Below are 113,522 nucleotides of genomic sequence, written 5' to 3'. Positions count from 1 at the left end.
TTAAGGTCTCTAAAGGGTTGTTGAAGACTACAACGTTGATAGGTCGGGTGTGTAAGTGCTGCGAGGCATTGAGCTAACCGATACTAATTGCCCGTGAGGCTTAACCATACAACACCCAAGGGGTTTTACTTCTCATCAGAGAAGCATCGGACTCTACAAATACTTGAATGAGTATTGAGAACAACTAGTTAGATTTTCCCAGATTGCTATTTATTGCCTAACGGCGATAAATAAACAGAATTTGCTTGGCGACCATAGCGTTATGGACCCACCTGATCCCATGCCGAACTCAGTAGTGAAACGTAATAGCGCCGATGGTAGTGTGGGGTCTCCCCATGTGAGAGTAGGACATCGCCAGGCTTCCAATTCGTTTTCATCTTTTTAAGAAAAAGATGAAAATAAAAAATAGATATCTATTTGAACTATAGATATCGCATGTGGTGTTATCGCTCTTAGCCATCCATGGCTTCACGATATTAAAACATCCATGTTCGTCGGAGCGGTAGTTCAGTTGGTTAGAATACCGGCCTGTCACGCCGGGGGTCGCGGGTTCGAGTCCCGTCCGCTCCGCCACTTTATTAGAGAAACCTGAATCGAAAGATTCAGGTTTTTTTTCGTCTGTAGAAAATGAACATTATAGGGTAGTGAGCTAGGTGCTTTATTGGGAAGCAACTAGCTGCCTGCTATTTCGAGTCCCGCCCGTTTTAATAATTATTAAAAAAGCGGAGTAAAAAAAATTTAGGCTGTGTATCAGTATTGGTGAGCTACCGTAAAATATTTTAAAAGTAGTTCATTTAGTTGCTCTTGATACTCATCATGAGTCTGTGAACCAATTAGTTGGGCTAATTCCTGTCCTATTGGTGATAAACGATAATAGGTGAACGATGTCCCTTTTTTGATGGGTGATAAACTGTAAGACTCTGTATGGTAGTTGAAATTGAGTTTATCAGTGTAACTTATTAAGTTTGTTTCTAGCTCTGTACTTAATAGCAGCCCAAGTTCAGTTAAAATTAAAATAGACGAATAAGGTAAATGGTATTGGTTATAATCAATATGTGTTTGGTGACTTCGATGAAAACTAAAGCTGCTTGTTCGCTGTTTGATACTTGTGAGAAGTTTTTTATTTTTATCGTTACCAATGCAACAGGTAAGAGTAAGGACTTTTTGAAATAGAGCGGCTTCTCGATGTGTCATTGATAAGAGTATTTTTAACGTGCGAAGAGAGACTGAGCCTGGTTGAATGATCTCTTGTTTTAGAATTTTTGCCCACAGTTTTTGCATGGATGGAGTATGAATTTGTTGAGCCATCTCTATAAATCTTACTAACCAATCAGGATCAGGATCTCTCGCTGTCTCATCATTACATTGGTTATAGGCTTGTTTTATGATCTGCTCTAAATTTGATTGTTCTTGTTGTCGTTTTTGTTGAAGACGAACCTGTAATCTTTGTTTTAAAGTCCTCTCTTGAGTATTGTTAATTTCCCCATCGATAGCATATTTTTCTGCGATGCTTTTTATTTTTTTTTTACTGTCGGTTAATGTTTTTAACACTCCAAGCGCTCGATTATTTTCTATTGGTTTATCTATACTCTCTACTTTATTAGTCATACTTCTTTCATTCTCTTAACCAATCGTTAACTCATTTTTGTTATCTTGATCTCATGATTAGCAACGAACATAATGAGATGTTATCTTTGTGTTAATTTTAAGTAACTAATAATTACGGAGCATCCCATGAAAAAATTGAATCGATATATTACTGATCTTATTTTAGTCATTGGTTATTCAACGATCGTGAGTTACTTGCTTTGGTTTTTTAGTAAATAGTATATCGACTAGAGCTATCGTTTCTTTATTACTTTGAAAAAACTTAGCCACCCAGAGAGAGGTGACTAAAGTCTCATTATAAATTTTTACTCACTAAACCGATTACTTTTTTAATCTCACTAGGTGTCAGTTTGCCTTCTTTGGCGAATATGACTTTACCAGTCTTATTTACAACAAATACGGCAGAGCTTTCCTTTTTTAGATCCCATGTTTTTTGAACAATCCCATTGCTGTCCAGCACTATTGATGACCATGGGTATTCACGTTTACTGTCTTCTGTTGCTGATTTTACAAAGCCCCCCGTACCCCACATCGCATCATTTTGGTTAATGATCGTTGTTGTTTGGTACTCATTTTCCGGAAATTTTGCGGCAGAAATAGCTGCAACAAGTGGCGCGTTAAGCTCTTTGGCTGCACTGCGTCCAGCTATTGCGAATACGATACGCATTTTGCCTGTTAGTTTTGTACTTCTCCATGATTTGTAGCTAATCGCCTTATCTTTTAAAACAAGCTCACCTTTATTGGTAACTGTAACACCAGGTAATGAATCACCTAGCTTGATATTGGTAGCAAAGCTGATTGAAGGGGCTAAAGCTGCAAGTAAGATAAAGGTTGCTTTCAATTTCATGTGTTGCCTCTTTTTAGTCTGATTTGTGATTATGATAGTTAATCTTATTTGATCTGGTAGTACCAGAAGTTAATATTTGGGCTCTAAGTCGATCATTATTGTTACAAATTTCGTATTTATTGGAATATGGCAGGCTGTTTGCATTAAGTTTTAATGTGATGAAACAAAGTGATCGATTTGCGGTCTATATCTGTAACCGTTGAGTGAGGAAAATATGCTTAGAATCTTTAAAATTTACCGACCAAACCAAGTGGCTCGTTATGTAAAAAGCTATTTTAGAGGTCGTATTTTTATTATGGGGGTAGGTGGCTTTGAATTTGATAGTGGACGACTATTACCACCTAAGTCTGGTGATTTAAAAGCATTAAATGTATTAACTGAGGTGAATAAAGAGATTCAGGTACTATCAGGAATAGTTGTGTAATCACTAAAATCTAGCGTATTTCTCTCTAAATTGGAATACGAGTCAGATGTAAGTTTTACTTTGTTCCTGCTTTCGGCTAACAGAAAACTTGATCCTGCCATATGACAACACAAATATACTCCCTCCTATATAATGTATTCAGTTACAGAGCGGTATTAAATTATTTTTTCTCAAAAAAAGTTATTAATTGTTCTACAGTTGTTTTAGTTGCTGAAAGTAGTTTGAACCGTTTTCAGTACACTATTTATTTAGTGATAATTATTAATAATTCCAACAGGCTATAATACTGGCAATGAAGTTATAGTTAAGACTTAGAATACGTCTAATACGTCTAATACGTCTAATACGTCTAATACTTCTAATACTTCTATTAAAAAGATGGCATAAACTCGTGTTGAGGCACTGTTTTTCTTAATTTCATTGACCTTAGGTTACTTTTTTTTAGATTCATTTTGTTAATATTTATAAATAGGTAGCTGAAAATGGTTAAAAATTCTATTCGGTTCAATATTCATAAGTTTTCAGATGGCAAAGGTTGGAAGTTACTTATCGCTTTGCCACAATGGATTCGTAATTAATTCTAAATTTCGCAAAGAAGCACAATAGAATGAATAAAGTTTTTAAATGGCTGGGTGTGACATCATTTGCTTTGGTGCTATCGAGTCCAGTTATGGCCTCTTCATTGAAGATTAAAGGCTTAGATGGAAAAGTAGAAGATAATGTTGATGCTTATCTTTCTGCATTATCAAAGGATGATTATAGTGCGACATTGCGCTTTAAAGATCAGGTATTAAATGAAATTAGCGACGCGCTGCAGGCATTGGGCTATTACCAGCCAAAGTTTGATTATCAAGTCTCGGGTAGCGGCGCTAAAACTAAAATAGTGGTTACCGTTGATAAAGGTCCACGAGCGCATATTAGTAAAAGTAATCTGATTATTACTGGTGATGCTAAAAATGATCCTGCTTTTATTTCATTAGTAAAAAGCAGTGGTTTAGGGATTGGTGAACCGCTTAATCAAGGTAAATATGAGGCTTTTAAAGCATCATTAAAGAGCTTAGCACTTCGACGTGGTTATTTTGATTATGAATTAACGAAAAGTACATTAGAGGTGGTACCTAGTCGTAACGAGGTCTTTATCGATATTAATTTTGACTCAGGTCGACGTTATACCTTTGGTGAAACGACTTTTCAGGGAAGTCAAATTGATGATAACCGCTTACGTTCTATGATCCCTTACACGGAAGATGAACCTTATCTAGCTTCAAAACTGGGAGAGTACAATGAACGTTTGTCTAACGTTGGTTGGTTTTCTTCCATTTTTGTTGGTGGGGATGTAAAAGAGCGTAAAGATGATGCGATCCCTATTCATGTTGTTGTTACGCCACAAATAAAAAATCAATTTGAAACCGGTATTGGCTTTTCGACTGATACCGGCCCTCGTTTGAAGTTCAATTGGAAAAAACCGTGGATCACGAGTAAAGGCCATAGCTTTAACTTGAAATCCGAAATATCGAAAGATGAGCCAAAAGTTGAAGCGGTTTATAAGATCCCACTCGATGATGTGTTGAATGATTATTATCAAGTTGTCGGGGGCATACGTTATGTCGATACACACGATACGGTAAGTACACAATTTGGTATCGGGGTTGAACGTCATTGGCGTTTAGATTCGGGATGGAATCGTACTATTGCGCTTCGTTGGTTGACGGAGAAATATGAACAAGGTGGGATGGAAAAAGGTGTTTTCAATGTTTTGATGCCAGGATTGTCATACAGTAAAAGTAGTATGGTTGGAGGAATATTCCCGACCAGTGGGAGTAAATATAATTTTTCTGTTGATCTTGCTAATAAAAATGTTGGATCAAATACGACTTTTGCTCGAGTACAAGCAAAAAATGCTTGGATTCGTAGTTTTGGTGAAAATCAGCGTGGTATTTTGCGTTTAGATGGCGGTGCTATTATTAGTGATGGCATTCAAGATGTCCCACCTTCGTTACGTTATTTTATTGGTGGTGATAGTAGCCTTCGAGGCTATGGTTATCAGTCTATTTCTCCTCGTAATAGCCAAGGCAAAATGGAAGGCGGTCGTTATATGGCAACCTCTAGCATTGAATATCAACACCGTGTTTATGGTGATTGGTGGGGGGCTGTATTTTATGATTATGGTTCTGCTTGGAATACTACACCTGATTGGAAGCGTGGTGTCGGAGTCGGTGTTCGATGGGTTTCACCTGTAGGTCCTATTCGCCTTGATTTTGCTTGGGGCTTAGATAAGAACAAGAGCAATAATGATCGTTTCCTTAAACTGAGCAAAGATGAATTTCAGCTCCACTTTACTTTAGGTCCTGAATTATGATTTGGGTTAAGCGTATAGCACTTGGCGTATTAGCCTTATTATTATTATTAGTTATTGCTGTTGCTGCACTACTTTATACTCCTGCTGGTATTAAAGTTGCTGCATGGGGAGCGCAAAAAGCGCTTCCTGCCCTGTCGATTGGTGAATCGCAAGGCGCTTTGCTTGATGGTTTTGAATTTAAGAATGTCCGTTATAACGACGGTAATATAGATCTTGCTGTTAATAAGTTGAATTTAACATTAAATGATAGCTGTTTATTAACCCCTGAGATTTGTATTTCTGATCTAGGGGTGCAAGGTGTGAAGTTTTCAATGTCAAAACTTCCTCCTGCATCGGATAAGCCTGAACAACCTTCAGAGCCAGTCACTGAAATCTCAATGCCATTACCTATTCATATTGAGAAGGTAACGCTTGATGATATCGATTTAGATATCTTGGCGAATAAAGTGCGCTGGAAGCATTTCTCTACAGCAGCAGATTTACAAGGCAGTCATGTCACCTTAAAGCCAACGGATTGGGAAGGGATTTATTTATCATTAGCGCCATCTAAAACGGCTGATAAGAAGTCAGTTGCAGCGTCGAAATCAACGAAAAAAGCGGAAGCAATAAAACTGCCTGATGTTGTGCTACCGATGTCGTTTGATATTGAGCGCTTTACGGTAAAAGACTTCGAGTTAGCTGGCGAAACGCCACAAAAGATCTCGTTATTAGAGCTGATTGCGAATGCTAAAGACAGCGATATCAAGATTGATAAGTTGCAGGTAAATGCGCCTCAAGCGTCTTTAACCGCGAAAGCTGATGTGACGTTAACGGGAGATTACCCACTTTCATTAGATGCGAATGCAAAGATATCGATGAAGCCTGTTGAAGGACATCAGTTGCATTTAAAAGCATCAGGAACATTAGCGAAATTGGTACTTGATGCGACGTTAAAAGGTAAATTAGATGCGTTGGTTAAGGGTAAATTATCGCCGCTAGATCCGAATCTTCCTTTTGATGTGGTGGTATCCAGTAAGCATTTACAGTGGCCGATTGATAAAAAAGCAGAATTTACTGTTGCCAATACTGATATAAACGCCAAAGGTAGCTTAAAGGGGTTTACGTTTAATGCTAAAAGTAACGTAAATGGCACGCCTATGCCAAACGTGAAATTTAATTTGAAAGGTAAAGGTAACCTTGATTCGGTGAACTTATCTGCGCTGAATGTAGAGACCTTAGGTGGTTCTATTACCGGCAATGCAAAAGCAAGTTGGAAAGATCTTGTTAAATGGCAAGGCCAGCTCGCTTTTGCCAATATCCAGCCAGGTAAGCAATGGCCAGAAGCGGAAGGCAACGTAAGCGGTAAGTTAAATACATCGGGTGGTTTAACTGCAAAAGGTGGTTGGTTTATTAAATTGCCAGAACTTGCTGTTAATGGCTCCATCATGAAACAGCCTCTTGAGCTTCATGGTCAGCTTGATGCTTCTGATGTGACGGGTAAAGGTAAAGATCTTAAGTTTAAAACACAGGGCTTAACATTAAAGCATGGTCCTAATGGTTTAGTCGCGAAAGGTGAATTAGACAAGACGTGGAACGTTGTTGCTGATATTAAAGCGCCAGATTTATCTAAATCATTAGCGGACTTACATGGTCGTGTTAATGGTGAGGTGAAGTTATCAGGCAAAATGGCTGAACCGGATGTAACACTTGATCTTGAAGGTGATGATCTTGGTTGGCAAAAAGTCGCAAGCCTTGCGTCTTTTAAATTGAAAGGTAGCGTAACGCCATTACCAGCATTAAAAGCTGATATTAGTTTAAATGCTAAAAAAGGGAAATTTGATAGTGTTACGTTAGATGATATGGATGTGTTGTTTAAAGGCACAGAGCAAGATCATCGTTTAACGGTAAAAGTAAAAGGGGAGCCCGTTGGCACTGAATTACTTCTAACCGGTAAATTAGATCGTAAGACAGGCTGGCAAGGGATCTTGCAAAAAGGTGACTTTACGACTCCTGTTGGTGAGTGGGTATTAAACCATCCAACACCTATTCGTTATGATCTGAAAACTGCAATGGCAACTGTCGGTGCTCACTGTTGGCAACAAGGTAAAGCTGGCATTTGTTTAACTCAGGATCTGACTGCTGGTGCATCGGGTAATGCGCAGTTAGCAATAAAACGATTCAATTTTGATTTATTGAAATCATTTATTCCTGAGCAGATGAAGGTTAACGGCGAGCTTGGTGCGAACGTTGTCGCTAAATGGGCGCCAAAGAGTGCACCCTATGTGAAAGCCCAGATTTTGATGCCAAGCGGCAGTTTTACTCAACAAGTGGATACCGATGATGCCCCATTAGCGTTAGGCTGGGATAAAGTTACCGTCAATGCTGAGATGGAAAATGATGTTCTAAATGCTAATTGGTTAGTGGCGGTTAAAAATAATGGTGATTTATCCGGTAATGCTAAAATCACTGATCTACAAGGTGATAAGCGCATTAATGCTAATGTGAAATTAGATCGTTTTACACTTGCATTCTTAGAGCCTGTTATTAAAGACTACCATCAGTTTGGTGGTCAAGTTGATACTAACTTGCAAATAACCGGCCCAATCATGCACCCCGCAGTGAATGGTTTATTACAAGTCACGAAGCTAGAAGCAAGAGGGCGTAAAGTACCATTAGATGTTCAGAACGCTGATATCAAATTAGCCTTTAAGGGGTATAACGCAACGTTAATGGGGAATATTTATACTCCTGATGGGCAATTGCTGTTACGTGGTACTGGTGACTGGCAAGATATGGCGGCGTGGAAAACAGAATTAAATATTAATGGTAAAGAGTTACAAGTGAGTATGCCGCCAATGGTTTCCCTTAAGGTCTCTCCAGATCTCACCATTAAAGCAACACCTAAATCTGCAGATATTAGCGGAAAGGTGGGGATTCCATGGGGACGTATTACGGTTAATCAATTACCAAAATCTGCGATCGCGGTTTCTAAAGATCAGGTCATTTTAAAAGATAACCTAGAACCAGTTGAACCGAAAAAATCTGTGCCGTTTGATATTACAACCAATATTATGGTGCATGTTGGTGATGACGTGAAGTTATCAGCGTTTGGTTTAAAAGCTGGTTTATTCGGTGATTTGAATGTTCGCCAAGATGGTAAAGGGCCAATGATTTACGGTGAAGTGAATATTGCCAAAGGGTCGTTTTATCGAGCTCTGGGACAGGAATTACTTATCCGTAAAGGGCAGATATTATTTAACGGTCCTGCAGATCAACCATTCCTGTCGATAGAAGCGATTCGTGATCCTGATAATATCGAAGATGATGTTATTGCTGGTGTGAAGGTGACAGGCTCTGCAGATAAACCGGAAGTAACGATTTTCTCTGATCCGGCTATGCCACAACAAAATGCTTTATCGTATATTTTAACTGGCCGTAATCTTGATAGTGAGGATGATGGTGGTTCGGGTAATGCGATGACGACGGCATTGATAGGTATGGGACTGGCGCAAAGTGGTCAACTTGTTGGTGATGTTGGTGAAGCCGTTGGGATCAAAGATCTTAGTTTATCTACCGCTGGGGCTGGCGACGACTCACAAGTCACTGTTAGTGGTTATATTGCACCAGGACTACAGGTGAAATATGGCGTAGGCTTATTTAATGATGTAGATGAGTTTACAGTACGTTATCGCTTGATGAAGAATTTATATATCGAAGCAGTGAATGGTCTCGATCAGGCTGTGGACTTGCTTTACCAATTTGAATTTAATTAATCATTAGTGATGCCATCTAATAAAAAACCCAATGCTTGCATTGGGTTTTTTTATGTTTGTAGCATGCGTTTAGTCCTTTGGTTTAGTTCGGAGGAGTTGTTGGTAACTTATGCCGTTAAATGTGTTTTTATAGCCAAGAGAATATAACTCAGCTTCTGCTATTTCAGCACGTCGGCCTGAGCGGCAGTAGAGTAATATCGGTTTGGACTTGTCTGTCAAATATTCTGAAATTGTAGCGATCTGTTCAAAAGGAATGTTAACAGCGTTAGGAATATGTCCAGCGGCAAATTCATCGGCTGTTCTTACATCAACAATGATAGGGTTATGTGCTTGCTCTAGTTGCCAAAATTCATCTGGGGTGACATTTTTAGCAAATGAAATAGCGGTAAAAAAAGTTAAAAATACCGCGAGTAAACCACGTTTATTTTTCATTATATTTTACCGCTATTAATAAGTGTTATTAGCTAATTACTTTTTTTGAGCACGTTCAAAGGAAGTCAGAATTTCAGCTTTTGCTGCTTCTGCATTATCCCAGCCTTCTACTTTTACCCACTTGTTTGGCTCAAGCTCTTTGTAGCGCTCGAAGAAGTGAGTGATTTGTGCTTTAAGTAATTCAGGCAGATCATTCACATCTTGGATATGATCATATTCTTTACTTAGTTTGCTGTGAGGCACGGCAACGATTTTTGCATCTTCACCTGATTCATCTGTCATCTTCAACACGCCAACAGGACGACAGCGGATCACTGCGCCCGGAACGAGTGGATGTGGCGTTGGTACGAGTACATCGACCGGATCACCATCAAGCGATAGCGTGTGGTTAACGTAACCATAGTTACACGGATAAAACATCGGGCTAGACATAAAACGGTCAACAAAAATAGCACCACTGTCTTTGTCTACTTCATATTTAATCGGATCTGCATTTGCAGGGATTTCAATAACAACGTAAATATCTTCTGGGATATCCTTGCCAGCAGGGACCTGATTAAGGCTCATGACTAATTCCTTCTAAGGTTAATGAAATGTGTTGTTTGTTAAAATTATAATGAATGTAAACAAAAACAAAAGCAAATCATCATCGTTGATGTGTCGCGCCTTTAAATGCGCGACATGTATCGAGTTAACAGTTAGTTTTCTGGATATTCACGTAACAAACTTTCGACTTTTTCGACCATATTGGTTGAGCCAACAAAAAAGGGTACGCGCTGATGTAGTTCGGTTGGTGGAATATCTAAGATCCGCTGAAAACCATTCGTTGCTTTACCGCCAGCCTGCTCGACAATAAATGCCATGGGATTACATTCGTAAAGTAAACGTAACTTACCATTAGGGTAACTGGCGGTACTTGGGTAGAGATAAATCCCACCTTTTAATAAATTACGATGAAAGTCAGCAACTAACGAGCCTATGTAGCGTGATGTGTAAGGTCGTTTTTCTTCTGGCACAGCTTCTTGGCAATATTTAATGTACTGTTTTACACCGGTAGGAAAACGAATGTAATTACCTTCGTTAATCGAGTAAATGACGCCATCTTGTGGAATGGTCATATTCTCATGAGAGAGACAAAAACTCCCTAATGAGGGATCATAGGTAAAACCATGAACACCATTGCCCGTGGTATAAACGAGCATAGTGGATGAGCCATAAATGACATACCCAGCAGCAACTTGTTGGTTGCCGGTTTGCAGAAAGTCTTCTTTTGTTGGAGGAGAGCCGACAGGGGAAACTCGGCGATAAATGGAAAATATCGTTCCCACAGAGACGTTAACATCAATATTAGATGAACCATCGAGTGGGTCCATTAAAACAACGTATTTTGCATTTAAATTTAATGGCTTATCAAATCCAACAGCTTCATCTTCTTCTTCACTCGCAATACCACAGACTTGATCCCTTGCTTCAAGAGCGGCTTTAAATTTATCGTTGGCATAGACATCGAGCTTTTGTTGCTCTTCGCCTTGGATGTTGTTCTCGCCGACCGTACCTGTAATATCGACCAATCCTGCTTTGTTAATTTCTCGGTTGACGATTTTAGCTGCGAGTTTAATTGACCCTAATAGGGATGAAAGCTCGCCACTTGCATGAGGAAAGTCACTCTGTTTCTCGACAATGAATTCACCAAGCGTTCTAATATCAGTCATAAACATTCCTTTCATCATGTTGTCATATAATCGGGTGAAGAGAGTAGAATATAGCACTTGATAAACTCACCTGCGGGTGAGTGGAAGTGCTAAATCGTATTTTTTGTTATATAAGAAATTGTATATAAAGATCTTTTTTATGGTAACGAAGTAACGTGAAAGCGTGAAACTAACCGAATTAATCACGGAGCCAGCAGCAATGCATATTCATATTTTAGGTATTTGCGGTACATTCATGGGCGGTGCTGCAATGCTTGCAAGGCAGTTAGGCCATAAAGTCACTGGCTCTGACGCCAATGTGTATCCACCGATGAGTACCATGTTAGAAGCCCAAGGTATTGAAATTATCCAAGGGTATGATCCGAAACAACTTGATCCTGCTCCTGATCTCGTGGTGATTGGTAATGCAATGAGTCGTGGTAACCCTTGTGTTGAGTATGTCCTTAACAGCAATCTACGTTACACCTCAGGCCCACAATGGTTACAAGAGTATTTATTACATGATCGTTGGGTAATGGCGGTATCGGGCACTCACGGTAAAACAACAACAGCAAGCATGTTGGCGTGGATTTTGGAAGATTGTGGTTATCAACCGGGGTTTTTAGTCGGTGGTGTGCTGGGGAACTTCGGTATTTCAGCGCGTTTAGGGGAAAGCATGTTCTTCGTGGTGGAAGCGGATGAATATGACAGTGCTTTTTTTGATAAGCGTTCGAAGTTTGTACATTACCATCCTAGAACCTTAATCATGAATAATTTGGAATTTGATCATGCTGATATTTTCGATGATCTTAAAGCTATCCAACGTCAGTTCCATCATCTCGTACGTACAGTGCCTGGTAATGGTCGCATTTTAGCGCCAAAAGGGGTGAAAAATATTGATGAAACGCTAGAGATGGGCTGCTGGAGTGAATTGGAATATATTGGTGGTGATGGACACTGGCGCGCAGAAAAGCACCATGCCGATGGCAGTGTATTTGATGTGTATTTAGATAGCGATATGGTGGGTACCGTACATTGGCCTTTAGTGGGTGATCACAACGTTAATAATGCCTTAATGGCTATCGCTGCGGCACGCCATGTTGGAGTTACGCCAGATCTTGCATGTGAAGCCTTAGCTAAATTTATTAATACTAAGCGTCGTCTTGAGCTTAAAGGCGAAGTTAACGGTGTAACGGTTTATGATGATTTTGCTCATCACCCAACCGCTATCGAGTTAACGTTAGGTGGGTTACGTGCAAAGGTGAACCAATCGCGTATTTTAGCCGTATTAGAACCTCGCTCTAACACCATGAAGTTAGGGGTACATAAAGATGATCTTGCTCCTTCTTTACATGCTGCAGATGAAGTTTTTTTCTTCCAACCGCCAAATATTCCATGGTCAGTAGAAGAGATTGCTGAGCAATGTTCACAGCCTGCTTATTGCAGCGCAGATTTAGATGATTTGGTCAATAACATTACAAACAAAGCACAACCGGGCGATACTATTTTAGTGATGAGTAACGGTGGTTTTGGTGGTATTCATGATAAGTTATTGGCAGCACTAGCTAAATAATAGGAAAACGTAATGACAGATAAACGTATAACGCTAGCATGGACAGGCGCATCGGGTGCACCTTACGGACTACGTTTATTAGAATGTTTATTAGCGGCTGATTATCAGGTGTATTTATTGATTTCATCTGCGGCACGTGTGGTTTTAGCAACAGAGCATGGTTTGAAATTATCAGCATCGCCTGATAAAGCACGAGAACAATTAGCGGTTCATTTAAATGGTAATGCTGATAAATTAACTGTTTGTGGCAAAGATGATTGGTTTTCTCCTGTTGCGTCTGGCTCTGCTGCACCGAAACAAATGGTTGTTTGCCCATGCTCGGCTGGATCCTTGGCTTCCATTGCTTATGGCATGTCAGAAAATTTGATTGAGCGTGCTGCTGATGTAGTGATTAAAGAACGTGGTCAATTGGTGCTGGTGGTACGTGAAACACCATTTTCGACCATTCATTTAGAAAATATGCTTAAGCTTTCTCAGCTTGGGGCTACTATCATGCCTGCCGCTCCTGGCTTTTATCATCAACCACAATCGATTGATGATTTAATTGATTTTATGGTCGCAAGGATCTTGGATCATTTAGGCGTTAAGCAAGGTTTAGTCCCGCGATGGGGATATGATCAACGCGCATAATGTTAAATATTTAAGCCCGTAATTAATCTTACGGGCTTTTTTAATCTTGTTCGTTAGAGGGAAAAAATCCAGCTTCTTGATAATAACGTACAGCACCTGGATGGAAAGGAACCGATAATCCGTTTTGGAGCATGTCAGCCTTAGTTAAATTGGCAAAGGCAGGATGAAGTCGTTTAAAGGTATCAAAATTGTTAAAGATAGATTTTGTTAGCGCATAAACGGTTTCTTCAGAGACATCTGTACTTGAAATTAATGTTGCTGACACGCCAAAACTTTCAGTATCCCCTTTAATTCCCTTATAAAAACCTTTAGGAGTCATTGATTTGGTATAAAAAGGATGATCGGCAATGATCTTTTCGATATTTGTCCCAGTGGTTGGAATTAATTTCGCATTACAATAGACTGCGGCTTCTTTTATTGCCCCGTTTGGATGGCCAACAAGATTGATATACGCATCAATTTTGTTATTACATAGTGCTTCTGAGCGTTCCTCGGCTGGGATCGAGATAAGCTTAAAATCAGAATATGTCCAACCAAGGCTATCCATAACAATTTCCATGGTTGCTCGATCGCCTGATCCTGCCTCACCAATATTGATCCGCTTTCCTTTAAGATCATCAAGATTATTTATGCCTGAATCTTTACGAACAATAATATTAAAAGGCTCATCATGTAGTGAAAAGATAGCCCTCATCTTGCTATAAGGACCTTGGTCTTTAAACTGGTTCGTACCGTTATAGCCATGAAATTGCCAATCAGATTGAACAACACTAAATTCAAATTGTTTATCTTTGAGTTTATTGATGTTGTAGATAGAGCCGGTGGTTGATTCAACCAAACAACGCAGATTATGTTGCAGTCGTCCTTGATTCACTAATTTACAAATCGCACCGCCTGCAGGGTAATAAACACCATTGATAGGTCCTGTGCCAATTGTGATAAAACGTTGAGCGTGTGCTGTCGATACGATGAAATAACAACTTAAACTAAATAGCCCAAGCATCATTCTTTTCTTTAATGTCATGAATGAATCCTTTCTAATCATGATGGTCAATGGATACGAATGAGAGCGTATTAAAGAATATTTTTGCTATTTATCATAACAAATGACAGTAGTCTGAGGTTTTTTTGTCTGTGCTTCACCACTCAAATTAAGTAATAAGCAAGATGAAAAGAGATAAACTTGAAATAAAGAACAAGAGTCAGAGATAGGGAATAAAAGTAGGCAAAGAGCCGGGTCTATTTGTTATGTCACTCAATGATGAAAATAAATAGACCCAAGGTATTACTTACTGTAATCAAATAGTTCACAAACAGAATCGTAAAGCTCTTCTGCTGTTACGCTACTCGTTGGTGTAATAAAGATCGTATCATCACCCGCAACTACGCCAAGGATGCCTTCGGCTTTACCTAAAGAATCTAATAAGCGAGCAATCACTTGTGCAGCGCCTGGACCTGTGTGAATAACAACAAGTGCGCTGTTATAACCAACATCCATGACAAGATCTTTTAATGGGCTGCTTGTTGTGGGTACGCCGAGTTCAACAGGTAAGCAATACACCATTTCCATTTTTGCATTGCGTGTTCGTACTGCACCGAATTTCGTCAGCATACGAGAAACTTTAGACTGGTTGATATTATCGAAACCTTGCGCTTTCAATGTATCAACAATCTCACCTTGAGAACTGAATTTTTCTTCTTTTAGAATGAGTTTAAACGCTTTTACTAAGCGCTCTTGTTTATCTGAATTTCGCATAAATAAATATTATCTACAGAGATGAGGTGGGGTATTTTTGCATAACCTATCACTAAGTAGCAAACAAACTGCATGAAATCTGATTTTTGTATTATCAGGTGTTAATGTTCAGCATAAGGTAAGAAATAATCTTTGTCGTTGTTTTTATTAGATAACATTTGTTTAAAACTGCTTAAATTCTCACTTTTTTGCATGAAAGTTGTTTTTGTTGTGACAAGATCGGATGAAAAAAAAGGGTTTCTGCGCAACTTCGCAAAGCGCGCGGCTGAAGATTGTATTTGTTATCGGCTTGCTATAACGTCCTTCTATTGTGCTTATCTTATGCAATGAAAATTGGCTTAAGTAAGATGTATTAATAAAAAAAGATACTTCTATCGTAAAGGAGAACGAACATGAAAGTTGCTGTAATTGGCGCTGCTGGTGGAATCGGTCAAGCTCTTGCTCTGCTATTAAAAAACCATCTTCCAGCAGGTTCAGATCTTGCTCTATATGACATTGCACCAGTAACGCCTGGTGTTGCAGCCGATCTTAGCCATATCCCAACCCCTGTAACTATTAAAGGTTATGCAGGTGAAGATCCTACTCCAGCATTAGAAGGCGCTGACGTTGTCCTTATTTCTGCAGGTGTAGCGCGTAAACCGGGTATGGATCGTGCTGATCTTTTCAATGTAAATGCCGGTATTGTTAAATCTCTAGCAGAAAAAATTGCTGTAGTATGTCCTGATGCTTGTATTGGTATTATTACTAACCCTGTAAATACAACAGTGCCTATCGCAGCTGATGTACTTAAAAAAGCAGGTGTGTATAACAAGCGTAAGCTGTTTGGTATTACAACACTTGATGTTATCCGCTCTGAGACGTTTGTTGCTGAATTAAAAGATAAGTCGCCTTGTGATATTAGTGTTCCAGTAATTGGTGGTCACTCAGGTGTAACTATTTTACCGTTGCTATCACAAGTTGAAGGTGTTGAGTTTACTGACGAAGAAGTAAAAGCATTAACACCACGTATTCAAAATGCAGGTACTGAAGTTGTTGAAGCAAAGGCGGGTGGCGGCTCAGCAACCTTGTCTATGGGCCAAGCGGCATGTCGTTTTGGTTTAGCGCTAGTACGTGCATTACAAGGTGAGCAAGGTGTTGTTGAATGTGCTTACGTTGAAGGTGATGGGCAGCATGCACGTTTCTTCGCACAACCTGTATTGTTGGGTAAAGATGGTATTGAAGAAGTAATGGATTACGGTTCATTAAGTGACTTTGAGCAATCCGCGATGGACAGCATGCTAGATACGCTTAAGGGTGATATTGCTCTAGGCGAAGAGTTCGCTGCAAAGTAACCAGCTTGAATAGTAGAATAAGAAAAAGCGGCGATTAAGCCGCTTTTTTATTGCCTGCGAGAAGTCTTTTCTAATAATAACGATCACAGCCTGTGTGCAATTGCGGTTGATCAGTGATCTCGTTGCATTCAATGGAACGCAGTTGATGATCGTTCTTATGCTCAATGATTACGGCGTTATTTTGTTGATCAATGCCGATCACTTTCCCCACGCCATGTAATGATTCTACCCACATACCAATCTTTAATTGGGTTATTTCCATTATTCACTCCCACTTACCAGCAAAAGAAATAAACTAATACCAATTATAAATCATAGTGATCATCTGATTTTTAGAGATAAAAAAACCTGCCACATTGGCAGGCTCTATGATGCTAAATTGAAGACTTATTTATTACGCTGTACAGCCATGTGTGCTAGTGCAACTAAGGCTTCTTTGTACTTAGAGTCTGCAATAGGTGCTAAAGCCGCAATGGCTTTCTCTGCTTCTTCTTCTGCACGTTGTTGGGTGTACTCAAGTGAACCATGTTCGTGCATAGCAGCTAAAATAGCATCAAGCTTTTCCATCCCATTTGCTTTTTCAATAGCTTCGCGAATCATGGTTGATTGCTCGGTATTACCATGGTGCATAGCATGGAGCAGTGGTAAAGTTGGCTTACCTTCTGCTAAATCGTCACCGACGTTTTTCCCCATTTCTTTACCATCAGCAATGTAATCTAATACATCGTCGATAAGTTGGAATGCCGTGCCTAAATAACGACCGTATTCTTGAAGTGCTAACTCAATTTCAGCTGGTGCTTGGGCAATAATGGCTGCGATTTGAGTTGAAGCTTCAAACAAGCGTGCTGTTTTTGAATAGATCACTTGCATGTAGCTATCTTCGGTGGTGTTAGGATCATTACAATTCATTAATTGTAGAACTTCACCTTCAGCGATCACATTGGTTGCTTCACTCATGATGTCGAGGATCTTTAATGATCGTAGGCTAGTCATCATTTGAAATGAACGTGTGTAAATGTAGTCACCGACTAAAACACTGGCTGCATTACCAAACGCTGCGTTGGCTGTTTCTTTACCACGACGCATGTTTGATTCATCGACAACATCATCGTGTAATAATGTTGCTGTATGAATAAATTCAATAAAAGCAGCAGCTGTAGTGTGTTGATCACCGTCATAGCCCAAAGCTCGCGCTGCCAAAACAGCCAGCATTGGGCGTAGACGTTTGCCACCACTACTGACAATGTAGAAGCCTAGTTGATTGATAAGCACAACCTCTGAGTTAAGTTGTGCTTGTATCTTCGCGTCGACCTCGGCCATATCGTTGGCGGTGAGCGCTTGGATAGCTTTGAAATCCATTAATACATCCAGCAAGATTGTTGGCCACGTAGGGCGGTAAAGTGATTCGAATGGTTTATCGAATCTTACACTAAAATAGCACTATCGTCATAACCCCAACGTGCGCTATTTCAAAGACTTTTTTTGTTGAGCAGCTTTTCATCAATTTTCTTTCTATAATGGCTTGCCAGAATAACTCTTTTCGCGTAACATTCGCGCCCTATTGATGACAAGATTAAGCGCATACCCATTGCCTTTTTTATGTGGCAAATGGCCTATGCGGACAAGCGGAGTAAGACATGTACGCTGTTTTCCAAAGTGGTGGTAAACAACACCGTGTAAGCGAAGGCCAAACCTTACGCTTAGAAAAACTAGACGCTGAAACTGGCGCTAGCATTGAATTTGACTCAGTACTTTTAGTAGCTAATGGCGAAGAAGTATCTGTAGGCGCACCTTTTGTGGCTGGCGGTAAAGTAACTGCTGAAGTTGTTACTCACGGTCGTGGCGATAAAGTTAAAATCGTTAAGTTCCGTCGTCGTAAGCACTCTCGTAAGCAAATGGGCCACCGTCAGTGGTTCACTGAAGTCAAAATTACTGGCATCAGCGCTTAATAATAGGAGAATTTAAAGATGGCACACAAAAAAGCTGGCGGTTCTACTAACAACGGTCGCGATTCAGAAAGCAAACGCCTAGGTGTTAAGCGTTTTGGTGGCGAATCAGTTCTAGCAGGTAACATCATCGTTCGTCAACGTGGTACTAAGTTCCACGCTGGTAACAATGTTGGCCTAGGTAAAGACCACACTCTATTCGCTCTATCTGATGGTAAAGTGAAGTTCGAAGTTAAAGGTCCTAAGAACCGTAAATTCGTATCTATCGAAGCTGAATAATATTCAACTTTGACACGAAGATTAAAGCCCTGCCTATTGGCGGGGCTTTTTATATCTGGAGGGTTTATGCGAGATCGTGGCCCAATGATCGGTTTTTTTCTTGCATTAACAACGGCTGTCTTTTGGGGCGCGTTACCAATAGCAATGAAGCAAGCTGTTGAAGTGATGGACCCTTTCACTATTGTTTGGTATCGCTTTATTACGGCATCTGTCGGTTTAGGTTTATTATTAAGCTGGAAAAAGCAGTTACCAACAATTTCAAATTTAGGCCGAGCTGGTGGGCTAGTGTTACTGATTGCAAGTATTGGTCTTGCGGGTAACTTTGTCCTGTTCAATAGCTCGCTAAAATATCTTAATCCACCTGTGGTACAGGTAATCATTCAATTAGCTCCAGTGGGCTTATTGGTGACCAGTGCATGGGTATTTAAAGAAAAGCTTGCTAAGCACCAGATTATTGGTGTGATTTGTTTATTGGCTGGCTTACTACTGTTTTTTAATGAACGCTTAATTGAGTTATTTACCAGTTTTTCTGGTTATACTTTAGGTGTGAGTTTAGCTGTGGCGGCTGCTATTGTGTGGGTAATATATGGCCTTGCGCAGAAGTGGTTATTAAAGCAATTTACATCAGCGCAAATTTTGCTGATGATCTATGTGATCTGTGCTTTGATCCTTACGCCAGTAGCGCAACCAGAACAAATCTATGCAATGGATAATCGTCAACTTGCGATGTTGGCATTCTGTTGTATTAATACGCTTGTTGGCTATGGTGCTTTCGCTGAAGCGATGTCACGCTGGCAAGCCTCACAAGTGAGTGCAGTGATCACACTGACTCCTTTGTTTACGATATTATTTGTCGATCTTGCGAGCCTTGCTCTACCACAATACGTTGCGCCAGTAACGTTGAACATCTGGGGTTACCTTGGTGCGATGGTGGTGGTAAGTGGTGCGATATGCTGTGCTATAGGCCATAAATTTATTCGCCAGCACAAATAATCTAGGTCGATGACAATAATTACTACGCCATGATGAGTTAGTGATCATGGCTGTATGTTAAACGCCACAGTGCGGAGAAAAGAATGAAGTTTATAGATGAAGCAGTTATCAAAGTTGATGCCGGTGACGGTGGTAACGGCGTAGTGAGTTTTCGTACTGAAAAGTACATTCCTAAAGGTGGTCCTGATGGCGGTGATGGTGGTGACGGCGGTGACGTTTACCTCTTTGCTGATGAAAACTTTAACACCCTGATCGATTATCGTTTTGAACGTTTCCATGCCGCAGAGCGTGGTGAAAATGGTCGTGGTGGTAACTGTACGGGTAAACGTGGTGCCGATAAAATACTGACAGTACCTGTAGGCACACGTGCAGTTGATGACGATACAGGTGAAGTGATTGCCGATCTGACTGAACACGGCATGAAAGTGATGGTTGCTAAAGGCGGTTTCCATGGCCTAGGTAACACCCGTTTTAAATCATCTGTAAACCGCGCACCTCGTCAAAAGACAATGGGGAGTTTAGGTGAGGTTCGTCATCTTCGCCTAGAATTGCTGCTTTTGGCTGATGTAGGTATGTTAGGTTTACCTAACGCAGGTAAATCGACCTTTATTCGCTCTGTATCGGCAGCTAAGCCGAAAGTAGCGGATTACCCATTCACTACGTTAGTACCAAGCTTAGGTGTTGTACGTGTTGATGCAGAGCGTAATTTCGTTGTTGCTGATATTCCTGGTCTGATTGAAGGTGCGGCAGACGGCGCTGGTTTAGGTATTCGTTTCCTTAAGCACCTAGAGCGTTGTCGTGTATTACTTCACATGATTGATCTACTGCCTGCTGATGGCTCTGATCCGGTAGAAAATGCATTCACTATCATCAATGAGCTTGAGCAATACAGTGATAAGCTAGGCAATAAGCCGCGTTGGATTGTATTTAACAAAGCTGACTTGCTTGATGAAGAAGAAGCGCAAGAGAAAATGACTGAAGTATTAGAAGCCCTTGCTTGGGAAGATAAGTACTACAGTATCTCTGCACTAAACCGTACCGGTACGAAAGAGCTAACGTATGATCTGATGGAAGCGATTGATGCTATGCCTAAGATCAAATACGAGCCAGAAGAGAAAGAAGATAAAGTTGACTTCAAGTGGGATGATTACCACGCTGAGCAAATTAAGAAAGCGCAGGATGAAGACGACGATGATGATTGGGATGATTGGAATGAAGATGATTACGATGTTGAAATCATCTACAAGCCATAATCAAGTCTGATTGTGTAGAGGAAGCCGTACCGTGAGGTACGGCTTTTTTTGTGCTTAATCAAAATGGATGCAGGAGTTATTCGGTACTCTAATAGGATAATAAATGCGCAATATTAATGGATGATAAATGGCAACTCATAAGGACGGTATTATTACTTCACTCTCAGAATCTGAACAAAGAGACATAACACGGCTTGTGATATCTGCAGGTCAACGTCTTTTACAGCATGGCGCAGAAAGTACCTTAGTGGCAGATGTGACAAGTCGACTTGGTTTGGCGCTTGGGGTTGAAAGTGTTGAGGTCTCATTATCTGCTAGTTCGATGGTGATCAGTACACGTCATCAGGGAAGTTGTATTACGACCACGCGGCGTTGCCAAGATAGTGGGATCAATATGCAGATCGTGACGGACATTCAACGGATCTGTATTTTAACTGAGCGTGGACTGCTTGATCGTTATGATGTTCACCACAAATTAGAACAAATCCAACCTCAGCGTTATCACCGCTTATTGGTGATTATTATGATTGGTCTATCTTGTGCTTCTTTTAGCCGTTTAGCTGGGGGGGATTGGCCAGTTTTTTGCCTGACTTTTCTGGCTTCATCTATTGGTATGTTTGTTCGCCAAGAGATTGCACATTGTCATTTTAATCCTTTGATTAATTTTGCTTTTACCGCCTTTGTTACCACATTAATTTCAGGTCTTGGACAAGTTTATCAAATTGGTGATAAACCTTTTTTAGCGATGGCTTCGTCTGTACTGATGTTGGTACCGGGTTTTCCTTTGATCAATGCCGTTGCTGATATGGTAAAAGGTTACCCTTCAATGGGATTAGCACGGTGGACGATGGCGAGTTTACTAACACTTGCCGCTTGTATTGGTATTGTTGCTGCGATGAATGTGCTGGATGTGTGGGGATGGTTACTATGAATGATCTGATCTCACTAATGCTGGCGCTAGGTAATGATATGTTTTTCGCTATGATCCCAGCCGTTGGCTTTGCATTAGTCTTTAATGTCCCACCAAAGGCACTGAAATATTGTGCCATTGGAGGGGCGTTAGGGCATGGCACTCGTTTTCTTTTAATGCACTGGGGAATGCCTATTGAGTGGGCTACATTTGCAGCAGCTACTCTTGTTGGTATGATTGGTGTGCATTGGTCGCATCGCTTTTTAGCTCATCCCAAAGTCTTTACTGTCGCAGCAATGATCCCTATGGTACCTGGCGTTTTTACTTATAAAGCAATGATTGCGATTGTTGAAATTAATCATCGTGGTTTTTCAATGGAATTATGGGGAGTGATGATTGAGAATTTGCTTAAAGCGATCTTTATTGTTGCTGCATTAGCCATTGGGTTAGCTATGCCGGGATTATTGTTTTATCGCCGTCGACCTGTGGTGTAACCTATAGCATCACAAATATTAAAAAGGAGTTTCCTGAAGATGAAGATCAGTATGATCGCCGCAATGGCGCATGATCGAGTAATTGGCAAAGAAAATGCGATGCCATGGCATTTACCCGCTGATTTTGCTTGGTTTAAGCAATGTACTTTAGGAAAGCCTGTGATAATGGGGCGCAAAACGTTTGAATCTATTGGTCGCCCGCTTCCAGGTCGTCATAACATTGTGATCACCCGTAACCCTGAGTTTCATGCCGAAGGGATCACTGTTGTGAGCGATATAGAAGCTGCAATACAAGCCGCTGGTGATGTAGAAGAAGTAATGATCATCGGTGGTGGTAGTATTTACCAAGCGTGTTTACCAAAAGCGAATTGTCTTTATTTAACGTTTATTGATGCTAATTTAGACGGTGATACACGTTTCCCTGAATGGGGAGAGGGGTGGCATCAAGTGAAGTCTGAGCATTATGAAGCAGATGAAAAAAATGCTTATGCGATGGACTTTACGGTACTTGAACGCAATTAATCATACTGTTTAATAATGCCCATGCTAGTGGGCATTATTGGATAGGATAAAGTGGCAAGATTTAATAAATAGGGCATTCGGTAACAAAGCGTTGTCCGTCTTCCCAGCGTAACATAGTTAAACTGTTTCCCCACACGCACCCTGTATCAAGCCCAATACAATGCTTATCTTGATGTCCCATGAGTGCCGCCCAATGACCAAAGATAATGGTTTTCTCAATCGGCTCACTGCGCTTTACTTCAAACCACGGGATCAAGTTGCCAACTTCAGGATTTCCTGGCTCTACTTTACACTGCATATCTAAACGTCCGTTAGGCTCGCAAAAGCGCATACGGGTAAAACTGTTGATGGTATAGCGGAGCTGCTCTAATTCATTAAGTTCTTCTTGCCAAAAATCAGGGCCATCACCATACATATTTTCTAATAGCCATACATAACGTTCAGACTGAAGGGTCGCTTCAACTCGGCGAGCTTGTTGACGCGCCGTCGCTAACGACCATTGTGGGCTAATGCCAGCGTGTACCATAACTAATGGAAAATCAGGATGTTCAGCCAGCAATGGTTGATGGCGTAGCCAATGAAGTAATTCTTGGCTATCGGGCGCGTCTAAAATGGCTTGAGTTTTATCACTCGTTTTTAAACGTGCGAAGCCATTTGAAGCGGCTAATAGGTGAAGATCATGATTACCGAGGATCACCTGTGCACTATTACCCAGTGCTTTTACAAAACGTAATGTTTCTAATGATTCAGGGCCACGTGCGACAAGATCGCCAGCAAGCCAAAGGTGATCGTGCTTAGGATCAAAATGCGCTTGAGCAAGGAGTTTTTTTAGATCAGGTAAGCAGCCCTGAATATCACCAACAAGGTAGGTTGCCATATTGCTCTCATTATTGAGGAAAGTGAAAGTAAACAGCTAGTGAATAATGTTAGGCACAGCCAAACGAAAAGGGGCAATGTTAACTTTAAAGCTATTACCGTCCCCGTCTTCCATAATGTAATGTCCTTGCATCACACCAAGCGGGGTATCAATAATTGTACCACTGGTGTAGGTATAGTCATCACTTGCTTGAATTATGGGTTGTTTACCCACAACACCATCACCATCAATCACTAGTTTTTTGCCATTGGCATCGGTGATCAACCAGTGGCGTTTAAGCAATTGTGCTTGCCCACGACCAAGATTATGAATAGTGATGGTATAGGAAAACACATAGCGACTCTTGTCAGGCTCGGATTGATCATCGAGGTAATGAGTAACGACATGACATTTTATGGTTGGGGGAGAAGTGGTACTCACAGACAACATCCTTTGTTTATGATCTCTTCTCATTTTAGCGTCATTCAACCACAAATAAAGAAAAACCCCGATAACCGTGAAGCTATCGGGGTTTTTGTGTAATCCACTTAAATGAGGTTAAGCTTTCGCATCTTTTTGGTAATTCGCATCAAGCCAGTTCGCCATTGCCACAAACTGTTCAACGGTAATGTTCTCTGGGCGATTGCCTGGGTTAACCCCCAGTGCTTCAAGTTGCTCTGCTGTAAAGAGTGCTTTATAGCAGTTACGAATCGTTTTACGACGTTGGTTAAAGCCCTCTCTACATACACGATCTAGCCATTTTAGGTTGGTACATGGGAACGGCAACACTTCGTAAGGTGTTAGACGTACTACCGCTGAATCGACTTTCGGCGCAGGTACAAAAGATTCTGGCGGCACTTCAAGTACAGGCATCACGCGGCAGTAATACTGCGCCATTACCGTTAGGCGGCCATATGCTTTGCTACCAGGGCCTGCTGCAAGACGGTTAACCACTTCTTTTTGCAGCATAAAGTGCATATCTTCAACATCTTTGTGGAATTCAAAAATGTGGAACATTAAAGGGGTCGAAATGTTGTATGGCAAGTTACCAAAAATACGTAACTTATTATTTTCTTTAATAAGTTGCGTGAAGTCGAAACGCATTGCATCGCCTTGGTGGATCGTTAGCTTGGAAGCTAGATCTGGGTGACTTTCAAGGCGTTCTGCAAGATCGCGGTCGAGTTCGATAACAGTAAATTTATCAACAAGTTTACCAACTTGCTCGGTGATAGCACCCAGACCCGGACCGATTTCAACCAAGTTTTGACCTGGTAATGGGTTAATTGCTGACACTATGCCATCAATGATGTAAGGGTCTTTCAAAAAGTTCTGGCCAAAGCGCTTACGGGCGCGGTGACCTAGATGGACTTGATCGCTGCTCATGCTTGTTTATCTACCAATTCTAGGGCGTGAGATAGCGCTGTCCAAAGGCTACCTGTATCTGCCTGTCCGGTACCTGCGAGTTCCAGTGCGGTACCATGATCTACTGAAGTTCGGATGAAGGGCAATCCTAACGTAATGTTAACTGATTTACCGAAGCCTTTATATTTCAGCACCGGTAGCCCTTGATCGTGATACATGGCTAATACCGTATCGGCATCAGCTAAATATTTTTCTTGGAAAATAGTATCGGCCGGTAAAGGGCCGATAAGATCCATGTTTTCTTGCTGGCGTAATTGTTCAAGAGTAGGAGTAATAATATTTATTTCTTCCATCCCTAAGCAACCATCTTCACCAGCATGGGGGTTTAATCCACAGACATAAATTTTTGGTGACTCAATACCAAATTTACTGATTAAATCAGCGTGTAAAATACGAATCACCTGTTTTAATCTGTCTTCTGTAATTGCTTGTGATACATGACTTAGAGGGATATGAGTTGTCACTAACGCGACGCTTAATCCTTCGGTTGCTAGCATCATAACAACTTGTGCAGTGTCAGATTGTTGAGCAAAAAATTCAGTGTGGCCACTAAATGATACGCCAGCGCGGTTAATGACCCCTTTATGTACAGGGCCGGTGACAACGGCGGCGAATTCATCATTCATACACCCTTCTGCAGCACGTTTAAGCGTCGAGAGCACATACATGCCATTACGTTCATCTAACGTGCCAGCGACAACATCAACTGCAGTATTGATGTGCGCAACCGTCATCGTTCCTGCTTTATGTGGCAGGGCGGGTTGATCGGGCTGATAAGGTAAAATGGTTAGTGGTAAACCTAATTTAGCCGCACGTTCTACCATAACCTGCGCATCAGCACAAATAACAAGTTGGTGCGGCCAATTTTCTTGGCATAAGGCGATGACTAAATCTGGGCCTATTCCAGCAGGCTCACCGGGGGTGATTGCAATCCGTTGTGTGTCAGTCATGTCTTTATTTAGCCATTATTGGTTGTATTCATTGGTTCAATGTAAGCACCTGCACGTAGTTCTTGTAACCATGTCTGTGCTTCTTCATTGAATTTACGGTTAAAGATGATTTGTGCAGCACGGTTTTTCATTGCAGCATCCGTACGGTCGACTTTGCGACGCCCTTCAACTTCAACAATGTGCCAACCAAATGCAGATTTAAACGGTTCACTGATTTTATCGATCGGTAGCGTTTCTACTTTTTCTTTAAATGCTGGAGCATACATATCTGGTACTTGCCAGCCTAGTTGACCACCATTTGCCGCTGAACCTGGATCTTCGCTGTAGGCTTTTGCTGCTGCCGCAAAGGTTTGTTTACCGCTAATAATATTTTGGCGAATTTTCTCAAGCTCAGCTTTTGCTGCTGCATCACTTAGAATCATTGAAGGTTTGATTAAAATATGACGGGCTTTTACCTCAATAACAGAGACGTTTGGCATACCTTTTACATCGTTGATTTTTAAAATGTGGTAACCAACGCCACTACGGAATGGCCCAATGATCGCATCTTTAGCGTTATTTTTAATCTGATCAGCAAAGACGGTTGGCATTTCTGCTTTACTCATCCAGCCCCATTCGCCCCCTTTTAGAGCTTTAGGTCCTTTTGAATAACGGTAAGCCAGTTGTGAAAAGTTTGCGCCTTTTTTAAGTTGAGCAACAATGTCTTCTGCTTCTTGTTTTGCTTTCTCACGTGCTGCTTTATCAGCATCTTCATCAACCCGAATTTGAATTTGACTAATGTTGTATTGCACGTTTTGTTGAGTTTGCTCGGCCATTTGTTTGGCTAAAGACTCAACTTCTTGTGGCAGAACGTTAACACGTTTACGAACAATAATGGTACGCGCTTCAGAGGCTAGCATATCGTTACGCATTTGCTCACGGAACATAGAGTAAGAAACTCCTGCTTTAGCAAGGCTTTGACGTAGTTGGTCTACGCTCATATTACGTTGTTTAGCCACATCGGCGATCGCTTGATCTAATTGACTGTCATCAATACGGATCCCTAGCTGCTGAGCTTGTTGGATCTGTAAGTTTTCAAGGATCAGTTGATCCATCACTTGCTGACGTAAAATGTTATTAGGCGGTAATTGTTGGTGCTCTTCAGCAGCGTTAAGACGAACAGTTTTTAGCATGGCGCTCACATCGCTTTGTAAGATCACGCCATCATTAACAGTCATCACAATTTGGTCAAGTTCCTGAGGTGCTGCCATGCTGGTTGCTGACATACCCATCATCATTAGACTAAGTACAGAATACTTCCACGTTTTCATTTATATTCCATCAGGTTATAAGGCGACACATGTGTCGCCTAACTATTAATTATTAAGAGTGAACGGATCGCCGTAAGATAAAATATTACCGCCATCATCCGATGATTGACCGAATGAAGGTCCGGCACCTTGTAAACCAAGTAAACTGAATGAGAAAGTGACATTGCTATCGTATTCAGTAAAATCTTGTGATATTGCATCTTTCGCGTAACGATTGTAGCTAAGCCCTATCATCCAGCATGCAGATGTGTAGGTGAAGCCAACTTTACTTTCAAGCATTTTGTTAACATTCATGTCTTGGTAGTAATCAGCTTTAACATCAACATTATCGCTAACTGGGAAGCCAATGGATAAACCTAACTGTGAAATACCGTCACGCTTATCTTTCGTGCCTGAAATGACAGGGTTCGGGTTGTTCACGTATTTTGTTAAGTAATCACTTGATACGTAACGGTAACTCGGTTGAACAAATACCCCACCATTACGGTACTCAACGGTCACATTACCTTGCTGAATGTCATTCTCACTTGAGTCATATTGCATTGCGCTCTTTAAGAACAGATTATCATCAAGGTTAAATTCTGTTTCAATCGCTGTCGCTGAGTAACTTTTGGCTTCTTTATTATCAGTTCCTTGGTTAACAGGTTTATCGATATAGAAGATTTGACCCATGGATAGGGTAAATCGTTCCTTAAAATCTTCATCAAAGTAGCGTGTAGATGCGCCGACGGTGAACTGGTTCGCAGGAGCTATATAGTCGTTACCACTGTATGTCCGATCGCTAAATAAGCCGTAGTAATCTTGTTGTAAACGGGTTGAATCATAGCCGCCACCGATATAATCAAAGGGGTTATAAATACCGTCTTGGTCAACATTTTTTACATAAAGGTATTGAATTTGTGGTTCTAAACTTTGGGTATAATGACTACCTAAAATGGAGGTATCACGCTCAAAGTATAAGCTACTGTTGACACGAAATTCAGGAACAACACGATTAACACTGTCTTTAAGAGCATCAAAATCTGAGTTTTTGCTTAACTCTTTTTTATCTTGGTTGTAATGAGCGTAGTTCACTTTTGCCTGAGTAGTTACAGACCACCAAGGTGTCGCGTAGGGAAGCGTTAATGTCGGCTCAAAAGTTATACGATCAGCGTCAGGCTTGAATATCGAACTATTCTCAAACTTACTGATACTCATTGGCATTTTAAAATCGAGACCGTAGCCGAGATCTGTTTTATAGTAAGTTGATGATAGTTGTGGCATTAAGCGATACGGTGAACGATTATCTGTTGATGATTCAGCTTCTTCAGGATCTTTTAAAAGCTGAAAATCACGGACCATTAACATCGTATCCCAGTTCGCATTTCGGTAAGATACTTCTGCCGTTTGAAGCAGGTTATTATCTTCACGCTCACCAATACTAGAATCTAAGCCTCGCTCAAAATATTTGTAATCACTGACTTTGCTGTAGTCGATATTAACTAACCAGTTTTCATCAATGATCCCACTGTGTGTCCATTGGAAGCCCCAATATTTACCCGTGTTGGGTTTATTGTCTTCCAATTGATAATCTACGTAATCAGCTTTTTTATCATGGCCCATGTATTCACCGACAACTTGACCTTCACCTAATTCATTCAGGTAGCGGAATTTAGCCGTTGTTTGTAGACCGCGGTGGTTCATGTATTTTGGTGTGATGGTCAAATCGTAGTTTGGCGCAATGTTCCAATAAAATGGTGCTTCGTACTCCATACCATTACGTGAACCATAAGTTAACGTTGGGTATAAGAAGCCCGTCATACGCTCATCGGTTACTGGGATACGAAGCCAAGGTAGATAGAATACCGGTACATTAAGTACTTCAAAGCGCGCGTTATATAAATCGGCAAAGGGTGAATCACCATCACGCTCCAAAGAGCCAGCAGCAAAGCGCCAACTTTTATCGCCTTCTGGACAGGTAGTGAAAGTACCATCTTTCATTTTGTAGAACTGAGTACCATCAACATTTTTCTTGTCGATTTGCTCTGCGTCACCGCGCCCTGGCTGGCAGGTCATACGATAAACAGCATCATCCATTTGTGAGTCTTTGGTATCAAGATCGCTATGGAGCTCTTTCGCTTCCATTTCTATACCACCGTCATGGTAGTAAACGTTGCCTTTTGCTGTAACAATATTTTGTGGTTGTTGAAGTGTCACAGTATCGGCAGCAATCGTACGCGTTCCTTGCTGAACAATAACGTCACCAGAATACACGGCTTTATGCTCATTTTTAGCTTGAACATTGTCAGCTTCAATGTGGATCGGTGTGTTTTTGGTATCTTCTTTACGGTCTTTTGGTGCTATACAAACACCACGTACCATAGCTAAAGGATCGTCATTAACGGCTGTTTTTGTTGTTTGATCTTCTGCTACTGCGTGTTTATCGTTGATATCTTTATCTAAAGATGTGGCATTTTCTTTGCGGTCTTTTGGCGAAATAAAAACACCATCTGCCATAGCTAAAGGATCGTTATTAACGGCTGTTTTTGTTGTTTGATCTTCTGCTACAGCATGTTTACCGTTGATATCTTTATGTAAAGATGTGGCATCTTCTGCCATTGCCGGCCCATAAAGGGCAAGACCAATCATGGTGGCAAGTAAGCTGTGAGAGGTGAGTGACATCAGATTCAACATTCCTGTATCAGTTTGAGAGCAAGGCGAATAATTGCGCTTTTTACAAGCATTCCCGATAAATGACAGCTATCATAATGCAAATTCGACGCGACGGCATCTTTTCAGCGCATGCTGTTGGGTAAACATTGAAAAAATTTAACAAATTACCAGAGAGTATAGAATGCAGAAGACAGGTATATGGGGAAAAATTATTGGTGCGTTGCTTGGCCTCTCCATTGGAAAATTGCCTGGATTGTTGATTGGTTTATTTATTGGTCACCAGTTTGATAAGGCTTATGCTCGTCAGATGAATGGCGGTTTTGCCGGTTTTGGTCAGAACAGAGCCAGTAGTGCAGAGCAACAAGCAGAGTTTTTCCATGCTTGTTTTGCAGTAATGGGGCATGTCGCAAAAGCGAAAGGGCATGTGACAAAAGAGGAAATTCGTGTTGCAAGTGCGATTATGGATCGAATGGGGTTACAAGGCGAATCTCGACTTCAAGCGCAGAATGCGTTTCGTGAGGGAAAAGAAGATAACTTCCCATTAGAAGAGATGCTAAATCGTGTTCGTAGTCGTGCACGACGTGCTGATTTACTCCAATTTTTCTTAGAATTACAAATTCAAGCAGCATTTGCGGATGGTTCATTACATCCTAAAGAGCGTCAGTTACTGCATATTATTGCGCGATACCTTGGCTTTTCTGAAGCCCAGCTTGAACAACGCTTGCGTATGCAAGAAGCGGCGTTTCGTTTTCAACAAGGTGGTTTCCATCAGCAATATCAACAACAAGGCGGTGGTTTCCAAGCGCCTCCTAGTCGAGATCAATTAGCTGATGCATTTAATGTCTTAGGGGTTGATGAAAATGCCTCTGCGCAAGATGTGAAACGTGCTTATCGTAAACAGATGAATGAACACCATCCAGATAAACTCGCAGCGAAAGGGTTACCACCAGAAATGATGGAAATAGCGAAACAAAAAACCCAAGAGCTACAAGCTGCCTATGATTTGATCCGAAAAGAGAAAGGATTCAAATAATTGTTATTACGCTGAATAATAAATTGAAAAAGCGAGCTTGGTGCTCGCTTTTTTGTTTTTAAAGCTCTTAAACGAGGTTTTGCGGTTTGTTGTTACAAAAGCCATCAATATTTTCAATAAGTTGCTCTACCAGTGTTTGAATCGCGGAATCAGATCCCCATGCAACATGTGGGGTTAGTAATAGATTAGGCAAATGTGCCTGTTGTAATAATGGATTATCATCAGTTGGCGGCTCAGAAGTAAAAACATCACAGCCAGCGCCGGCAATTTTTTTATCGAGCAATGCATCGACTAAATCTTGCTCATTCACCAGTCCACCACGTCCGGTATTGATCAAAATAGCGTTAGGTTTCATCTGTGCCAGTTCTGTTTTTGCGATAAGATCTTCAGTGGTATCTGTTAGCGGGCAATGCAAGGTGATGATATCGGCTTGCTGTAATACGTCGTTAAACAGCGTATAGCCTTCACGACAGGTGGTGACGTGCTTGTGCTCTGCAAATAGCACCTTCATCCCCAGCGCGGTTGCAAGATTGGCTGTCGCTACCCCTAAGCTGCCTTTACCAACAATACCTATTGTTGAGCCTGCGATATCGCTAATTGGATGAGTGAAAAAGCAGAACTGTTGTTGTTTCTGCCACTCACCCGCGATGATATCTTGCTGATAGCCCATTAAATTACGTTTTAGCGCAAAGATCATTGCGAGCACGTGTTCAGGAACAGAGCGAGTCGCATAACCTCGAATATTGGAAACCGGAATGTTATGGCGGTGACAATAATCGACATCGACGTTATTGGTTCCTGTCGCACCGATGGCAATAAATTTCAGGTTTGGCAGCTGAGATAAAATATCAGCAGTGAGTTGGACTTTGTTAGAAATGACGATAGTTGCGTGTTGCAGACGTTCAATGACTTGAGATGGCGATGTACGTTGATATTCAATCCATTGATGAGCAGATTGTGGGCGAGGAATATCAATGTGTGCTGGGATAGTAGCACGATCTAAAAATACAATATGTTCCACTGTTAGACTCCATGGAACCTTTGTTCCGCTTGGTGTGAAAAGAAGAATGCTAGTTTAGGTTTTTGCTTGTTAAAACAAAGCTAGCATTCTTTTTTATCGTGATCTAACTTCCGTGTGATAGTTGCTGATTACTCAGTGGTTTTATTTACTAAAAATCGTTTGTGTTGGCGCTTCTCGATAAAACTCACAAGGGGCAAACAAATGCATCGGTTGATCACTTCCTGGATGCGTAAAAGTCAGTTCTGCTGCGTGTAACAGTAAACGAGGAGAGGCTACCATTGCTTCCTCATTAGCATAAAACTTATCGCCTAAAATCGGATGACCTAATGCTTGCATGTGAACACGCAATTGGTGAGAACGACCTGTTACGGGCAGTAAACGGACCAAGGTTGTTTTCTCATCACGGCTTAAGACTTCATAATGCGTTACAGAAGGCTTGCCATCGTCAAAACATACTTTTTGGCGTGGACGGTTAGGCCAATCACAGATCAAGGGAAGATCCACGGTTCCTGTGTCTTGTTCGATATGTCCCCACACACGAGCGTAATACACTTTTTGTGTTTCTCGCTCACGAAACTGGGCTTTTAAATGACACTCCGCTTTTTTGTTTAGAGCCAGCACAATTAAGCCTGATGTCCCCATATCTAAACGGTGCACAATTTGTGACTTAGGGTATTTTTCAAGAACGCGAGCAAATATGCTGTCGTGATGCTCTGGTGCACGTCCTGGGTTTGAGAGTATGCCAGCAGGCTTATTAACGGCGATGATGTCGCTATCAAGAAAAAGAGTATCCAACCATGGATCGGTAGGTGGATTGTAGTTCAACACTGGCAATGGTTTCATGATGCACTCGTAGGATAGGTATGAATAACAACGGGGCGAATATTAATATGAATAATAGTAAATTGGTATGCTTGGTGATGTGATTAAAGAAAAAAGCCGTGAATATCAGTAATGACATTCACGGCCTTAATTTAGTTATGATGAGTTATTGATCAGTTATGGCTAACAACGATCAAACGCAGTGAATCAAGCTGGATTTGTGCTTTTTCAATGTAGTTAGTTAACTCAATGATTTGGCTTTCAATTAGCTCTAATTCGTCATCACGAATATTCGGATTAACCGCTTTCAGGGCTTGAAGGCGATCAAGCTCAGCGCGCAACGTGTTTTCCATTTCAGCTTGTGCTTGGCTTCGTACGACATCAAGCTCTTTGCTGATCTCGCGCTCTGCGTGCTCAATCAGAGTATGAATATCTTTTTGAACCGAGTTAACGAGCTTACTGCCAAGGTGACGATTGACTGGGCTAAGTTGGCGGTTAAAGCCTTCAAATTCAACGTTAGCTGATAGGTTATTACCTTTACCATCAAGTAAAATACGGATCGGTGTTTTGGGTAAGAAACGACCAATACCTGATTGCTTAGGTGCTTGAGCGTCAACCACATAGATAAGCTCAAGTAGCAGTGTACCAACAGGCAGTGCTTTGTTTTTCAACAATGACACCGTTGTCGTACCTACGCCTTCACTTAGCAGTAATTCAATACCGCCTTGGATCATTGGGTGTTCCCAGCTGATGAAGTTGATATCTTCACGAGAAAGTGCAGTATCACGTTCAAAAGTGATGGTACAACCGTCGTAAGGAAGGCCTGGATAACTTGCCACCATCATGTGCTCTGATGGGGTCACAACAATTGCGTTTTCGCCTTTGTCATCTTGGTTTAAACCAATGGTATCAAACAAGCCCAGTGCGAAAGTCACAAGGTTAGTATCACCATCTTTAGCGCTGATCTTCTCAACCAACTGCTGAGCTTCTTCGCCCCCGTTAGAATGAATTTCTAATAGGCGATCGCGACCTTGCTCTAATTTGGTTTTAAGCTCATTGTGCATTTCAGCACTGCGCTGAATAACGGATTCAAGCGCTTCAAGATCGTGTTTGTCACTGGCAAGCAAGGTGATCAGATCTTCACATACCGCTTCATAGACAGCACGGCCAGTCGGACAGGTTTCCTCAAAGGCATTTAAGCCTTCGTTGAACCAACGCGCTAATAGTGCTTGAGAAGTGCCTTCTAGGTAAGGCACATGAATTTCTATCTCACGCTTTTGACCAATACGATCCAAACGACCAATACGTTGCTCAAGTAAATCAGGGTTGCTTGGTAAATCGAACATCACCAATTGGTTTGCAAACTGGAAGTTACGACCTTCTGAACCGATTTCAGAACATAATAGTACCTGAGCGCCATCATCTTCTTGGGCAAAGTAAGCCGCCGCTTTATCACGTTCGATAATCGACATTCCTTCGTGGAACACAGTAGCACGGATGCCTTCACGTTCACGTAATGCTTGTTCTAAGGTTAATGCGGTTTGCGCACGAGAACAAATCACCAACACTTTCTCGTTACGGTTGGCTTTTAGCATATCAAGTAGCCAGTTAACACGAGGATCAAAGTTCCACCATGTTGCTGATTCACCTTCAAATTCTTGGTAGATATCTTCCGGGTAAAGTAGCTTGATCGCTTTCTCGTTGACACCCATTTTACCGCCCATCATTGCTGCAACGCGCATGGCTGTGGTGTATTGGGTTGGCATTGTTAACGGGTACATATTTAGGTGACGCTGAGGGAAACCTGTGATTGCTGAGCGGGTATTACGGAACAATACGCGGCCCGTACCGTGGCGATCCATCAGGTTGTTGATCAATTCATGACGCGCGGCTAATGCTTCAGGATCGTCTTGAGCTGAATCTTCGATCACACGTAACATTGGCTCGATATCTTGCTCAGATAACAGCTCGGTTAAGGTGTTTTTCGCATCATCATTCAGTTTTTCACCAGCAAGCAGTTGTGTTACAGCATCAGCAACGGGTTCGTATTGACGCTCTTCTTCAACAAAGGCTTCATAGTCGTAAAAACGATCAGGATCAAGAATACGTAAGCGTGCGAAGTGGCTTTCACGACCTAATTGCTCTGGTGTTGCGGTTAGTAGCAGCACACTTGGCGTTTTTTCTGCTAAGGCTTCTATCACTTGGTACTGACGACTAGGCTTATCTTCACTCCACTCAAGGTGGTGAGCTTCATCGACAACCAATAGGTCCCAATCAGCATCTAGCGCTTGTTCAAAACGACGACGGCTTTTACGTAAAAAGTCTAATGAACACAATACATATTGCGCGGTATCAAATGGGTTAGCGGCATCAGCAAATGCTTCAACACAACGCTCTTCATCAAAGATAGAAAAGTGCAGGTTAAAACGACGCATCATTTCAACTAGCCATTGATGTTGTAGGGTTTCAGGAACCACGATCAGAATACGTTCAGCACGGCCTGATAAAACCTGCTGGTGGATGATCATACCCGCTTCAATGGTTTTACCTAAACCGACTTCATCGGCAAGTAGAACACGTGGCGCATAGCGACGACCGACTTCGTGAGCAATGTATAACTGGTGTGGGATCAAACCTGCACGCATACCGCATAAACCACGTAATGGGCTTTTTAGTTGCTCGTATTGGTTTTTCAGCGCGCGGTAACGCAGTGCAAAACGATCCATGCGATCAATTTGACCTGCAAATAATTTATCTTGCGGTTTATTGAAACGAATTTGGTGGCTTAAGAAAAGTTCACGTAGCGCGACATTTTCTTCTTCTGTGTCGGTACGCGTACCTACGTAGGTGATCACGCCTTTATCTTCGTTGATCGCTTCTACCTTTAGTGACCAACCCTCATGGCTTTCAATCACATCACCAACGTTAAACATGACACGGGTAACAGGGGCATCATTACGTGCATATAGGCGATTTTCTTCTGATGCGGGGAACATCAAGGTAACCGTTCTTGGTTCAAGAGCGACAACGGTACCTAGACCTAAATCACTTTCTGTATCACTGATCCAACGTTGACCCAAAGCAAATGGCATAGTGGTAGAAACCTTCTAATTATTTGATATCAAAGAGACTGCAATAAGCTGTGCAAAGTATTAATAAGCTACACTGAAGATAAGTGTACGCTAGAATTTAAAATTTGTGCATAGCTCAAAAAGGGGACTCATGTTACTGCATGATGTGATTAAGGTCACGGTGAAAGTGATGAAAATCGGTCACAGTAAAATCATCATAAAACTTTCATCTACCGAGGGCTTAATAAGAAAGACGTCATAATTAAACCAGATGGGTAATTTTGACGTAAGCTAATAGAGTGATAGCTTAATTATCGCTGTCCAGACTACCAAGGAGGTGCCTATGGACGACGCCGAACGGAAACTGTTTGTACTTGATACAAATATTCTGCTTCATGAACCTCTGGCGTTCTTTTCTTTTCAGGAACACGACGTGGTTATTCCCATGACGGTTCTGGAAGAATTGGACAGAATTAAAGACAGTAAGCGTGATGTTTCTCGTGATGCTCGAGTCGCGATACGTGCGCTTGAAGATATATTCCACGACGCACCACCAGAGCAAATTTCGGCTGGTATTCCTTTCAACGACAAAGTGACTCATAGCGGTACTATTGCTATTTTTGCTGACTATGAAGTAAAACAAACCGTCCATGCCTTTAGTGATAAGGCGGGTGACAATCGTATTCTTAATAGCGTTCTCTTTCTGCAACAAAAACATGCACCACGTTCTGTGGTATTAGTGACTAAAGACATCAACATGCGACTGCGTGCCAAAGGTGCAGGCGTCTTGTATGTTGATGATTATCGTACCGATCAGTTGATTGATGATGTCGCATTATTAACCAAAGGCTTTCATCGCTATCACGGCGATTTTTGGGAAAATGTTGCTGAGTGCCAGTCGGAAAATAGAGGTCGTTCAACCTTACATACCTTACCTAAAAACTTATTTGAAACTCCCTTTGTTAATCAATATTTACTGGATGAAGGCAATGATTTTGCCGCTAGAATTCAAAGTATTGATGATGAAAGTGTCACCATTAAAGACATTAGCCAAGAGCGACTAATGCATCGACAAGCTTGGGGCGTTAATCCTAAAAATATTTATCAAGGGATGGCGCTTGATGCAATGCTTGATCCTCGGATTGACTTAGTGATCTTAACGGGCCCTGCTGGTTGTGGTAAAACCATTTTAGCGATGGCTGCAGCACTTGAGCAGGTCATTGAAAAAGGGATGTATGACAAAATTATTGTCACTCGTAATACACCCGAAATAGCCGAATCAATTGGTTTCCTACCGGGTACCGAAGAAGAAAAAATGATGCCATGGCTGGCAGCGGTTACCGATACTATGGAAGCACTTCATAAGCATGATGTTTGTACTGATGGCTCAATGAAGTACATTTTTGATAAAGCCAATATTCAATTTAAATCGATTAACTTTATGCGTGGGCGTTCTATTCAAAATGCCTTTGTTTTACTCGATGAATGTCAAAACTTAACAGCGTCACAAATTAAAACTATTATTACCCGATGTGGTGAAGGCACAAAAATTGTGTGTTCGGGTAACCTTGCTCAAATTGATTCCAACTATCTATCCCCAGTGACCTCGGGATTAACCTATATTGTTGAGCGCTTTAAAAACTTTGAAGGTAGCGCCAATATTTATCTCAACGGGGTGGTTCGAAGCCGTCTAGCGGAATTTGCCGAAGAAAATCTTTAATCACTAGCAAGAAGAATAAGAAAAGCGAGCACATTGGGTGCTCGCTTTTTTGTTTATATTGTTACTTATTGCATTCTGCGGTTATGTTTCTGGTAGGGTTAAACCGAGATAGTTTTTAAGCTCAGGTAATACGGGATTAGATAAAACATCACAGGTTTCTCCTACCGCTTTGATAGTACCTTCATTAATAAAAATACATTTATTGGCAATTTTTTCGGCATCTTCAGGACTATGAGTGATCATCAATACCGTCATATTACGGGTTGTGGCTAATTGCTTAACGAGGTTTAACATCTCCGCACGCAGTGCAGGGTCAAGGGCCGAAAATGGTTCATCAAGCAGTAGCAAAGGGCGCTCTCGTAATAAACATCGCGCTAATGCTACTCGCTGACGTTGCCCGCCAGAAAGCTGCTCAGGTAAACGCTCAAGATAGGTATCAATCCCCACTTGTTTCGCTGAGTTAATTACTCGCTGTTTTTGCTCTGCGGTAAGTTTAAGGTTTGGGTTGATACCTAACGCAATATTTTCAAACACACTGAGGTGAGGAAATAAATTGTGCTCTTGAAATAACATCGAGAGTGGACGTTGTGCAGGCTCTAGCTGACAGATAGATTTGCTATTAATGGTGATCTCACCGCTATCAGGGACGAGAAAGCCAGCAATGAGTGCTAATAAGGTACTTTTACCTGCGCCACTTGGGCCAATGAGTGCGGCGATATCTCCCTGCTCAAGCTGTACATCAAAGCTCAACGTCATTGCAACCTCATTTTTGTGTTGAGGTAAGTAGGTATAGTTGAGTTGATTAATGTTTAGCATGATGAGCTCCTTGGCGATGGCGAGTAACAACAAGATACTCGACGGCACTAAATAAACCTAAGCTGAGTAACAGTAAAACCAGTGCAGCAACAGCAGCGGCATCCATTCGGTAACTGCCCATGAGTTCAAATAAATACAATGGCAGCGTTTGAAAGTCTTGACTGCCAAATAATGCAATCGCACCTAAATCCCCCAGAGATAAGACAAAGCTAATAGCGAGAGCTTGGGCAATAGGGGCACGTAACGCACGCCACTCAACCAAACGTAATCGCGATAGATGCGTCATCCCTAAACTGCGACATAACGGATTATATTGCTGCGCGAGGTGGAGCATTGGTTGACTTAATGTTTTGATTACATAGGGCAGTGCCATTAGGGCATTAACACCGACCACAACCCAAAACGCAGCACTGTAAGCATCAGTATATTGGCGCAGTAAAAGAAAAATACCAGTACTTAACACTAACCCAGGTGTCACTAAAATCACTGTGCCGATCATTTCAATCCCGTCAGCAGCCAGTTTTTTACGTGCTAAGCGTAAGCTACGACTCGTGATGAGGATCATGACGCCAAGACAAAATGCTAATAAGCAGGAAAATAGTGCGATATGGAGTGAGTTAGTGATTGCTGACCATAACTGCTTTTGTTCTAAGATATTAAATAATTGATGGTTAATACCCGATACAAAGACGGCAATGATCGGTGGTATAACAAACACTAACGCACTGATGATCCAGAATACATCCCAACATTTAGCGCGCCATGTATCGTTATAATTCACTACCTTTTTGCTGATAGAGCCGTTTAGGGTAGAAAGCGGTTTAGCAAAACGTTGGGTAAAAAGCACTAATGAGCAGCAAAGTAGCATTTGCCATAAGGCTAAAATCGCACCTGTCGCTAAATCAAAGTCATAACGCAACGCTTGATATATGGCGAGCTCGATAGTGGTTGATTTAGGACCACCGCCAAGCGACATGATCACGGCAAAGCTGGTAAAGCACAACATAAAGACTAAACCCGCGATATGCGGCAGTTGTTGGCGTAGTCGAGGCCATGCAATTAAGCGAAATTTACTCCAGCCAGTAATACCTAAATGCGCCGCAAGCTGATGTTGCTCTGCGGGGATACCGTCTAGGCTTTGCAGTAGAAAACGAACGGTCAGTGGCAGGTTTAAAAATACGTGCGCCAGTAAGATCCCGCTTAAACCGTAAATGTTTAATGGCGGTAAGCCTAGTATTTCTAGGTTATGACTGATCAATCCACTTTTGCCATAAATCGATAATAAACCAAAAACAGCAACCAAGACGGGCATCACGAGCGTCATCGCAAATAAACGTAATAGCAGAGCTTTTCCTACAAACTGCCGTCGTGAGAGTGCATAAGCAATGGGAATCGCTGGGATGATGCTAAATAGAGTCGACAAGATGGCTTGATAGAAGCTAAATCCTGTTACATGTCGCAGATAAGGATCATGCCATAGTGTTGATAGTTGCCAGTCGTTAGCTTGGCTGATTAAGGCGGTGAGCGCGGCAACAACAACAAAAGTGATCAGCCCGGCACTGATAATGCCGGGCAATAAGGTAATGCGTTTGTTCAAAGTCTTAAACCATTACTGAGTGAGGGCTTGCTGCCACTCTCGGATCCAGGCTTTGCGATGTGTTGCCACTTCGTCGGCACTAAATTCAAGTGCTTTGCTTGGTACGGTGAGTTCATCAAAACCTTTCGGTAGGCTTTGCTTTGTTACTGGATACATCCAGTTGTGGGTAGCAATTTGTGACTGAAAAGCATCACTTACAATAAATTGCATAAATTGATCGGCAAGTTTTGGATGTGGGCTATTTTTCATCTTCGCTGCCACTTCAACTTGCATATAATGGCCTTCTTTAAAGTTAGCCGCTTTGTACTGGTGTTTGTCTTCAGCAATGATGTGATAGGCTGGTGATGTGGTGTATGAAAGCACCATATCTGATTCGCCTTTTAAGAACATGTTATAGGCTTCAGACCAACCCTTAGTGACGGTCACGGTGTGTTTCGCTAGTTGCTGCCACATTTCAGGGGCTTTATCACCGTAGACCGATTTGATCCATAACATTAGACCTTGGCCAGGGGTTGAAGTACGAGGATCTTGATAGATAACGCTGATATTTTGATCTTTGATCAGAGCATCTAAACTCGCTGGTGGGTTTTTCAGTTTATCGCTGTCATACACAAAGGCAAAATAGCCGTAATCATAAGGGATGAAAGTATCATCACTCCAACCTTTAGGAAGCGTGAGCTTACTGGTATCAACATCATTTTTTGCTAATAGGCCGGTATTTTTCGCTTCTGTCATTAGGTTGTTATCTAGCCCTAATAACACATCTGCTTTACTGTTTTTCCCTTCAAGACGAACGCGATTTAAAATCGATACGCCATCTTCTAAAGAAACAAAATTGACCGTACAACCATTACATTGTTTTTCAAACGCTTTCTTTACTACAGGACCAGGACCCCAGTCGGAAGCAAAGGAGCTGTAGGTATAAACATTAAGAGTATTGTCTGAGGCGAAAGCTGAGCTTGCAACTAATGACAGAGAGATTAGGGGAAGAAGAGTGTTTATTTTTTTCACTATGCGCTCCGAGATGTCCTGCATCCTTGGGACAAAAATTGAAAGAGAGAGCGGCACAGGTTTGAGTGCTGTTGCATCATGCAATGGTCAGCGAGCTCGAAAGCATGTTCGAGCATCTCAATTCCTACGCCAGCATTACCTGGTTCAGGTTCAATGGGTCCTGCTATAAAGCACGTATGCCTAACAATCTCAGCCAAATGGCTCCCCAATGAGAACAAACTATTGTACCTGCAACTGTATCGAAGTTATAGCTTCTGATTAAGTTGCCAATTATAGATGTAATGGATCTGAGTGAATTGTAGGTTAGGCGTAATACGATAATGATTAAGGTGTTGTTGTAACTCAGTTAACGATCCAAAATCAGTTTGATACCAATCATAGATAGATGACAGTGTGATGCCATTTTTTGTTATTTTTATTGCTTTTTCACTATTAATAAAACGTGTTGCAGCTTGATCTAACTGGGAGTCTAATCGATCGCTATTAAACGCTTTAGGCAGTAAATCAGGACAACCAAGACTGGCACAGTTGACTGCGTAGTGGATCCTAGGATCTTGCCAGATAGGGCGTAAGATCCGATGTTCAATATCGTTTAAAGTTAGCTTTTTATTATTAATGGTAATAATGGTTTGATCCCATGGTCCAAAGCTAAATAAACCTCCCAATTTAGTGATTGATTTTACAGGGTAATTATCAATAATTAATTGAACGGTTAGGGCGTTATATAAATTAACCCAATAGGCAAATTGAACATCACGATTATAACGGTGAGGATTTTGGGCACTGAGTCGCTTAATATAAGTTGCTAGCTTTTGTTTGTCTGCACTTGATACTTGGTTATAACGAAATAAGGTTTGATCCGGTTGAATGACAAGATATTTATCGAGTAGTTGCTGCCAATCTTGATGACTGATCTTGTTTGTGTTTTTAGGATCATGAGGTTGCCAATATGACCAGAGTTCGGATTTTGGCGCAGCAAAGATCGGCAGAGTGAATAACAGCAGCCAAGTGGCAATAACAATACGCATATTTTTCCTATTAATATAATAAGTAACAATATTGATTAAGACCGTAATAAGTATTGGCTAATTTCATTATCTTTTTGATATTTTAAATAAAAACGCCCTGTTTATATTAAACAGGGCGTCCGATTTCAGATGATGTACGATTACGCTAAGAAGCGAGGAATACGGTTTTCAAAGTCTGTAATTTTATCTTCGTGTTGCAGTGTCAAACCGATATTGTCTAAGCCATTTAATAGGCAGTGACGACGGAATTCATCAATTTCAAAGGTGTACTCTTTACCATCCGCACTGACGATCATTTTTTCAAGATCAACCGTGATCTGTGCGCCTTCATTTTCATCGACATACTTAAATAAAGTGTCAACGTCTTGCTCAGAGAGACGTACGGGCACCATTTGGTTATTGATCGAGTTACCATAGAAAATATCGGCAAAGCTTGGCGCAATCATAACTTGGATACCGTAATCAGCAAGCGCCCACGGTGCATGTTCACGAGAAGAGCCACAACCAAAGTTTTCACGCGCCAGTAAAATACTCGCGCCTTGGTAGCGAGGGGCGTTCATAATAAAGTCAGGGTTTGCCTGCTCGCCTGCATCATCTAGAAAACGCCAATCATGGAAAAGGTGCTTACCAAATCCAGTTCGAGTTACTTTCTGCAAAAACTGTTTTGGAATAATCGCATCGGTATCAATATTTGCCGTATCTAGCGGTACAACTAAACCTGTGTGTTGTTTAAAACCTGTCATGTTCAAATCCTTTTGTTACACCGATGCGGCATCTAGTTGGCGAATATCAACAAAATGTCCGGCACATGCCGCTGCTGCTGCCATGGCTGGGCTAACTAGATGAGTACGCCCATCACGACCTTGACGGCCTTCAAAGTTACGGTTACTGGTTGACGCACAACGCTCACCGGGACCTAAGCGATCGTTATTCATTGCCAGACACATTGAACAACCGGGTAGTCGCCATTCGAAGCCTGCTTCAATGAAGATTTTATCAAGCCCTTCTTTTTCAGCTTGTGCTTTCACTTGCTCTGAGCCTGGAACGACTAAAGCTTGTACGTTAGCGGCAACTTTACGCCCTTTGGCAATGGCTGCTGCTGCGCGCATATCTTCAATACGTGAGTTAGTGCATGAACCAATAAAGACTTTATCAACGGCAAAATCAGACAGGGCTTTGCCAGCTTCTAGTCCCATGTAAGCTAATGCTTTTTCTGCAGAGGCTTTTTCAACGGGATCGTTAAAGCTTTCAGGGGCAGGGATTGGCTCATCAACGGCAATCACTTGACCTGGGTTTGTTCCCCATGTCACTTGCGGCTTTATGTCTTTAGCATCGAGCGTTACAACGGCATCAAACTCGGCGTTCGGATCGGATTTCAATGATGTCCAGTATTCTACTGCGGCATCAAAGTCTGCGCCTTTCGGGGCAAATTCACGATCTTTAATATAATCAAAGGTCGTTTGATCCGGTGCAATTAAACCTGCTTTAGCGCCTAGTTCAATCGCCATATTACAAACGGTCATACGACCTTCCATTGTAAGGTCTGTGATTGCTTCGCCACAGAACTCAACCACATAGCCAGTACCGCCAGCTGCGGTTGTTTTACCAATGATGGCAAGGACGATGTCTTTTGCTGTAATGCCTTCAGCTACTTTACCTTTAACTTCAATCTTCATGGTTTTCGCACGAGATTGTTTTAAGGTTTGGGTGGCTAAGACATGTTCTACTTCCGAGGTACCAATACCGAAGGCCAGTGCACCAAAGGCACCGTGAGTCGCGGTGTGTGAGTCACCACAAACAATGGTCATACCCGGCAGAGTAATACCCAGCTCAGGCCCCATGACGTGTACAATGCCTTGATATTTGTGGTTTAAGTCATACAGGGTGACACCAAACTCTTCACAGTTTTTTGCCAGTGTTTCCATTTGAATACGTGCCATTTCCCCCGATGCATTGATATCTTTAGTTTGGGTAGAAACGTTGTGATCCATCGTGGCGAATGTTTTTGATACTTGACGCACTTTACGACCCTTCTCACGCAAGCCATCAAAAGCTTGCGGGGATGTCACTTCATGTACAAGGTGACGGTCGATATATAAGATCGGGTTTTCCCCTTCTGCTGCAACGGCAACATGGGAATCGTAAACTTTTTCATAAAGCGTTTTAGGTGAAGCTGAAGCGTTATTATTAGTGTTCGACATTGCTCAATGCTCCCTTATGCTTGTTGAATGTAGGCTGCGATCTTATCGCCCATTTCACTGGTGGTGAGTGCTGGTTTATCACTCGCAAGATCGGCAGTTAACTCCCCAGCTTCCAGCGCTTGTGATACCGCTTGTTCGATAGCACGCGCTGCTGTTTCTTCACCTAGGCTGTAACGAAGCATCAGTGCTGCTGATAGGATCTGCGCGACTGGATTTGCAATGTTTTTACCTGCAATATCCGGTGCTGAACCGCCGGCAGGCTCGTACATACCAAACTTATCTTGGTTAAGGCTAGCTGAAGGCAACATACCCATAGAACCTGTGATCATTGCACATTCATCCGAGATGATATCGCCGAAGATATTTGAACATAGCATGACATCAAATTGAGAAGGATCTTTGATCAGCTGCATGGTCGCGTTATCAATGTACATATGAGTTAACGTCACATCAGGGTAATCTTTTGCGATTTCTTCTACGACTTCACGCCATAAAATAGAGCTCTGTAGGACGTTAGCTTTATCAATAGAGCAGACTTTTTTGCTGCGTAAGCGAGCTGATTCAAACGCAATTTTTGCAATACGTTCAATTTCATAGCGGTAGTAGACTTCAGTATCGAACGCTTTTTCTTGTGCGCCTTCACCTTCGCGGCCCTTTGGCTGACCAAAGTAAATACCGCCAGTGAGCTCACGCACAACAGCAATATCAAAACCACGCTCTGAAATATCAGCGCGTAGCGGAGAGAACTTCTCTAAGCCACGGTGAATTTGAGCTGGACGTAGATTACAAAATAATTGGAAGTGTTTACGAAGTGGTAGAAGAGCACCACGTTCAGGTTGATCGTTAGGTGCTAAATGCTCCCACTTAGGGCCACCAACAGAGCCAAATAATACGGCATCGGATTGTTCACAGCCTTTTAGAGTGGCATCAGGTAGTGGGCAGCCATGATTATCGATAGCAATACCACCTACATCATATTCTGTACGATTAAAGGTTAGATTAAATTTAGCCTCGATTGCATTTAGCACTTTATGTGCCTGTTGCATCACTTCTGGACCAATCCCGTCACCGGGTAAAACTGCAATATTGTAAGAACCAGCCATGGTATCTTGCTCTCCATAATTGTTTAAAAGTATAAATTCGTGAGTCGCTGTAAGCGTTATCAACTAGTGAGTTGCTGAGCGCTGCTTTATTTCTTCAATTTGATCTGCACGGTGAATGCTATTGATAACGTGCAGTAACGCTTGACCAGACGCTTCTACAATATCGGTTGCTAAGCCCGTTCCGTGGTATTTTCTGCCTTTATAATTAGCGATGATATCAGCTTGTCCTAAGCCGTCTTCGCCTTCGCCTTTTGCAGTTAAATCAAATTTATCCAGTACAATGTCATAACCTGTTAGGCGGTAAATACACTGGTATAACGCATCGACAGGACCATTACCGACCGCCGCTTCACATTTTTCTTCGTCACCACACAATAGTTTGATACTGGTGGTGGCCATCACACTACCCGACTGAACACTTAGGTAGTTCAGCTTGAAGTAGTCATCTTCATCACGAAGGTTAGAAAAATGCATCAGTGCTTCTAAGTCATAATCAAACACTTGGCCTTTTCGATCAGCCAGTTTTAAGAAATCAGCATACAGTTTATCTAGGCTATACTCTTTCTCGGTGTAGCCCAATGCATCCATGTGACTTTTAACTGCCGCACGACCAGAGCGACTGGTTAGGTTTAGTGCTTGGTTTTTAAGGCCAATCGATTCAGGCGTCATGATTTCATAGGTGTTTTTATTTTTTAGCATCCCATCTTGGTGGATACCCGATGAGTGACTAAAGGCATTAGCACCAACAATCGCTTTATTGGCTTGAATTGGCATATTACACAACTGACTAACCATTTTACTGGTACGGTGAATTTCATCGTGTTTGATATTGGTTGTTACGCCCAGTAACTCCTGACGCGTTTTGATGATCATCGCAATTTCTTCTAGTGAGCAGTTACCTGCACGCTCACCTAGACCATTAATGGTTCCTTCTACCTGACGAGCACCCGCTTGAACGGCCGCCATTGAGTTGGCAACAGACATGCCTAAATCATCGTGACAGTGGACAGAAATCACTGCCTTATCGATATTTGGAACGCGGTTAAATAGTTGAGTGATAATGCCGCCAAATTCGCTCGGCAGGGTGTAGCCTACGGTATCAGGGATATTAATGGTGTTAGCGCCCGCATCGATAGCGGCTTCTACCATGCGGCACAGATTATCAATTGGTGTACGGCCCGCATCTTCACATGAGAACTCAACATCATCAGTATAGTTACGTGCTCGTTTTACAGCTGCGATACCCATATCAATGACATCATCATAACTACGACGTAGCTTGTCTTGGACGTGAACGGTTGAGGTTGAAATAAAGGTATGAATGCGGAAAGCTTCTGCGACTTTCAATGACTCTGCCGCAACATCAATATCTTTTGCTACTGCTCGTGATAAAGCACAAATACGACTATTTTTGATGTGTTTCGCGATGGTTTGTACTGACTCAAAATCGCCAGGGGATGAAACAGGAAAGCCTGCTTCAATCACATCAACGCCTAAACGTTCTAATGCGTATGCGATCTGTAGCTTTTCTTTTACGGTAAGGCTTGCCGACAACGCTTGTTCACCGTCACGTAGCGTAGTATCGAAAATAATGACCTGATCTTTCATTGCTACTTCCTTTTAATCTATTACCGTTACAGGTTAGTTCGCATTCACTTGCGCTAGTCGTTATATGAAAAAACCCGCGCAAGTTGCGCGGGTTTTAAAATCTTTAGTGGCGTTTCCCACTCAAAAGCAACCTGCGCGATTTAAGTCACGATAAGGAGGAGGCTAAGGAGTAAAGAGAAACGTTTTTTCATTTTATACACACTTATATAAAGTTGATTAACAAATGAATACCAAATAGACAGGTCAAAGGTCAACCAATAATTACGTTTATTTTACAATTATGGCGGTAACTAATTGATTTTTAATTATTGCGATATGTTTTTCCATAAATAAGGGAAAAAAACAGAGATGATAGGGCAATAACATTTAATGATAAATAGTTGTCAAATTATTAACAATTTACGTAATTCTCTTTTCTTCTAGATTGTCACTGACTCTCCTTTGAAGTTTCACCTTGTTGTCACAAGTCCTTTTTATCCTAGTGATAGTTATAAAAAGGAGAACAATGATGACATTACTTACCCCTATTCAGCGTTTTGATTATGCGTTTTCAACGCTATGTCTCTGTCATCGATTTAATATTCCATTGGCTAAAATTAGCCGTATTGTTTCACGAACCGGTGATGGTCACTTATATGCCATGATTGGCTTGCTCATATGGTGGGGTGATCAACAACAGGGGGGGGCTTTCATTTTTTATGGTTTGTTGATGTTTTTGATTGAACTCCCATTGTATTGGTTGCTCAAAAACAGCTTTAAACGCAGTCGTCCGGTTAGTTTACCCTCCTTTATTAAACCCTCAGATCGCTATAGCTTGCCATCAGGTCATACTGCGGCGGCTTTTATGATGGCCGCCTTAATTTCAAGCTTTTATCCTTCGTATAGTGAAATGGTGTGGCTATGGGCAAGCTGCATTGGCTTCTCCCGTGTATTGCTGGGGGTACATTATCTTAGCGATATCATTGCTGGCGCATTATTAGGTTTTGCTTGTTTCGAATTAGCCGGTTATATCTTGTAAGGAACATACAATGAAAATACTTTATGGGATCCAAGGTACGGGTAATGGCCATATTTCTCGAGCTCGTGAAATGGCACGTGCTTTTGATGGATTAGATTGTGAGGTTGATTATTATTTTTCAGGGCGAGAAAGAGATAAGTTTTTTGATATGGCCTGCTTTGGTGATTATCAATTGGGAAAAGGGCTGACTTTCGTTACCGAACAAGGCTGTATCCAACGGTTAAAAACATGGCATCAGCTTAATTTACGGCAATTTCGACAAGAGGTGAAAACGTTAGATTTATCTCGTTATGATTTTGTGTTGAATGATTTTGAGCCCGTTACAGCATGGGCTGCAAAACAGCAGAAAGTACCCAGTCTCTCGTTAAGTCATCAAGCTGCTTTCCTGCATGATGTGCCAAAAGCGAATGAAAGCGTATTTGATCGATTACTTACACGTTATTTTGCTCCGACTCAATATCAAATTGGTCTGCATTGGCACCATTTTAACTGCCCAATATTACCGCCAATTATTCCTTGTTTTGATACACCAAGTTGTCAGCAAAAACCATTTATTTTGGTGTATTTACCCTTTGAGTCACTTTCTCAAATTACCGATTTACTCTCTCATTTCCAGCAAGTGAATTTTGTTTGTTATCACCCCGATATTGAGAGTAAATCACAATGGCAAAACGTGCAGTTGAAACCATTAAGTCGAGAGGGTTTTCATCACCATTTACATTGCTGTAAAGGTGTTGTGGCAAACGGTGGTTTTGAACTGCCTTCAGAGGCCATTTCTCTAGGGAAAAAATTATTGTTAAAACCACTCCAAGGGCAATTTGAACAAAGTAGTAATGTTGCGACGTTAGCGATGATGGGATTAGCGCATGTTACTCCATCATTAGATGTGACGACGATGCGAGTTTGGCTTGATAGCGAGAGTGTTGGGCGGGTTAAAATCCCAGATGTCGCAAGTGAAGTTAGTAAGTGGTTACTTAATAAGGAGTGGGATGATCTTGATACGCTAAAAGAAGAGTTATGGCAGCAAGTCGAGTTTCCAGAATCAGTTGCTGAAGCAATGTCTGAGCATTACCCTGAAAGCCAATATATTACGACAACACCTTCGCTTATTAAATCATTGGTGAAATGAATTAATAGAAAAAATTACTGATTATTCTTGAATTTGTTATCGCTTTTCACCTTAAAAAAAGGTCTAAAATTTTATTCATATCTTTTTTTATTTATTTTATGTTTGATTTAAGATTATGATTTTTTAATGTTTATATTTCTGAATGTGGATTAATTCATACAATCTTCATAATCACTTATATTCTATTATTAGTCTCATCAATTTGTTTGGATAATACTGGTCTCATCCCAAATCAAGCGGGTTTAGATTAGAAGCAATAATTAAGCTTCTAAGTTACTGAAGGCATAGGACGTGCCGATGAACTCATAAATTTAGAGGCATAATATGACACGTAAAACAGCGTCAGTTTTCCCAACAGAAAGTTACTCAATGGAATCAACATTACGTAGTGTTGATCTTAATTTATTAACTGTTTTTGACGCCGTAATGCAAGAGCAGAACATTACTCGCGCTGCACATAATCTAGGTATGTCACAACCTGCGGTAAGTAATGCAGTTGCGCGCCTTAAAGTAATGTTTAATGATGAGCTATTTATTCGTCATGGTCGCGGTATTCAACCCACGCAACGCGCAAAACAATTGTTTGGTCCACTTCGCCAAGCACTGCAATTAGTGAAGAATGAGTTGCCATGTTCTATCTTTAATCCAATGACATCTAGCCGTACTTTTAAGTTGGCAATTTGCAGCCCCTCAGACATACGTTTTGCACCTCAGATTTTAAAAGAAATGCACTCCCAAGCTCCTCATTTACGTCTTCAACTTGAAGCAGAATTTGAAGCCGGATTAGCACAGAAATTGCGTTATCAAGAAATTGATTTTGTGATTGATTATGTACGCTTTGATGAACAAGGTTTTTGTAGCACAGAATTATTCAGTGATGAACTTGTTGTTATTGCATCTGGAAATCACCCCCGTTTACATGACAGTATTTCTGAAGCTGAATTTAATCATGAAATGCACGCCGTATTAAAAACGAACCCTGAAATTAAAGGTTTTGCCGATCATATTTACAATCAAGCGCACAGTTACAATGAAGCTTATCAAGGTGCGAGTTTAAGCAATATCATGTATGTGGTCGGTCAATCTGAATTAATAGCGGTAGCGCCTCGTTGGTTAGCAGAATCTGTGGCTGATAACCTACACTTAAAAGTGTTAGAGCTTCCCTTTGCGAATAACAAAATTAGCGGTTACCTAAGTTGGCATGAATCTACACAAAAGGATAAAGGCAATATCTGGATGCGAGATCAGCTAATGACAATTTGTGGCGATTTAACGTAATAAACCCCATGATATAAACGTGAAGGTCAGCACAATTGCTGACCTTTTTTGGTTAAAAGCTATCGATATTATAGTGGTAAGAGTTGTCTGCTGTTTCGCAATATGAATAATGCCGCAACGTGAAATAAGGTTGATTTTTTCGTTCTTCAACCATGTTATTTATAGATTCTTACACTTTTGCTTTTTGATTAAAAAGTCGTTTGATAGCCTTTATTCACAAGGCGTAGAGTAGCGGGTAAGCGTTGGGAAATATAATTTTATGTGCATTATGGTTGGCTTTTTATAGGCTGAATTGTAGACTGCATATCTCGAATAAGCTTACAAGTGTAAGCTAAAAAAATAGAGTACTTATGGCACAACACGATTTTCATATTGTTCACCGCATTCGCAGTCAAGTTTCTCGCTTAGGTGATAAGCCTGCATTACGTCATCAAGTCGATGGTGAGTGGCAAGATATTAGTTGGAATTGTTTTGGTGAGCAAATTCAGCAACTGGCTTTAGCATTATTGTGCCAAGGCTTACAAGTACAAGATAAAGTTGGCATATTCGCAAACAATATGCCTCGTTGGACTGTTGCTGATTTTGCCGCGTTATACAATCGTTGTATTACCGTTCCTATTTATCCAACAAGTACAGCGCAGCAAGCGGCTTATATTCTTCAAGACGCAAGTGTAAAAGTACTTTTTGTTGGCGAGCAAGCTCAAATGGATGCGGCTGTTGAAATTGCAGCGCAATGTCCTCAGCTTGAACGCATTGTTGCATTGTCTGACGATGTCACGATCCCAGAACATCCATTGGCGTGTCATTATAATGAGTTTGTTAAGCAAGCAAGTGGTGAGTATCAGTTAGAACTTGATACTCGTTTAGCTGAAAAACAAATGGATGATCTGATCACACTGATTTATACCTCGGGTACAACCGGTACGCCGAAAGGGGTCATGTTAGACTATGCAAATATTGCTTCTCAGATTGAAGCACATGATCAACGTTTAGCATTAGATGAAGGTGATACGTCATTATGCTTCTTACCGTTATCGCATGTCTTTGAACGCGCATGGACGTTTTACGCACTACATCGTGGTGTTGTAAATTGCTACCTATCAGATACGAATAAATTAAAAGAAGCATTAATCACGGTGAAACCGCACTATATGTCAGCGGTTCCTCGTGTATTTGAAAAAATCTATTCAGGTATTCACGATAAAGTCTCTCGCGCACCCTTACACCGCAAAATGATATTTACCTGGGCGGTGAACATGGGCGCTAAGATGTCTGCTGCCCGTCAAGAATGCCGTGAGCCATCTTGGTTATTGAAGAAGTCTTATGCGTTAGCCGAGAAAGTGGTGCTATCTAAACTACAGGCAGTACTCGGTGGTAATATTAAATTTATGCCATGTGGTGGTGCGAAATTAGATGCGGGCATTGGACGCTTTTTTCATGCGATTGGAATTAACGTTAAGTTAGGTTACGGCATGACAGAAACCACAGCGACGGTTTCTTGTTGGGATGACAGCTGTTATAACCCTGACTCTATTGGTATGCCAATGCCTGGTGCTGAAGTTAAAATTGGCGAGCAGAATGAAATTTTAGTTCGTGGTCCAATGATTATGCGTGGCTATTACAATATGCCAGAAGAAACCGCGAAAAATTTCACTGAAGATGGCTTCTTGAAAACCGGTGATGCGGGTTATCTTGATGATCAAGGTAACTTGTTTATCACAGATCGTATTAAAGAGTTAATGAAGACGTCTGGTGGTAAATATATTGCACCGCAAGTGATTGAAGGTGCGATAGGTAAAGATCACTTTATTGAGCAGATAGCTGTGATTGCTGATACTCGTAAGTTTGTATCAGCCTTGATTGTTCCGTGTTTTGAAACGCTTGAAGAACATGCACGCGAATTAAATATCAAATACAAAGACCGTTTAGAGCTGATCAAACATAGCCAAATTGTCGAGTTGATTGAAAAGCGTGTGGTGGAGCTACAAAAAGATTTAGCACGTTTTGAACAAGTGAAAAAATTTACATTGTTACCTAAATCATTTTCGATGGACAAAGGCGAGTTAACGCCGACTCAAAAACTTCGTCGAAAAGTGATTCAAGATCGTTATCACAAAGAAATTGAACATATGTATGAGGAAAGCCATAAAAAGGCCTCTAATAAAGACAAGTAATGTTTTATTTTTAATAAATTAAGGAGCCGTTATGGCTCCTTTTTTATTTTATCCAGTAACATATTTGGCAATAAAACTATGCAGTGGTTATTAATGTGCCTAGATGGTTTTATTGACCTGTAAAAAGTCATAAAACAGCAATTTTTAAGATTTTAAAATCAAAGTCGACTTTTCCTCTAGATTCAAATGCTGCAAAAGCGTTAAAGTTGTTGCAGGTAACTGTGTGTTGTTATGGCATTGCGCAGTATACATAGCATGAATTATTCATGGCGTTTATTAGGCTAAAAATAAGCCCTAACTATGTTTCATCGACCTGGAGACAAAATATGGAGATGTTGTCCGGCGCTGATATGATCGTACGTTCTATGATCGATCAAGGCGTTAAGCATATATTCGGCTACCCTGGTGGCTCTGTTCTTGATATCTACGATGCCCTTCATGAGAAAAGCGATATTGAACATGTTCTTGTTCGTCATGAACAAGCTGCAGTTCATATGGCAGACGGCTATGCGCGTGCCACGGGTGATGTAGGTGTTGTACTGGTGACCTCTGGTCCTGGCGCAACGAATGCTATTACTGGTATTGCAACGGCTTATATGGATTCAATTCCTATGGTTGTGTTATCAGGGCAGGTAATGAGTAGCTTAATTGGTAACGATGCATTCCAAGAATGTGACATGGTTGGGATCTCACGCCCAGTCGTTAAACATAGCTTTCTTGTAACCAAACCTGAAGACATCCCTGAAATCATCAAAAAAGCCTTCTATATAGCATCTACAGGCCGTCCAGGTCCTGTTGTGGTTGATATCCCTAAAGATATGTTAAACCCTGCTGAAGCATATCCATATCAATATCCAGAATCGATTTCCTTACGTTCATATAATCCGACGACCCAAGGTCATAAAGGACAAATTAAACGTGGTGTTAAAGCGCTATTATCTGCGAAAAAGCCAGTATTGTATGTCGGTGGCGGTGCCATCATGTCATCGTGTAGCGAGCAATTGATTGAGCTTGCTGAGTCATTAAACATTCCTGTTGTAAATACCCTGATGGGGTTAGGGGCATTCCCTGGTACACATAAACAGTGTTTAGGTATGTTGGGTATGCATGGCACTTATGAAGCGAATATGGCAATGCATAACGCAGATCTTATATTTGGTATTGGGGTGCGTTTTGATGATCGTACGACCAACAACTTAGAAAAGTACTGCCCTGACGCAACGATCATGCACATAGATATTGATCCTTCATCAATATCTAAAACCGTATCAGCAGATATTCCTATCGTGGGATCGGCGGATACCGTATTAAATAGCATGCTTAAATTATTGAAAGAGCATGAAGTTAAAAATGATCAACAAGAGATCGTGCAATGGTGGCAATCAATTGAATCGTGGCGTGAACGTGAATGTTTAAGTTATGACACTGATGGCGATCGTATTAAACCACAACAAGTCATTGAAGTGCTTCACCGCTTAACGAATGGCGAAGCTTATGTCTCTTCTGATGTTGGTCAGCATCAAATGTTTGCCGCGCTTTATTACCCGTTTGATAAGCCACGTCGTTGGATTAACTCTGGTGGTTTAGGCACGATGGGTTTTGGCTTGCCTGCTGCGATGGGAGTGAAGTTTGCTTTGCCTGATGAAGAAGTGGTGTGTGTAACTGGTGATGGCAGTATTCAGATGAATATTCAAGAGCTATCTACGGCGCTGCAATATGATATCCCAGTTAAGATTATTAACTTAAATAACCGATTCCTAGGCATGGTAAAACAGTGGCAAGATATGATCTATCAAGGTCGCCACTCTCATTCATACATGGACTCTGTGCCTGATTTTGCGGCTATCGCTGAAGCTTATGGCCATGTCGGTGTGCGAATTTCAGATCCTAATAAATTAGAAAGTGAACTAGAGAAAGCGTTAGCACTAAAAGATAAATTAGTCTTTATTGATATCAGTGTTGATGAAACAGAGCATGTTTACCCAATGCTTATCCGTGGTGGTGCAATGAATGAGATGTGGTTAAGCAAGACGGAGAGAACATAATGCGTAGAATTATTTCAGTATTACTTGAAAACCAACCGGGTGCATTATCTCGTGTGGTGGGGCTATTTTCTCAACGTGGTTACAATATCGAGTCACTTACTGTTGCGCCGACTGACGATCCAACGTTGTCTCGTTTGAACATCACGACCAATGTGAAAAATGAATCGGCTTATGAGCAAATTGAAAAACACCTTCATAAGCTGATTGATATTTTAAAAGTCAGTAACATTACTGAATCAGAGCATGTTGAGCGTGAATTAATGCTTACCAAAGTCAAAGCAAGTGGTTTTGCGCGAGCAGAAGTTAAACGTACTGCAGATATTTTCCGTGGACAGATTATTGATGTGACAAGCCAAATTTATACGATTCAATTAATCGGTACAGGTGAAAAACTTGATGCATTTCTAGCGGCAGTAGGTGAAGCGACAGAAATTATTGAAGTCGCTCGAAGTGGCGTAGTAGGCATGGCTCGAGGAGAGCGTGCATTAAAGGCGTAATTGTATAGCGCACTTATTAACAAAGCCGATTGTCGTAATAAGCAATCGGCTTTAGTTTTTTTAATACATAGATATCGACTAACCTTTAGTAAGGAGCAGAAGGCAGGGAAGCGCTTATACCATATGAGGTAAGCGATGCTGCGGCAATTTTTGGTCCGATTAACCACAGCTATTCTCGTTATTTTAGGCTGTAAAGTGAGTGCAATTTATTTTTTGTTAGTTGTATTACTGTTAAACACCCACCATAAAGAGATCTTTGGCTGGTAATCAAAAAAGCTCGTTAATAGTATTAACGAGCTTTTTATTTAGTATTGAAAAGGTTAGAGGTGGTTTTTTATATCATCAACCGCTCTTTCAAAGTGGGTCTGCATGATTTTCTGTGCGAGCTCTATATCACGATCAAGGACTGCTTTCATTAAGGCTTCGTGTTCCCCTTGATCGTTGTAACGATCTTCAGCTTGTCGTGTTTTACTCACCCAAATATGACGATAACGTTTTATTTGATCATAGATATCATTATAGATATCAAGCATTACAGGAGAGTTGGAACTGGTTAAAATAGCGGTATGAAAATCACTATGTCGTTGCTCCCATTCTGATAAATCAGTGTCATCAAGTGCTGGATCTAAGCGACTGAGTTTGTGATAGGTCGTTAAGATATTGAGTTCCCAAGCTTCATCACCTTGTGTGATCGCACGTGTTAGTAGCTCTCGAGAGATAACATTATTAGCACTAAAAAGATCTTGTAGTTCTTCAATTGAAACGGGGGCGACCCAACATCCTTTTTGTGGTGCAAATTTAACGTACTTTTTCCATGATAATTGTACTAAGGCTTCTCTAATTGGAGATGCGCCTACGTTGTATCGCTCTTTAAGATCAGCAACAACGAGCTTTTGGCCTGGAGTCAGTTTACCGAGCAAGATATCTTGTCGGATGATCTCCATAACCTGATTCGTTAAAGTCGGGCTAGACACGTCAATCCTCTTCAGCTTCTTAAATTCTCGTTATTATTATTATTGAGAATTTATCGTCTTGTTATATATGAATTTATTAGCAATTTGAGACTAAAGTATACATTGGTTTGTTTATTGCTTAAACATTTTAGGTGCTATTTGATCATTTATAGAAGGGGTATCATATAAGTGATGGCTAACATAATGATGTCGCATTCCCTAAAGTAAGGGCTATCACGTATTTATTGTGAAGATTAAAAGGGGCACCTTAAGGGGGAGGATGTTTAAGGTGTTAAGAGAATAAAATAAAAAAGGAGCCACAAGAGCTCCTTTTTGTACATCAGTAGGTACGAATTAAAGTACGTGTACAGATGCTGTGTTTGTAGTACCTGAAGCGACTAGAGCACCAGAAACCATAACAACGATGTCGCCTTTAGCACCAAGACCCGTTTCAAGCGCTAGCTCTTTACCGCGTAGGTAGAATGCATCAGTGCTTTCAATTGAATCAACAACAACAGGTGTAACACCTTTAGAAAGACATAGCTGAGCTGCTGTCTTAGTATTTGTTGTTACAGCAAGAATGCGTGCTGTTGGGAAGTACTTACGTACAGAGCGAGCTGACTTACCAGCTTCAGTAGCAACGATAATTAGCGGAGCGTTTAGTTTCTCAGCTGTATCTACTGCACCTTTACATACCGCTTCAGTGATACGTAGACGAGGGCTATCTAGACGAGAACCTAGCTCTGGCTTAACAACGTAATCAGTACGTGCACAGATTTGCGCCATGATAGTGACAGCTTCAATTGGGTATTTACCCTTAGCTGACTCACCAGAAAGCATTACTGCATCTGTACCATCCATGATTGCGTTAGCAACATCGCCCGCTTCTGCGCGAGTTGGACGTGGGTTCTTAATCATAGAATCAAGCATTTGAGTTGCAGTGATAACAACTTTACGTGCGCGGTTACACTTCTCGATCATCATCTTCTGAGCGAAGATTACTTCTTCTACTGGGATCTCAACACCTAGGTCACCACGAGCAACCATGATACCGTCAGATGCATCAAGGATAGCGTCGAAGTTATCAACACCTTCTTGGTTTTCGATCTTAGAAATGATTTGGATGTTTTCGCCACCGTTAGCGGTTAGAAGCGCACGGATTTCTTGTACGTCTTCAGCTTTACGGATGAAAGATGCAGCAACGAAATCAACACCTTGCTCACAACCGAACTTAAGGTCAGCTTTGTCTTTTTCAGCAAGCGCAGGCAGTTTTACAGAAACGCCAGGTAGGTTAACACCTTTGTTTTCGCCTAAGTCACCGTTGTTAAGTACTTTACACTTAACTTCAGTATCAGTTGTTTCTAACACTTCCATTTCGATTAGACCGTCGTCTACTAGGATAGTGTTACCTTTTGTTAGGTCTTTAGCAAAACCTGGGTAAGTTACTGCAACGCAGTTTTGGTTACCTACAACTGAAGTGTCAGTTGTAAATGTAAAATCTTGACCAGCTACTAGAGAGAAGTCTTGACCGCCTTCTAGTTTGATTGTACGGATTTCAGGGCCTTTAGTATCTAACAGGATTGCTAGCTCTTTGCCTGTATTAGCCATTACTTCGCGTAGGTTACGAATACGTTGGCCGTGCTCTTCGAAGTCACCGTGTGAGAAGTTAAGACGCATTACGTTCATACCAGCGTTAGCTAGTTTAGTAAGCATTTCTACAGATTCAGTTTTAGGTCCAATCGTACATACGATCTTGGTCTTTTTCATTGAGGGTCTCTCCAGACGAACTTTTACCCAAGGGGAAATTATCATCATAGAACCAATGTTCTCATCTGATTGCTGTGTCACTACATCCTAAATGAGAGAATAGTTACTACGATGGTTGTAATAAAAAACTCGATAAACATTACTTTATAAAAACGTTGGCGCTTTGATAAAGTGACAGTACAAATTTTTATTGTTACTTATCGTTGGTTAGATCTTGATACTTGCGTTAATTAATAATATCAAACAGTTTATTGGATATGAGTTTAACGAGCGCAACATTATAGCAGAACTCTTATGATTTGCACTTAGAGTTAAGAGTCAAAATCGTCTCATTGTTATGTGACGTAACGATGATGATTATGCTGAAAAATAAAAATAAAGTATTGTTATTTATCAAGACTTGAAGGGTTATTTAATATTGTCTTTAGGCTGTAACATATTCTGTTGTGGTGAATAATTATCAAAGTAATTGATGAAATCACAATAATGGCTTTTGTGATCTGAATCTGAAAGACTGTAGATAAAACAAAAGGCAGAGAAGGATTAACCTTTTCTGCCTTTCTATGTTTGGTGGCCCCTCCCAGACTTGAACTGGGGACCAAGCGATTATGAGTCGCCTGCTCTAACCACTGAGCTAAGGGGCCAATATGGGCAAATTATAGGGGATGGATTTGCCCTTGTCTAGCGATTAAGGCTAGGATTTTGTTTGCTTTTTCAACAGTTAGTCTTCTATTCGAAATATTTGCAGAATAAATCAAATAAGTGACTTTATTATTTGATTGTATGCATTGTTTTAGATACAAAAAAGCGAGCGCTAGGCTCGCTTTTTTTAATGCTAAAGTTTACTCGTCGAGGAAACTGCGTAGCACATCAGAACGGCTTGGGTGGCGTAACTTACGTAACGCTTTTGCTTCAATCTGACGAATACGCTCACGCGTTACATCAAACTGTTTACCCACTTCTTCTAACGTGTGGTCAGTATTCATATCAATACCGAAACGCATACGTAGTACTTTAGCTTCACGTGGTGTTAAGCCTGCAAGTACATCGTTTGTCGCTGCACGTAGATTGGTTGCTGTTGCTGCATCCATTGGTAATTGAAGCGTGGTATCTTCAATGAAGTCACCTAAATGTGAATCTTCATCATCACCAATTGGGGTTTCCATTGAGATTGGCTCTTTAGCAATCTTCAATACCTTACGGATCTTGTCTTCCGGCATTTGCATGCGTTCAGCCAATTCTTCTGGTAATGGCTCACGCCCCATCTCCTGAAGCATCTGACGAGAGATACGGTTCAGTTTGTTGATGGTTTCAATCATGTGAACAGGGATACGAATGGTACGTGCCTGATCTGCGATTGAACGTGTGATTGCCTGACGGATCCACCATGTCGCATAAGTTGAGAATTTGTAACCACGACGGTATTCAAATTTATCAACGGCTTTCATCAAACCAATGTTACCTTCTTGGATTAGATCCAAGAACTGCAGACCACGGTTGGTGTACTTCTTCGCGATAGAAATAACCAGACGTAAGTTTGCTTCAACCATCTCTTTTTTCGCACGGCGCGCTTTTGCTTCACCGATAGACATACGACGGCTGATGTCTTTAATACGCTCGATAGAAAGACCCGTTTCTTCTTCTAGCATGCGTAGTTTAAGAGAAGAACGACGAAGATCTTCTTCGTATGCTTTTAAGCGCTCAGCATAAGGTTTGCCAGAATTTAGCGCTTCATCAATCCAATCTTGGCTTGACTCGTTACCTGCAAATAAGGAAACGAAAGTTTTCTTCGGCATTTTGCTGTTATCAACACACATACGCATGATAAGACGCTCGTTGGTGCGTACTTTATCCATAGAATCACGTAGTGAGCTAACCAAACGGTCAAACTGCTTAGGGATCAGACGGAACTGCTTGAATACTTCAGATAACTCTTCAACTGCAACTTCAGTCGTCGCATTTTGACGACCGTTTGTTTCAATTGCTAACGCCATTTTATCGTAGGCTTGGCGTAGCTCTAAGAATTTTTCACGAGCAAGCTCTGGATCGATGCTGCCGTCATCTTCTTCTTCATCGCTATCTTCAGCGTCTTCGTCATCTTCAAGATCTTTATCTTCGTCTTCAAGATCACTTTCGCTTAGCTCTGAACCAATGTGCGTTGCAGTTGGTGCAGCTGTTGCTTCTTCGTTAGGATCAACAAAGCCTGAAATAATATCAGTTAGGCGAAGCTCATCAGCTTCAACTTTATCGAATTGCTCAAGTAAGTGAGCAATTGCAGACGGGTATTCAGCGACAGAGCATTGAACTTGGTTAATACCATCTTCAATGCGTTTTGCGATATCAATTTCGCCTTCACGAGTAAGTAGTTCAACCGTACCCATCTCACGCATGTACATACGTACAGGGTCTGTCGTGCGGCCGATCTCGCTTTCTACGCTTGATAATGCTTGCGCCGCTGCTTCAATGGCGTCTTCGTCGGCATTATCTTCAGTCATCATGAGTTCATCGGCATCAGGGGCAGTTTCAACTACCTTAATACCCATGTCATTAATCATTTGAATAATGTCTTCTACCTGATCAGAATCAACAATATCTTCTGGTAGGTGGTCATTTACTTCGGCGTAGGTCAGATAGCCTTGTTCCTTGCCTTTCGCAACAAGTAACTTTAGCTGTGACTGCGGATTTTGCTCCATAGACGGTATCCAACTTCGGGTCTGAGTGATAATTTAGTATGCAGAGTTGCAAACCGTTAATTATAACAAATTTCTTAATTGTTGACTACTTATTAAACAGGACGATTCAGTAATAGTAACTGTAATTCCTGCTTTTCTTCGACTGATAAGCCGACAGTTCTCGATTTAGTCTGCAACTGTTCAATTTGTTGTTTGACGCACTGATCAATAATTTTGTCCATTGCGTCTAAAAATACATCTAAGCTGTTGTCTTCATCTTTCGACAACGGTAATACCCACGCAGCAAGACGAGCCATTGTGGCTTCATTCTTGGTACCGCGCCAGTGTTCTAAAAGCTGTCCAGTGCTAATATTGGGATTACTTCGGCATTTATCAACTATCGATAGCAATAAATTTAAGCCTGATAATTCAATATTTTCAAATGCACCCATGTCAAACTCAAGGTGAGTGACAAAATGAGGGTGCTGAATCAATAATGCGATCACTTCTCGCATTGGTGTTCGCTTGATTTGTACTTGGCCCACAGGTTTTGATGTTTTGCCATGCATTGATATTAGTTGCTGAAGCTGGGCTTCGTCAGGCAGCCCTAAATTTTTGCCAAGCAGTTCACGTAAGTATAGCCTGAGCGTGCCACCAGGGACCTTATCGATCAGGGGAACGGCGAGGGTGCTAAGTTTCGCTTTCCCTTCGCGGCTGGTGGTATCGACTTGTCGCATTAAACTGTTGAAGAGAAACTCTGATAATGGCATCGCTTCATCAACACGTTGTTCAAAGGCGTCTTTGCCTTCAGCACGAATACATGAATCAGGATCTTCGCCGTCAGGCAAGAACATAAATTTAAGTTGGCGACCATCTGTTAAATACGGCAGCGCTTGCTCCATTGCTCGCCATGCAGCGTCTCGTCCTGCTCTGTCGCCATCATAACAACACACAACCGTGCTAGTTTGACGAAACAGACTTTGAATATGATCGCCTGTGGTTGATGTACCGAGTGACGCTACGGCGTAATCAACACCAAATTGCGCTAACGCGACGACATCCATATAGCCTTCAACCACCATGATTTTATTTGGTTCACGGTGAGTTTGTAACACTTCATATAAGCCGTATAACTCACGACCTTTATGGAAAATATCGGTTTCTGGTGAATTGAGGTATTTTGGGGTGCCATCGCCTAACACACGACCGCCAAAACCAATGACTCGTCCACGTCGATCATGGATCGGAAACATCACTCGGCCACGGAAGCGATCATAACGACGACCATTATCGTTTTCGATCAGCATACCTGTGTTGACAAGTGCTTTTTGCGATTCATTATCTCTGCCAAAACGACTACGTACCATGTCCCATTGATCAGGAATAAACCCAATCGAGAATTTCTTTACGATTTCACCGGATAAGCCACGACCTTTGAGGTAATCGATAGCAATTTCACCTTCTTTGGTACGAAGTTGAGATTGGTAAAACTGTGAAACTTGGCCCATCAATTCATAATAATTACGTTTGTCAGCGGCTTTTGGACCACGTTGGGTGTTATTGCCATCGTTTTCACGTGGCACTTCCAAACCTAGCTGTGAAGCTAATTCTTCAATCGCATCAACAAAATCAAGGCGATCAAATTCCATGACAAAATCAAGGACATTACCGTGCACACCACAACCGAAACAGTGGTAAAACTGCTTTTCTTGGCTGACAGAAAAAGAGGGTGTTTTTTCATTATGGAAAGGACAACAAGCACCAAAGTTTTTGCCTTGTTTTTTGAGTTTTACCCGCGCATCAATGACATCGACAATGTCATGTCGAGAAATAAGATCATCAATGAATGAACGTGGTATTTTTCCTGCCATAAGAAAGCAAATAACCTGATAGTGAAATGAAAGAAGATTGTTTTTGGAGTGTGTGGAGTTCTCGCTCAATCAGATACGAACAAGCCGTGCATCCCAAAAGGATAGCACGGCTTGTCGCTGAATAGGAGAGTGATTAACCTAGTTTAGTTTTCACTAACTTGCTAACAATCCCCATATCGGCACGACCCTGAATTTGCGGTTTCAGTACGCCCATCACTTTGCCCATGTCTTGCATAGTGGCAGCGCCAGTCGCAGCAATAGCTTCATCCATTAACGCAGAGATTTCCTCTTCAGTTAGTGGTTGAGGCATAAACTCGGCTAGAACACTGATTTCAGCATGCTCGACATCAGCTAAGTCTTGACGGCCTGCAGCTTCATATTGAGCTACAGAGTCACGACGTTGCTTAACCATTTTTGTTAATACAACCAACACGTCGTCGTCGTTAAGAGTGATCTTTTCGTCAACTTCACGTTGTTTAATTGCTGCAAGAACTAAACGGATAGCGCCAAGACGAGGTTTATCCTTCGCCTTCATCGCCGCTTTTTGTTCGTCTTTAAGACGTTCAATTAGAGTCATTACGCGATCCTTCTGTATTAAAATCTAAAGATTAGTACAGACGAACGCGACGCGCGTTTTCGCGAGCCAATTTCTTCAGGTGACGCTTAACTGCCGCTGCTTTAGCGCGCTTACGTACAGTTGTTGGCTTTTCGAAGTGCTCACGACGACGAACTTCAGAAAGGATACCTGCTTTTTCGCAAGAGCGCTTAAAACGACGTAGTGCTACGTCAAACGGTTCGTTTTCACGTACTTTGATTACTGGCATGTAATACTCACCTCAGAGTGATTCTATTTAAAGCTGACGTTCAAAGTGTCAGCTGATTAAAAATGGTGCGAAATTCTAATCTGATCTGGGGGCATTTGTAAAGCATTCTACGTCTATGAACTGGTTAATTTATGTCAACAACGGTAACATGCCCCTTAATTAGTACTCCCTAACCCTATTTGAGTTATCGGTTGTTATTGAAACTATACCGATTTTTCATTTAAACCCCCTAATAGTATAGAGGTTGTTATGCGTATACTGGGCATCGAGACTTCCTGTGATGAAACAGGTATTGCGATTTTCGATGATGAAAAAGGTCTCTTGGCACATGAACTTTACAGTCAAGTAAAGCTACATGCGGATTACGGTGGTGTTGTGCCTGAGTTGGCATCGCGTGATCACGTTAAGAAAACGATTCCATTGATTAAGGCTGCGCTTGCTTCTGCCGGACTGACTCATGACGATCTTGATGGTGTTGCTTATACCGCAGGCCCGGGTCTTGTTGGTGCATTATTAGTGGGTGCAACCATTGGACGCAGCCTAGCGTATGCGTGGGATTTACCTGCTGTTGCGGTGCACCATATGGAAGGGCATCTTCTCGCGCCAATGTTAGAAGATAATGCACCTGAATTCCCATTCGTTGCCTTGCTGGTGTCTGGTGGTCATACCATGATGGTTGAAGTTAAAGGCATTGGTGAATACCAAATCCTAGGCGAGTCGATTGATGACGCGGCTGGTGAGGCTTTTGATAAAACAGCGAAGATGATGGGGCTTGATTACCCAGGTGGCCCATTACTGTCTAAAATGGCAGAAAAAGGTACTAAAGGGCGTTTTAAATTCCCTCGTCCAATGACAGATCGTCCCGGTCTTGATTTTAGCTTTTCTGGTTTAAAAACATTTGCGGCGAATACCATTCGTGCTAACGACGATGATGAACAAACCCGAGCTGATATCGCGTTTGCATTCCAAGAGGCGGTAGTCGATACCTTAGCCATTAAATGTAAACGTGCACTAAAACAAACAGGTTTAAAGCGCTTAGTGATTGCTGGCGGCGTCAGTGCAAATAAGTACTTACGTCAAGAGCTTGAAAGCATGATGAAGAACCTAAAAGGGGAAGTGTTCTATCCTCGTACAGAATTTTGTACAGATAATGGTGCAATGATCGCTTATGCAGGCATGCAACGTCTGAAAAACAAAGAAACGATGGATTTAGGTGTTAAAGCCTTTCCACGCTGGCCGATTGATCAACTTAAACCGATTGCTGACTAATAAAAAATGGGTATAGCAATAGAAAAGCGAAGCAAAGAGCTTCGCTTTTTTTGTTTAAGCGTCTTTGTTTTTCTTGGAAAACTTATCCCAAATCTTGGTTTCTTGTCCATCAAGTAGGCGACGAATATTTTCGTGGTGCCGCAAAATAATTAAGCAAGACAGCATGGAAACAGGCATGGTGTATTCAGGTTTTACCAACCAAGTGAGCATTGGTGCAGCAAGGGCTGTGATAAGTGATGCGAGTGAAGAGTAGCCGGTTACAACCAGTGTGAGTACCCATGTTGTAATGAGCATGCCGCTTAAATCCCATCCAATAGGCGCTAATGCTCCAAGGGCTGTTGCAACTCCTTTTCCGCCCTGGAAATGAAAAAATAGTGGATAAATGTGGCCTAAACAGGCAGCAATTCCAATGATACCGAGTAAAAATGGATTAATACCTAAAAAGTAGCTTAGCCATACTGGCAACATACCTTTCAAAATATCAGATACCAAGACTAGTGCTGCTGCACTCTTTCCACCTAAACGAAGCACATTAGTAGCACCTGGATTACCGGAACCACTTTTTCGAGGATCGGGAAGTCGATACAACCGCGAAATTAATACGGCGCTAGAAATAGACCCAAGTAAGTAGGCGGCAATGATCATCAGTAGCGCTAGTGGTGTCATGCATTTTTCCGAATAGCTAAGGTAAGTGCCAGTTCAACAGGAATTGAAATGTTAACTGGATCTTATCTGCGTCAATATTACGGAACAGTAATTTTGACTCGTTCATGGCTGTGGTATAGTTCCAGCCAAGTTAACAGTGATAATGTTGCATCATTACTAACAACACTCATGTTAACGAATATTACCTGATAATACGCGCTTTTGCTGACATTGGGTATCCGACCTCTAACAAAATTAGCGATTGAGCATGGATACGGTATTTATCGAAAAATTAGAAGTTATTGCCACTATTGGGGTATATGACTGGGAGCAGGAAATTAAGCAAAAATTAGTGCTTGATTTGGAAATGGCGCATGATAATCGACCTGCTGCTAACAGTGATGATGTTACTTATGCATTGGATTATTCTACGGTAAGTACCGCTGTTACGAATTTGATTGAACAGGGACGATTTCTGTTAGTTGAGCGTGTAGCTGAAGATGTGGCAAATTTAATCATGACAGATTTTAATGTGCCTTGGATCAAAGTGCGAGTGACTAAACCTGGTGCTGTGGTGAATGCGCGTGGCGTTGGAGTGCAAATAGAGCGAGGTAGTAAGTGATCACCGCGTATATCAGTATTGGTAGTAATATTGAACGTGAATATCATTTAAAAGCTGGCTTAGATGCGGTAAAGACACTGGCAAGTAACTGGCGAATGTCTCGCATTTTTGAAGCTGAGCCTGTGGGGTTTGATGGTGATAATTTTTTTAATGCAGTGATTGAAATACAGACATCGTTATCGTTATCTGCATTACAATCTCAACTTAAAGAAATTGAATGCCAATTAGGGCGTCCGGCACATGCGGTTAAAAATCAAAGTCGTACTATCGACCTTGATTTGTTGTTGTATGGCGATGCTGTAAGTGATGCTTTACCGTCGTTACCACGTTCTGATATTTACCGTTTTGCTTTTGTTTTGTGGCCTCTCAGTGAGTTAAATCCGGACTTAGTGATACCACAAGAGACTCAAACATTGGCGCAACTTTGGCAAAATTTTTCTCAACAGCAAATATTATGGCCTGTTGAATGAGTCATTTAGTAAAAAGTTAGTCACTACTTACTTTTTATGCTGTGTTTAATTAAGGACAATTAATGAGTCATTTAGAAGCATTTATGTTAGCCCTTATTCAAGGACTGACAGAGTTTTTACCCGTCTCTAGCTCCGCCCATTTAATCTTACCGTCTGAGATCTTAGGTTGGCCTGATCAAGGCTTAGCGTTTGATGTCGCTGTACATGTTGGTACGTTGATGGCGGTTATTCTGTATTTTCGAAAAGAGGTGGTTTCGTTATTAACCGCTTGGATTAACTCCATTTTTAAACGTGAACATAGCGCTGAATCGAAATTAGCATGGATGATTGTGATAGCGACAATCCCCGCCTGTATCTTCGGTTTGGTGATGAAAGACTTTATCGAAATGTACTTGCGTTCAGCATGGGTGATTGCGTGCACCACGATTATCTTTGGTTTGTTGCTATGGTGGGTTGATAAACGCGCCAAGCAAACCGATAACGAGTATCAAGCGAATTGGAAGAGTGCGTTGTTTATTGGTCTAGCGCAGGCGGCGGCTATTATCCCTGGAACTTCTCGCTCTGGCGCGACGATGACAGCTGCACTGTATCTTGGCTTTACGCGTGAGGCTGCAGCGCGTTTTTCATTTTTAATGTCGATCCCGATTATTCTGCTTGCTGGTAGTTACCTTGGTTTAAAATTGGTGACGGGCACAGATCCAATTGATTTCGGTAATCTAAGTATTGGTATTGCTGTTTCGTTTATCAGTGCTTATGCGTGTATTCATGTGTTCTTGAAATTAGTAACGCGTTTGGGAATGACACCGTTTGTTATCTACCGCTTAATTTTGGGTATTGGTTTGTTCTTATTCTTGATGTCCAAGTAATTTTAACGCGCTATTTACGATCAAAAAAGCCGACATTAAGTCGGCTTTTTTGTGTCTTTTGTTTTAAAGCTAATACTTAGCTACTTTGGCGTGTCGCTGTTAAATGTAGAGCAACTGCCTCTATACGTTTTGCCGCTAATTGCTCTCTGATCTCTGCGCCTTTAAACCCTGCTGCAACAATTGCTTTTACATCCACTTGTTGTGCTATAGCAAATACAGTTTGGAAAATATCAGCTTGTTGGTACGGTGTTTGCTCAAAGTGGGTGCGTCCACGAGCATCAGCACGGCAGCACGTTGCTAGTTGAGCAACACGGTCGGGTTTTCGCCATGCGTCAATTTGGTCAAAGATTTTAATAAAGGTATCAGCACGCATTTCTTCGGCATAATGGATTTTGGTGTGCTGTTCACAGACCAATAATGCCAGATCGCGACAGTCATTCGGTATACGTAAACGTTGGCACAGTGCTTTGATAGGTTTAATACCATCTCGACAGTGCGTCTTGTGATGAGGTAGATCCTCCTTTGGGGATAAGGCTTTCCCCAAATCATGTACCTGTGCGGCAAAACGAATGGTTTTATCGGTCGTTAACTCAGCGGCTTTTTTAGCCACTAATAAAGTATGGATACCGCAATCAATTTCAGGATGCCACTTTTCAGGTTGTGGTACTCCAAACAGTGCATCAATTTCAGGCATGACAACTGATAACGCACCACATTGGCGCAGTACCGTAAGAAATACTTGTGGGTCATCACTAGAGAGTGATTTTTCCCACTCTTTCCATACCCGCTCAGGTGTGAGGCTTTCTAATTCACCACTGATCACCATCTCTTGCATTAACGCGATAGTTTCAGGCGCGACAGTAAAACCTAAATGGGCAAAACGTGCGGCAAAACGCGCGACACGTAAGACACGCAAAGGATCTTCACTAAATGCAGGGGAGACGTGACGTAAAATTTTATCGTGAAGATCTTGTTGTCCATGGTAAGGATCAATTAACTCACCCGTTGGTGATTGGGCCATCGCATTGATGGTAAGATCACGGCGCTGTAAATCTTGTTCAAGCGTTACATCAGGTGCAGAATAACAAGTAAAGCCAGTATAACCATGCCCGGATTTTCGCTCAGTTCGAGCTAGAGCATGTTCCTGTTTCGTTTTTGGGTGAAGAAAAACAGGAAAGTCACTGCCTATTTGTTCAAATCCTGCAGCTAGCATTGCTTCAGGTGTTGTGCCAACCACCACCCAGTCTTTATCTGTTACCGTAAGGTTTAATAAGGTGTCACGAACGGCACCACCAACAAGATAGGTTTGCAATGAAAGCTCCTTATATCTGAAACTAATGAGATGAATCTCTACCGATTTTAGTTAAAAACTGACCATAATACTGTATTCAGTGTGAACTTGGTCTATGCGCTACTGCTTGGCAGTATACAATAACCCAATCAATACCCATGATAATAAATACCGCAATGTTGACGGGTATTTTAGAACAAAAGAGCATTTAACCTCGTTAAACGGTTATCACTTATTTTAAGCACTAGAGTATTTCTATGTATCAAGACTTTTTCGGGATCACTGAAGCGCCTTTTTCTATCGTCCCTAGCGCACGTTTTTTATATCTCAGTGAACGACATCGAGAAGCATTGACACATATGTTGTCAGGATTAACCGATGGTGGTGGTTTTGGTTTATTAACGGGAGAGGTGGGTACCGGTAAAACCACCGTACTACGTGCGATGATTTCCCGGTTGTCACACCAAACACAAGTTGCTGTTATTTTAAATCCAGCGTTATCTGCTCATGATTTATTAGCTGCGATTTGTGATGAGTTAGGCTTACATTATCAATCTGACGCGAGCTTTAAACAGTTAACAGATATCATTTATCGCCACTTAATTGCGAATCATGCTGAAGGTCGACAAACATTGCTGCTGGTGGATGAAGCACAGCACCTTATGCCTGATGTATTAGAACAATTACGCTTATTGACCAATTTAGAAACGGACAGCAGAAAATTGCTTAAGGTCGTGTTAATTGGTCAGCCTGAATTACAGCAATTATTGCAACAAGAGCGTTTACGTCAGCTTGCTCAACGTATAACTTCTCGTTATCACCTGTTGCCCTTAACCGAAACCGAAGTGAGTGAGTATATTCACTACCGTTTAACTGCTGTCGATTGTTTATACCCTGTATTTGACGCAAGTAGCATCAAATATATTGCGAAAGCAACTCAAGGTATTCCGCGCTTAATTAATCTTGTGTGTGATAAGTCGATGCAATTGGCTTGTCAAGCCGGCACGCATCAAGTGACTAAAACAATGGCGGTTCAAGCGTGTGAAGATATTTTAAGTTGGCAAGTCCCTGTTCAGTCAAAAGCGCGCTTAAAAGGGGCTAAAACTGCGGCATCATGGCTCCCATGGGGAGTTGCTATGGCATTATGTTCAACATTAGTGATGGGGGTATGGCATTATTGGCCATTACCTGTCGCGCCAGTTGCATCACCGATAGCACCGAACCATTCGTCATACGCTGCGGTAAATTTGTCTGCCGTTGAGACATCGAGTGAGTTAAATAATCAGAAAATAACAACAGCCTTAAATCACCCAGAAAATACCCAAGAAAGGTTAGCGAAACTGATTGATGCGAGTCGTAAAGAGCGAACTTCGATGCAAACGTTATATCGTTTATGGGGCTTTGATACCGCATTAAATCAAGCAACATGTGCTACCAGTTCGCGGATCAGCTTGGCGTGTTTTAGTGGTAAAGCGACATTAGCAAAATTAGGCTTAATTAACCGTCCCGTGATCGTAACTTTAAAAGATGGCGCGCAGAAGCCTTTTTACGCGGTGTTATACGCGATCACCGATGATCGTATTGAATTACTCTTAGGGAAAGAGCGAATTTCGGTGACACCAAAATGGTTTGAGTCACGTTGGGATGGACAATTTAGTTTATTGTGGCGTCCACCATTAGGTGATAAAACCAGTATTCGTTTTGGACAGAATGGTCCACGCGTTGCGTGGCTTGACCAACAATTGAATGATTTTCTTGGTGAAGAGTCGCCAAGAAAAGGCTATTTTGATCAATCAATATTAGATAAATTGCGTCGTTTCCAACGTTCACAAGATTTAGCGGCTGATGGGATAGCAGGGCCAATGACACTTATGGTGCTGGATTCTGCGATGAACCTACCTGGACCAACGTTACAGCCGGAGCACAGCTAATGTCTCAATTGCTAGATAGTTTAAAACAATCAGATAATAAAAATACGGATCAGTCTGAACGAGAAGCGGGTCAAGGAACCGTTAAAGTTGTGCATCCAATGCGAAGTGTTAAAGCTCAGAAAATGCCAACATCATGGGCATGGCCACTTGTTATTGCATTACTTCCTGCCGCTTCAATTGTTGGATATAAGTTTTATCAGCAAGCCAAATATGAGCAGGTTCAAACAACAGCGCTGAGTGCACCGTTAAAGCAAGTACCTCAATCGCAACCCTCGACATCAACATATGATCAGCGAGTATTGCAAGCGCCAGCAGAGAGCCGTCAGGCGACGGTATTATCACCAACCAAAGACGTTGTTTTTCTGGATTATCCTCAATTGGTGACAGAGCCTCTTCCTGTTGGTGATAGCCTGTATTCAGCTGCGCCTGCTTATCAAGATTATGAAGTCGCAACGCCGACTCAATCTTATTTGGCGAATGCTTCTGCAGACAGTTATGCTGCGGTATCTAAACCTGTTGCAAAACAATCTGAAGATCAAGATCCCTATCAACTAGATAATTTAGATCTTTCTGGATTATCACCTAAGTTAGCCGCTCAGCTTAAATCCGCGATTGTGGCAACAGATGGCGAAAGTTATCAAGACAATGAACTGGATCGCAGTGGGGATAAAGTTGATGCTCAACCTTCAGTTAAAGCGCCTAAACAATCACAAAGTAAAGTGATCCCTATTGGTTTGCTACCAGCATCGATTCAAAACCAATTACCTAAAATGAACTTTGAGCAGCATATCTATTCGTCAGCCCCTGCTAAACGTTGGGTTAAGGTCAATGGTAAGGAATTTCATGAAGGGGACAGTATTGCGCCAGGCGTCAAATTAGCCCGTATCGAGTCACGTGATGTGGTATTAAAATTTGATGGTTACGAAATCAGTATGCCAGCATTATCAGAGTGGTAAATGCACGCTAACAAGAGATAATAAAAAAGGCAGCTAAGCTGCCTTTTTTGATCCAGATGTCGAGACCTCTGCCTCTTTGGTCATTATGCCCAACCGTTATTACGTTTACGACGGCGTGGGATAAGGTGAGGTAGCACAAGACCAAATAATAAGCCTGCACCTGCAACAAGACCACCATAAGTGAACCACTTCATTAATAGGTCGTCTTTTTGAGTATCAATTTTTGCGCGAAGTTCACGGATTTGATCTTGAGATGAAGACAACTCGCTTTGCAGTTTATTATTGCGTGTTTCTAAATCATTAATCTGTGTATTACGTTGAGCTAGTGTGTTTTTAAGCCCAGCGTTTTGACTATCGCTTGAAGTAAGTGCTTCAGCAAGTTTAGCCTTAACTTCTGTTAATTCAGTTTGTAGCGCAGGAACACGCTCTTTTAGGCCAATTTCGGTTGAAACAAATTTTGAATCGACCCAACCACTACGACCACGGTCATCGGTTATTTGGGTAAAGCCTGCCGCTTTATTAGAGCTTAGTAGGGTAACTTTAGTACCTGCATCAACGCTACCAATTATACGGTATTGTGTGCCGGGGCCTGAATGCATATAGGTAAATAGGTTGTCGGAGATATAACGAACTTGTGCCGCATTTGCAATAGGCGCAATTGCCGCACAAATAAGTAAACAAAGACTAATGAGGTGCTTCACAATCTGATCCTTGGGGAGTCTTGATTTTGTTAAGGTCGTTGATAGTAAGAATTTTGGCAGGAAGGTGCAAGAAAAGAGGGAGGCTAAGCCTCCCTCTTTTGAACCTGTGCCACTATTTAACTAAATATGGCTTGCATAATGTAGAAGAAAATGACAGCAAGTAGTGCACCCGCTGGCAGAGTAACTACCCATGATGCAACGATGTTACGAACAACACCAAGATTCAATGCTGCAATACCACGAGCAAAACCCACACCTAAAACGGCACCAACAAGTGTTTGTGTCGTTGAGATAGGTAAACCTGTACCTGATGCCAGTACAACAGTCGATGCTGTTGCAAGCTGCGCAGCAAAACCACGGCTTGGGGTTAGTTCTGTGATACCTGTGCCTACGGTAGCCATTACTTTATGACCTAGAGTTGCGAGGCCGATAACAATACCGATACCACCTAGTGGAAGGATCCACCATGCAATTTCACTTTTATTTGCAATTTGGCCAGCATGCTCAACCGTAGAAACTACAGCAGACAAAGGACCAATCGCATTAGCTACGTCATTAGAGCCGTGAGCAAATGCCATTGCACAAGCGGTTACTACCATTAGTACGCTAAATACACTTTCAACACCGGCATAGCCATTACTATCAACAGAAGAGCCGTCGTCGGTGTATTTACGCTGAATGTATAAGTAACCTGCTACCATCACAAGTAGTGATACAACAAGTGATGCAACCCAAGCTTCACTGGTTGTTAAATGCAAACCAACGTGCTTTAGACCTTTCTTAATTGTTACTAGTGCAATGACCATCGCAGTAATAAACATGTAGACAGGAACAAAGCGCTTTGCATTTTTCAGTGGAGTATCAGTGTCAAAAATTAATTTTTGGGCGCTGATAAATATTAGGTAAGCAAAAATACCTGCAATAAGAGGGGTAATTAACCAGCTACCAACAATACCTTGGATTGAATGCCAATCCACTGCATTAGTACCAACAGACACACACGCAAAACCGATAATTGCACCGATAATTGAGTGAGTTGTTGATACTGGCCAGCCCATATAAGAAGCGAGCAGTAGCCATGTACCAGCAGCAAGTAACGCTGACATCATGCCGTATACCAGTACTTCAGGTTGGGCTGCATAGAGTGAGGTATCGATAACACCTTTACGGATTGTATCTGTTACTTCACCACCAGCAAGATAAGCACCTGCGAACTCAAAAATCATCGCAATGATGATTGCTTGCTTTACAGTTAGCGCCTTTGAGCCTACTGAAGTACCCATGGCATTGGCAACATCATTTGCACCAATACCAATCGCCATTAAAAGACCAAAAATAGCTGCCACTCCAATAATTAGAGTGCCGTAGTTAGCCAGGATTTCCATTGTAAAACCTTGTTTTGTTAATTCTCGTTATTAAGAACGCGAAAGCATAATCTCTAAACGCGAGCCTACACGCTGTGCTTGATCAGCAATTGCGCCTACCCACTCGAGAATCTTATACAGGAACATGACATCCACCGGGCTGTGTTGGTCTTCGATGGACATTAATTGTTGACGTAGAACAATCTGCATAGAATCAGTATCATCTTCGATAACATCTAGCTGATTAATCATTTCGGCAACAAGCGTCACTTCTCTGCCTTTGAAACCAGTCTCAAGAAGCTCATCCAATTCGTTAATTACACGGCGTGCTTGATCAGCAGCGTCTAAACATCGTTGAACGTAAGCGACAAAGTCTGGGTACATGATCGCAGGAATTTGTAGCTTACGACCTAAGACACGACCTGCGATATCTTTAGAGAGGTTAGCGAGTTTATCCTGCTGGGTTAACAGTCCTAACATATCAGTACGATCTACTGGCATGAAAAGACCACGAGGAAGCTTCAGACGGATCTCACGCTTAAGCACATCCGCATCTTTTTCAAGTTGCGAGATCTGTTCGCGTAAAGCAGCCGCCTTTTCCCAGTCTCCAGCATTACATGCTTCAAAGAATGGGATAAGCAAGTTACAACATTCAGTTACGCGAATAACGTGACGTTGCAGTGGTTTGATTGGGGATTTTGCAAAGAGCCCCATAATTGTATTTACTGGCATAGCCGATCAACCTAGAGAGCGCCCGAAAAAGGCTAAATCTTGAGCGATGGTCATTGAAGCGCGCATGTTAACGTATATATGAGTATAGTGGAACTAATTTTGATCAAGGTTTTATCGATATTTCTGACTTGCCCTTAAGCGCAGAAGCAAATATCCTTGGATTGCCACTGTTTATAGGTATAACTATGGAAACCGAGATAGAACTGAAGTTTATCGTCTCACCAGAATTTTCTAGTCAATTATTGAACAAAATAACTGAAGCGAAAATTCTGCAGCAGAGCAGTCGAGAATTAGGCAATATTTACTTTGATACGCCAGACCAATTATTGCGTCAGCATGATATTGGCCTTCGGATACGTCGTTTTGACGATGTTTATGTACAAACATTAAAAACTGCAGGTCGGGTCGTTGCGGGTTTACACCAGCGTCCTGAATATAATGTAGAAATTGATGGTGATGCGCCCATTTTGGCTTTACATCCAGCGGATGCGTGGCCAGAAGGTTTTGATGTTGATCTCGCTCAACAGCAAATTAAACCTTTATTCTCAACCGATTTCACCCGTCAGCAATGGTTAGTCGCCATGCCGGATGGAAGCCAGATTGAATTGGCCTATGATCATGGTGATGTCCATACTAATGGTAAATCATCGCCAATTTGTGAAGTTGAGTTAGAGCTTAAATCGGGTCAAACCGATGCTTTATTTACGCTTGCCCGTGCACTTTGTGCGGATGGTGGTATGCGATTAGGTAATTTGAGTAAAGCGGCTCGTGGCTACCGCTTAGCAGCAGATTATCAAGGTGATACACCAAAGCCTTTAACGCTGGTGGCAACGACTGAGCAAGATACGGTTGAATCGACGTTTATTAAAACGTTAGAGCACGCATTAGAGCATTGGTTATACCACGAACAAATTTATACTGAATCGCAAGATCAGCAAGCGTTAGTTCAAATCTCCCAATCATTAAGCTTATTGCGCCAAACCTTTGCAACGTTCGGCGGTATTATCCCGCGTCGTGCCAGTGCTTTGTTACGCCAAGAATTACAATGGTTAGAAGGTGAGTTAGCGTGGTTAGAGGATGCCAATAGTATTCAAGCGCTAACGGACGATAAATCTTATGTGTTGCGTAAGTTAAATGTCCGAAAATCACTACAACAGCAGTTAGATACGCGCTATGAACAGCTACCCGATAGCGAAGATATGCTGCGTTTGATGAACTCTGCACGTTATTGCGGTTTATTGCTTGATTTAAGTCGTTGGATATTAAGCCGTGGTTGGCAGCCGTTTTTAGATGATAAATCACGCGCAAAACTTGCTGGTGCGATTAAACCTTTTGCCGATAATATCTTATCTCGTTCATGGCGTGAGCTAATGGATGCTTTTCCTGCTGAGCGCCAATTAACCCGTTCTGATTACATTGATCAGAAACCACGTTTGCAACGGAATTTAATGTGTGGTTTATCTTTTGCTGCGCTTTACGATCCTGAATTACGTCAATCTTTCCGTATGCCATGGTTTGATTTATTGCAAGGCATTGACGACCTTTATGCCTTAGAGCCAATACGTCAGTTATTGCCGTTATTTGAAGGTGATGACTTTGTACAAATTGAGAAATGGTTGCAGCGTCAAAATGAATCATTGATCCATGCAATGGATCAAACACGTAAGATGAGTATTGAACTCGCGCCATATTGGCCTTAAGTGCTATAGAGAAAATAAAAGCCTTGCTCAAGCAAGGCTTTTTTATAGCGATATATTTTTGTTTTCTTAATGCTGGCTTGGTGTATTGGTGCTTTTCTCTTGTGATAGTTGATCAAGTTTTGTTTCCAAGCGATCTAATTTAGCCAGTAAGACTTGTTGATTGGCTAGCATTTCTCGCCATTCTTTTCGATGTGCTTTTTCGAGTAAGTCTTTTTCATGTTGTGGATCTGAAATGATTGAGCTTATCAAACCAGCCACCATACCAAATAAACCCACACCACAGATGATGATCCCGACAGCAATGATTCGACCTAATGTTGTAACCGGATAATAATCGCCATAACCCACGGTTGAGATAGTGACAAATACCCACCATAGTGCATCCCCTGCAGTATGAATGTTCGCTTCAGGGACATTGCCTTCTACAAATAAGATAGAACTTGCGCCAATAGTGATAAGGACCGTCAATAATAAGAAGATCGAAGCCAAAGTGGTTTCTCGGCGATTGTTTTGTAGCTGAAAGTAAATGTGTTTACTCGAACGTAATAAGCGAATAACGCGCAGAACTTGTAAAATACGCATAAAACGTAACGGTTCGATAGCGGGAATACTGGCGATAAAATCAGGCCAGTGGTGCTTTAGGTAGGCAGCTTTACTTTCACTTCTAAATAAATCTATCAGCAGTTGGCACCAGAAAATCAGGCAGATAAAAGTGTCTATGGCAATAAAAATACGAAACGTTGGACTGTGTTTATTGAGAAAAAGTGTGCTGGTCACAATGATAAGCGAGGTGATAGAGAGAACCAATGCCATCAAACTCATGGGATGTAGCTCATACTTTACGTCATCAATTACTTTCATCACTAAGGTCTTTGTGGTTATTGTCGATATATTGCTATTAAGAAAGACGATAGCAAAATTCATTGATAGTTATTGTGCTTCATCTTCATTTATTTGACTTGAAAATTGAAGGGCAATAAGGAGGATCCAAATGGCAACGATGCACTTTTCATCATGGGAAAAAGGACTAACAAATATCCGTCTTGTGCCCAAATTGATCCTATTAATGGTATTTAGTACGGTACTGCTACTTGGAAAGCAGTTATGGGATGCCCAAACATTTTATTCTGCAGTCTCACAAATCCAAAAAGATCGTGCCAAAGAACAAGCGGTTTCATATTCTAATTTATTGAAAGGTAATGATAAATCAGGTGTCGATATAGCAAAATCCTTTTTTAACCAAGTTTCTGCTCAAGACGCGTATGTTTATATCATTGATCGTAAAAGTGGCAAGGTTGTTGGGCATCCATCTGTAACGCAACTGGATCAACTCAGTGCAACAACGTCAGAAAATCAACCCTTGTCAGCTTTACTCTCTCAATTAACGATCTCTTCTCCACTAACGTTAGATCAAGGGCGTTATGAATATGCAGAATTACTCCCCCAGCGTGATTTAGTGGTCGTGGGCTCTCAGTCAAGCCAAGTTGCTAATAACTATTACCATCAATACTTATGGCAAATTGCATGGCAAACAGGGGTTATGATCCTTGCCTTTATGGTGCTACTACTGGGTGGTTCAAGGATAATGCTACGTCAAATTAATTACTTAAAACTAAGTATTAAAAATTTGGCACAACGTAATTTAATTGAGCCGATTGAGATGGATTGCCGTGATGAATTTGGTGATTTAGCACGTGAACTAGAAACCGCACGTTTTCAGTTACAGGAAGTATTGCAAGCTCAACGTACAGTGGCGAGTGAGCTTTCGAGCCTGTCCGATATTATGTCAATTAGTATGGTAGAGACGAAAGCGTCGGCACAAGAAGAGTTTGCAGAGATTGATCAATTAGCTTCTGCGATGTCAGAAATGACCTCTACGGTACAAACCGTCGCTGAACATGCAAGGCAAGCTTCTGATGCCACAGTGGGAACATCAGAGCAAGCAGCGCAAGGACAAGAGTTTGTAGGCAAAACAATGAGCACAATTAATCAGCTTTCTGGCGATATTCGTCAATCTGCTGATGCGGTTAATCAGGTCGAAGCGCGCGTTGAGAAGATCAGCACAGTTATTGTGACAATCCAAAGTATTTCAGAGCAAACCAATCTACTGGCATTGAACGCTGCGATTGAAGCTGCACGCGCAGGCGATGCTGGACGCGGTTTTGCTGTTGTTGCCGATGAAGTACGTAATTTGGCGCAACGGACACAAACTGCAACGGTTGAAATTCAAGAGATGATCAGTCAATTACAACAAAGTGCCCAGCAAGCCGTGGGTTTGATGGAGCAAAGTGTTGAAGAGGCGGCTGAAGGGGTTGACTTGGTGACCAATGCTGGGGATGAATTAGAAAAAATTGTTGCACAAGTAAAGCTAATTAATGATATGAATTTCCATATTGCCACCGCAGCAGAGCAGCAAACAACGGTTGCTGATGAGATGAACCAGAATTTAACCAATGTACGAGAGCTGGTAGAAGCGTCGGTGACAGTGGTGACTGAGCTTGCTGAAACGTCAGATACCATGCACCAACATGCTAATGATTTAGAAACAAAAATTAAGGCATTTCAGGTGTAACTCATCGCCTCATGTAATGAGATAACCTGTAATGTATAAAATTATAACGCCCATCATTTGATGGGCGTTTTTCTATGCTAATGTAGAAACAATTCTGTCAGATTACTTGTTCAAGGAAAGCACATGACTGTAGAAAATAGCGCTTTTTTTCCTAATATTTCTCGTTTTACTTCTCTGGCTGATGCCGCTGATCTTGCTATTCATAAACTTGCCGAACATCACCCTGAAGCGTTAGCGCAATGGCAAGGGCAAGATAGAGAAGAGCTGCGTTCAGTTTTAGGCTTAAGTGATTTTATTTTTTCGTCATTAGTGCAAGATCCTGAATGGCTAACTTGGCTACTGCATCATCGTCAGCATCTTGAATCGATTGATTACCGCCAGTGCTTATCTGAGCAGTTAAATGATGTGAAAGATGAAAACCAATTAATGCATGTGTTAAGGCAATTTCGTCGTCGACAAATGTGCCTTATTGCTTGGCATGACTTTACTAATGTTGTCCCGTTAAAGCAGAGTTTAGAGTCTTTATCGCAGCTTGCTGAAGCGTTGATCATGGAAGCCTACCATTGGTTATATCATCAATGTTGTGCTGATTGGGGCACACCAATGAACGCAAGCGGTGAAGCTCAACCTATGTTGGTATTAGGAATGGGTAAACTGGGTGGTGGAGAGCTAAACTTTTCTTCTGATATCGATCTTATTTTTACCTATCCAGAAAATGGTGAAACACAAGGTGGGCGTCGAAGTCTTGCCAATGCGCAGTTCTTTACCCGTCTAGGACAGAAGCTGATTAAAGCGTTAGATCAACAAACTTATGATGGTTTTTGTTATCGCGTTGATATGCGTTTACGTCCTTTTGGCGACAGTGGTCCATTAGTGATGAGCTATGCTGCCCTTGAAGATTATTACCAAGAGCAAGGACGTGATTGGGAACGTTATGCGATGATCAAAGCGCGCGTGATGGGCAAAGAAAGCTTTAGCCAGTATCAAGAATTACGTCAAATGCTACGGCCCTTTGTTTTTCGTCGTTATATCGACTTCAGTGCTGTACAAGCTTTGCGTCGCATGAAAGCGATGATCAGCAGTGAAGTAAGACGTCGAGGACTTAGCAATAATATTAAATTAGGCGCTGGTGGGATCCGAGAGGTTGAATTTATCGCGCAGTCATTTCAGTTGATCCGTGGTGGACGTGAACCGAGTCTGCGAGGACGAGGATTACTGCCCACCTTATCAGCGATGAATGAATTAGGTTTATTGCCATCACAAGATGTGGCTGTGTTACAAGATGGCTATTGTTTCTTGCGCCGTTTAGAGAATTTACTCCAAGCAATCGATGATAAACAAACCCAAACGTTACCAGATAAAGCACTTGATCAAGCGCGTTTAGCGTGTGCAATGGGATATGCTGATTGGGCTGCTTTACTGCAAGATGTCGAATCTCATATGTCTGCAATTCACTTGATTTTTGAAGATATCATCGGTGTGGAGGAGCAAGATGATAAAGCAAGTGTTGATGCTCAATATCATGAAATGTGGGCAATGGTGCTCAATTATGAAGTCTTACTCGCGATCCTTGCTGAATTAAATGAGCCAGCATCCATTGAGTTAGCAGAGCACTTAATTGGTTTTAAAGCTGAGCTATCTAAACGTACATTGGGCCCCCGTGGGCGCGAAGTGTTAGCTCGCCTAATGCCCGAAGTATTATCACAGGTTGTGATGCGAGATGATGCGACTCAACTGTTACCGCGTTTAACCAAACTGATCATTCGGATCGCAACACGTACCACTTATCTTGAGCTATTGGTTGAACACCCAGCCGCTTTACAGCAATTGATTCGACTTTGTGCAGCAAGCCCAATGGTTGCCGATCAGCTGGCGTTATATCCACTTTTATTAGATGAATTACTCGATCCACAGCACCTTTATAAGCCGACAGAGCTCACCAGTTATAAAGACGAATTGCGTGAATATCTTGCTCGTATTCCAGAAGAAGATATGGAGCAGCAAATGGAGGCGATTCGACAGTTTAAGCAAGTTCAGTTGTTGAAAATTGCAGCAGCTGACATTGCTGGTATTTTACCTGTGATGAAGGTTAGTGATCACTTAACTTATTTAGCTGAAGCGATTGTTGCAGCTGTAGTGAACCAAGCATGGTTACAAATCGCTCAGAAATATGGTGAGCCGAGCCATTTAGTTGAACGACAGGGGAAAGGGTTTGGTGTTGTGGGCTATGGTAAAGTTGGTGGTTGGGAGCTTGGTTATGGCTCTGATCTTGATTTGGTTTTTATGCATGATTGCCCTGATAATGTTTACACCAACGGCCTTAAAGAAATAGATGGCCGTCAATTTTATTTACGTCTAGCGCAACGGATCATTCACCTATTTTCAACTCGAACCGCATCAGGCGTGTTATATGAGGTTGATATGCGGTTACGTCCATCTGGTGCATCAGGGTTATTGGTCAGTACCGTCACCGCGTTTGCTGATTATCAGCAGCAAGAGGCGTGGACATGGGAGCATCAGGCGCTTGTTCGTGCTCGCATGATTTATGGTGACCAACAATTGCAGCATGCCTTTGCCGATGTTCGCCAGCAGATATTATCAATTCCTCGCAAACGAAATGAATTAGCCAAAGCCGTTGTCGAGATGCGCCATAAAATGCGTGATCATTTAGGTAAGAAAAAAGCGGGAATGTTTGGTTTAAAACAAGATAAAGGTGGGATCACCGATATTGAATTTCTCGCCCAATTTCTTGTGTTAGCGAATGCTGCTGAGCAACCTGACGTAACTCGTTGGTCTGATAATATCCGTATATTTTCATCAATGACGCAAGAAGGCATCATTTCTGCTGAGGATGCAAAATTACTCCAGCATGCTTACTGTGAAATGCGTAATGAAACCCATAAGCTTAATTTATTAGGATCAGATGCGTATGTATCTGATAAACAATTTGTTGAGCTACGAGAAAATGTTGAAGCGATCTGGCTGCAAATTTTAGAGCCAATCAATAGTGATGATAATTAACGGAATAACATTGTCCTGATGCATCTTGATTTTAGTTTATGCTAGTATTTGAGCGTTTTCATATTCCCGGAGAAAAAAATGAAACTGACCCTTCCTGATTATAACCAAGCAGGTGTCTTGATTGTTGGTGATGTCATGCTAGACCGTTATTGGACAGGTCCTACAGGGCGAATTTCACCAGAAGCGCCAGTACCTGTTGTTAAGGTTGATCAGATTGAAGAGCGCCCGGGCGGTGCCGCTAACGTTGCAATGAATATTGCAGCATTAGGCGGGCATGCAAAATTGATTGGTTTAACGGGCATTGACGAGCAAGCGAAAGCGCTGACTGAAAAGTTATCTTCACTGAACGTTTATTGTGATTTTGTTTCACTGCCTAACTATCCGACAATTACCAAACTTCGTGTAATGAGTCGTGGGCAACAGTTGATCCGTTTAGACTTTGAAGAAGGTTTTCATAACGTTGATCCCGCACCGATCATTGCGCGCATGAAGCAATCCTTAACGGATGTGAAAGCCGTCATTTTATCTGATTATGCGAAAGGTGTATTAGAGCACGTTCAAGGTATGATCCAATTAGCGCGCGAAGCAAATGTGCCTGTGTTAATTGATCCAAAAGGTTCGGATTTTGAACGTTACCGTGGCGCCACACTGCTTACACCAAACTTATCTGAGTTTGAAGCGGTTGTTGGTAAAGTCACGTCAGACGAAGACTTAGTTGAGAAAGGGTTAGCCCTTATTGAAAAGTTTGATTTTGAAGCCTTGTTAGTCACTCGCTCTGAGCATGGCATGACGTTACTTGAAAAAGGCAGTGAGCCTTTACATATGCCAACGCAAGCGCAAGAAGTGTATGACGTAACAGGTGCTGGTGACACGGTGATCTCAGTGCTTGCCGCTTCATTATCTGCAGGTAAATCGTTATCAGATGCGTGTAAATTAGCCAATGCTGCGGCTGGTGTCGTTGTCGCGAAGTTGGGTACATCAACCTTATCTACTATTGAATTAACAGATGCCATTCATGGTAGTCAAGACAGTGGTTTTGGTGTTATTTCTGAGCCTCAATTAATTCAAGCCGTAAAGTCAGCACGTGCGCGTGGTGAGACGGTAGTTATGACAAATGGTTGTTTTGATATTTTACATGCTGGTCATGTTGCTTATTTAACTGAAGCGGCAAAATTAGGCGATCGTTTAATTGTTGCGGTGAACTCTGATAGCTCAGTTAAAGGTTTAAAAGGCCCTGGTCGTCCAGTCAACCCAGAAGATCGTCGTATGGCGGTATTGGCAGGTCTTGGTGCAGTTGATTGGGTGGTACCGTTTACCGAGGAAACACCACAACGTTTGATCAGTGAAGTGCTTCCGAGCCTTTTGGTGAAAGGTGGCGATTATAAACCTGAAGAAATTGCGGGTGGTAAAGAAGTTGTGGCAGCTGGTGGTCAAGTACTGGTACTTAACTTTGAAGACGGCTGCTCTACATCCAAAATTATTGAAGCGATCCGTGGTGGTCGTGGCTAATAAATTATAGCGACAAAAATCGCAGATAATAAAAAAGCGCCTTTGGGCGCTTTTTTATTTTTGATGATTAAAACTTATTGTTTAATTAAGCCTTTATTTATATCAACAATATCTTGCTCACTCAGGGTACCTACCGCTTGTTTTAGCTGTAGTTGTGCAAGAATATAATTATAACGAGCATTAGCTAATAGGCTATTTGCTGAATAGAGGCTCTTTGTTGAGTCAAGAACATCAACAATAGTACGCGTACCCACATCAAAGCCCGCTTCTGTTGCTTCTAAAGCTGATTTAGCTGAAATAACGAGCTGTTTGTATGCTTTTATTGAACCAGCAGCGGCATGAATGTTGTTGTAATAGTTACGTACATCTTTTACTACCGTGCGGTATTGGCCTTCAAGCTCTTCACTAGAGGCAACATATGCGTATTGCGCTTGTTTTACTTGAGAGCTGATATTACCACCAGAGTAGACTGGAAGGTTTAACTGAATTCCTGCAGTCAAAGAACCTTGATCTGGATCTGGAGTGCCCGGTCCTGACTTATTATATTGATAACCTGAAGTGAACGATAAGGTTGGTAGATGGCCTGATTCTGCAAGTGAAATATTGTCTCTTGCGATATCTTGACCAATTCTTGACGCCAATAATGATAGGTTGTCAGTCTCAGCTGTTTTTACAAACGTATCAGGTGATTGTTGTAATGGCGTTACGGAGAAAGTCTTGGTGTTCAAGGCATCCAGAGAGGTGTACTCACGGCCTGTAATTTCACGCAGTTCTTCGTAGCTATTGGCGACTGCATTTTCTTTTAGAATCACATCAGCTGCAACTTTATCGTATTGTGCTTGGGCGTCATGGACATCCGTAATGGCAGATAGACCCACTTCAAAGCGCTGTTTCATCTGTTCTAGTTGTCGGCCTACAGCTTTCTTTTCGGCCTCACCAAAACTCAGATCGTCTTTGGCTTCTAAAACATTAAAGTAAGCCTGTGCGACACGAAGAATTAAGCCTTGTTGCTCAGCTGAGTATGCAGCATCACTTTGACGGGCTTTTTTTTCTGATACATCTAAACCAATCCAGCTTGAGCGATTATAAATCTCTTGGTCAAGCTGAAGACCGCCAACAAATCCATCTGTATTTTTGTCTTTGGCATCTAAATGGTAAGTATTGTAGCCCGCGCTTAAGTTAATCTGCGGTAGTAACGTACTTCGAGATGAGTTAATTGCTTCAAATGCTGCATCTTTATCTGCTGCAGCTTTTAGAAGTTGTGGATCATTTTGTTTTGCTTGCTGATAAATTTGAGCGAGATCATCAGCAAGAGCTGATTGACTTAGTGAGCCAAATGCAAGGCTGATAACGATTGGAAGCAATTTTTTCATGGATGCCTTTCCTGGTCTTGCTGACAAAATGGGAGCTAAAAATATAATTACAAATTGTAGTTTACCTCAACATGCCTTGCTTGAAACTGATCATTGCAAAAATTTACCTAAATATGATGGTTTATTTTTTATTTATGGTGGTGGAAATTTAAACTCTTATCAATTTGGTTTAAAAAAAAATGTAATATTTATTAATTTTGTTGAAGTTAAACGTTGCTGATAATCTGATTGAATGAAAAGATAGCTAACCTTCTCTGTTTGTTATGATTATCTGTTAATTATTGCGAGCTAGCGCACTTTATTTATACAAGGGAATAATGATGAGCCAAAATGAGAAAAGTCCACTGCAGTTTGGTGTGGATGATGTAAAAGTTGAGGCGAAAGATATTGTCTACAATGGCTTTTTTAAAATGGTGAAATACCGTTTTCGGCATAAACTTTTTGCAGGCGGATGGAGCGATACGGTCAATCGAGAAATGTTTGAACGTGGGCATGCCGCCGCCTTATTACCTTATGATCCAGTCACTGATGAAGTGGTTTTAATTGAACAATTTCGTGTCGGTGCGATGGCGGCTGGCTGTGAGCCTTGGCAGTTAGAAATTGTCGCGGGCATGATTGATCACCAAGGTGAATCTGCAGAAGAGGTCGTTAAACGAGAAGCGGTTGAAGAGGCGGGGCTAACCGTCACTGAACTTCAAAAAGTGACGCGTTATTTATCAAGCTCAGGTGGTTGTTCTGAAATGCTGGATATATTCGTTGGCACTGTTGATAGCACAACAGCGAGTGGTATTCATGGTTTAGCTGAAGAAAGTGAAGATATTCGGGTGCATGTTGTGTCAAGAACACAGGCCTATCAGTGGGTAGAATCTGGTAAAATTGAAAATGCAGCCTCGATTATTGCCTTACAATGGTTACAGCTTCATTATTTACAGTTACAGCAATAGGCCAATAAAAGGTTGTAACTATTTAAAGGATTTTGTCATTGAACTCTCGATACTCTGTCGATTTATCAAGCCTAATGCGCTTGTATGAAACCAATTATGCTAAGTTGCTCCCGTTATTACCTCGTAGTGACGAAGTGGGTGATGAAAGGTTTTATCGAGTGTGTGATGATATATATCGCTTAAAAATAATAGAATCCACACGCTATACTACGATGATTTCTCTAGGGTTAAAGAGTGATCAAGATGTTGTCGATTATTTATCGCCAGCGTTAACAGTAAGGCTTTATCATGATGCTAGAGTCGCAGAAGTGTGTTCCGCTCAACAGATTTCTCGTTTAAAGCCAATATATGATTATCCTAACTTGCGTATGCATCAGAAAGATGAGAAACATCAAGTAAATCGTTTTTTAGGCGATTGGTTAAACCATTGTTTACGCCGTGGGATCAGTAACCAATCTGTTTGTTAACTGTTTTTGATTGATTAAAAGACAAGGTTTTTGACGTTTTGCAGACCTATTCGCTGCCACAGACGAACCCTGATAGTGTGGTTCTTCTTCAAATTACAGACACTCATTTGTTTGCCAATGAATCAGGCGCTCTGCTTGGTGTGGCAACTCAACAGAGCTTTCATGCCGTCCTTAATGCGGTAGATGCTTCTACGCGTAAATTTGATGCAATTGTTGCAACGGGAGATATTTCCCAAGATCACACTCCTGATTCCTACCAACGTTTTGCTGAAGGCATTGCTCGTTGGGAACAACCGTGTTTTTGGTTACCGGGCAATCACGATTACCAACCAACCATGGCATCAATATTACCTTCTGAACAAATTAAAGATAGTGAACAAATATTGGTCGGTGATCATTGGCAAGTTGTCCTACTTGATAGCCAAGTGGCTGGTGTTCCACATGGCGAATTATCTCATCATCAATTAGCACTACTTGATCATGCTTTATCGCTACACCCTGAGCGACATGCGTTGGTATTACTTCATCACCATCCGTTACCCGCGGGGAGCGCATGGCTTGATCAGCATCAGTTACACAATAGTGATGCGCTGTGGCAGGTCATTGATAAACATCCTCAAGTAAAAGCTATTTTATGCGGTCATATTCATCAAGAGTTGGATCGTATTCATCGTGATGTCAGAGTGCTAGCGACACCTTCGACGTGTATTCAATTTCTACCCGATTCTGATGATTTTGCATTAGATCAAGTAACCCCAGGTTGGCGTTATTTAGAATTAACCGCGACAGGGGATATTATTACTCACGTTGAACGTCTTGAAGGTGATGTATTCCAACCAACTTTTGATTCAGCAGGGTATTAATGGCATCACTATTGATTTATTTGCACGGCTTTAATAGCTCGCCACAATCATTAAAAGCGCAGCAAATGGCGCAGTATTGTGCAAACCATCGACCTGATATTAAGGTTGTGATGCCGCAACTACCGAGCTACCCTGAAGAAGCGCAGGTTTATCTTGAACAGTTGATCCTTCGCTGCAAAGACGAGTACAAGATAGGTTTAGTAGGGAGTTCATTAGGTGGGTATTTATGTACTTGGTTAAGTGAACGGTTTGCTTTACCTGCGGTATTAATTAACCCAGCAGTAAAACCTTATGAGTTGTTAGTTGATTATTTAGGACCCCAGCAGAATCCATATAGTGGCGAAAATTATGTACTTGTTCCCCAGCATATGGCGCAATTGCAGCAACTAGATGTGGCGACATTACATGCTCCACAACGTTTTTGGGTGCTATTGCAAGAAGGTGATGAAGTATTAGATTATCGCCAATCCATAATGAAATATGCTGAATCAAAATTGACCGTTGAACCTAATGGGGATCATAGTTTTGTCAATTTTGAACGATTTCCTGCATCAATTATCCAATTCTTAGAATTATAACTGGTAGAATGCTGCCATGTTTAGCATTCGCGAGTGACTCTGTGTCGCGATATGTTTTCTGATATTACTTATATTTCTATGACATGTTCTATCTGATGTTCTTGTAAATAACATCATTACTCACAGTCATGAGCCTTCATGTGTCCCAGAACTTGACATATAGCGCTGGGTTACTGACTATTATTTTCAAAACTTTCCCGTAAATTTCCGTGATATGACAGATCAAAGCTATAACGCTGGAGCCATTGAGGTTCTTAATGGCCTTGAGCCAGTACGCCGCCGTCCCGGTATGTATACCGACACGGCTCGACCTAACCACTTAGGTCAAGAAGTTATCGATAACAGTGTCGATGAAGCATTGGCTGGACATGCCCGTAAAGTTGAAGTGATCCTTCATGCCGATCAATCATTAGAGGTGGTTGATGATGGTCGTGGTATGCCTGTTGATATTCACCCTGAAGAAGGTGTATCAGGGGTTGAACTTATTTTATGTAAGCTTCACGCAGGTGGTAAGTTTTCTGGTAAAAACTACCAATTTTCAGGTGGTTTACACGGGGTAGGCATCTCGGTTGTAAACGCCCTTTCTAAGCGTGTTGAAGTCACGGTAAAACGTGATGGTCAAGTGTATCAAATTGCCTTTGAAAATGGCGATAAGGTCTCAGAGCTTGAGGTGATTGGCACTTGTGGCCGTCGCGCAAAAGGCACACGTGTTCACTTTTGGCCTGATCCAAAATATTTCGACAGTGCTAAGTTCTCAGTTTCCCGCCTGAAGAGTAATTTAAAAGCTAAAGCAGTGTTATGCCCTGGTTTAGAAATTGTATTCACCAATAAAATTACTGATGAAACGATTCGTTGGTGTTATGAAGATGGCTTAAAAGACTACCTTGCTGAAGGTGTAAAAGGGTATACATTACTGCCAGAAGAACCATTTACTGGTGTGTTCAGTTCGCAAACAGAAGCCGCTGATTGGGCGCTGTTATGGCTACCTGAAGGTGGCGAATTGATCACTGAAAGTTATGTTAACTTGATCCCAACAGCGCAAGGGGGGACTCACGTTAATGGTCTGCGTCAGGGCTTGTTAGATGCGATGCGTGAATTCTGTGAGTTCCGTAATTTATTGCCACGAGGCGTGAAATTAACGGCTGATGATATTTGGGATCGTTGTGCGTATGTCCTGTCGGTAAAAATCCAAGATCCACAATTTGCCGGTCAAACCAAAGAACGTTTATCGTCACGTCAATGTGCGGCGTTTGTTTCTGGTGTGGTAAAAGATGCCTTTAGCTTATGGCTTAATGAGCGTCCACAACTGGCAGAGCAATTAGCAGAAGTCTGTATTGCAAATGCGCACCGTCGTATGCGTGCAAGCAAAAAAGTGGTACGTAAGAAAATTGCATCAGGCCCAGCACTGCCTGGTAAGTTAGCGGACTGTTCACAACAAGATCTTAATCGCACTGAATTATTCCTTGTCGAGGGTGACTCGGCGGGCGGCTCGGCGAAACAAGCTCGTGATCGTATGTTCCAAGCGATCATGCCACTTCGCGGTAAAATTTTAAATACGTGGGAAGTGTCTGCCGATCAAGTCCTTGCCTCTCAAGAAGTCCATGATATTTCGGTCGCACTTGGTATTGATCCAGATAGTGATGATTTAAGTGGGCTTCGTTACGGTAAGATCTGCGTCCTTGCGGATGCGGACTCCGATGGTCTTCACATTGCTACCTTGTTGTGTGCGTTATTTATGAAGCACTTTGAAACCTTAGTACGTGCCGGACATGTATTTATTGCAATGCCTCCTTTGTACCGTATCGATTTGGGTAAAGAAGTGTACTACGCCCTCGATGAAGCTGAGAAAAACAGTATTCTTGATCGCCTAAAAGGTAAGCGTGGCAAGGTTAATGTTCAGCGATTCAAAGGTCTGGGTGAGATGAACCCATTGCAATTGCGTGAAACGACCATGGATCCGAATACTCGCCGTTTAGTGCAGTTAACGATTGATGACGACAGTGAAACCAACGAAATGATGGACATGCTACTTGGTAAGAAGCGTGCTGAAGATCGTCGTCACTGGTTGCAAAGCAAAGGCGATATGGCTGAAGTGTGATCAGCTTTTTACTCTATTTCATCTGCTAGTAATAACTGGCAGATAAGCAAAATTAAAGACGGATTATCTAACGATGACTGATGTCTCAATGGATGGCGTTGAACAGCTTCCTCTTAGGAAGTTTACTGAAGACGCTTATTTAAATTACTCCATGTATGTAATCATGGATCGTGCCTTACCGTTTATCGGTGATGGCCTTAAACCCGTACAGCGCCGTATTATTTATGCGATGTCTGAGTTGGGTTTAAGTGCAACGGCAAAATATAAAAAATCAGCCCGTACAGTGGGTGATGTATTAGGTAAATATCACCCTCATGGTGATTCTGCCTGTTATGAAGCCATGGTATTAATGGCACAGCCTTTCTCTTACCGCTACCCACTGGTTGACGGTCAAGGTAACTGGGGTGCTCCGGATGATCCGAAATCATTCGCGGCGATGCGTTATACCGAATCACGTTTGTCTCGATTTTCTGAAGTGTTGCTGTCTGAATTAGGCCAAGGCACCGCAGATTGGGTACCAAACTTTGACGGTACAATGCAAGAGCCTAAGATGTTACCTGCACGTCTGCCGCATATTTTGCTTAATGGCGTAACGGGTATTGCTGTTGGTATGGCAACTGATATTCCACCGCACAATGCGCGTGAAGTTGCCAATGCAGCAGTACATATGATTGAAAATCCAAAGGCAGATCTTGATGCGCTAATGGAGTTTGTTCAAGGCCCTGATTACCCAACTGAAGCGGAAATCATTACCTCTAAAGCTGACTTAAAGAAAGTCTATAAGAGTGGCCGAGGCAGTATTAGAATGCGCGCGGTTTGGCACAAAGAAAACGGTGATATTGTTATTACCGCATTGCCACACCAAACGTCAGGTGCAAAACTGCTTGAGCAAATCGCTAGCCAAATGCGTGCGAAGAAATTGCCAATGGTTGAGGATTTACGTGACGAATCCGATCACGAAAACCCAACTCGCATTGTGATTGTGCCACGCTCTAACCGTATTGATTGCGAGCAGTTGATGAATCACTTGTTTGCTTCAACGGATCTTGAAAAGAGCTTCCGTGCGAACTTGAACATGTTGGGTCTAGATGGTCGTCCACAAGTTAAAGGTTTAGTGGAGATTATTGCTGAATGGCTGGAATATCGCCGTACAACAGTACGTCGTCGTTTACAGTACCGTTTAGATAAAGTGAATGCGCGCTTACATATTTTAGAAGGTTTACTGGCCGCTTACCTTAACATTGATGAAGTGATTGAGATCATCCGTAATGAGGAAGATCCAAAAGCAGAATTCATGTCACGTTTTGGTTTATCAGCGATTCAAGCAGACGCAATTTTAGAAATTAAACTGCGTCAGTTAGCCAAGCTTGAAGAAATTAAGATCCGTGCAGAGCAAGACGAATTAGCCAAAGAGCGTGAGCAACTAGAAAAGTTACTTGGCTCTGAGCGTCGCTTAAATACTTTAATTAAGAAAGAAATTCTCGCTGATGCTGAGAAGTACGGTGATGATCGCCGCTCGCCATTAGTTGAACGAGAAGAAGCGAAAGCATTAACTGAACGTGACTTGATCCCAAGTGAGGCGATCACCGTTGTACTATCAGAGAAAGGCTGGATCCGTCATGCTAAAGGGCATGAGGTAGATCCGAGCACGCTAAACTATAAGTCGGGTGACAGTTACCTTGCGCATGCTCGCGGTAAGAGTAATCAGGCTGCGATTTTCTTAGGCTCTGATGGACGTAGCTATGCGTTAGAATCACATAGCTTGCCATCTGCGCGTAGCCAAGGTGAACCTATCACGGGGCGTTTAAATTTAACCCCAGGCACAAATATGCGCCAAGTGTTAATGGCAGAAGACGATCAAATTTGGTTAATGGCATCGGATGCAGGTTACGGATTTATCTGTAAGAGCACAGATATGGTATCGAAAAATAAGAGTGGTAAAGCCTTATTAACGGTACCTGAAAATGCTGCTGTGCTGCCGCCACAGCCTGTTGCTGATATTGAGAATGATCAGATATTAGCCATTACCAATGAAGGTCGAATGTTACTGTTCCCAATTAAAGATTTACCGCAACTGGGTAAAGGTAAGGGTAACAAGATCATCAACATTCCATCTGCACGTTCAAAAGCGCGTGAAGAATTCTTATCGTACTTGACGGTAATTAGTGCAGATACCCATGTCACTCTTTATGCGGGCAAACGTAAACTAGGATTGAAACCGTCGGATCTCGATAATTTCCGTGGTGAGCGTGGACGTCGAGGAGCGATGTTACCTCGAGGTTTACAGCGAGTGACACGGATGGAGATTGATTCACCAAACGAGCAATCTTCTGACGTTCCATCGGAATAGTTATTTCTGATGCGCTATTCAAAGCCCTCAAGTTGAGGGCTTTTTTGATCTAAGCTGTGCGTATCGTTTCTATTGATAAGCGAATAACAAGTGAGTAAAGAATACACATAAAACGTGTATTTTCTCTTGCTGTGAGTATACTAGCGAACGCTTGTACGCTGAGGAGAGCTAGAATGATTTTTGTTTTGCGGATATTTGCTATCGCAATTTTTGCTATCGTGACGTTTATTTTTGGTTGCGGATATTGTTTATTAAGCCCACGTAACCCTAAACACGTTTATACCTTTGGACGTTTGTTTAGCAAAATGTCACGTGTGCTAGGGATCAAATTAGAGTTCCGATACGCAGAGGGTGCTGAAAAAGTAGGCTCTGCTATTTATATTGCGAACCACCAGAATAATTATGATCTTTTTACAGTTTCTGGTGCAATCATGCCTCGTACCGTTACCGTGGGTAAAAAAAGCTTAGTATGGTTACCGTTATTTGGTCAGCTATACTGGATCACGGGTAACATCTTAATTGATCGTGCAAACCGCAGTAAAGCGGTGGGCACCATAGGTCAAGTCGTCGATAAAATTAAACAAAACAAAGTGTCAGTGTGGATGTTCCCTGAGGGGACTCGCTCTCGTGGTCGTGGTTTATTGCCGTTTAAAACTGGTGCTTTCCATGCTGCAATTGGCGCGAACGTTCCTGTTGTACCGATTGTGTGTAGTTCAACTGATCATGTTAGGTTAAATCGTTGGGATAACGGTGTCGTGATTGTCGAAGTGATGAAGCCGATTTCAACGGACGGCTTACATAAAGAAGATGTTCGCAGCCTCTCTAGCCGTTGTCATGATGTTATGGCTGAAAAATTAGCAGAACTTAATGCAGAAGCGAGTGAGCGAGGTAAACGCTAATTTATTTGTCTCGTAAGTATTAATATACAAGGACATGTTTATCACATGTCCTTGTTTTATTTTAACCCCTGAATATCAGGGGGGTAATTTATAACAGTAGTAAAGAGTGATGACTGAAGAATATGTAGTCTTGGTTGATAGCCAAGGTGAATTTCAAGGCTTACAAGAGAAGATGGCAGCGCATAAACAAGGTGCTTTGCATTTGGCTTTTTCGGTTTTGTTGTATCGAAATACCACGTCTGGTCGTGAATACTTACTTCATCAACGCGCGTTGCACAAATATCATAGTGGTGGGTTGTGGACTAACACGTGTTGTTCACACCCTCGCCAATATGAGTCGATAGAGCAAGCAGGGATACGACGATTAGCTGAAGAAATGGGGATCACGCAAGTGACTTCATTATCTGATATTGGTCACTTCTGTTATTACGCAGAGCTTGATAACCAATTATTTGAGCATGAGCTCGATCATGTGCTGGTGGCTGATGCTGGCGAGATAGAGGTTGTTCCTAACGCTGATGAAGTGATGGATTATCGCTGGTGGTCTGAAGAGACGATTAAACAAACGCTAAAGACTCAGCCTGAGTTATTTACGGCATGGTTTAGTCAAGTGTTTGCTTTTGCCACTAAGTAATTAGTGTTGTTTTAAGAATAAAAAAGCTGCCAACGAGATCCCGTTAGCAGCTTTTTTTATGGCAAATTAAGATGCAATGAAACGTTTATTAGCAACGATTATTTACGAACAGCAATCGCTTCGATTTCAATTTTTACATCTTTTGGTAAACGTGCAACTTCAACACAAGAGCGTGCTGGGTAAGGTGCGTTATGCTCATCAAAGAAGTTACCATACACTTCGTTAACGGCAGCGAAGTCATTTAGATCTTTAACAAAAACAGTCATCTTAACAATGTCAGAAACCTGAAGACCTGAAGATTCCACTACCGCCTTTACATTGTCTAAAGATTGGCGAGCTTGCGCTGCAATTTCTTCTGGTACTTCACCTGTTGCTGGGTTTACAGGGATCTGACCTGAAGTTAGCACCATATTACCAAGATCAACACCTTGTACGTATGGACCGATTGCTGCAGGAGCTTGCTCTGTATGAAGAACCTTAGTCATTGTTTACCCTTACTTATATTTAATTGTTATAGCGTAAGTGACACGTTACGCTACCTGATTGATGATGTTATGGGGTCTAAGTCTGAAAGATTCAAGCTGATTAGAACGTTTTTATATCATACCAAGGCTTAGACAAACGGCTTTTTCACAATCACTGATCCGATCAATATGACAAGGTGCAACCATAATAGTGTCATTGCCAGCTATGGTTCCTAAAATCTCTTGATGCGGATGAAGGTCAATAATTCTTGCGATGAGTTGTGCAGAGCCTGGGTGGGTTTTAACAACAACCACTAATTTATTATGAGTAACAAATTCAATTTGTGAAGCGATCTCAGAATCAATATATGTAGGATTGGTGGTTTCAATAACACAATACACCCGTTTACCATAAACATTCGGTGCTTTTATTATTTTGAGCTTAGTGAGTAGACGTGAAACGGTAGATTGGCTGATATCATCAAAACCCTCTTTAATTAGAGCGTCGCGAATATGATCTTGAGTTGAAAAATTGTGCGTTTGTAATAATCGTTTACAAACGGTTGTCATGTTTTTTTCGCAATAATGACTGGTGATTCCGTGTGGGGATTCATGCCCATTCATGGACAGCTCCTTGTTATTCTTTATGCATTTGACTGGTGCAAAACTGCAAGAATAATCACTTATAGTGACATTTGATGCAAAGAGGATAACAAGGAATAATGATAAGAAACTTGATGGTTATCACTAAAATAATACCTAATAGGTATTTTATGTTGTTTTGTGGGTGACATTTTTAGAATGAAGCCCGCTATGAAAGCTAACGGGCAGTTGATAACAAAGTTATGCGTTGCACTCTGTCACGATTTCACGAGAGAAAACTTTTTCGCAGTATTTACATTTAAGTTGAATATCTGCTTTTTTAGTCAGTACCTTAAAGCCACTACTTACTGGCTCACCGTGTGAAATACAGTTAGTGTTTGGACACTTAAATACCGCACTAATAAAGTCAGGTAATGATACGTTAAGCTTCTTTACTACTTCATAATTTTCAATTTGGTTAACGGTTGCTTTCGGAGCATACAATGCCAGTTGGTTAGCTTGATCTTCATTGATAAAGACATTTTCAATCTTGATCAGATCTTTTGCACCAAGGGCTGATGAAGGCAGGTTCAAACCAATTGTCACTCGTTGGTTCGAGTTATCCATACTAAATAGTTTAAGTACCTTGATACCTACATGCGCAGGAATATGGTCGATAACAGTGCCGTTTTTGATTGCTTCAACTTTAAGTTGGGTTTCTTTAGACATGATCATCGCTCCTGCTTATAAGGTTTCGTTAAGAACTAGGGCTAATAGCGCCTGACGTGCGTAAACACCATTTTCAGCTTGCTGGAAGAAGTAAGCATGCTTAGTTTTATCAACATCAACGGTAATTTCATCAACACGTGGTAGTGGATGCAGCACTTTTAAGTTGTCACGGGCGCCTTCTAGCATCTTCGCCGTTAAGATATAAGCCGCCTTCATATGGGCGTATTCTGATTCATCAAAACGTTCTTTTTGTACTCGTGTCATATAAAGGATATCAAGTTCAGGGATCACATCTTCCATATCATTATGAAGGCTATAAGCAATACCTGCGTCATCTAACTCTTCACAAATATAGTCAGGCATCGCGAGTACCTCTGGCGCGATGAAGAAGAATTTTACGTTCTCAAATTTAGATAAGGCTTGGGTTAACGAGTGAACCGTACGTCCGTATTTTAAGTCGCCAACAAAAGCGATATTAATATTATCTAACGTGCCTTGGGTTTCGTAGATGGTGAACAGATCTAAAAGGGTCTGCGTTGGGTGTTGGTTTGCACCATCACCACCATTGATAACAGGAATACCGTTAGAGAATTCAGAAGCCAAGCGAGCAGCGCCTTCTTGAGGGTGACGCATAACGAAAGCGTCAACATATGAAGTAATCACTTGAACGGAATCAGAGAGCGTTTCGCCTTTGTTCGCTAGAGACGTATTACCTGCGCTATCAAACCCCACCACAGTACCACCTAAACGTTGAATGGCGGTTTCAAATGATAGTCGGGTACGGGTTGATGGTTCAAAGAAGCAACTTGCAATCACTTTGTTTTTGAGCAGTTCAGGATTAGGATCAGCTTTCAATTGTTCTGCGGTTTGGATAATTAATTCAAGCTCTGCGCGACTAAGCTCTGGGATGGAAATAATATGCTTTTTAAACAGCGAATTAGCCATGGTTTCTTTCCCTCAAAATAAAATAAATAACGCTCAATACGGCATTCACCGTGATCCTTGCCGATTTACAGACAAAAAAAAGCCTCCTTAATAAAAGGAGGCTTTTTTTAGAAAAATAGAAACACGAACCTGCGTTAAAAAGCGGTGACGATAATTCTGTAGTGGAGCTATTGTCAGGTTCATCTCTTGGCTCGTGTTCGACAAATTGGCAAGGATTATACCGTCATTTTTAAGTGACGCAAGCGTTTGCGAAAACTATCAACAGGCATTTATTAATGCCCCAGTGTGGCAACCATGACTGCTTTAATGGTGTGCATACGATTCTCTGCTTCATCAAAAACAATCGAATGTTTGGATTCAATGACTTCATCGGTGACTTCAACGCCTTGGGCAAGCTCAGGGTATTCTTGCGCTAGCTCTTTACCAATTGTGGTATCTTCGCCGTGGAAAGCAGGTAAGCAATGCATAAATTTCACATGTGGATTCCCTGTTGCTTTTAGTAAGTCCATATTGACTTGATAAGGTAGCATTAACTGAATACGCTCAGCCCATGCTTGTTTTGCTTCGCCCATTGAAACCCATACATCGGTATATAAAAAGTCACATCCTTGAACGCCTTCTTGCACATTTTCTGTGAGAGTGATTTTTGCACCTGTTTCTAATGCAATTTTACGACACTGTGCCACTAACTCGTCTTCAGGCCAGAACGCTTTTGGCGCAACGAGACGAATATCCATCCCCATTTTCGCCGCCCCAACGAGCAATGAATTTCCCATGTTATTACGTGCGTCACCTAAATAAGCAAAGGTGATTTCATGGAGTTGCTTGCCACGACCATGCTCTTGCATCGTTAGAAAATCAGCTAAAATTTGAGTTGGATGGAATTCATCGGTTAACCCATTCCAAACAGGTACTCCAGCGTATTGCCCCAACTCTTCAACAATGGCTTGACCAAAGCCGCGGTATTCAATGCCATCATACATACGACCCAATACGCGCGCGGTGTCTTTCATTGATTCTTTGTGGCCGATTTGTGAGCCTGATGGGCCAAGATATGTCACTTTTGCACCTTGATCAAAAGCTGCCACTTCAAATGCACAACGAGTACGGGTCGATGCTTTTTCAAAGATGAGAGCAATATTTTTTCCGCTTAAGCGTGGCTGCTCGTAACCATTGTATTTGGCTTTTTTTAACTCAGCAGATAAATCGAGAAGATGTTGAATTTCTCGTGGAGTAAAATCTAATAATTTAAGGAAGTTACGGTTACGAAGATTAAAAGCCATGATAGTTCCCTCTTTCATTTTATAATGTTTCTAACCGAATACCCCTTGTTGTGACGAGGTTGCTAGATATTCGTTATTGTTACTTTATGTTTATCTTATTATTACTGCATTGTGAATAGCTGTGCGCTTATTATGCAAGATTATTTGGTTTCCTTGGTTTTTCCGACAGTAATAAGAATGTTGAATATGAACGCTAAAACTCAAGGCAATACTAATTATCGGTGCTTCTCACTAACAGGTGGTAATTGATGGCAAACCATGCGATATTTGCCAGCAAATTGATTCCACAGTCGGAGTGAACCCATGTCTTATGCAGAACTGATCGAAGAGCAAAAAGAAGAAACACGCGAAATTATTGCCGCGTTACTTGAAGATGGCAGTGAGCCAGATGCTCTTTATACGATTGAGCACCACTTTTCAGCGGATACGTTTGAAGAGTTAGAAGGTGCTGCTGTAGAAGCCTTTAAACTTGGTTTTGAAGTTTTAGAAGCAGAAGAACTTGAACTAGCGCCAGAAGATGGCGGCGGTAAAGTTGTTTGTTTCGATGCTGTAATGGAATCAGCACTGAACGCTGAGTTGATTGACGAACAAGCTGAGAAGTTGATCAAACTTGCTGAAAAACACAATATCGATTACGACGGTTGGGGCACTTACTTCGAGTCTGGTGAAGACGACGATGAAGAGTACGACGACGAAGAATAATCGTTAAAATAGACGAATAATAAAAAAGCCGGCATATTTGCTGGCTTTTTCGCCTTTTAGCTGTGGGGACTCGCACTTTTTATTCTGCTTAATGATCAAAGTTTAATAATGATCACAGTGCGTTATTGAAAAACTGCGTAGATATACCTTTTTTATTATCAAGCTTACTGAGTGTACTCAGTGCTGGAGTTATGATGACAATTTCGCTTAATGGTCAATGGCAATTAACCTGTGTTCAGCGAGCGGCTTTACAAGATCTGCATATTGATTTACCAGGTGATGTTCATTCTGCGCTTTTTGCTGCAGGTGAGATCCCTGATCCTTACTGGGCTACCAATGAAAAGAAAGTCCAATGGGTTGGGGAGTGTGATTGGATCGTAAGTCGACAGTTCGACTTAACCGAAGCGCAGTTAGCCTGTAATGCGATGGATTTAGTGATGGATCACCTTGATACCGTGGCTGAAATTCGTTTAAACGGCCACACCGTGGCTGATTTCAATAATATGTTTATGCGTCACAAAGTAGATGTATTAAGTTGTCTGCAAGTAGGCTGCAACAGAATTGAAATCGTATTACACCGTGCTGATCTTGCAGCTAAAAAGCGTGCTGATAAATTGCCATTTCCAGTGCCATGGGCAGAAGGTAATAACCAGATCCCTCATATGAATACCTTGCGTAAAACCCAATGTCATGCGGGTTGGGACTGGGGTATTTGTTTATCTGTATTAGGGGTATATGGCGATATTGAATTACAGCCAATTGAGCATATTCGAATCAGTCATGTGAGTACGAAACAAAAGTGGCTAGATCAAGAGTGCGAATTATCTGTCACGCTCAATTATGAAGTGGTATCAGAGAAAGGATTAGCAAACGCAGCTGTCACGTTTAACGATCAAACCTTCCACTTGACGCTTGATCGTGACGCAACGAAAACATCTGTCTTGTTCCGTATTGCAGAGCCTCGTCGTTGGTGGCCCGCTGGGTATGGTAAACCACGTTTATATGATCTTAAAATTGAAGCTGACGGCAGTTATATCAATAAGAAGATTGGTCTGCGCAAGCTTGAGTTGATCACTGAAGATGATGAACTTGGCCAAAGTATGGTCTTTAAAGTTAATGATGTTGAGATCTCGGCATTAGGTGCCAATTGGATTCCGATGGATGCGATGCCTTCACGCATGACGGATCAACGCTATCGTTCTTTGCTTGAAGATGCGTTAGCTGCCAATATGAACATGCTACGTGTTTGGGGCGGAGGCATGTATGAAAAAGATATCTTCTATGAGTTATGTGATGAATTAGGGATCATGGTATGGCAAGATTTGATGTTTGCTTGTGCGCTGTACCCTTCAACACCTGATTTTGTAGCAGAAGTAAAACAGGAAGTTGAATACCAAGTCCGCCGTCTAAAAGATCATGCAAGCCTAGCCTTATGGTGTGGCGATAATGAAGTGATAGGTGCGATTAGTTGGTATCCTGAATCCCGTCAAAACCGAGAAAAATATCTTGTTAACTATGATCGTTTAAACCGAGCATTAGCAGAAGTAGTTGAAAAAGAAGATCCTTCTCGTCGTTTCTGGGCGAGTTCGCCGTGTAATGGTGAGTTAGATTTTGGCGATGCGTGGCACGATGATAAACGTGGCGACATGCATTTTTGGGATGTATGGCATTCAGGTAAAGATTTTGAAGCCTACCAAACCGTTACGCCACGTTTTTGCTCAGAGTTTGGTTTCCAATCATGGCCGTCACTGCCGACAGTGAAGACGTTTGCTCCTGAGCAAGATTGGAATATCACGTCACCAAGTTTTGAATGTCATCAGAAAAATAGCCGTGGTAACTCGATTATCACTGAAATGTTTACCCGTTATTTCCGTTTCCCTAATGGTTTCGTCAATATGTTGTACCTATCGCAAGTACAACAAGCGATGGCGATTAAAACGGCAGCAGAATATTGGCGTGCACATAAGCCGACAAACCGTGGCATTTTATTCTGGCAATTGAATGATTGCTGGCCAGTAAGCTCATGGTCTTCGCTAGAATATAGTGGTCGTTGGAAACAGTTGCACTATCATACTCGACGTTTCTTTGCGCCACAGATGGCGACCTTTATTCGTGATGAGCAAGGGGTAAAACTTCACTTAATTAATGATGGTCGCAATAGTGCTGAGTTAAAAGGTGAAGTGGTATGGCAGAGTTGGGAAGGTGAGATTTTATATCGTGAACCTATTTCAGAGTTCCTTGATCCTGATTGCACGAAAGTGGTGTGGGAATGGTTAAACGAGGATCTTGATGGTCACGAGACTGAAGGCTTCTTCCATGTGCATTTACGTAACGGCGATAAACTAATTGAAAACACATGGTTCCCAGCTAAACCTAAAGAATGTGAATTAGAAGATCCTGATTTACGTTTTGAAGTTGCTGAAATGAATGGTGAAATATCAGTGATGCTGAGTAGCAGCAAACCTGCTTTCTATGTTCATTTGGAATTTGAAGGGGAAGGTCGGTTTGAAGATTCAAGCTTCACGCTCGTCCCTGAGCACCAACGCCAAGTGAAATACATTGGCTCAGCCAGTTACGATGAAGTTGTGCAAGGCTTACGTGTTTACCATTTAAAGCAAAGCTATTAATACAGTATATCGTTTAAAAAAGCCTGCTGAGAGAGTCTCTGAGCAGGCTTTTTATTATCAATTAATATGTTAGAAGGTTTTAAGCATGTGAATTTCACAAGCGTTGTGCCCTGTATTACCAAGCGCAGTTGGAATATCGACAAAACCTAAAGATAGATAGAGTTTCACCGCTTTTTTTAATACCTCTGTGGTTTCTAAATAGCATCCTTTAAAGCCATTTTCTCGGGCAAACTTTAATGCTTTAACGGTTAATACCCGTGCGAGTCCCTTACCTCTGAGCTCTGGCAAGAAGAAGACTTTTTGCAGTTCACTCCACTGCGCATCTCCTGTTAATGGCGCGATACCGCCACAGCCTAAAATACGATTGTTTTTTTCTATTACCCAATAACGGCTTTTCGGTAATTGGTAATGCTGGCAGAGATCATCAAGATGAGGATCCGCAACGCTAAAGCCTCTATCTGGGGTTAATCCATATTCTGCTGAAACACGACGAATGAGCGCAGCAACGGCGGCATTATCCAAAGGCGTGATTTCTCTTAGCACGTACCCCTGTTGATGCTCTGTGATTGTCAAAGCTTTATGATAACGGCGTAAACTTGTTTCTAACTGCTCTATTTCATCTAGATCCAGCTGATCTAAAATCTTTTGGGTATCTTGATCAAGCTGATGGTGAAGAGCGGTGAGTGTTTGAATACCCTTGGGTGTTAACTGGGAGAGTTGGCTACGTTTATCGCTAGGGTTAGCAATTGATTGGATCAATCCTTGATTGAGTAACATGGCTAAATTACGGCTGGCATTGGATTTATCGACACGTAAACGCTCTGCCATTTGATTAACCGTACAAGGCCCTTGTTCGAGTTCAATCAAAGTATGGGCTTGCACTGGGGTAAGGGCGAGTTGGCCACATTGACTATTTAACATGCCGAGTTGACGGACTAATTGGCGCGAGAGCTGACGAAGTTGTTGGGGCTGCATGATCCATCCTTGAATTTAATTGCACTACGCAATTAAAATAGTTGCAGCCTGCAACAATGTCAATCTGTTTAATCTATCATGGTGTTTATTAGTGCTGACAAGCCATTGCATCTAGCCAAGTTGGCTGATGTGTCTCATTTTGGTTGTGATTTTTACGTTGCCATACACGCTCATGGAAATAGTAAGCCATGGTATTAATTGCAGGTTCGATCATTGCCATTAAGCTACCAATCAGTATGTCACCTGTAAGAAGGTACACAACACTAAATGCGACACTGAAGTGCACAATAGCAAAGCTTACTGTTTTGCGACTTGGCGTATTAAAGTGTGATTGTTTGAGTGTTTTGCTTTGCCATACTTTTTCATGGAAATAAAAGGCAACGGTATTAACCATCGGCTCAATCATTGCAATTAAACTACCAATAATGATATCGCCTGTAAGAAGGTAAGCCACTGTAAAAGCAATAGTAAAATGGATGGCGGCAAAACTGATTGTCTTTTTCATAAGGTGATCCTCAATTCGATGAGGTCATTATCATTGAACATTATTAAGAACTAAATTTGTTATTTTTTATATTACTAATAGGTAAAAGCTATTGTTTGAAAAGAGATGCCAGATTTGAGATATAAAAAAACCGACAGTATGTGACTGTCGGTTTTTATTAATCAAGAATGATTGGTGAGATTATAGCGCAGCAATCGTTGCTTTTTGCTCAATAAGCTTCACTAATGTTTCTTCATAACCGGCTAGCTTTTCACGCTCTTTAGTGATCACGATTTCAGGCGCTTTAGCAACGAAGCCTTCGTTACTTAGCTTGCCAGAAGTACGTTTGATTTCGCCTTCCATTTTCGCGATTTCTTTGTCTAAACGTGCAAGCTCTGCATCTTTATCAATCAAGCCCGCCATAGGGATCATCAATTCAGATTTGCCTACAAGTGCAGTAGCACAAGCTGGTGTTGCTTCACCGTCAGCCAATACTTTCACTTCTTCTAGTTTTGCTAGAGATTTCAGTACCGTCAGGTTTGCTTCAACACGTGCAGTATCAGCGGCATCAGCCACTTTTAGCATTACTGATAATGGCTTACTTGGCGCGATATCGTATTCTGCACGTAGGTTACGAATACTCGTGATAAATGCTTTAACAAACTCAATGTCAGTGATTGCTGCTTGGTCAAATTGCGCTTCATCAAACTGAGGCAATGCCTGAGTCATGATGGTTTCACCTTCAACACCGTCAACAAGTGGCTTAACGCTCTGCCAGATTGATTCAGTGATGTAAGGAAGAACAGGATGCGCAAGACGTAATGTCTTCTCTAGCACTGTGATTAGAGTATGACGCGTTGCACGTTGCTGTGCTTCTGTACCTTTCCATAGAACAGGTTTAGTTAGCTCTAGGTACCAGTCACAGAATTGGTTCCAGATGAACTCGTAAAGTACACCAGCAGCCATATCTAAACGGAAGTTATCAATGTGTGCATTGAACTCTTTTGCCGCTAGCTGGAATTGTGATTCAATCCACTTGTCTGCTAGTGAGTAGTCAAGCTCGCTACCTGCTGCGAAACCGCAATCTTGATCTTCTGTGTTCATTAGTACGTAACGACTTGCGTTCCATAGCTTATTACAGAAGTTACGGTAACCTTCAAGACGTTTCATATCCCAGTTGATGTCACGGCCCGTTGAAGCCATAGCAGCAAGAGTGAAACGTAGGGCATCAGTACCGTAAGGTTCGATGCCGTTCTCAAAGGTTTTACGTGTCGCTTTTTCGATCTTCGCTGCAAGTTGTGGCTGCATCATATTGCCACAACGCTTCTCTACTAGCGACTCAAGATCAATACCGTCGATCATGTCGATAGGGTCGATAACGTTACCCTTAGATTTCGACATTTTATCGCCGTTTTCGTCACGGATAAGACCCGTTACGTAAACGGTTTTAAATGGTACTTGTGGCTTGCCGTCTTCATCTTTACAGAAGTGCATGGTCATCATGATCATACGCGCAACCCAGAAGAAGATAATATCAAAACCTGTTACCAACACATCAGAGGGGTGGAAGGTTTGAAGATCAGCGGTGTTTTCTGGCCAGCCTTGTGTACCGAATGTCCATAGTGCAGAAGAGAACCATGTATCAAGTACATCATCGTCTTGGCGTAATACGACAACCGGTGCTAGGTTATGTTTTTCACGTACTTCAGCTTCGTTACGACCAACGTAAACATTACCGTCGTTGTCGTACCAAGCAGGAATACGGTGACCCCACCATAGCTGACGTGAAATACACCAGTCTTGAATGTCACGCATCCAAGCGAAGTACATGTTTTCGTACTGCTTAGGTACGAATTGAATATCACCGTTTTCAACCGCTTCAACAGCAGGTTTTGCTAGCGGAGCTGCACGAACGTACCATTGGTCAGTTAGCATTGGTTCAATAACCACGCCACCACGGTCACCGTAAGGGATCGTTAGGTCGTGATCTTTGATTTCTTCTAGTAGACCTAGTTCATCAAATTCAGCAACAATCGCTTTACGTGCAGCAAAACGTTCCATGCCATGGTATTTCTCTGGCAGCGCTGTGCTGTATGCATCACTTGGCTCGCCATTGGTTGTGAATACTTCAGCAGCATCACGAATATCAGCATTGAACGTTAGGATGTTGATCATAGGCAGGCTATGACGTTTACCTACTTCGTAGTCATTGAAATCATGTGCAGGTGTGATTTTCACACAGCCGGTGCCTTTTTCCATATCAGCGTGTTCATCACCTACGATAGGGATGCGACGGCCAACGATTGGAAGAATGATTTCTTTACCGATCAGATCTTTGTAACGTGGATCTTCAGGGTTAACGGCAACACCAGTATCGCCCAGCATAGTTTCAGGACGTGTAGTTGCAACAACGATGTAGTCTTTACCTTCCGCTGTTTGTACGCCATCAGCTAATGGGTAACGGAAGTGCCACATGTGGCCTTTTTTATCTTTGTTTTCAACTTCTAGATCTGAGATCGCAGTGTGTAGTTTAGGATCCCAGTTAACTAGACGCTTACCGCGGTAAAGAAGATCTTCTTGGTATAGACGAACGAAAACTTCTTGAACGGCATTTGATAGACCATCATCCATCGTGAAGCGCTCACGATCCCAGTCTACTGATGCGCCAAGGCGACGAAGCTGCTTAGTGATTGTGCCACCAGATTCGCCTTTCCATTCCCAGATCTTATCGATGAAAGCATCACGACCGTAATCGTGCTTTGTTTTGCCTTCTTCAGCAGCAATCTTACGTTCCACAACCATTTGGGTAGCAATACCTGCGTGGTCAGTACCAACCTGCCATAAGGTGTTTTTGCCTTTCATACGCTCACAACGGATCAGGGTATCCATAATGGTATCCTGGAACGCGTGGCCCATGTGTAGGCTACCTGTGACGTTTGGTGGTGGGATCATAATGCTGTAAGCATCTTTAGATGTATCACCATGAGGCTTGAAGTAACCAGCCTCTTCCCAGCGCTGATATAGCGCTTGTTCAATTGATTGTGGGTTGTATGTCTTTTCCATAGCGCTCTTAGAAGGATTCTATGTGGAATTAGGGCGTCTCAGTAGCAGTGGCAGTCGTAATTTGAATGCCAGCAAGACGATATGCCTTGTAACGCTCGCGCGCTAACTGCTTGAGCTTTTCATCGCAAGGAACGAAGTCTACCACTTGTGCAAAGCTAACCGCAAAATTTGGTGCGTTTTGCGCTAAATTAATTAGCGTAGCACGGCGTCCAGTATGACGTAATGTTGACCACCCTATCTCAACGGGAGAGCCGCCATTAGGCCCTTCTCCGACAAGGTTGTGGGGCACAAAACTGTCAGGATCTTGCTGCCATAGATATTCATCTATTTGTTCTGCTTGCTGTTTATTTGCTGCGAGTAGGTAAACGCTGTTACCTTGCCGGTAACTCATTGCTGCTAAATGACAGGCAAAATGGCACTGAAAGTGACTATCAGCGCTCTCTTGCTTGTCATCGATTATATAAAACGTAGCATGAGTCATGGTTTTTTGTTCCTAAAGAAAAGGGCCTTGCGGCCCTTTTCGATGTCTTTTACTCGACGATCTCTTGGCCTGCTCTGTTTAATAAGAACTGGACAAGGAGAGGGACTGGTCGACCGGTAGAGCCTTTTGCAGCACCACCTTTCCAAGCGGTACCTGCAATATCAAGGTGCGCCCAGTTGTACTTTTTAGTAAAGCGAGATAAGAAACAACCAGCCGTTATAGTACCAGCGCCAGGCGTGCCTAAGTTTGCCATATCAGCAAATGGGCTCGCAATTTGCTCTTGGTATTCATCACTCATCGGTAGACGCCAAGCGCGATCACCGGATTGCTCTGACGCATTTATAATTTCATGCGACAGTGGATTATGGTTACTCATTAAACCACTAATGTGATTACCTAAAGCAACAACACAAGCACCTGTTAGTGTCGCAACGTCAATCACACATTCAGGTTCAAAACGCTCAACGTAAGTTAATGCATCACAAAGCACTAAACGACCTTCAGCATCGGTATTTAATACTTCAACTGTTTGACCTGACATGGTGGTTAAAATATCACCAGGACGATAAGCATTGCCGCCAGGCATATTTTCACAGCCCGCTAACACACCAACCACATTGATGGGTAAATTAAGCTTAGCTAATGCTTTCATGGTACCGAACACAGAGGCTGCACCACACATGTCGTACTTCATTTCGTCCATTTGAGCACCAGGTTTAATCGAAATACCACCTGAATCAAAAGTTAACCCTTTACCGACAAGAACGATAGGCTTAGCGTCTAAATCGGGGTTACCTTTGTACTCAATAACAGACATCATCGCTTCATTTTTAGAGCCACGACCCACTGCAAGGTATGATGTCATCCCTAAAGATTGCATCTCTTGCTCACCAATGATTTTAGTGCTTACGGTCTCAAAATCATCGGCTAGACGGCGTGCTTGTGAAGCAAGATAGGCTGGGTTTGCCACGTTTGGTGGCATATTACCCAAATCTTTACTTGCGCGAACACCAGATGCTATCGCTAGACCATGGCTGATAGCGCGTTCACCTAAAGAGAGCTCGCGACGAGTCGGTACATTAAAGACTAGTTTACGTAGTGGACGACGAGTCTCTGGTTTATTACTCTTAAACTGGTTGAAGGTATACAAGCTATCTTTAGTTGTTTCGACAGCTTGACGTACTTTCCAGTATGTATCACGACCTTTTACATGAAGCTCTGTTAAGAAGCACACAGCTTCCATAGAGCCAGTTTCATTTAAAGTACTGATCGTTTTTTTGATGATTTGCTTGTATTGGCGCTCATCTAATTCCCGTTCTTTACCACAACCGACCAGTAAAACACGTTCTGATAACACGTTTGGTACGTGGTGTAGTAAAAGCATTTGCCCAGGTTTACCTTCGAGGTCGCCACGACGCAGTAAGGAGCTGATATAACCATCACTGATTTTATCTAGCTGTTCCGCGATTGGAGAGAGGCGACGTGGTTCAAAGACGCCAACAACAATACAAGCACTACGCTGTTTTTCGGGGCTGCCGCTTTTTACACTGAACTCCATGCGTACTCCTAACATCCTAATTAAAGACAATTAACGCTAAATGTTGGATAATACCACACTGTTTGCTCTGCCGTGATTTCGGTATACGCTTAGAGTGCAGTCTTTCATTTAGCTGAAAGATAACAAAATAACTGATTTAACGAAAAACTATAGTGATTCCATCAAAAAAACAAGTTTTCTATGGGAATATAACGCGTGATTATTGTTAGGTATTTGACAAGAGAGACATTAAAGAGCCAATTAGCGGTACTTTTTGTACTTTTCCTTGTCTTTATTAGCCAAAAGTTTATTAGCATTTTAGCCGATGCAACCGATGGCTCGATCCCGAGTGATCTCATTCTAACCTTCATGGGATTATCTATCCCTTCGATGGCACTATTAATGCTCCCTCTAAGTTTATACATCGGGATCTTACTCACGTTCGGTAGATTATATGCTGAAAGTGAAATCACGGTGATGAATGCGACGGGGATGGGGAACAAATTATTACTCCAATCAGCATTAGCTTTGGCCATTATTACGGGGGCAATTGCCGCTGTGAATTCATTTTGGGTTGCACCTTGGTCGCAAGAGCATATAGAGCAGCTTAAAGAAGAGACAAAGGCTGGGCCAACGTTAAATATGTTGGTAAAGGGGACGTTTCAGCCGGCACCGAATGGAAGTGGGGTTATATTTATTGACAATATCACCGATAAAGGCTCAAAACTTCATAAGGTTTTTGTCGCGCAATTAAAAGCCTCTGGCACCTTGCAGCCTAGTGTGATTGTTGCAGACAATGGTACCGTCAAAGAGTTATCTGATGGTCGTCAAATGTTAGAATTAAATAACGGTGCTCGATATGAAGGCATCCCTACTCAGCTAAATTACTCCATTACTCATTTTCATGACTACCAAGCGCTAATAGGGCAACGTGAAGTTAAAGCTGGTAATCGTGATTGGGAAGCCCAGCCCACAATGACCTTAATAAAAGATCAAAGCTTAGCTGCAAAAGCTGAATTACAGTGGCGTTTCTCTTTAGTACTTTGTATTCCATTGTTAGTAATGATTGTTGTTCCGCTATCGGCTGTTAATCCACGTCAAGGACGATTTGCAAAATTAGCACCTGCTGTGTTGATTTATCTGGCTTATTTCTTAGCGATCTCATCCGCAAAATCAGCGATTGAGGATGGTATTATCCCATCAGCTATTGGCATGTGGCCAATTAATATTACAACCTTGTTAGTTGCTCTTGCTTTAAATAGCTGGGATTCTATGCCTGTGCGACGCCTTAAAGATAAATTACGGAGACGCAGTTAATGTTTAAAATTCTCGACTGGTATATAGGTCGAACGATCATTGCAACTTTCTCACTGACACTATCAACCTTAGTGGGCTTATCTGCGATTATTAAATACGTTGATCAACTAAGAAAAGTGGGACAAGGAAGCTACGATCTCCTCAAGGCGCTGTATTTTGTTTTATTATCAATGCCGCAAGACATCATTATGTTCTTTCCTATGGCGGTATTATTAGGCGCATTGATTGGTTTAGGAATGCTGGCATCAAGCTCTGAGCTGGTGGTAATGCAAGCGGCAGGCTTTTCTAAACTTGATATTGGTTTATCGACCTTAAAAACGGCAGTCCCTATGATGATAGTGGTTGTATTACTGGGACAGTGGGGAGCACCGCAAGCGCAGAAAATGGCACGTGAGTATCGTTCGATATGGGTTTATGGCGGTAGTATGATTTCTGCACAAAGTGGCGTATGGGCTAAAAATGATAATAGCTTCATTTATATGGGACGTGTTCATGATCTCAATAAAGTGGATGTTGTTAATATTTGGCAGTTTGACAACAAAGGCCAGTTGGAAGATGTAACATCTGCAAAACGCGCGTCTTACGATAAAGCGACGGGTTGGACAATGCATGATGTAACCATAACAGACATGACAGGTAGTAGTCAGTTAACCAATAGCCATATAGCAAGTAAGCATTGGGAAACAACATTAACACCAGATAAATTAGCGGTTGTGACGGTGAAACCTGAAGAATTATCGTTGTCTGGCTTATATCATTATGTGAATTATCTCAAAGAGACCAAGCAAGATGCTTCTCGTTATGAGTTAGCATTCTGGCGTAAAGCGCTTCAGCCTATATCCATTGCTGTTATGATGCTATTAGCATTATCTTTTGTATTTGGCCCTCTTCGCTCTGTTACTATGGGGGCTCGTGTCCTTTCAGGTGTCATTTTTGGTTTTGCATTTTATATTTCAGACCAAGTGTTTGGACCGATGATTTTAGTGTACCGATTACCGCCTATTTTAGGGGCATTAGGTCCAAGTTTAGCGTTCTTGTTTATCACGATATATTTGCTAAGACGCAAACTATAAAATGGAAAAAGGAGCCTAAAGGCTCCTTTTTTATTAGCGAATATCTTTTGTCACTATCATTTCACATTCAGCCATTACGTCTTGTAATGCTCGACGTTTAGTGTTGTATGCGAGCAAATTCCCTAACCCTAAGGCTGCCGTTGCAGCGCGGATCAATGCTTGAGTGATAGTAATTGGGCGTCCATCTTTATTTTGTACTTTTAATTTCCATGCTCGCATACCTAACGTTTGGCCACCATGAGTCCAAAAGTAAGTGTAGAATCCAATAATTACGGCGCCTAAGTAACTAGAGTAAAGTAAATTAGCTTGTGGATGATGTGTTAAATAAGCACTTACATCTTCATAGTGAGCTAAATCGAGAATATTAAAATGAAGTAAAAGCGCTATTCCTGCCATTGCTATACCGCCTGCTAGCATAAGAATCGCAGCGACAATTATAGCATCATAAAACCAAGCGGCTAAACGCCGAAATAAGGTTGGATATTGTGGGGAAGTGGTTTTTTTTATTATTGCTGATTTTGACATAAAACATCCGATTTATCTGACTGTATCCATATGTGCTGAGTGTAACAGTAAACAATAAGTCAGAGAACGCTTGATATTGCTACAGAATGTGTAAGGGGGTTGGTGTTATTATCACCAACAAAGAGGTAAATAGGATGAAAAAAAAGCGGTCAAAGAGATTGGTTGAATATCTTAACGATAAAGGCTTGCCTGACTGCATTGGATACGTATAATAACCGCTATAAGCCCGAGTGGTGAAATTGGTATACACGACGGATTCAAAATCCGTTTCCTTCGGGAGTGACGGTTCAAGTCCGTCCTCGGGCACCAAATTTCAAACAAAGCCTCAATCGAAAGATTGGGGCTTTGTTATTTTTAGATAGTAAGCTCACCAACACCTCCTTGACATTCATATCATATTTATTGTTACACTAAACAGACGTTATCTGACTTGATTGCAGCATTGCGTCGAATCAATCGAATAACGTAGCTATTCAAGTATTTAGTTTATAATCAAATATGTCATCTCATTTACTCATATATAACAAAAAGATAGATATGATTGTTCTAAATGAATATATAGTCTCTCATTTTTATTTATAATAATTTATGTGAAGGTCTTATCTGAAATGAGAAGGATACTTTGATTATAAAAAAACTGTGTAATAATTATTTCTGGTTCATTTTTGAGTTTTGATCTCGTGGTTAAAAATAATTTTGATGTATTACGAATTTTCCTCGCTGTACTTGTTTTCTATTTCCATATAGGGATAGAAACTCAAAATGAATACCTCATGTATGTACCAGGCGGCTTAGCAGTGCATTGCTTCTTCGTTATTAGTGGCTATTTGATAGTAAAAAGCTACTTAAAAAGAAAGTCTTTATCGACTTATGTAAAGTCACGTTTCTTACGTATTTACCCACTGTATTTTATTGTTATTACAACGGCGTTTATTTTTGGATATTTTCATTACTCCGGTAGTTTTATTGACGACATAAATAATGGTGCCGGTAAATACTTAGCGTCTAATTATGTGTTCGCTAACTTTTTGCATCCGACGTTACCCGGTTTATTTGAAAATAATTTTCAACCTTTTGTTAATGCAGCATTATGGACCATTAAAATTGAAGTCATGTTCTATATTTGTGTACCTATTATCTATGGTGTACTGAATAAAAAGTTAGATAATAAAAAGCTGACAATACTACTAGGTTTAGTATCGATTTGCTGTTTTTATACAGTGCAGTATTTCATTGAGTATCATGGTTTACCAGCAAGCATTAATCGACAATTACCATCTATGTTAGTGTTCTTCATGCTAGGGGCATATTGGAATTTTGCGGAGCCTAAGTTTTTAAGGCTTTGGCATCTACTGATCTTGATCCCGATAGTATTCTTTTTACAAAGCTGGTTTGTGATTTATGCGTTCGCGGTGAGTTTTATAGTGTACGTTATTGTCTTTAAGTTAAAGCCAATAGCGGTTAGCAAGCGTATTGGTGATATATCATACGGTATCTACATTTGGCATTTTCCAATCTTACAAACATTAATCATGTATGGTTTTTTCAAGAATATTTATCAAGGTACAGCAATTGCAACTGTACTTGTTTTCTCATTTGCAATGATTAGCTGGCACTTCATCGAGTCCAAATTAGTCGTTAGACATTAATTGATTGAAGTTGAGTTGTTATATGGCAAGACGTTTTGAAGCCCTTGATGCCTTTCGCGGGTTATGTGCATTATCTGTTGTGTTATTTCACTTTCGTGCAGTTGGGAGTGTGACTGAGTTACCTTTTTTTAGAGGCAGCGAATTATTTGTAGAGTTTTTCTTTGCCCTAAGTGGCTTTGTGCTCGCCCATAGTTATGGTTTTAGGGACAACCTAGACTTTAAATCTTATATAGCATCGCGTTTTTTTCGACTATATCCATTGTATGTTTGCATGCTGATGGTATTCATTGGGTTAGAGGTGGTGAAATATATTGCGTATAAAACCGTTGGTTTTAGTTTTAATACATTGCCCTTTACAGGCCATGGATCTCTGTCTGAAATACTCCCTAACCTATTAATGGTGCAATCATGGACATCATTAACCGATCCTTTATCGTTCAACTATCCATCGTGGAGTATAAGCATTGAGTTTTATCTCTATGTTTTACTCTTCCTGACGCTATATCTATTTGGTCGTTACAAGGTATGGAGCTGGTTGACGATAGCCGTCATGATTTTAGGCTTAATGGGGAACAATTCAACACTACTTCAACCATATGTATTTAATGGATTATCATGTTTTTTTGGTGGTGCATTCACGTATGTTGTATTTACCAAAGTAAAGCACATATCGATTCCATTTATTGCAGGCTCTATTATTGAAGTCGCGCTTTTAAGTGCTGTAGCTTATTTGGTTTCAAATGAAATAAGCTACAGATATATATACGCAACGCTATTGTTCTATCTTGTTGTATTGTTTTTTGCTTTTGAGTCTGGTGCGATTTCAAAACTGTTAAATAGAAGTATATTTCAAGTTTTAGGTAAATGGTCCTATTCTATCTATTTAACACATGCCGCTATTCTCTTTATGGTTACATCGGTCGCATTAGTAGGGCAAAAAGTGTTAGGTAAAGCAATCGCTCCAATGATAGAGGGTGTACGGTTTATCGATTTAGGTTCGACGTTTTATAATAATGTACTTGTTGTTTCTGTTCTTTTGATCGTTATCCTTGTGTCGAAGACGACATATAAATATATAGAGCTTAAAGGACAAGCATTAGGAAAACGGGTTATGGGCTTTAAATAGATATGAAATGTCAGACGTTCAGTGTGTAAAATATACGATTATTATGTTCGTGATTAGATGTTGAGCTATCGCATTTTTGTGGTATTTTTTATTGAAAAAAAAGCTTGCCAATGTGATCTGAATCTCTATAATGCGGCCTCACTGACACGGAGCAAGCCACTGGCAAGCGACAAAATCAGTATTGTTCTTTAACAATTTGACCATGCAATCTGTGTGGGCACTCGTTGAAAAGTTAAGTCGAAAGATTTATCAATGATACTAGTGACCAATACAAATAACTCATCTCTTTATAGAGAAGGGTTATTTGGCACAGTCAATTCAAATATCCTAACTAGCTTCTAGTTAGCGGTATTTTAACAGTATTCATTGAGCCGGTCGAAAGACCACAAAAACTTTAATTGAAGAGTTTGATCATGGCTCAGATTGAACGCTGGCGGCAGGCCTAACACATGCAAGTCGAGCGGTAACAGATTGATAGCTTGCTATCAATGCTGACGAGCGGCGGACGGGTGAGTAATGCCTGGGAATATGCCCTGATGTGGGGGATAACTATTGGAAACGATAGCTAATACCGCATAATCTCTTCGGAGCAAAGAGGGGGACCTTCGGGCCTCTCGCGTCAGGATTAGCCCAGGTGGGATTAGCTTGTTGGTGGGGTAATGGCTCACCAAGGCAACGATCCCTAGCTGGTCTGAGAGGATGATCAGCCACACTGGAACTGAGACACGGTCCAGACTCCTACGGGAGGCAGCAGTGGGGAATATTGCACAATGGGGGAAACCCTGATGCAGCCATGCCGCGTGTATGAAGAAGGCCTTCGGGTTGTAAAGTACTTTCAGTTGTGAGGAAGGCGTTG

The 113,522-nt window shown here is 41.6% G+C and carries 96 protein-coding genes, 3 tRNA genes, 3 rRNA genes and 1 riboswitch; of the genes, 51 read left to right on the top strand and 51 right to left on the bottom strand.

Annotated features, from left to right (window positions below; translation table 11 throughout):
* The 3 genes from C9J45_RS13715 to C9J45_RS13705 form a co-directional block, all read left to right on the top strand.
* A 23S ribosomal RNA gene (locus C9J45_RS13715) occupies nt 1–108 on the top strand; the annotation flags it as partial.
* A gap of 136 nt (nt 109–244) precedes the next feature.
* Nucleotides 245–360, top strand: a 5S ribosomal RNA gene (rrf, locus tag C9J45_RS13710).
* A 136-nt stretch (nt 361–496) separates the two neighbouring features.
* A tRNA-Asp gene (locus tag C9J45_RS13705) sits at nt 497–573 on the top strand.
* A 177-nt stretch (nt 574–750) separates the two neighbouring features.
* On the opposite strand, the gene C9J45_RS13700 is transcribed toward C9J45_RS13705, so the two are convergent.
* Together C9J45_RS13700 and C9J45_RS13695 are read right to left on the bottom strand one after the other, a co-directional pair.
* Nucleotides 751–1,608, bottom strand: coding sequence for a TIGR03899 family protein (locus tag C9J45_RS13700; RefSeq protein WP_107260850.1), 858 nt, complete (start codon nt 1,606–1,608; stop codon nt 751–753).
* 295 nt (nt 1,609–1,903) lie between these two features.
* The gene (locus C9J45_RS13695; RefSeq protein WP_107260852.1) at nt 1,904–2,455 is read right to left on the bottom strand and encodes a YtfJ family protein; all 552 of its coding nucleotides are present in this window, start codon (nt 2,453–2,455) and stop codon (nt 1,904–1,906) included.
* A 214-nt stretch (nt 2,456–2,669) separates the two neighbouring features.
* Here C9J45_RS13695 and C9J45_RS13690 point away from each other — a divergent pair, with 214 nt between their 5' ends.
* From C9J45_RS13690 to C9J45_RS13680, 3 genes are all read left to right on the top strand, one after another.
* Complete coding sequence (locus C9J45_RS13690) at nt 2,670–2,879, top strand: DUF1107 domain-containing protein (RefSeq protein ID WP_107207617.1); 210 nt, start codon at nt 2,670–2,672, stop codon at nt 2,877–2,879.
* Between the two features lie 607 nt (nt 2,880–3,486).
* Entirely contained in the window at nt 3,487–5,238 is a 1,752-nt protein-coding gene (locus C9J45_RS13685; protein WP_107207618.1) for an autotransporter assembly complex family protein, read from the top strand.
* The gene (locus C9J45_RS13680) at nt 5,235–8,990 is read left to right on the top strand and encodes a translocation/assembly module TamB domain-containing protein (RefSeq protein ID WP_107292657.1); all 3,756 of its coding nucleotides are present in this window, start codon (nt 5,235–5,237) and stop codon (nt 8,988–8,990) included. Before C9J45_RS13685 ends, C9J45_RS13680 begins: the two co-directional genes overlap by 4 nt.
* A 69-nt stretch (nt 8,991–9,059) precedes the next feature.
* Here C9J45_RS13680 and C9J45_RS13675 read toward each other — a convergent pair whose 3' ends face one another.
* The 3 genes from C9J45_RS13675 to fbp all read right to left on the bottom strand — a co-directional run bounded on the left by C9J45_RS13675 (nt 9,060) and on the right by fbp (nt 11,134).
* A complete protein-coding gene (locus tag C9J45_RS13675) occupies nt 9,060–9,422 on the bottom strand; it encodes a rhodanese-like domain-containing protein (protein WP_107247494.1) in 363 nt (120 codons plus the stop codon).
* 36 nt (nt 9,423–9,458) lie between these two features.
* The gene (gene ppa / locus C9J45_RS13670; RefSeq protein WP_105059407.1) at nt 9,459–9,989 is read right to left on the bottom strand and encodes an inorganic diphosphatase; all 531 of its coding nucleotides are present in this window, start codon (nt 9,987–9,989) and stop codon (nt 9,459–9,461) included.
* Between the two features lie 131 nt (nt 9,990–10,120).
* Nucleotides 10,121–11,134, bottom strand: coding sequence for a class 1 fructose-bisphosphatase (gene fbp / locus C9J45_RS13665; RefSeq protein WP_107247493.1), 1,014 nt, complete (start codon nt 11,132–11,134; stop codon nt 10,121–10,123).
* Between the two features lie 199 nt (nt 11,135–11,333).
* On the opposite strand from fbp, the gene mpl reads away from it, so the two are divergent.
* Both mpl and C9J45_RS13655 read left to right on the top strand, forming a co-directional pair.
* Nucleotides 11,334–12,686: a UDP-N-acetylmuramate:L-alanyl-gamma-D-glutamyl-meso-diaminopimelate ligase gene (gene mpl / locus C9J45_RS13660; protein ID WP_105061285.1), complete on the top strand. Its 1,353-nt coding sequence runs from the start codon at nt 11,334–11,336 to the stop codon at nt 12,684–12,686.
* A gap of 12 nt (nt 12,687–12,698) precedes the next feature.
* Nucleotides 12,699–13,316: a flavin prenyltransferase UbiX gene (locus C9J45_RS13655; RefSeq protein ID WP_107207622.1), complete on the top strand. Its 618-nt coding sequence runs from the start codon at nt 12,699–12,701 to the stop codon at nt 13,314–13,316.
* Nucleotides 13,317–13,356: 40 nt separating this feature from the next.
* Here the strand turns inward: C9J45_RS13655 and C9J45_RS13650 are convergent, their stop codons facing one another.
* Together C9J45_RS13650 and argR are read right to left on the bottom strand one after the other, a co-directional pair.
* Nucleotides 13,357–14,340, bottom strand: coding sequence for a TAXI family TRAP transporter solute-binding subunit (locus C9J45_RS13650; RefSeq protein WP_107260864.1), 984 nt, complete (start codon nt 14,338–14,340; stop codon nt 13,357–13,359).
* Between the two features lie 261 nt (nt 14,341–14,601).
* The gene (gene argR / locus C9J45_RS13645; protein WP_045083547.1) at nt 14,602–15,072 is read right to left on the bottom strand and encodes a transcriptional regulator ArgR; all 471 of its coding nucleotides are present in this window, start codon (nt 15,070–15,072) and stop codon (nt 14,602–14,604) included.
* Between the two features lie 392 nt (nt 15,073–15,464).
* Between argR and mdh the strand changes: the two genes are divergently transcribed.
* Entirely contained in the window at nt 15,465–16,403 is a 939-nt protein-coding gene (gene mdh, locus C9J45_RS13640; RefSeq protein ID WP_107207624.1) for a malate dehydrogenase, read from the top strand.
* Nucleotides 16,404–16,473: 70 nt separating this feature from the next.
* On the opposite strand, the gene C9J45_RS13635 is transcribed toward mdh, so the two are convergent.
* Nucleotides 16,474–16,665: a hypothetical protein gene (locus tag C9J45_RS13635; RefSeq protein ID WP_107207625.1), complete on the bottom strand. Its 192-nt coding sequence runs from the start codon at nt 16,663–16,665 to the stop codon at nt 16,474–16,476.
* Between the two features lie 125 nt (nt 16,666–16,790).
* Nucleotides 16,791–17,762 (bottom strand): octaprenyl diphosphate synthase, encoded by a 972-nt coding sequence (gene ispB, locus C9J45_RS13630; RefSeq protein WP_107292656.1) that lies wholly within the window; start codon nt 17,760–17,762, stop codon nt 16,791–16,793.
* 278 nt (nt 17,763–18,040) lie between these two features.
* On the opposite strand from ispB, the gene rplU reads away from it, so the two are divergent.
* From rplU to folA, 7 genes are all read left to right on the top strand, one after another.
* Nucleotides 18,041–18,352 (top strand): 50S ribosomal protein L21, encoded by a 312-nt coding sequence (rplU, locus tag C9J45_RS13625; RefSeq protein WP_005369904.1) that lies wholly within the window; start codon nt 18,041–18,043, stop codon nt 18,350–18,352.
* Between the two features lie 18 nt (nt 18,353–18,370).
* Complete coding sequence (gene rpmA / locus C9J45_RS13620) at nt 18,371–18,628, top strand: 50S ribosomal protein L27 (RefSeq protein WP_005369901.1); 258 nt, start codon at nt 18,371–18,373, stop codon at nt 18,626–18,628.
* A gap of 66 nt (nt 18,629–18,694) precedes the next feature.
* Nucleotides 18,695–19,621 carry a DMT family transporter gene (locus tag C9J45_RS13615; protein WP_005369900.1) on the top strand — a complete coding sequence of 309 codons (927 nt, stop codon included), beginning with the start codon at nt 18,695–18,697 and terminating at the stop codon, nt 19,619–19,621.
* Between the two features lie 83 nt (nt 19,622–19,704).
* Entirely contained in the window at nt 19,705–20,874 is a 1,170-nt protein-coding gene (cgtA, locus tag C9J45_RS13610) for an Obg family GTPase CgtA (RefSeq protein WP_005369899.1), read from the top strand.
* Between the two features lie 127 nt (nt 20,875–21,001).
* On the top strand, nt 21,002–21,805 hold the full coding sequence (locus tag C9J45_RS13605) for a threonine/serine exporter ThrE family protein (RefSeq protein WP_107207627.1): 804 nt from the start codon (nt 21,002–21,004) through the stop codon (nt 21,803–21,805).
* Nucleotides 21,802–22,278 carry a threonine/serine exporter family protein gene (locus C9J45_RS13600; protein ID WP_045083540.1) on the top strand — a complete coding sequence of 159 codons (477 nt, stop codon included), beginning with the start codon at nt 21,802–21,804 and terminating at the stop codon, nt 22,276–22,278. The genes C9J45_RS13605 and C9J45_RS13600 overlap by 4 nt, the downstream gene beginning before the upstream one ends.
* A gap of 39 nt (nt 22,279–22,317) precedes the next feature.
* A complete protein-coding gene (gene folA, locus C9J45_RS13595; RefSeq protein ID WP_107260868.1) occupies nt 22,318–22,800 on the top strand; it encodes a type 3 dihydrofolate reductase in 483 nt (160 codons plus the stop codon).
* Nucleotides 22,801–22,861: 61 nt separating this feature from the next.
* Here the strand turns inward: folA and C9J45_RS13590 are convergent, their stop codons facing one another.
* The 6 genes from C9J45_RS13590 to lptD all read right to left on the bottom strand — a co-directional run bounded on the left by C9J45_RS13590 (nt 22,862) and on the right by lptD (nt 29,999).
* Nucleotides 22,862–23,677: a symmetrical bis(5'-nucleosyl)-tetraphosphatase gene (locus C9J45_RS13590; protein WP_107247489.1), complete on the bottom strand. Its 816-nt coding sequence runs from the start codon at nt 23,675–23,677 to the stop codon at nt 22,862–22,864.
* 36 nt (nt 23,678–23,713) lie between these two features.
* Entirely contained in the window at nt 23,714–24,106 is a 393-nt protein-coding gene (gene apaG, locus C9J45_RS13585) for a Co2+/Mg2+ efflux protein ApaG (RefSeq protein ID WP_369919091.1), read from the bottom strand.
* A gap of 108 nt (nt 24,107–24,214) precedes the next feature.
* Entirely contained in the window at nt 24,215–25,039 is an 825-nt protein-coding gene (gene rsmA / locus C9J45_RS13580) for a 16S rRNA (adenine(1518)-N(6)/adenine(1519)-N(6))-dimethyltransferase RsmA (protein ID WP_107207631.1), read from the bottom strand.
* The gene (pdxA, locus tag C9J45_RS13575; protein ID WP_107260875.1) at nt 25,036–26,028 is read right to left on the bottom strand and encodes a 4-hydroxythreonine-4-phosphate dehydrogenase PdxA; all 993 of its coding nucleotides are present in this window, start codon (nt 26,026–26,028) and stop codon (nt 25,036–25,038) included. The genes rsmA and pdxA overlap by 4 nt, the downstream gene beginning before the upstream one ends.
* An 8-nt stretch (nt 26,029–26,036) precedes the next feature.
* The gene (surA, locus tag C9J45_RS13570) at nt 26,037–27,338 is read right to left on the bottom strand and encodes a peptidylprolyl isomerase SurA (RefSeq protein ID WP_107207633.1); all 1,302 of its coding nucleotides are present in this window, start codon (nt 27,336–27,338) and stop codon (nt 26,037–26,039) included.
* Between the two features lie 45 nt (nt 27,339–27,383).
* On the bottom strand, nt 27,384–29,999 hold the full coding sequence (gene lptD, locus C9J45_RS13565; RefSeq protein WP_369974366.1) for an LPS assembly protein LptD: 2,616 nt from the start codon (nt 29,997–29,999) through the stop codon (nt 27,384–27,386).
* Between the two features lie 172 nt (nt 30,000–30,171).
* Between lptD and djlA the strand changes: the two genes are divergently transcribed.
* Nucleotides 30,172–31,023: a co-chaperone DjlA gene (djlA, locus tag C9J45_RS13560; protein WP_107207634.1), complete on the top strand. Its 852-nt coding sequence runs from the start codon at nt 30,172–30,174 to the stop codon at nt 31,021–31,023.
* A 67-nt stretch (nt 31,024–31,090) separates the two neighbouring features.
* On the opposite strand, the gene C9J45_RS13555 is transcribed toward djlA, so the two are convergent.
* The 3 genes from C9J45_RS13555 to rapA all read right to left on the bottom strand — a co-directional run bounded on the left by C9J45_RS13555 (nt 31,091) and on the right by rapA (nt 35,958).
* On the bottom strand, nt 31,091–32,044 hold the full coding sequence (locus C9J45_RS13555) for a D-2-hydroxyacid dehydrogenase (protein ID WP_107260878.1): 954 nt from the start codon (nt 32,042–32,044) through the stop codon (nt 31,091–31,093).
* Between the two features lie 141 nt (nt 32,045–32,185).
* Nucleotides 32,186–32,887 carry a bifunctional tRNA pseudouridine(32) synthase/23S rRNA pseudouridine(746) synthase RluA gene (gene rluA, locus C9J45_RS13550; RefSeq protein WP_107207636.1) on the bottom strand — a complete coding sequence of 234 codons (702 nt, stop codon included), beginning with the start codon at nt 32,885–32,887 and terminating at the stop codon, nt 32,186–32,188.
* A 152-nt stretch (nt 32,888–33,039) separates the two neighbouring features.
* On the bottom strand, nt 33,040–35,958 hold the full coding sequence (gene rapA, locus C9J45_RS13545; protein ID WP_107260880.1) for an RNA polymerase-associated protein RapA: 2,919 nt from the start codon (nt 35,956–35,958) through the stop codon (nt 33,040–33,042).
* 322 nt (nt 35,959–36,280) lie between these two features.
* Between rapA and C9J45_RS13540 the strand changes: the two genes are divergently transcribed.
* Complete coding sequence (locus C9J45_RS13540) at nt 36,281–37,657, top strand: PhoH family protein (RefSeq protein ID WP_107287779.1); 1,377 nt, start codon at nt 36,281–36,283, stop codon at nt 37,655–37,657.
* An 81-nt stretch (nt 37,658–37,738) separates the two neighbouring features.
* Here C9J45_RS13540 and thiQ read toward each other — a convergent pair whose 3' ends face one another.
* The 8 genes from thiQ to leuA all read right to left on the bottom strand — a co-directional run bounded on the left by thiQ (nt 37,739) and on the right by leuA (nt 47,021).
* Nucleotides 37,739–38,473, bottom strand: a complete 735-nt coding sequence (gene thiQ / locus C9J45_RS13535; RefSeq protein WP_107260884.1) for a thiamine ABC transporter ATP-binding protein — start codon at nt 38,471–38,473, stop codon at nt 37,739–37,741.
* Nucleotides 38,460–40,070, bottom strand: a complete 1,611-nt coding sequence (thiP, locus tag C9J45_RS13530) for a thiamine/thiamine pyrophosphate ABC transporter permease ThiP (protein WP_107292655.1) — start codon at nt 40,068–40,070, stop codon at nt 38,460–38,462. Before thiP ends, thiQ begins: the two co-directional genes overlap by 14 nt.
* 12 nt (nt 40,071–40,082) lie before the next feature.
* Nucleotides 40,083–41,072 (bottom strand): thiamine ABC transporter substrate binding subunit, encoded by a 990-nt coding sequence (gene thiB, locus C9J45_RS13525; RefSeq protein WP_199187108.1) that lies wholly within the window; start codon nt 41,070–41,072, stop codon nt 40,083–40,085.
* Between the two features lie 113 nt (nt 41,073–41,185).
* Nucleotides 41,186–41,299: riboswitch (TPP riboswitch) on the bottom strand.
* A gap of 27 nt (nt 41,300–41,326) precedes the next feature.
* On the bottom strand, nt 41,327–42,109 hold the full coding sequence (locus C9J45_RS13520; protein ID WP_107247484.1) for a DUF547 domain-containing protein: 783 nt from the start codon (nt 42,107–42,109) through the stop codon (nt 41,327–41,329).
* Between the two features lie 140 nt (nt 42,110–42,249).
* Nucleotides 42,250–42,852, bottom strand: a complete 603-nt coding sequence (gene leuD / locus C9J45_RS13515) for a 3-isopropylmalate dehydratase small subunit (protein ID WP_107207641.1) — start codon at nt 42,850–42,852, stop codon at nt 42,250–42,252.
* Between the two features lie 15 nt (nt 42,853–42,867).
* A complete protein-coding gene (gene leuC / locus C9J45_RS13510) occupies nt 42,868–44,310 on the bottom strand; it encodes a 3-isopropylmalate dehydratase large subunit (protein ID WP_107207642.1) in 1,443 nt (480 codons plus the stop codon).
* A 14-nt stretch (nt 44,311–44,324) separates the two neighbouring features.
* Entirely contained in the window at nt 44,325–45,413 is a 1,089-nt protein-coding gene (gene leuB / locus C9J45_RS13505; protein WP_107207643.1) for a 3-isopropylmalate dehydrogenase, read from the bottom strand.
* A 63-nt stretch (nt 45,414–45,476) separates the two neighbouring features.
* On the bottom strand, nt 45,477–47,021 hold the full coding sequence (leuA, locus tag C9J45_RS13500; RefSeq protein ID WP_107292654.1) for a 2-isopropylmalate synthase: 1,545 nt from the start codon (nt 47,019–47,021) through the stop codon (nt 45,477–45,479).
* 508 nt (nt 47,022–47,529) lie between these two features.
* On the opposite strand from leuA, the gene C9J45_RS13495 reads away from it, so the two are divergent.
* The 6 genes from C9J45_RS13495 (at nt 47,530) to ilvN (ending at nt 55,162) form a co-directional block, all read left to right on the top strand.
* On the top strand, nt 47,530–48,039 hold the full coding sequence (locus C9J45_RS13495; protein ID WP_107207644.1) for a phosphatase PAP2 family protein: 510 nt from the start codon (nt 47,530–47,532) through the stop codon (nt 48,037–48,039).
* A 10-nt stretch (nt 48,040–48,049) separates the two neighbouring features.
* The gene (locus tag C9J45_RS13490) at nt 48,050–49,168 is read left to right on the top strand and encodes an MJ1255/VC2487 family glycosyltransferase (RefSeq protein WP_107292653.1); all 1,119 of its coding nucleotides are present in this window, start codon (nt 48,050–48,052) and stop codon (nt 49,166–49,168) included.
* Nucleotides 49,169–49,492: 324 nt separating this feature from the next.
* A complete protein-coding gene (leuO, locus tag C9J45_RS13485) occupies nt 49,493–50,446 on the top strand; it encodes a transcriptional regulator LeuO (protein ID WP_107207646.1) in 954 nt (317 codons plus the stop codon).
* Between the two features lie 350 nt (nt 50,447–50,796).
* Complete coding sequence (locus C9J45_RS13480) at nt 50,797–52,620, top strand: long-chain fatty acid--CoA ligase (RefSeq protein ID WP_107292652.1); 1,824 nt, start codon at nt 50,797–50,799, stop codon at nt 52,618–52,620.
* Between the two features lie 326 nt (nt 52,621–52,946).
* Nucleotides 52,947–54,665 (top strand): acetolactate synthase 3 large subunit, encoded by a 1,719-nt coding sequence (locus C9J45_RS13475; protein WP_107207648.1) that lies wholly within the window; start codon nt 52,947–52,949, stop codon nt 54,663–54,665.
* Nucleotides 54,665–55,162: an acetolactate synthase small subunit gene (ilvN, locus tag C9J45_RS13470; protein WP_005369845.1), complete on the top strand. Its 498-nt coding sequence runs from the start codon at nt 54,665–54,667 to the stop codon at nt 55,160–55,162. The genes C9J45_RS13475 and ilvN overlap by 1 nt, the downstream gene beginning before the upstream one ends.
* 320 nt (nt 55,163–55,482) lie before the next feature.
* On the opposite strand, the gene C9J45_RS13465 is transcribed toward ilvN, so the two are convergent.
* The 7 genes from C9J45_RS13465 to rpsU form a co-directional block, all read right to left on the bottom strand.
* Nucleotides 55,483–56,106: an FCD domain-containing protein gene (locus tag C9J45_RS13465; protein ID WP_107207649.1), complete on the bottom strand. Its 624-nt coding sequence runs from the start codon at nt 56,104–56,106 to the stop codon at nt 55,483–55,485.
* A gap of 363 nt (nt 56,107–56,469) precedes the next feature.
* Nucleotides 56,470–57,882 (bottom strand): pyruvate kinase PykF, encoded by a 1,413-nt coding sequence (gene pykF / locus C9J45_RS13460; protein ID WP_005369842.1) that lies wholly within the window; start codon nt 57,880–57,882, stop codon nt 56,470–56,472.
* Between the two features lie 568 nt (nt 57,883–58,450).
* A tRNA-Ile gene (locus C9J45_RS13455) sits at nt 58,451–58,526 on the bottom strand.
* A gap of 198 nt (nt 58,527–58,724) precedes the next feature.
* Nucleotides 58,725–60,575: an RNA polymerase sigma factor RpoD gene (gene rpoD / locus C9J45_RS13450; RefSeq protein WP_005369841.1), complete on the bottom strand. Its 1,851-nt coding sequence runs from the start codon at nt 60,573–60,575 to the stop codon at nt 58,725–58,727.
* Between the two features lie 92 nt (nt 60,576–60,667).
* The gene (gene dnaG, locus C9J45_RS13445) at nt 60,668–62,425 is read right to left on the bottom strand and encodes a DNA primase (RefSeq protein WP_107207650.1); all 1,758 of its coding nucleotides are present in this window, start codon (nt 62,423–62,425) and stop codon (nt 60,668–60,670) included.
* Between the two features lie 133 nt (nt 62,426–62,558).
* A complete protein-coding gene (locus C9J45_RS13440) occupies nt 62,559–63,002 on the bottom strand; it encodes a GatB/YqeY domain-containing protein (RefSeq protein WP_005369839.1) in 444 nt (147 codons plus the stop codon).
* Nucleotides 63,003–63,033: 31 nt separating this feature from the next.
* Nucleotides 63,034–63,249 carry a 30S ribosomal protein S21 gene (gene rpsU, locus C9J45_RS13435; protein ID WP_005301411.1) on the bottom strand — a complete coding sequence of 72 codons (216 nt, stop codon included), beginning with the start codon at nt 63,247–63,249 and terminating at the stop codon, nt 63,034–63,036.
* 249 nt (nt 63,250–63,498) lie between these two features.
* Here rpsU and tsaD point away from each other — a divergent pair, with 249 nt between their 5' ends.
* Nucleotides 63,499–64,518: a tRNA (adenosine(37)-N6)-threonylcarbamoyltransferase complex transferase subunit TsaD gene (tsaD, locus tag C9J45_RS13430; protein ID WP_107207651.1), complete on the top strand. Its 1,020-nt coding sequence runs from the start codon at nt 63,499–63,501 to the stop codon at nt 64,516–64,518.
* A gap of 54 nt (nt 64,519–64,572) precedes the next feature.
* On the opposite strand, the gene plsY is transcribed toward tsaD, so the two are convergent.
* The gene (gene plsY / locus C9J45_RS13425; RefSeq protein ID WP_005369836.1) at nt 64,573–65,184 is read right to left on the bottom strand and encodes a glycerol-3-phosphate 1-O-acyltransferase PlsY; all 612 of its coding nucleotides are present in this window, start codon (nt 65,182–65,184) and stop codon (nt 64,573–64,575) included.
* Nucleotides 65,185–65,431: 247 nt separating this feature from the next.
* Between plsY and folB the strand changes: the two genes are divergently transcribed.
* The 3 genes from folB to C9J45_RS13410 all read left to right on the top strand — a co-directional run bounded on the left by folB (nt 65,432) and on the right by C9J45_RS13410 (nt 67,121).
* Complete coding sequence (gene folB / locus C9J45_RS13420; protein WP_045130746.1) at nt 65,432–65,785, top strand: dihydroneopterin aldolase; 354 nt, start codon at nt 65,432–65,434, stop codon at nt 65,783–65,785.
* Complete coding sequence (folK, locus tag C9J45_RS13415) at nt 65,782–66,255, top strand: 2-amino-4-hydroxy-6-hydroxymethyldihydropteridine diphosphokinase (RefSeq protein WP_107247481.1); 474 nt, start codon at nt 65,782–65,784, stop codon at nt 66,253–66,255. Before folB ends, folK begins: the two co-directional genes overlap by 4 nt.
* Nucleotides 66,256–66,317: 62 nt before the next feature.
* Complete coding sequence (locus tag C9J45_RS13410) at nt 66,318–67,121, top strand: undecaprenyl-diphosphate phosphatase (RefSeq protein ID WP_107247480.1); 804 nt, start codon at nt 66,318–66,320, stop codon at nt 67,119–67,121.
* A 76-nt stretch (nt 67,122–67,197) separates the two neighbouring features.
* On the opposite strand, the gene C9J45_RS13405 is transcribed toward C9J45_RS13410, so the two are convergent.
* Complete coding sequence (locus C9J45_RS13405) at nt 67,198–68,433, bottom strand: multifunctional CCA addition/repair protein (protein ID WP_107292651.1); 1,236 nt, start codon at nt 68,431–68,433, stop codon at nt 67,198–67,200.
* A 236-nt stretch (nt 68,434–68,669) separates the two neighbouring features.
* On the opposite strand from C9J45_RS13405, the gene C9J45_RS13400 reads away from it, so the two are divergent.
* Entirely contained in the window at nt 68,670–70,343 is a 1,674-nt protein-coding gene (locus C9J45_RS13400) for an AAA family ATPase (RefSeq protein ID WP_199189331.1), read from the top strand.
* Nucleotides 70,343–71,299: a general secretion pathway protein GspB gene (locus tag C9J45_RS13395; protein WP_107207654.1), complete on the top strand. Its 957-nt coding sequence runs from the start codon at nt 70,343–70,345 to the stop codon at nt 71,297–71,299. The genes C9J45_RS13400 and C9J45_RS13395 overlap by 1 nt, the downstream gene beginning before the upstream one ends.
* Nucleotides 71,300–71,382: 83 nt before the next feature.
* Here C9J45_RS13395 and C9J45_RS13390 read toward each other — a convergent pair whose 3' ends face one another.
* The 3 genes from C9J45_RS13390 to C9J45_RS13380 all read right to left on the bottom strand — a co-directional run bounded on the left by C9J45_RS13390 (nt 71,383) and on the right by C9J45_RS13380 (nt 74,096).
* Complete coding sequence (locus C9J45_RS13390) at nt 71,383–72,000, bottom strand: TIGR04211 family SH3 domain-containing protein (protein ID WP_107207655.1); 618 nt, start codon at nt 71,998–72,000, stop codon at nt 71,383–71,385.
* Between the two features lie 116 nt (nt 72,001–72,116).
* Nucleotides 72,117–73,385 (bottom strand): inorganic phosphate transporter, encoded by a 1,269-nt coding sequence (locus tag C9J45_RS13385; protein ID WP_107207656.1) that lies wholly within the window; start codon nt 73,383–73,385, stop codon nt 72,117–72,119.
* Between the two features lie 30 nt (nt 73,386–73,415).
* Nucleotides 73,416–74,096 carry a TIGR00153 family protein gene (locus C9J45_RS13380; RefSeq protein WP_107207657.1) on the bottom strand — a complete coding sequence of 227 codons (681 nt, stop codon included), beginning with the start codon at nt 74,094–74,096 and terminating at the stop codon, nt 73,416–73,418.
* Between the two features lie 185 nt (nt 74,097–74,281).
* Here C9J45_RS13380 and C9J45_RS13375 point away from each other — a divergent pair, with 185 nt between their 5' ends.
* Nucleotides 74,282–75,796, top strand: a complete 1,515-nt coding sequence (locus tag C9J45_RS13375) for an inorganic triphosphatase (RefSeq protein ID WP_107207658.1) — start codon at nt 74,282–74,284, stop codon at nt 75,794–75,796.
* A gap of 66 nt (nt 75,797–75,862) precedes the next feature.
* Here C9J45_RS13375 and C9J45_RS13370 read toward each other — a convergent pair whose 3' ends face one another.
* The gene (locus C9J45_RS13370; RefSeq protein ID WP_107247479.1) at nt 75,863–76,657 is read right to left on the bottom strand and encodes a potassium channel family protein; all 795 of its coding nucleotides are present in this window, start codon (nt 76,655–76,657) and stop codon (nt 75,863–75,865) included.
* A 130-nt stretch (nt 76,658–76,787) separates the two neighbouring features.
* Here C9J45_RS13370 and C9J45_RS13365 point away from each other — a divergent pair, with 130 nt between their 5' ends.
* The 3 genes from C9J45_RS13365 (at nt 76,788) to hldE (ending at nt 82,898) form a co-directional block, all read left to right on the top strand.
* Nucleotides 76,788–78,368, top strand: coding sequence for a methyl-accepting chemotaxis protein (locus C9J45_RS13365; protein ID WP_107207660.1), 1,581 nt, complete (start codon nt 76,788–76,790; stop codon nt 78,366–78,368).
* A gap of 123 nt (nt 78,369–78,491) precedes the next feature.
* Nucleotides 78,492–81,389 carry a bifunctional [glutamate--ammonia ligase]-adenylyl-L-tyrosine phosphorylase/[glutamate--ammonia-ligase] adenylyltransferase gene (gene glnE, locus C9J45_RS13360; RefSeq protein ID WP_107292650.1) on the top strand — a complete coding sequence of 966 codons (2,898 nt, stop codon included), beginning with the start codon at nt 78,492–78,494 and terminating at the stop codon, nt 81,387–81,389.
* 78 nt (nt 81,390–81,467) lie between these two features.
* A complete protein-coding gene (gene hldE, locus C9J45_RS13355) occupies nt 81,468–82,898 on the top strand; it encodes a bifunctional D-glycero-beta-D-manno-heptose-7-phosphate kinase/D-glycero-beta-D-manno-heptose 1-phosphate adenylyltransferase HldE (protein ID WP_045083504.1) in 1,431 nt (476 codons plus the stop codon).
* Between the two features lie 74 nt (nt 82,899–82,972).
* On the opposite strand, the gene tolC is transcribed toward hldE, so the two are convergent.
* Entirely contained in the window at nt 82,973–84,271 is a 1,299-nt protein-coding gene (gene tolC / locus C9J45_RS13350) for an outer membrane channel protein TolC (RefSeq protein WP_107207662.1), read from the bottom strand.
* Between tolC and C9J45_RS13345 the strand changes: the two genes are divergently transcribed.
* The 9 genes from C9J45_RS13345 (at nt 84,270) to idi (ending at nt 93,104) form a co-directional block, all read left to right on the top strand.
* Nucleotides 84,270–84,491, top strand: coding sequence for a hypothetical protein (locus C9J45_RS13345; RefSeq protein ID WP_107207663.1), 222 nt, complete (start codon nt 84,270–84,272; stop codon nt 84,489–84,491). The genes tolC and C9J45_RS13345 overlap by 2 nt on opposite strands.
* 100 nt (nt 84,492–84,591) lie before the next feature.
* Nucleotides 84,592–85,215, top strand: a complete 624-nt coding sequence (gene nudF / locus C9J45_RS13340) for an ADP-ribose diphosphatase (protein WP_107207664.1) — start codon at nt 84,592–84,594, stop codon at nt 85,213–85,215.
* Nucleotides 85,216–85,253: 38 nt separating this feature from the next.
* Nucleotides 85,254–85,682: a DUF1249 family protein gene (locus C9J45_RS13335; RefSeq protein WP_107207665.1), complete on the top strand. Its 429-nt coding sequence runs from the start codon at nt 85,254–85,256 to the stop codon at nt 85,680–85,682.
* A 38-nt stretch (nt 85,683–85,720) separates the two neighbouring features.
* On the top strand, nt 85,721–86,545 hold the full coding sequence (gene cpdA / locus C9J45_RS13330) for a 3',5'-cyclic-AMP phosphodiesterase (protein WP_107207666.1): 825 nt from the start codon (nt 85,721–85,723) through the stop codon (nt 86,543–86,545).
* Nucleotides 86,545–87,123, top strand: a complete 579-nt coding sequence (gene yqiA, locus C9J45_RS13325) for an esterase YqiA (RefSeq protein WP_107207667.1) — start codon at nt 86,545–86,547, stop codon at nt 87,121–87,123. Before cpdA ends, yqiA begins: the two co-directional genes overlap by 1 nt.
* Nucleotides 87,124–87,337: 214 nt before the next feature.
* Entirely contained in the window at nt 87,338–89,221 is a 1,884-nt protein-coding gene (gene parE, locus C9J45_RS13320; RefSeq protein WP_105059453.1) for a DNA topoisomerase IV subunit B, read from the top strand.
* Nucleotides 89,222–89,294: 73 nt separating this feature from the next.
* Complete coding sequence (gene parC, locus C9J45_RS13315) at nt 89,295–91,571, top strand: DNA topoisomerase IV subunit A (RefSeq protein ID WP_107292649.1); 2,277 nt, start codon at nt 89,295–89,297, stop codon at nt 91,569–91,571.
* 173 nt (nt 91,572–91,744) lie between these two features.
* A complete protein-coding gene (locus C9J45_RS13310; protein WP_107247474.1) occupies nt 91,745–92,470 on the top strand; it encodes a 1-acylglycerol-3-phosphate O-acyltransferase in 726 nt (241 codons plus the stop codon).
* A 109-nt stretch (nt 92,471–92,579) separates the two neighbouring features.
* Nucleotides 92,580–93,104, top strand: coding sequence for an isopentenyl-diphosphate Delta-isomerase (idi, locus tag C9J45_RS13305; RefSeq protein ID WP_107207670.1), 525 nt, complete (start codon nt 92,580–92,582; stop codon nt 93,102–93,104).
* A 98-nt stretch (nt 93,105–93,202) separates the two neighbouring features.
* Here idi and C9J45_RS13300 read toward each other — a convergent pair whose 3' ends face one another.
* The 5 genes from C9J45_RS13300 to C9J45_RS13280 all read right to left on the bottom strand — a co-directional run bounded on the left by C9J45_RS13300 (nt 93,203) and on the right by C9J45_RS13280 (nt 97,107).
* Nucleotides 93,203–93,589, bottom strand: coding sequence for a Rid family detoxifying hydrolase (locus C9J45_RS13300; RefSeq protein ID WP_006646093.1), 387 nt, complete (start codon nt 93,587–93,589; stop codon nt 93,203–93,205).
* Between the two features lie 111 nt (nt 93,590–93,700).
* Nucleotides 93,701–94,192: an arginine repressor gene (locus C9J45_RS13295; protein ID WP_105059457.1), complete on the bottom strand. Its 492-nt coding sequence runs from the start codon at nt 94,190–94,192 to the stop codon at nt 93,701–93,703.
* A 219-nt stretch (nt 94,193–94,411) separates the two neighbouring features.
* Complete coding sequence (pyrI, locus tag C9J45_RS13290; RefSeq protein ID WP_105059458.1) at nt 94,412–94,879, bottom strand: aspartate carbamoyltransferase regulatory subunit; 468 nt, start codon at nt 94,877–94,879, stop codon at nt 94,412–94,414.
* A 15-nt stretch (nt 94,880–94,894) separates the two neighbouring features.
* Nucleotides 94,895–95,824, bottom strand: coding sequence for an aspartate carbamoyltransferase (pyrB, locus tag C9J45_RS13285; protein ID WP_107292648.1), 930 nt, complete (start codon nt 95,822–95,824; stop codon nt 94,895–94,897).
* A 272-nt stretch (nt 95,825–96,096) separates the two neighbouring features.
* Nucleotides 96,097–97,107: an ornithine carbamoyltransferase gene (locus C9J45_RS13280; RefSeq protein WP_107292647.1), complete on the bottom strand. Its 1,011-nt coding sequence runs from the start codon at nt 97,105–97,107 to the stop codon at nt 96,097–96,099.
* A 303-nt stretch (nt 97,108–97,410) separates the two neighbouring features.
* On the opposite strand from C9J45_RS13280, the gene rraB reads away from it, so the two are divergent.
* Nucleotides 97,411–97,809 (top strand): ribonuclease E inhibitor RraB, encoded by a 399-nt coding sequence (gene rraB / locus C9J45_RS13275; RefSeq protein ID WP_107247470.1) that lies wholly within the window; start codon nt 97,411–97,413, stop codon nt 97,807–97,809.
* A gap of 194 nt (nt 97,810–98,003) precedes the next feature.
* On the top strand, nt 98,004–100,436 hold the full coding sequence (locus C9J45_RS13270; protein WP_107247469.1) for a glycoside hydrolase family 2 protein: 2,433 nt from the start codon (nt 98,004–98,006) through the stop codon (nt 100,434–100,436).
* A gap of 69 nt (nt 100,437–100,505) precedes the next feature.
* Here the strand turns inward: C9J45_RS13270 and C9J45_RS13265 are convergent, their stop codons facing one another.
* The 5 genes from C9J45_RS13265 to pepA all read right to left on the bottom strand — a co-directional run bounded on the left by C9J45_RS13265 (nt 100,506) and on the right by pepA (nt 106,997).
* On the bottom strand, nt 100,506–101,411 hold the full coding sequence (locus C9J45_RS13265) for a helix-turn-helix domain-containing GNAT family N-acetyltransferase (RefSeq protein WP_107287772.1): 906 nt from the start codon (nt 101,409–101,411) through the stop codon (nt 100,506–100,508).
* An 88-nt stretch (nt 101,412–101,499) separates the two neighbouring features.
* The gene (locus C9J45_RS13260) at nt 101,500–101,916 is read right to left on the bottom strand and encodes a DUF2061 domain-containing protein (RefSeq protein ID WP_107292646.1); all 417 of its coding nucleotides are present in this window, start codon (nt 101,914–101,916) and stop codon (nt 101,500–101,502) included.
* Nucleotides 101,917–102,096: 180 nt separating this feature from the next.
* Nucleotides 102,097–104,958, bottom strand: coding sequence for a valine--tRNA ligase (locus tag C9J45_RS13255; protein ID WP_107247466.1), 2,862 nt, complete (start codon nt 104,956–104,958; stop codon nt 102,097–102,099).
* A gap of 28 nt (nt 104,959–104,986) precedes the next feature.
* On the bottom strand, nt 104,987–105,439 hold the full coding sequence (locus C9J45_RS13250) for a DNA polymerase III subunit chi (RefSeq protein WP_107292645.1): 453 nt from the start codon (nt 105,437–105,439) through the stop codon (nt 104,987–104,989).
* A gap of 49 nt (nt 105,440–105,488) precedes the next feature.
* Nucleotides 105,489–106,997, bottom strand: coding sequence for a leucyl aminopeptidase (gene pepA / locus C9J45_RS13245; RefSeq protein WP_107247465.1), 1,509 nt, complete (start codon nt 106,995–106,997; stop codon nt 105,489–105,491).
* Between the two features lie 195 nt (nt 106,998–107,192).
* On the opposite strand from pepA, the gene lptF reads away from it, so the two are divergent.
* Nucleotides 107,193–108,293 carry an LPS export ABC transporter permease LptF gene (gene lptF / locus C9J45_RS13240; RefSeq protein ID WP_107207683.1) on the top strand — a complete coding sequence of 367 codons (1,101 nt, stop codon included), beginning with the start codon at nt 107,193–107,195 and terminating at the stop codon, nt 108,291–108,293.
* Complete coding sequence (lptG, locus tag C9J45_RS13235) at nt 108,293–109,366, top strand: LPS export ABC transporter permease LptG (RefSeq protein ID WP_107207684.1); 1,074 nt, start codon at nt 108,293–108,295, stop codon at nt 109,364–109,366. Before lptF ends, lptG begins: the two co-directional genes overlap by 1 nt.
* Before the next feature lie 33 nt (nt 109,367–109,399).
* On the opposite strand, the gene C9J45_RS13230 is transcribed toward lptG, so the two are convergent.
* Nucleotides 109,400–109,891, bottom strand: a complete 492-nt coding sequence (locus tag C9J45_RS13230; protein ID WP_107207685.1) for an RDD family protein — start codon at nt 109,889–109,891, stop codon at nt 109,400–109,402.
* 224 nt (nt 109,892–110,115) lie between these two features.
* On the opposite strand from C9J45_RS13230, the gene C9J45_RS13225 reads away from it, so the two are divergent.
* The 4 genes from C9J45_RS13225 to C9J45_RS13210 form a co-directional block, all read left to right on the top strand.
* A tRNA-Leu gene (locus C9J45_RS13225) sits at nt 110,116–110,200 on the top strand.
* 356 nt (nt 110,201–110,556) lie between these two features.
* On the top strand, nt 110,557–111,540 hold the full coding sequence (locus C9J45_RS13220; RefSeq protein ID WP_233217747.1) for an acyltransferase: 984 nt from the start codon (nt 110,557–110,559) through the stop codon (nt 111,538–111,540).
* A 22-nt stretch (nt 111,541–111,562) separates the two neighbouring features.
* Nucleotides 111,563–112,666, top strand: a complete 1,104-nt coding sequence (locus C9J45_RS13215) for an acyltransferase (RefSeq protein WP_107247464.1) — start codon at nt 111,563–111,565, stop codon at nt 112,664–112,666.
* Nucleotides 112,667–113,061: 395 nt separating this feature from the next.
* Nucleotides 113,062–113,522: ribosomal RNA gene (locus C9J45_RS13210) — 16S ribosomal RNA — on the top strand; the annotation flags it as partial.

The organism is Photobacterium sp. GB-1 (assembly GCF_003026165.1).
In the GTDB taxonomy this organism is placed as follows: domain Bacteria; phylum Pseudomonadota; class Gammaproteobacteria; order Enterobacterales; family Vibrionaceae; genus Photobacterium.
The sequence above is the reverse complement of the archived record's forward strand: the minus strand, read 5'-3'. Positions and strand labels throughout refer to the sequence as shown.

Excerpts from the sequence above, each read along its gene's own strand:
- C9J45_RS13700 (WP_107260850.1), bottom strand. The coding sequence starts at position 1,608 with ATGACTAATAAAGTAGAGAGTATAGATAAACCAATAGAAAATAATCGA.
- C9J45_RS13695 (WP_107260852.1), bottom strand. The coding sequence starts at position 2,455 with ATGAAATTGAAAGCAACCTTTATCTTACTTGCAGCTTTAGCCCCTTCA.
- C9J45_RS13690 (WP_107207617.1), top strand. The coding sequence starts at position 2,670 with ATGCTTAGAATCTTTAAAATTTACCGACCAAACCAAGTGGCTCGTTAT.
- C9J45_RS13685 (WP_107207618.1), top strand. The coding sequence starts at position 3,487 with ATGAATAAAGTTTTTAAATGGCTGGGTGTGACATCATTTGCTTTGGTG.
- C9J45_RS13680 (WP_107292657.1), top strand. The coding sequence starts at position 5,235 with ATGATTTGGGTTAAGCGTATAGCACTTGGCGTATTAGCCTTATTATTA.
- C9J45_RS13675 (WP_107247494.1), bottom strand. The coding sequence starts at position 9,422 with ATGAAAAATAAACGTGGTTTACTCGCGGTATTTTTAACTTTTTTTACC.
- ppa (WP_105059407.1), bottom strand. The coding sequence starts at position 9,989 with ATGAGCCTTAATCAGGTCCCTGCTGGCAAGGATATCCCAGAAGATATT.
- fbp (WP_107247493.1), bottom strand. The coding sequence starts at position 11,134 with ATGACTGATATTAGAACGCTTGGTGAATTCATTGTCGAGAAACAGAGT.
- mpl (WP_105061285.1), top strand. The coding sequence starts at position 11,334 with ATGCATATTCATATTTTAGGTATTTGCGGTACATTCATGGGCGGTGCT.
- C9J45_RS13655 (WP_107207622.1), top strand. The coding sequence starts at position 12,699 with ATGACAGATAAACGTATAACGCTAGCATGGACAGGCGCATCGGGTGCA.
- C9J45_RS13650 (WP_107260864.1), bottom strand. The coding sequence starts at position 14,340 with ATGACATTAAAGAAAAGAATGATGCTTGGGCTATTTAGTTTAAGTTGT.
- argR (WP_045083547.1), bottom strand. The coding sequence starts at position 15,072 with ATGCGAAATTCAGATAAACAAGAGCGCTTAGTAAAAGCGTTTAAACTC.
- mdh (WP_107207624.1), top strand. The coding sequence starts at position 15,465 with ATGAAAGTTGCTGTAATTGGCGCTGCTGGTGGAATCGGTCAAGCTCTT.
- C9J45_RS13635 (WP_107207625.1), bottom strand. The coding sequence starts at position 16,665 with ATGGAAATAACCCAATTAAAGATTGGTATGTGGGTAGAATCATTACAT.
- ispB (WP_107292656.1), bottom strand. The coding sequence starts at position 17,762 with ATGGATTTCAAAGCTATCCAAGCGCTCACCGCCAACGATATGGCCGAG.
- rplU (WP_005369904.1), top strand. The coding sequence starts at position 18,041 with ATGTACGCTGTTTTCCAAAGTGGTGGTAAACAACACCGTGTAAGCGAA.
- rpmA (WP_005369901.1), top strand. The coding sequence starts at position 18,371 with ATGGCACACAAAAAAGCTGGCGGTTCTACTAACAACGGTCGCGATTCA.
- C9J45_RS13615 (WP_005369900.1), top strand. The coding sequence starts at position 18,695 with ATGCGAGATCGTGGCCCAATGATCGGTTTTTTTCTTGCATTAACAACG.
- cgtA (WP_005369899.1), top strand. The coding sequence starts at position 19,705 with ATGAAGTTTATAGATGAAGCAGTTATCAAAGTTGATGCCGGTGACGGT.
- C9J45_RS13605 (WP_107207627.1), top strand. The coding sequence starts at position 21,002 with ATGGCAACTCATAAGGACGGTATTATTACTTCACTCTCAGAATCTGAA.
- C9J45_RS13600 (WP_045083540.1), top strand. The coding sequence starts at position 21,802 with ATGAATGATCTGATCTCACTAATGCTGGCGCTAGGTAATGATATGTTT.
- folA (WP_107260868.1), top strand. The coding sequence starts at position 22,318 with ATGAAGATCAGTATGATCGCCGCAATGGCGCATGATCGAGTAATTGGC.
- C9J45_RS13590 (WP_107247489.1), bottom strand. The coding sequence starts at position 23,677 with ATGGCAACCTACCTTGTTGGTGATATTCAGGGCTGCTTACCTGATCTA.
- apaG (WP_369919091.1), bottom strand. The coding sequence starts at position 24,106 with ATGTTGTCTGTGAGTACCACTTCTCCCCCAACCATAAAATGTCATGTC.
- rsmA (WP_107207631.1), bottom strand. The coding sequence starts at position 25,039 with ATGAGCAGCGATCAAGTCCATCTAGGTCACCGCGCCCGTAAGCGCTTT.
- pdxA (WP_107260875.1), bottom strand. The coding sequence starts at position 26,028 with ATGACTGACACACAACGGATTGCAATCACCCCCGGTGAGCCTGCTGGA.
- surA (WP_107207633.1), bottom strand. The coding sequence starts at position 27,338 with ATGAAAACGTGGAAGTATTCTGTACTTAGTCTAATGATGATGGGTATG.
- lptD (WP_369974366.1), bottom strand. The coding sequence starts at position 29,999 with ATGTCACTCACCTCTCACAGCTTACTTGCCACCATGATTGGTCTTGCC.
- djlA (WP_107207634.1), top strand. The coding sequence starts at position 30,172 with ATGCAGAAGACAGGTATATGGGGAAAAATTATTGGTGCGTTGCTTGGC.
- rluA (WP_107207636.1), bottom strand. The coding sequence starts at position 32,887 with ATGAAACCATTGCCAGTGTTGAACTACAATCCACCTACCGATCCATGG.
- rapA (WP_107260880.1), bottom strand. The coding sequence starts at position 35,958 with ATGCCATTTGCTTTGGGTCAACGTTGGATCAGTGATACAGAAAGTGAT.
- C9J45_RS13540 (WP_107287779.1), top strand. The coding sequence starts at position 36,281 with ATGGACGACGCCGAACGGAAACTGTTTGTACTTGATACAAATATTCTG.
- thiQ (WP_107260884.1), bottom strand. The coding sequence starts at position 38,473 with ATGCTAAACATTAATCAACTCAACTATACCTACTTACCTCAACACAAA.
- C9J45_RS13520 (WP_107247484.1), bottom strand. The coding sequence starts at position 42,109 with ATGCGTATTGTTATTGCCACTTGGCTGCTGTTATTCACTCTGCCGATC.
- leuD (WP_107207641.1), bottom strand. The coding sequence starts at position 42,852 with ATGACAGGTTTTAAACAACACACAGGTTTAGTTGTACCGCTAGATACG.
- leuC (WP_107207642.1), bottom strand. The coding sequence starts at position 44,310 with ATGTCGAACACTAATAATAACGCTTCAGCTTCACCTAAAACGCTTTAT.
- leuB (WP_107207643.1), bottom strand. The coding sequence starts at position 45,413 with ATGGCTGGTTCTTACAATATTGCAGTTTTACCCGGTGACGGGATTGGT.
- leuA (WP_107292654.1), bottom strand. The coding sequence starts at position 47,021 with ATGAAAGATCAGGTCATTATTTTCGATACTACGCTACGTGACGGTGAA.
- C9J45_RS13495 (WP_107207644.1), top strand. The coding sequence starts at position 47,530 with ATGACATTACTTACCCCTATTCAGCGTTTTGATTATGCGTTTTCAACG.
- C9J45_RS13490 (WP_107292653.1), top strand. The coding sequence starts at position 48,050 with ATGAAAATACTTTATGGGATCCAAGGTACGGGTAATGGCCATATTTCT.
- leuO (WP_107207646.1), top strand. The coding sequence starts at position 49,493 with ATGACACGTAAAACAGCGTCAGTTTTCCCAACAGAAAGTTACTCAATG.
- C9J45_RS13480 (WP_107292652.1), top strand. The coding sequence starts at position 50,797 with ATGGCACAACACGATTTTCATATTGTTCACCGCATTCGCAGTCAAGTT.
- C9J45_RS13475 (WP_107207648.1), top strand. The coding sequence starts at position 52,947 with ATGGAGATGTTGTCCGGCGCTGATATGATCGTACGTTCTATGATCGAT.
- ilvN (WP_005369845.1), top strand. The coding sequence starts at position 54,665 with ATGCGTAGAATTATTTCAGTATTACTTGAAAACCAACCGGGTGCATTA.
- C9J45_RS13465 (WP_107207649.1), bottom strand. The coding sequence starts at position 56,106 with ATGGAGATCATCCGACAAGATATCTTGCTCGGTAAACTGACTCCAGGC.
- pykF (WP_005369842.1), bottom strand. The coding sequence starts at position 57,882 with ATGAAAAAGACCAAGATCGTATGTACGATTGGACCTAAAACTGAATCT.
- rpoD (WP_005369841.1), bottom strand. The coding sequence starts at position 60,575 with ATGGAGCAAAATCCGCAGTCACAGCTAAAGTTACTTGTTGCGAAAGGC.
- dnaG (WP_107207650.1), bottom strand. The coding sequence starts at position 62,425 with ATGGCAGGAAAAATACCACGTTCATTCATTGATGATCTTATTTCTCGA.
- C9J45_RS13440 (WP_005369839.1), bottom strand. The coding sequence starts at position 63,002 with ATGACTCTAATTGAACGTCTTAAAGACGAACAAAAAGCGGCGATGAAG.
- rpsU (WP_005301411.1), bottom strand. The coding sequence starts at position 63,249 with ATGCCAGTAATCAAAGTACGTGAAAACGAACCGTTTGACGTAGCACTA.
- tsaD (WP_107207651.1), top strand. The coding sequence starts at position 63,499 with ATGCGTATACTGGGCATCGAGACTTCCTGTGATGAAACAGGTATTGCG.
- plsY (WP_005369836.1), bottom strand. The coding sequence starts at position 65,184 with ATGACACCACTAGCGCTACTGATGATCATTGCCGCCTACTTACTTGGG.
- folB (WP_045130746.1), top strand. The coding sequence starts at position 65,432 with ATGGATACGGTATTTATCGAAAAATTAGAAGTTATTGCCACTATTGGG.
- C9J45_RS13410 (WP_107247480.1), top strand. The coding sequence starts at position 66,318 with ATGAGTCATTTAGAAGCATTTATGTTAGCCCTTATTCAAGGACTGACA.
- C9J45_RS13400 (WP_199189331.1), top strand. The coding sequence starts at position 68,670 with ATGTATCAAGACTTTTTCGGGATCACTGAAGCGCCTTTTTCTATCGTC.
- C9J45_RS13395 (WP_107207654.1), top strand. The coding sequence starts at position 70,343 with ATGTCTCAATTGCTAGATAGTTTAAAACAATCAGATAATAAAAATACG.
- C9J45_RS13385 (WP_107207656.1), bottom strand. The coding sequence starts at position 73,385 with ATGGAAATCCTGGCTAACTACGGCACTCTAATTATTGGAGTGGCAGCT.
- C9J45_RS13380 (WP_107207657.1), bottom strand. The coding sequence starts at position 74,096 with ATGCCAGTAAATACAATTATGGGGCTCTTTGCAAAATCCCCAATCAAA.
- C9J45_RS13375 (WP_107207658.1), top strand. The coding sequence starts at position 74,282 with ATGGAAACCGAGATAGAACTGAAGTTTATCGTCTCACCAGAATTTTCT.
- C9J45_RS13370 (WP_107247479.1), bottom strand. The coding sequence starts at position 76,657 with ATGAAAGTAATTGATGACGTAAAGTATGAGCTACATCCCATGAGTTTG.
- C9J45_RS13365 (WP_107207660.1), top strand. The coding sequence starts at position 76,788 with ATGGCAACGATGCACTTTTCATCATGGGAAAAAGGACTAACAAATATC.
- glnE (WP_107292650.1), top strand. The coding sequence starts at position 78,492 with ATGACTGTAGAAAATAGCGCTTTTTTTCCTAATATTTCTCGTTTTACT.
- hldE (WP_045083504.1), top strand. The coding sequence starts at position 81,468 with ATGAAACTGACCCTTCCTGATTATAACCAAGCAGGTGTCTTGATTGTT.
- C9J45_RS13345 (WP_107207663.1), top strand. The coding sequence starts at position 84,270 with ATGGATGCCTTTCCTGGTCTTGCTGACAAAATGGGAGCTAAAAATATA.
- tolC (WP_107207662.1), bottom strand. The coding sequence starts at position 84,271 with ATGAAAAAATTGCTTCCAATCGTTATCAGCCTTGCATTTGGCTCACTA.
- nudF (WP_107207664.1), top strand. The coding sequence starts at position 84,592 with ATGAGCCAAAATGAGAAAAGTCCACTGCAGTTTGGTGTGGATGATGTA.
- yqiA (WP_107207667.1), top strand. The coding sequence starts at position 86,545 with ATGGCATCACTATTGATTTATTTGCACGGCTTTAATAGCTCGCCACAA.
- parE (WP_105059453.1), top strand. The coding sequence starts at position 87,338 with ATGACAGATCAAAGCTATAACGCTGGAGCCATTGAGGTTCTTAATGGC.
- parC (WP_107292649.1), top strand. The coding sequence starts at position 89,295 with ATGACTGATGTCTCAATGGATGGCGTTGAACAGCTTCCTCTTAGGAAG.
- C9J45_RS13310 (WP_107247474.1), top strand. The coding sequence starts at position 91,745 with ATGATTTTTGTTTTGCGGATATTTGCTATCGCAATTTTTGCTATCGTG.
- idi (WP_107207670.1), top strand. The coding sequence starts at position 92,580 with ATGACTGAAGAATATGTAGTCTTGGTTGATAGCCAAGGTGAATTTCAA.
- C9J45_RS13300 (WP_006646093.1), bottom strand. The coding sequence starts at position 93,589 with ATGACTAAGGTTCTTCATACAGAGCAAGCTCCTGCAGCAATCGGTCCA.
- C9J45_RS13295 (WP_105059457.1), bottom strand. The coding sequence starts at position 94,192 with ATGAATGGGCATGAATCCCCACACGGAATCACCAGTCATTATTGCGAA.
- pyrI (WP_105059458.1), bottom strand. The coding sequence starts at position 94,879 with ATGTCTAAAGAAACCCAACTTAAAGTTGAAGCAATCAAAAACGGCACT.
- pyrB (WP_107292648.1), bottom strand. The coding sequence starts at position 95,824 with ATGGCTAATTCGCTGTTTAAAAAGCATATTATTTCCATCCCAGAGCTT.
- C9J45_RS13280 (WP_107292647.1), bottom strand. The coding sequence starts at position 97,107 with ATGGCTTTTAATCTTCGTAACCGTAACTTCCTTAAATTATTAGATTTT.
- rraB (WP_107247470.1), top strand. The coding sequence starts at position 97,411 with ATGTCTTATGCAGAACTGATCGAAGAGCAAAAAGAAGAAACACGCGAA.
- C9J45_RS13270 (WP_107247469.1), top strand. The coding sequence starts at position 98,004 with ATGACAATTTCGCTTAATGGTCAATGGCAATTAACCTGTGTTCAGCGA.
- C9J45_RS13265 (WP_107287772.1), bottom strand. The coding sequence starts at position 101,411 with ATGCAGCCCCAACAACTTCGTCAGCTCTCGCGCCAATTAGTCCGTCAA.
- C9J45_RS13260 (WP_107292646.1), bottom strand. The coding sequence starts at position 101,916 with ATGAAAAAGACAATCAGTTTTGCCGCCATCCATTTTACTATTGCTTTT.
- C9J45_RS13255 (WP_107247466.1), bottom strand. The coding sequence starts at position 104,958 with ATGGAAAAGACATACAACCCACAATCAATTGAACAAGCGCTATATCAG.
- C9J45_RS13250 (WP_107292645.1), bottom strand. The coding sequence starts at position 105,439 with ATGACTCATGCTACGTTTTATATAATCGATGACAAGCAAGAGAGCGCT.
- pepA (WP_107247465.1), bottom strand. The coding sequence starts at position 106,997 with ATGGAGTTCAGTGTAAAAAGCGGCAGCCCCGAAAAACAGCGTAGTGCT.
- lptG (WP_107207684.1), top strand. The coding sequence starts at position 108,293 with ATGTTTAAAATTCTCGACTGGTATATAGGTCGAACGATCATTGCAACT.
- C9J45_RS13230 (WP_107207685.1), bottom strand. The coding sequence starts at position 109,891 with ATGTCAAAATCAGCAATAATAAAAAAAACCACTTCCCCACAATATCCA.
- C9J45_RS13215 (WP_107247464.1), top strand. The coding sequence starts at position 111,563 with ATGGCAAGACGTTTTGAAGCCCTTGATGCCTTTCGCGGGTTATGTGCA.